This window comes from Celeribacter halophilus (genome assembly GCF_018860305.1).
In the GTDB taxonomy this organism is placed as follows: Bacteria; Pseudomonadota; Alphaproteobacteria; order Rhodobacterales; family Rhodobacteraceae; genus Celeribacter; species Celeribacter halophilus_A.
In genome coordinates this window covers 677,201-789,558 of record NZ_JAHKPE010000031.1, presented here as the reverse complement: position 1 = coordinate 789,558, position 112,358 = coordinate 677,201, and the positions used below count along the sequence as shown (strand labels likewise).

Below are 112,358 nucleotides of genomic sequence, written 5' to 3'. Positions count from 1 at the left end.
AAAAATGGACCGTGTGGTGCGGCTGGATGCGGGGCGGATCGTCCCCGTTTAGGCCCGCACGACACCCCTGTTGAGGCCGGATGCGACGGGCACCCGAAGGCTACGCACGACCCGTCGGCTTTATGTCGGACTTGTGTCGGATAGCTGTCGGGCAAAAAATCCGGCGCGCCTGCCGCCAATATTTCGCCCTGCAAGCTGACAAGGTAAGCCGAAACGATAAGCCCGAAAGCGGACCTGCCCACCTGCGGGCGGACAGGCCGTGAGGCGCGGTTTATTTATGCGCAGCGCCCACAAGCAAACCGACCGCTGCAACGGCCAAGACCGCTTCCAGAATACCGTTGCCGCGCGGCTGGGGTGCGGCCACAGGTGCCGCCGGTGCGGGGGCAGGGGTGACGACCACAGGCGTCGGCGCAGGCGCGGGCGCAGGCACCACGGGGTCGCGCGCGATAGCCGGTGTGGCCAGGACAAGAGCGACGCAGCCAGCAAGAGTGGAACGGGTGGTAAGTTTCGATCTGTGCATGATTGCCTCCTGTTACGATCGTGGAATTTGCACGGCGCAGCGGCGCGTTTCCGTCGCATGAGGGAGACGGGACAGCATGTTTCGGCAGATTTTTGCCGAATGTGATGCTGTCCCCAAGGCTTCCCCGATCATTCAGGGCGCGCCTGCGTGGTATTGGCGGGTTATTTGGGCAGTTTGGCAGAGGCCGTTGTCGTGGTCTGGTTCGCCGTGACCTGCGGCGTATGCAGAGGATCATCCGACTCCGCCAGCGCCGGAGAGGCCATCAGGGCGGCGATGGTGAGGGCGAGTGATTTGAAGAAATTCTGCATGGTTCTGTCTCCCTTTTGTGCGATTGGATTGGATAAAAGCACAAGGCCCCGCCACAACAAGCCCGCGCACGGGGATGTGTTCGGGGGTGACAGGGCCGTGATGGGGAGGCGTGATGTGGGGCGTGACCGTAGGTCAGTCGTCCGAGGTTTCGGACTCGGGGGATGCGCGGAAAAAGGCGGCGTAACCGCTCGCGATCAGGGCGAGACCCGTGATGATGACAGGCACGGCGATCACGTTGAAATCCTCGTCGCTCAATTCCCAAGGCTTCCGCAGCGGACAGTTGGTGCTGCCCGTCGGGGAGAAGCCACAGGCATAGCCTTGAATACCGACATACCACAGCAGAGCGGTGATGAAGGCGACAAGGCAGAGGAAAAAGAGAATGCGCATGGGTGGCTCGCTGCTTGGATCAAAAGCAACCTAGCGGTCCCTGTGCGTTCCGGCAATGAGGTGGGGAATTTCCCCGTGCCGATCCCTTTGTGTTGGATGCTCTTGCGGCTTGGTAGCTGTGGCCAAGATGTGGATCGCTTAGAGTTGACAGATTGGTTTTGCTAAGTTTTCATTTCGGCATAACTGCTAGGGAAATTTATCATGAATGATTATGAAGTCGGAGGCCCTGAGCTTGGCGCCATTCATCGTAAAGCCAATGACAAAAAATACTTTTGTTATTTCACGGGCTTCTTAGAAGGGATTTTAGCAAGTGGAGATATAGAAGCTGGTGAGGTGGAGCCGCTTCTACTTCAGTGTGTTGAATTTGTTGAAAATGTTGGAGATGAAGACGCTTTTGAAATCGTTGAAGACTTTAAGGCGGATATTTTGGAAGCGGCGAGTCTTGCAGACGCAATTGAATATCGGTTGCGTGAAATTGACTTGGAGTGTGAGCGAAGTGCCTTGAACCGTTTTCTAGGCTTCAGCGCAGCAATTGCATGTGATGATCGAATTACATTACTTGAGGCACAGCAAGTCATTGCATTTGCGAATGAGTTTCCTTCTGTATTGAACGACATCGGAGTTCGGGCAGTCGTGTCTTGTTGTTTGGATGCCTTAGAAGATGGTGAAATTGATCCCATTGAATCATCCGCCATTTGTGCTTCAATTACTCGGATAGTAGGCGATAGCTATGCGGATACGGGCGTGTCGGCTCTTGGTTCAGTTCCTGTTTTTGAAGAGGAAAAAATTGAACTGATCGAGGACGGGACAAGTTTTGTATTAACGGGCAATTTTTCCATATCGCCACGCCGGATTATCGAAGAAGCGATTATAGAAAACGGCGGGATTGTTGCGAAATCACCAAGTAAAAAAACCGATTTTGTTGTAGTGGCATCGGAAGCTTCGAGGGATTGGGTGCAAACTCATAAGGGCACAAAGATTATTAAGGCGATCAAACTGCGCGAGGAGTTGGGGCGACCAAGATTTGTGTCGGAATTTCAGTTGTTGAAAATCCTCAATCTGTAGGCCCCCCCCCCCTTCACGCAAACCTGTTTGCGTGAACCCTCCTACACATCCAATTCCTCGACAAATTTCGCATTCGCCTGAATATACTGGAACCGCAATTCCGGTTTTTTCCCCATCAAACGCTCGACCAGATCCGCCGTTTCCCCCGGTTCGTCCTCGTCAATCGTCACGCGGATCAGTTTGCGGGTTTCGGGGTTCATCGTGGTTTCTTTCAGATCCTTGGCATCCATTTCGCCAAGACCCTTGAACCGGCTCACGTCGATTTTGCCTTTGCCACCGAGGCCTTTCTCCAACCATTCGTCGCGCTCTTTTTCGTCGAGGCAATAGACCCGTTTCGCGCCCTGCGTCAGGCGGTAGAGCGGCGGGCAGGCGAGGTAGAGGTGGCCTTGGTCAATGAGGGGGCGCATCTGGGTGTAGAAGAATGTCATGAGCAGCGAGGCGATATGTGCCCCGTCCACGTCCGCATCGGTCATGATGATGATGCGTTCATAGCGTAGGTCTTCGACGTTGAAGCGCGTGCCCATGCCGACGCCCAGAGCTTCGCAGAGGTCGCTGATTTCCTGATTGGAGGTGAGCTTGTTCGAGGCCGCGCCCAGCACGTTGAGGATTTTACCTTTGAGCGGCAGCAGGGCTTGGGTTTCGCGTTTGCGTGCGCCCTTGGCCGAACCACCCGCCGAGTCGCCCTCCACGATGAAGAGTTCGGTGTTGGAGCGGTCTTTGGATGTGCAGTCGGTGAGCTTGCCCGGAAGGCGCAGTTTCTTGGTTGCGGATTTCCGTTGGGTTTCTTTTTCCTGACGGCGGCGCAGGCGTTCTTCGGCGCGCAGCACGAGGAAGTCGAGGATGGCGCCTGCGGATTTCGTGTCGGCGGCGAGCCAGTTGTCGAAGTGGTCGCGCACGGAGTTTTCCACGAGGCGTGCGGCTTCGGAGGTGGCGAGGCGGTCTTTGGTCTGGCCGACGAATTCGGGGTCGGAGATAAAGCAGGAGACCAGTGCGCAGCCGCCTGTGATGAGGTCGTCGCGGGTGATGTCCTTGGCTTTTTTGTTGCCGACGAGTTCGCCGTAGGCCTTCACGCCTTTGAGCACGGCGGCCCAGAAACCGGCTTCGTGGGTGCCGCCTTCGGGGGTTGGCACGGTGTTACAGTAGGACTGGATGAACCCGTCGCGCGAGGGGGTCCAGTTGATCGCCCATTCGACCTTGCCGGGCACGCCGAAGCGCGGCTGGAATTCGACGGTGCCTGCGAAGGGGCGTTCGGAATAGGTGGTCACGGTGCCCAGCGTTTCGGTCAGGTAGTCGGCCAGACCGCCGGGGAAGTGGAAGGTGGCCTCGGTCGGTGTTTCGCCGTCCTCGATTTCGGTTTTCCAGCGGATTTCGACGCCGGAGAAGAGGTAGGCTTTGGACCGCGCCAGTGTGAAGAGGCGTTTGGGTTTGAAGCGGTGTTTGCCGAAGATCTGTTCATCGGCGTGGAAGGTCACGGATGTGCCGCGCCGGTTGGGGGCGGCGCCGATCTTTTCGACGGGGCCTTGCGGGATGCCGCGGGAGAATCGCTGTTCGAACAGTTCCTTGTTCTTGGCGACCTGCACGACCATGGAATCAGAGAGCGCGTTGACCACGGAGGAGCCCACCCCGTGAAGCCCGCCGGAGGTCTGGTAGGCCTTGCCGGAGAATTTGCCGCCCGCGTGGAGTGTGCACAGGATGACTTCGAGTGCGGATTTGCCGGGGAATTTCGGGTGCGGATCAATCGGGATGCCGCGTCCGTTATCGGTGACGGTGACGGAATAATCGGCATGCAGCGTCAGTTCGATGCGGTTGGCGTGGCCTGCGACGGCTTCGTCCATCGAGTTGTCGATGATTTCGGCCACAAGGTGATGCAGCGCACGCTCGTCGGTGCCGCCGATATACATACCGGGGCGTTTGCGGACGGGTTCCAACCCTTCGAGCACTTCGATGGAGGATGCGTCATAGGTGTCAGGGCCGGTGCCTAGGAGGTCGTCGGACATGGTTCGCTCGATTCTCGGACTGTTCTCGTTTGAACAAGGATTAGACCATCCGAGACCAAAAGGCGCAAGCGGTAGCGGTAAAGGAGGGAAAACCTTGCCCCAGATCAAAGAAAGGCGAAGGATTTTCATGTAACATTCGGGTGACAAACGCACAATTTTACCAAAACACTGGAGATATGTTCGCATGACGACGATTCCGAAGCCTGCCGCCAATACGACTTCTGCTGCCAAACCTGTGGCGGGGGTGACATCGGAACCCAAACCCGCCGTTGCCGCCTCGGATGCGGCGCAGGGCACCGATCTGCATGGCGGGCCGAAGAACTTTCCGACCGTGACGCCGGACAAAATCCGCGATGCTTTCGAGAGCGGCAAATATCCCTACCGCAAAAAGATGACCCGCCGCGAATACGAGGCCGAAAAGGTCGCGCTTCAGGCCGAATTGCTCAAGGCGCAGCTCTGGGCGCAGGAGGCAGGCGAGAAATTCGTCCTTCTGTTCGAAGGGCGCGATGCAGCGGGCAAAGGCGGCACGATCAAACGCTTTATGGAGCATCTCAACCCGCGTCATGCCCGCGTTGTGGCGCTGAACAAGCCGACAGACAGGGAAAAGGGGCAATGGTTCTTCCAACGCTATGTCGAGCATCTGCCGACCAATGGCGAACTCGTGCTCTATGACCGCTCTTGGTATAACCGCGCCGGTGTGGAGCGGGTCATGGGCTTCTGCACGCCCAATGACTACCTCGAATTCATGCGCCAGACGCCGGAATTTGAACGGATGCTGACGCGTTCGGGGGTCAAACTCTACAAATACTGGTTCTCCGTGACACAGGCCGAACAGCAACGCCGCTTCAAAGCGCGTGAAACCGACCCGTTGAAACAGTGGAAACTCTCGCCCATAGACAAGGCGTCTCTGGACAAATGGGACGACTATACCGAGGCGAAAGAGGCGATGTTCTTCTACACTGATACGGCTGACGCGCCGTGGACGATCATCAAGTCCAATGACAAGAAACGCGCGCGGATCAACTGTATGCGCCACTTCCTTTCGACGATCGACTATCCGGACAAGGATTTTGATGTGGTCGGCCAGCCGGACCCGCTGATCGTGGGACATGCAGGCCATGTGGTGCATAAGAGCGAACATATCCTTGGCACCGCACTGCATCCGGATGCCCGCCGTGGCAAAAACGGCAAGGCCTGACATCTGATCCTGTGCATGCCCCGTCCTGCCTTCAAAGAGGCGGGGCGGTTTTTTTCATATCTTTACGCAAATCTTTTGCGGCAAACCTTTCGCGTAGGGCGCTAGCCATTTGCGGCGGCGAATTTCTGCATGAGATAGGGGCCGGAAATGACGCTTTGCGTGGCCCCGCCCGCGAGGGGTTTGACCTCCGCATGCCAGTTCGGCTGATGGAAATAGGCAATCGACATGCGCCGTTTGGTAGCCCAGTCCGGCGGGGTGACAACGCGGTGCAGGGTCGAGGTCCAGCGTCCACCGGTCCAGAGCGCCATGAGATCCCCGATATTGATGACAAAAGCCCCGTCAATCGGTGGCACGCCCTTCCAGTCTCCTTCGGGCGTCAGGATTTCCAGCCCGCGCGAACCGGGTTCGGGCAGAAGAATGGTCAGCGATCCATAATCGGTATGCGCCCCTGCGCGAAGCTGGTTTTCTTCGGGCACGCTGTCCTGCGCGGGGTAGTTGAGCGCGCGCATCCCTGAAATCGGGGTGGAGATGAAGGGCGCGAAATGGTCTTGCGGCAGGTCCAGCGCCACGGCGAAGACCTCCATGATCCGCGCGGCCAGCGCCTCCATCTCCGCATAATAGCTGCGCCACGCTTCTTTGAAGCCGGACAGGGCGGGAAAAGGCGTCGGCGCATAGCAAAAGGCCAGCGCGTCAGGATCGGTTTCGCCCTCGGGAATGGCGGCGGGTCCGCCATTGAAGCTTTCCTTGAGATCGGGCGGGGTGTCCTCGCCGCGGGACTTTGCCAAGGCTTCGGTGCCTGGCCCGAGATAGCCGTAAGGCCCGCCGGAGACGGGGGCAACGGCGTGTTTTTCTTCGGGAGATTGCGCGAAGAAGCTGCGCGCTTGCGCCCAGAGCGCGTCGATCACCTCTTGGGGGACGCCGTGACCGGTGACGGCGAGAAAGCCGGTTTCGCGACAGATGCGGTCCACTTCCGCCCCGATTTCGGCACGCCCCTCAGGGTCGGCGGCGTGAAAGGCGGAAAGGTCGAGAAGCGGGAAATCTGTCATCTGGCGGCTTTCTGTTGTCTTTGCGCGATGAGAGGGGTCGGGCCGTGGCCTGTCAATCCGTCCGGTCCCGCACAAGGGGTTTGCGGGAGGCGTTGCGGGGATTGCAGGCGCGGGTGATCTGTTGTCTGGTCGGAAAAGATGCGATTTCCAGACGCACCTTTTGACGCGGAATTTTTCAGGCGGGACACAAGCGGACCCATGCAGACCACATCACAGATCAAGCTGCGTCCGGCAGAGACGCGTGACGCGGGAGAAGTTGCCCGCCTCGTGGCCGCATCTTTCGCGCAGTATACGCCGCTGATCGGCAAGCCTCCGGCCCCTGTGCTCTATGACTATGCGGCGCTGGTTGCGACGGGGCGGGTGTGGCTTGCGGTTGCGGGGGAGGAGCTGCGCGGGATGATCTACAGCTATCCGGAGGAGGATGGTGCGGTCATGCTGGATGTGCTGGCCGTTTCCGAGGCCGCGCGCGGACAGGGGCTTGCCAAGCGTCTGGTGACGCAGGTCGAAAGCGGCGCACGCGCAGAGGGGGCGCGGCTTGTGCGGGTCTATACCAATGCGGTGATGGCTGGGCCGCAGGTGCTTTATCCGCGACTGGGCTACAAAGAGACCCATCGCGGAGAAAGTGACGGTTATATGCGTATCCACTACGAAAAGCGGCTTTGAGAGCGCGACTTTGAGGGAGGTCAGTCCTTGTCGGGCGCGTCGGTCTCGCCAAAGCCGTGCATGCGTTTGGCCCATTGAAAGGCCACGATCATGCCCTTGAACCGTGGCAGGAGGTAGAGCGACAGGGCCACCGTGCCTGTGGCGAAAATGGCGATCAATGTCAGCGGATCGGGGCGGAACTCGACAAAGACCCAGCCCAGAAGCGGTGCCATGAGGTGCCCGACCACGAGGATGGTCAGATAGGCAGGCCCGTCATCGGCGCGGTGATGGTGCAGGTCTTCGCCGCAGACAGGGCATTCGTCGCGCACTTTGAGATAGCTTTTGAGCATGGGGCCGCCGCCACAGGCAGGGCAGCGGCGTTTCCAGCCCCGCAACAGGGCAGGGCGCAACTCGCGGGTTCCGTCAGCCTGCGGGGTTTGCGATGGGCGGACGCTCTCTGTCGGCGCGTCTATATGTGTTTCAGTCATTTGAGGATCGCCTCTTTCGTGCGGTTTGTGCGTGCGGAGTCGGGCGGAGTTTATCCTGTCTGTGATGTTTTGCGGTCGCGCGGATTGTCCTTGCGGCGCGATGTCGCGCCACATGCAGCCGCTTGGCCTGTTCCTCCTCCTGTTGACGCTACCATGACCAAGGATCACGCCTCTGTGAAGGGGGATATTTGCGTTGGAACCGACGGAAAGCCGCAATGGGTGCGTTTATAAACCATAGAAAGCGCGGAGGAGGAGCTTTGATGCCCCGCGTAAGAGTAACCGATATGAGGTATAAAATGAAACGTAAGACACTTATTTCCGCCGCCGCTTTGGTCGCCGTTCTGGGTAGCTCCTTTGCCGCCTATGCCGCAGGCAACGGTGCGCAAGAGCGTCCGCGTGGCGAGATGCAACAAAACGGCCCGCGTGTTGGCGGGATGCCGTTCGGGCCGGAGTTCGACTTTGCCGCTGTGGATGCGGATGGCGACGGCAAGATCACGCAAGAAGAGATCGACGCGTTCAAAGCGGCGAAATTCGCCGAGGTCGATACCAATGGTGACGGCACGGTGGATGCCGACGAGCTTTATGCGCATCAGGAAGCCAAACGTGTGGAGCGGATGAAAGCCCGCGCTGCGGGGATGGTCGAAAAGCTTGACGCCAATGACGACGGTGTGCTGAGCGCGGACGAGTTGCAACGCAAAGGCGGCGACAAGATGTTTGACCGGCTGGACCGTGACGACGATGGTGCGCTGAGCGAAGAAGAGATCACCGCCATGAAACGTCACATGATGGAGCGGATGCAAGACCGCGACGGGCGTCATGACGGTCCGCGTCAAGCTGGCAAGGGCGATGATGGCCGGATGATGCCGCGTCGCGACGGTGGATGTGAAATGCCGCCGAAGCCGATGAAAGGCCAGCCCGCCGCACCGGCTGACGCACCGGCCGAGCCTGCTCCGGAAGCCGCACCTGAGGCTGCTGCCGACTGAACCGGCTAAAAACACGGGTCGGGGGCAAATGTCCCCGATCTCGCGATGGACCTGCGCGTGTGTTTGGTTTACGCAGACCCGGTGATGAATATGCCACTTGATGCCTTGAACGATGTCTCCGACGAAGCCTTGCTGATTGCCTTTGGCAATGGGGACAGGGCGGCTGCGCAGGCCTTGACGATGCGCCTGACGCCGAAAATGCTGGGCTATGCGGCGCGGTTTCTCAAAGACCGTGCGGAGGCCGAGGATGTGGCACAAGAGGCCATGCTGCGGCTGTGGAAAATCGCACCGGACTGGCGACAGGGTGAGGCGCAGGTGAGCACATGGCTCTACCGCGTTGTGACCAACCTGTGCACGGACCGGCTGCGCAAGAAGCGCGGGAAAGGGCTCGACGAGATCGCCGAGCCGGAAGACGGACGCCCCTCGCAGGAGGCTGTTATGATGCAGCGTCAGAGGGTCGATGCCTTGCAGGCGGCTCTGGACGATTTGCCGGAACGCCAGCGCGAGGCGGTGGTGCTGCGCCACATCGAAGGTCTGGGCAATCCCGAGATTGCCGAGATTCTGGACATTAGCGTCGAGGCGGTCGAAAGTCTGACCGCGCGGGGCAAGAGGGCGCTGGCCAAGGCTTTGGCCTCCCAGCGCGAGATATTGGGGTTCGAAAATGACGGATCGTGACGACAAACGGACTGGGGAACTGACGGATGTGGCCCTGAACGCGCTTTTTGCCGAAGCGCGGGAGGAAACGGCCCAGCCGTCGGGTGATCTCATGGCGCGGGTGCTGGCCGATGCCGAGGAGGTGATGGCGCAGCGCGAGGCCGAAGAGGCTGCGCGCCTTGCCGCCATGCGTCCGAAACAACGCCATCCGGTTATGGAGGCCATTATTGCCACGCTGGGCGGTTGGCGTGCGGTGGCGGGGCTTGCTACGGCTGGTGTGGCCGGACTGGCCATCGGGCTTGGTGCGCCGACCACCGTGACCGCGCTTGCGACCGGCAGCTATGTGAGCGACAGCGCGCTGGGCATCGAGACCAGTGATGGCGGCTATGAGATCGACGATCTGATGCCGAGTTTTTACGATCTGGTGACGGAAGGATAAGTCATGACGGACGAGATGACGACAAAACCGGATCGCTCGGACAAGACAGGGCTGCGCTGGAGCCGGATTGTTCTTGTGGCGTCTCTGGCGCTGAACCTTGCGGTGCTGGGCGTCGTCGGGGGCGCAATCCTGCGCTGGGACGCGGGTATGGACCGTGCCCGTGCGCTACAGGTGCGCGATTTCGGTTTCGGACCTTTTATCGGTGCATTCGACACACCGGAACGGCGCGCCTTGGGGCGTGAATTCCGGCGTTCGACGGGGGATCCGAAGGTTGCACGTCAGGAAATTGAAACGATGTTTCAGGACATGCTTGAGGCGCTCAGGGCCGAGCCGTTTGAATCCGAGCGTTTCGAGGCACTGTTGCTGAAGCAGCAACGGGATTTCTCCGAGCGCCAGAAAATCGGCGCGGAACTGGTCGTGGACCAGATCGAGGCGATGCCTGCCGAGGCGCGGATGGCCTATGCAGAGCGGTTGGAACAGATGATCCAGGACCCGCCACGTCCGCCGCGTCTCGAAGATGAGGGCGGGAAGCCGCCTGTGCGGCCCAAGGATTAACCGGACAGGGCCTTCTCCGGCCCGTCTCCCTGTCCTGTCGCCCGGTTCTGTCACTCGGTTCTTTCATGCAGTGCGGCCATCGTGTGCCGGAGCCTTACGGCTTTTCGGGGTCAGGCCGCGTAGGAACCGAGGGTCACCTGATTGCGCCCTTCAGCCTTTGCGGCATAGAGGGCACGATCCGCGATTTCGAGCAGCGTATCAATGTCGGAGGGCGCGGGGCCTGATGCCCCACCCATCGCCAAGCCGATAGAGGCGGACACGGTGACCGGCGTTCCATCCGCAGTGACCGTGGCGGGCTGTGAACAGATCGCGGTTCTCAATCTTTCCGCGACCGTGCGCGCCTCCACCAAGGAGGTCATCGGCATACAGACCAGAAATTCCTCGCCGCCGAAACGCGCCAGCAGATCCATGCTGCGCAGCGTGTCGCGCAGCCGTTTGGCGACTTCGACAAGCACGGCATCACCGACGCCATGTCCAAAGGTGTCATTCACGGCTTTGAACTTGTCGATATCAATCAGCATCACGGCAAAATGCTTTTGGTTTTCCCGAGCTTGTTCGATCATGTTTTCCAGATGCGGGATCGCGTAGTGCCGGTTGTAGAGGCCGGTCAGCTTGTCCCGTGTGGCAAGCCGCAACCCCTCGTCAAGGGTCAGGGTCAGCAGGTCGGCCTCCTTCTTGCGGCGCATCTGGGTGCGCAGGCGCAGGGCCATTTCCTCCGGATCGGCGCCACGGGTGATGAGGTCATTGGCCCCCAGATCAAGTGCCATAAGGGCCTCATGGCGGTCCTGCTGGCCGTGGACCACCACGATACCGGCATTGCGCGTGGCCTGACGTGCCCGCAGATCGGAGATCAGCCGGAGCCCGTCACGCGACCCGCCCGCCTGTGCGGAGACCACATAAAGGTCGGAAACATCGCCGTGATAGATGGCCTCCAGAACGTGATCGGCCCGCTCTATGGTGATGTCATCATGCACCATCCCCTTGAGACCCGCACGCCATGACATGGCCTCCTCCGTGGTGGAGCCGATCAGGGTGATCCGGCCGGGGGTCTCATAAGACTGCGCGGCTTCCGAGAAGCCCAGAGCATGGGCGGTCTCATTGCGGCGGCGGAGTTCTTCGGAGGTGGCAGAGGCCCGCATGAGCGTGCGCACGCGGGCGTTCAGGGTCAATTCATCCAGTGGTTTCGAGAGAAACTCGTCCGCGCCGGCCTTGAGCGCGGAGATTTTGGCATCCGGTTTTTGGGACGGCGTGATGATGGCGACGGGAATATGGCGTGTGCGCGGGTCGGATTTCAGCCGCTGGCAGGCCTCGTCACCGCTCATATCCCCGAGGTTGCTGTCAAGAATGATCAGGTTGGGCCGCTTGTCGCAGGCAAGCGTCAGAGCTTCCTCTCCGCTGGAGGCCTGTGTGACATCGTAAAAGGCCGCGGAAAGTTTGACCTTCAGGATGATCCGGTTGGTCGGCACATTGTCAGCGATGAGAATTCTGCCCGCCATGTCACTGTCCCTTCCCTTAGCTGGTCGTTTTGCGTCGATGCCGTTCTGGCGCGTGTGTGTCGTTTTCTGGATTGTTGTTCCGATCCGGGTGTTTCTGCTGTTGCCTATGGGGAGGACTTTCGGTGAGAAAGGTTAAGAAAGCGTTTCCAATCATTGAGGGTCTCCACAGATGCAGCAAGAATCCGCCGAACTGATCGGTTTGAAAGTCCTGGGATGGCTGGCGTCCGACGAAGATATTTTTCCGGTTTTTCTGGGCGCGAGCGGGATTGCGGCCAATGAGTTGAAAGAGCGGGCAGGAGAGGTGGAGATTCTCTGTGCCGTGCTGGATTTTGTGACGATGGATGACGAGTGGGTGCAGGCCTGTGCGCGTGCCACGGGGATCGATCCGCATGACCCGATGCGCGCGCGTCAGGCCCTGCCCGGCGGCGCCCAGATACATTGGACGTGACTCCATGCAGATGACCGGACCTCAGGGGCAAAAGATCGAGGCCATCCTGTTCGACAAGGACGGGACGTTGATGGATTTCCAGCGCAGTTGGGGGCCGTGGACCGCGTGGGTGATTGAAAGCCGAAGCGCGGCTCAGGGGGCGGATAAAAACGCTGTGGCACAGGCGCTTGGCTTTGATCTTGCCGCGCAGACATTCCATCCGGACAGCGCTGTGATTGCCGGCACGCCGGAAGATGTCGTGACGATTTTGCAGCCGTTTTTCCCCGCGAACACGCCGCAAGAGATTGTCGGCTGGCTCGATCCGGACGCCACGCATTTCACGCCCGCGATTGTGCCGGGGGTGAAGGAGAGCTGTGACGTGTTCGGGCGTCTTGGGGTGAAACAGGCCGTGGTGACCAATGATTTCGAAGCCGCCGCGCACGATCATCTGGAGCTGATGGGGCTGGCGCATCTTTTTGACGCGGTGATCGGCTATGACAGTGGCTTTGGCGGCAAACCGGCTGCGGGGCCGTGTCTGGGGGCTGCCGGACGTCTTGGTGTCGCGCCCGAAGCTTGTGTGATGGTCGGGGACAGCTTGCATGATCTGGAGGCAGGGCTGCGCGCCGGTATGATCCCTGTGGCGGTGCTGACAGGCGTGGCAGGGGCCGAGGACCTCGCCCCTCACGCGGCTGTTGTGCTCGACAGCGTGGCGGACCTTCCGCAGTGGCTTTGCTCATAGCCTTTTGAATTTAAACAATTTCAACAAGCTGCATCGCGTTTTCGCCGGAATTGGTAATTTCTTAAGAGTGTTGCGCTACATCTCTCCCATGTGAACGTGGGAGGCATGGCACTCATGCATGGTATGATTAACTGGGCGCTTCAATGCTTTATGCGGGACACTTATGGCCCTGACATCTGGGAAGCTGTTGTGCGGACGGCGGATCTGGGCTTCGATAATTTCGAGGCGATGTTGAGCTATCCGGACCATGTCTCGCTGGAGGTCTTGCGCTGTGCCGCGCGGGAGTTGCACAAGCCTGCGGAAGCGTTCCTTGAGGATCTCGGCACCTATCTCGTGTCGCATCCCAATGTCGAGGCCATCCGCCGTCTATTGAGATTCGGAGGGGATAATTACGTTGAATTTCTTTTCTCTCTCAATGAGTTGGAGGGACGGGCGCGCTTGGCGCTTCCGGAACTCGAAATGCCCTCTCTGGGGGTCGAACCGGTCAAGGAGGGGCAGTTCCGCCTCAGCTGTTCACATGCCTTGCCGGGGGCCGGCTATGTTATGGTCGGGGTGATGCGTGCGATGGCTGATGATTACGGCGCTCTGGTGTTTCTTGAACATCAGGGGTGGCGTGATTCAGGGGAAGAAACCGTCACGATCAACCTGTTGGAAACTGCCTATACGGAAGGGCGGAGCTTTGAACTGTCCGAACGGCTTGTGGGGTAAGACGTGAGTGTGGTGACGCCTGTGACATGCGATGTGAACCCGCTTCTGGCCTTCATGCCGTTGAGCCTGACCTTTTCCGACGCGGGGGTGATCCTCTCGGTCGGCCCGACGCTCGCGAAATTGCGCCCTGCGGAGACATTGATCGGCCAACAGGTGACAGAGGTGTTTGTGCTGCGCGATCACGGACGGGGGCGCGGCGAGGGGCCTGTGCCGTTGAATACCAAATTGTCTCTCACCTTCCGCTCCGGTCGCCCGACACCGCTCAAGGGGATGGCGGTGGCACTTTCGGGCGCGGGGGTGAATTTCCTCAACCTGTCTTTCGGAATTTCCATCGTGGATGCCGTGGCCGACTACCGGTTGAGCGCGGGTGACTTTGCGCATACCGATCTGGCGATTGAAATGCTTTATCTGGTGGAGGCGAAATCTGCCGTTATGGAAGAGACCAAAGAGCTGAACGCCCGTCTGCAACGCGCGAAAGCCGCGGCGGAAGAACAGGCCGTGACCGATATGCTGACGGGGCTGAGGAACCGGCGGGCGCTGGACCAGCATCTGGAACGCCTTTTGCGAAGCAACACGCCCTTCGCGCTGATGCACGTTGATCTCGATTATTTCAAAAAAGTGAATGACACATTGGGCCACGCCGCCGGAGACGCGGTCTTGAAAAAGGTGGCCGGTATTCTGCGGGAAGAAACCGGAGAGGATGATCTCGCGGCGCGTTTGGGCGGGGATGAATTCATTCTGGTCTATAGGACATGCCCTCATGACACAGACCTCGTGGCAAAGGCGCAACGCCTGATTTCGCGGCTGGAGGAACCGATTCCGTATCTGGGTAAACCATGCAGAATTTCGGCCTCTATCGGGATCACGACAACCGGATTTTATGAGGCGCCTTCCGCGAAGCTGATGATCCATGACGCCGATCTGGCGCTCTATCAGTCCAAAGATGACGGGCGGGGGCAGGCGACGATGTTTGATCCGGTGGCCCATTCCAGGGGTCGGTCCCAGCCTCGGAGAGAGACTGCGGAGCGTGCGAGATCGCATGGAGGATAGCGGCGTGAGAGCTGTGTTGGAAAAATTGTGTAGAAAATTGCATTTCCATAAAGAATCCCTCTTGCGCCGCCCGCGCGTATTTCATAGATACGCGCCACGCCAAGCGCGGTCCGTTCGTCTATCGGTTAGGACGCCAGGTTTTCAACCTGGAAAGAGGGGTTCGATTCCCCTACGGACTGCCACTTTTCTCCCCCTACAATTTCAACGGCTTTTGATGAGCGCCTTTGCTTGTGAAATTCTGCTGTTTCATGTGTCCGTTTTCTAGCTCAGGCTACATGCCACTCATCATGAAACGTTCGCCGTGGCCGTGGCGTCATAGAAACGCCGCAAAAGACATCGCCAACACAGCACGCCATATGCGCTCCGCTTTAACCGCAAAGAAAATCGGATCAAAAATGATCCGCCTATCTTTTTCCTGCGTAGTCAGGATATGTTGATCGAAAGCACAGAACGTCCCGCATCACATCGCAGGGAATACCGGCGCGCCAGCAGTGGCGCCGCCAAGGAAAGGCCGCGACAGGATATGACACAGGAGAGCCCTTCCTCCGATCCCGCCGCCGATGCGCTGAATGCGCTTTCACAGGAAACGCTTTGGATGTTGGCCGTGCGCGATACGCGGGACAAGGCGGCGTTTGCGGCCCTCTTTGATCATTTCGCCCCGCGGCTGAAAGGCTTCATCATGCGCTCTGGCACAGGCTCGGGTCAGGCCGAAGAGATCGTGCAGGATGTCATGCTGACAGTCTGGCGCAAATCCGCGATGTTTGATCCCCAGCGCGCGCAGGTGTCCGGCTGGATTTATCAAATTGCGCGAAATCGCCAAATTGATGTGATCCGCAAAGAGAACCGCCCCGTACCAGAGGAGTTGCACGCAGATCAGGCCACGGAGCCGGATGCGCAGCAGATGCTGGGTCTCGAACAGGAGGCCTGCAAGTTGAAAACCGCGATTGGCCGGCTGAAACCGGATCAGCGCGAGATGATAGAAAAGGCCTATCTGGGAGAATTGACCCATCAGGAGATCAAATCCCAGACCGGCCTGCCGCTTGGCACGATCAAATCCAGAATCCGTTTGGGACTGGAAAAATTGCGCCATGATTTGAAGGACATGCGATCAGATGGCTGAAATCACGCATCACATTCCGGACCCCGTGCTCGCAGCCTATGCGACAGGGTCCCTGTCGGAGCCCTATGCGCTCGTGGTGGCCACGCATCTGTCGATGTGTCTGGAATGCCGCGCCAATTACGAGGCCCATCAGATGCTTGGCGGGGCGGTGCTGGAAATGGCCTCGACCGAGGCGCTTTCCGGTGATCTGAAAACCGGTGTCATGGCCATGCTCGATACCCCTGTTGTGCCGCAGCCCGCGCACAGCCGCTCCGGCATCTACCCCGGACCGGTCATGGCCGCCCTCAAAGGTCGCCCCCCGCGCTGGAAATCTTTGGGACTGGGCGTCCGTCAGTGCATCCTTACAGGCAACTCGGAAGGCTCCGTGCGGCTTTTGCATATTCCTCCGGGACAGGCGGTGCCGGATCACGGGCATAACGGGCTGGAACTCACGCTGGTGCTTCAGGGCAGCTTTGTGGATGAAACCGGACGGTTCGGCGTGGGTGATGTCGAGGTCGCCGATCAGGATCTGGAGCACACGCCGGTCGCAGAATCCGGCCCGCCCTGTATCTGCCTTGCCGCGACGGATGCGCCTTTGAGGTTCAATGCCTTCATGCCGCGCCTGTTGCAGCCGATCTTTCGAATCTGAACCACATAAGGCAGGGCGCAGAACGTCCTGTCTTTTGACACGATGGGAGCGCCACCATCCCAACACGCATGTGACATACGCGTAAGCGAAACGGTCTTGCGACCTATCAGATTTGTAGGGGAATAAAAGTGGCAGTCCGTAGGGGAATCGAACCCCTCTTTCCAGGTTGAAAACCTGGCGTCCTAACCGATAGACGAACGGACCGCGCTTGGCGTGGCGCGTATCTATGAAATACGCGCGGGCGGCGCAAGAGATATTTTGCTTCCGGAGTGAGTTTTTTCAAAAATCTGTGACAGAAGCGGCCATCAGGCCTCTGCCGCATCTTCAAGGCGTAGCTGCACTGATTGCCGTCCGCCCCATGTGTTGATCTCCAGACGGCCAGCCAGATGGAAGCGCGCGCCGCCGTGGCGTTCGAGGGCGGGGCCGAGCGGGCTGTCGAAGGCTCCGAAACAGATCGCGTCGAGGCGTGGGCCTTGCCCGTCGGAGAAGGTCACTTTGAGGTGGCTCTCACCGACGCGGCGGGCAAAATGGATGGCGCAGTCGGGGAAGGCAAAGCGCGGGGCGGGGGCAGAGGCGCCATAGGGGCCTGCGGCTTCGAGTTGCGCGATCAGTTCGGGAGAGGCCGCGCCGGGCATGAGCATACCGTCGAGCTTGAGGTCCGACGGGCCGAGATCGCCCGCGCCCTGTTTCGCCAGAAGCTCCGACAGACGCTCCATCGCGGGCTCCAGCTTGTCACGCATCACGGTCAGCCCCGCAGCCATCTTGTGACCGCCACCTTTGACCAGAAGACCCTCTGCGGCGAGGCGCTGGATCGAGGCGCCGAGGTCGACGCCGGTGACCGAGCGGCCCGACCCCTTGCCGACGCCGTCTTCGTCGAAGCCGATCACGATGGCGGGGCGGTTGGTGGCCTCTTTGAGGCGCGAGGCGACGATGCCCACCACGCCGGGATGCCAGCCATTGCCCGCCGCCCAGACCAGCGGCGCGTCGAGACCGCGTTGTTCGGCCTGCACCAAAGCCTCATCGCGCACCGCATTTTCGATCTCGCGGCGTTCCGTGTTGAGATGGTCGAGACGTTCGGCAAGGGCCTGCGCCTCGTTCGGGTCCTCGGTGGAGAGCAGGCGCGCGCCCAGATCGGCGGCTCCGATCCGTCCGCCCGCGTTGATGCGTGGCCCCAAGAGAAAGCCGAGCGAATAGGAGGTCGGCGCACTGTCCATGCGCGAGACATCCGCCAGCGCGCGCAGCCCGATGCGCTCGCGGCGGGCCATGACCTTGAGTCCCTGCCGCACCAGCGCACGGTTCACGCCGATCAGCGGGGCGACATCGGCCACGGTGGCCAGCGCCACGAGATCGAGCATCGCCATGAGATCAGGGCCTTTGGCGCCTTCGCTGCGCATCTGGCGTCCGGCTTCGACCAGCATGAGAAAGACCACGGAAGCCGCACAGAGATGCGCCAGATCACCGCTTTCGTCCTGACGGTTCGGGTTCACCACGGCGACGCACTCCGGCAGAGTCTCGCCACCCAAGTGGTGATCCAGCACCATCACATCCGCCCCTTCCGCGGCGGCAATGGCCTCATGGGACAGGGTGCCGCAATCGACGCAGATGATGAGATCGTGATCGCGGGCCAGCCCCTCCATCGCGGGTTCGTTGGGGCCGTAGCCCTCGTCGATCCGGTCGGGAATGTAGAGGGTCGAGGACAGGCCCATCTGCCGCAGCCATGTGATCAGCAGGGCCGCAGAGGTGCCGCCATCCACATCGTAATCGGCAAACACAGCGATTTTCTCGCGGGCTTGCACGGCTTTGAGAAAACGCGTGGCGGCGGTGCCCATATCTTTGAGCGTCAAGGGATCGGGCAGCAGGTCTTTGAGTTTGGGCTCAAGGAAACTTGCCACATCCTCGGGGGCCACGCCGCGCCGTGCGAGGGTCTGGCACAGGGGCAGGGGCAGGGCGGTCTGTTGCGCGAGCGCCTCGGCCAGACGGTTGCGTTCGACCGAAGGGCCGACCCAGCGGCGACCTGTGAGAGACGCGGAAACATTCAGGAAATCATGCATGGGTCATGTATCGCCCAAGCGTGCGAAACTTGCAATCGCGCATGAAAAAGGCGGCCCGAAAGAGCCGCCTTCCAGATGGGAAAACCTGCCGCTTATTTCTTGATCGGGTTGCGGTAGGTCATGTGGCGCACGGAGCCGGTTTTCGAACGCATCAGGATGGTTTCCGTGGTCAGGTGGGTCGGCTCGCGTTTGATGCCGCGTACAATGGAACCGTCGGTGACGCCGGTGGCGGCAAAGATCACGTCGGAGGTCACAAGCTCGTCGCGCGAGTAGACCTTGTTGAGATCGGTGATGCCCGCTTTGGCGGCGCGGCCCCGTTCGTCATCATTGCGGAACAACAGGCGGCCCCACATCTGGCCTCCCATGCATTTGAGCGCGGAAGCGGCGAGAACGCCTTCTGGTGCGCCACCGGAGCCCATGTACATGTCGATCCCTGTTGTCGGCTCGGCACAGTGGATGACACCGGCGACATCGCCATCGGTGATGAGGCGGATGGCGCAACCTGTGGCGCGCAGCTCGGCGATCATGTCTTCGTGGCGCGGACGTTCCAACACGCACAGGGTGATTTGATTGGGCGCAACGCCTTTGGCCTTTGCGAGGGCGTGAACCCGTTCGGTCGGTGTCATGTCCAGCGAGACGACGTTTTCGGGATAGCCGGGGCCGATGGCGAGCTTGTCCATATAGACATCCGGCGCGTGCAGCAGCGTGCCGCGCGGGGCCATGGCGATCACGGTCAGCGCGTTGGGCATGTCTTTGGCGGTCAGGGTTGTGCCTTCGAGCGGATCAAGCGCGATGTCGACGGCGGGTCCGTTGCCGGAGCCGACTTCTTCGCCGATGAAGAGCATCGGGGCCTCGTCGCGTTCGCCTTCGCCGATCACCACGACACCTTTGATGTCGAGCGAGTTGAGCTGTTCGCGCATGGCGTTTACAGCGGCCTGATCCGCGGCTTTCTCGTCCCCGAGGCCGATGAAATCGGCGGAGGCGAGAGCGGCCTGCTCAGCGACGCGGGCGAGACCAAGGGAAAGCATACGGTCATGGAAGGTGGGAGTTTGCGACATGTCTTACGGGTCCTTTTCGGCGGACAGGGAGTTCTGTTCTCCCTTCATGACCACATGTTCCCGAGCGGGGCAAGGGCAGGGGAGTTGTCACAGCGCTAACATTTCCATGTTTGCGCCAACAGTCTGGAAAGGTGAAGTTTTTGCGACGTTTTGATTTGTCGCGACACGGTGTCTGTCGTGGAACTTCTTGCGTCCGAAGTGGCGCGGGCGGGCAGCATCCGAACATGCGCCCGTCTTCGTCACCTGTGGATTGACGCGCGGAAAAGAGCCGTGCGTTACAGGTTCTCGATGCGGATCGCGACGGGGTCTGTGGCCAGAACCCCCGTGGCTTTCATGCCGTCGAGAGCGGCGTCCAGCGAGGCGCGCGAGGTGGCATCTGTGACGATGAGCACGGGCGCAACCTCGGGGTTGGCGTCCTGACCGTATTGGCGCATCCGGTCGATGGAGACACCCGCATCGCCTAGAGCGGCGGCGATTTTCGCCAAGGCACCCGGTTTGTCCAGAAGCGACATGCGCAGGTAATAGGGGGCAGGCGTGGCGGCAACTGCGGGGGTGGATTTTTCCAGCGCAGCAGCGGGCACGCCAAAGGTCGGCACGCGAATGCCGCGGGCGATGTCGAGCACGTCGGACATGACAGCAGAGGCGGTGGGGCCTTCGCCCGCGCCTGCGCCGCGCAGCACGATCTGGCCGACCTCGTCGCCTTCCAGCACACACATATTGGTGGCGTTTTCCAACTGCCCCAAGGGCGAGAGCGCCGGCACAAGGCAAGGCGTCATGCGCTGCTCAAGGCCACGGCCCGTCATCTGCGCAACCCCCAGAAGTTTTATGCGATAGCCCATGTCGGCGGCGTGGCGGATGTCCTCGATGGTGATCCGCTCGATGCCTTCGAGCACCATATTGTCGAAATCGACCTGCGTGCCAAAGCCGATGGCGGCCAGAAGCGCCAGTTTGTGACCGGCGTCGATCCCGCCCACGTCCAAAGTCGGATCGGCTTCGAGATAGCCAAGGGCCTTTGCGGCCTCGAACACCTCGTCATAGGAGAGGCCTTCGTTTTCCATGCGGGTTAGAATGTAGTTGCAGGTGCCGTTCATCACGCCTGCGATGCGCTCGATCCGGTTGCCTGCAAGCCCTTCGGTCAGGGCTTTGATCACCGGAATACCGCCCGCGACTGCCGCTTCAAAGCGCAGGGCCGCGCCTTTGGTTTCGGCTTTTTCGGCCAGCATCTGACCGTGATGGGCCAGCATGGCCTTGTTCGCGGTGACCACATCTTTACCTGCGGCAAGCGCGGCTTCGGTTGCGGCCTTGGCCGGACCGTCAGAGCCGCCCATCAGTTCGACGAACAGATCGACATCATCGCGCAGCGCCAGAGCCACGGGATCGTCTTCCCACGCGTAATCGGAAATCGTCACGCCGCGATCCTTGTCGCGAGAGCGTGCGGAGACGGCGGAGATGACCACGGGCCGCCCCGTGCGCTGTGCCAGAAGATTGGCTTTGCGCTGGATGATCTTGATCACGCCGACGCCAACGGTGCCAAGACCTGCAATGCCAAGACGCAGGGGGGCTTGGGAGGACGGGGTATTGGGCATAGGAGGCTCCGGCTGGGTCAAAAACTGACCGTTCTGATAGCGGTGAACGGGGGTATGTGCAACTCTTGTGCGTGTTCGGTCTCGTGCGGGTGTCGCTTTGTCGGTGCTCAGTCGGTGTCGTTCAGGCGCGTGACGGCGGACTGGAGCTGGTCGCGCTCTGTCTGGCTCAGGAGGGGCGCTTGTGACAGGCGGCTGGCGCGGGCCTGCAAGGCTGCGGCGCGGGCCTCCAGCGTTTGCGCCTGATCCAGACTGTCCTCTTCGCTGCCTGTTGCGGCCCCGCTCTGGGCCAAGGTGGCGCTGTCCAGAAGGCTGGGCCAAGGCTGATCTGGATCGATAGGGGCCACGCGGCCCGACAGATCAGGGCGCTCCGCACAGGCGGACAGGAAGAGCATCAGGGCAATCCCCCCTGTCAGAAGCAGCGATGATGGGCGTGGGTGCGACATGAGAGATTCCCGGACGAGGTTGCTGCATCCGTTCTAGCTTGCGGCGCGGCGCGGGACAATCCGCCTTTCCCTTTTGGCCGCCTCGGGCTAAAGCGCATGGGGTAAGCCAGTGCGTGCCAGAGGAGAGAGCCGATGAGTGATCTGAATGTGACCCCGTCGCCGATGCGTCGTGTGAGTGCCGTAGCGATGCTCGGGGTGCTCGGGATTTTGCTCCTGCGCGTCGCGCTCGGGCCAGAGGCTCTCGGGGCGGGCTGGGTCGCCATGCTTCTGGCCTTTGCGGCGGCGGTGTTCTGGGTGTCCTGGCGCTTGTGGGAGGCGACGGCCTGTCGGCTTGTTCTGACCGAAGAGGAGCTGGTTGAGGAAGGGCTGGGTGGTGTGCGCGGACGTGTGCTGTGTCGGCTGGACGATATTGCAGGGGTCGAGCGGGGCACCTTTGCCTTCAAGCCGTCGAACGGGTTTATGATCCGTCTGAAAACGCCGGCCTCGCGTGTCTGGGCCCCCGGCCTCTGGTGGCGTTTTGGCAAACGCGTGGGCGTGGGCGGTGTCACCCCCGCTGGGCAGGGCAAGGCGATGGCGGATGTGATCGCGGCGCGGATCGGCACGGGTGCGCGGGTCGATTGATCCGTACCTGACTGGCTCCAGCGTCCGGATGTCGCAGGTGCGGTTCCGGACGCCTGTGAATCGTGGCTCTTAGTTGGTCAGACTGCCCACAATTGACGACAGAAGACCGTCTGAAGAATCCTCCGTCCCATCGGAATGGACGTAGCTGCTGCCGCTGCCAACGGTTCCGTCATCGAAGGCCACTTGTGAGGAAAAACGCGGCTTCGTGGTGACCACATCGGTGAAATCGACGTCTCCCAATCCGACATCAAAGAAAGGTGACCATGTGCGGCTGGTCTCGACAACGAGGACCTGCTCGCCATCGGCCATCATGGGCAAGACGCTTTCGACCGTGTCGAGATCGCTGTCGGTGAGCGCGTCATAGTTGCCGGTGCCATAGGACCAGACCAGCTGGTAATATTCGGTGCCGTCGTCCTCCACGACGTATTGCACGGCAGAGGCGCGAAGGGCGATGTCGGCGTCATTGTTCAGGAATCTGTAGAGATCCGCCAGCCCGTCCACGAAAGTCCCGTCAATCTCGTCGGTTTGACGCGAAAGGTAATCCGAGATCGTGTAATTGGCCTGGTTCGCATCGGTCTTGGCCCCGAAAGCGAGAAAAAACGTGATGATGAACAGGATCAAGAAGATCAGCAGGGGCAGCACCAGCACGGTCTCGACGACCCCTGAACCGCTCTCGTCGCGGCGGAACTGTTGGCAGAGCCGGCGCAGGTTGAGCTTCGGAAGCTGATGCGGATGAGCAGGTTTCATGATCAGCCTCCTTAACTGTTGGGTTCGTTGACAAAACCGGCGGTCGCAACCATCGCGTAGCCCGAGCCGGGGGTTTCTTCCAGCGCGGCACCAAGCCAGCTGGTCGGGAAGAACGGATCGACAAGGACACAGGCGCGCACCAGCATCAACTCGTTCTCGCCCCCTGCGTTAAACGTCGTGTTGGGGGCGACTTCTTCGGAACGGTCGATACATTCCGCAAGGCTGTCGGGATATTCGAAATCATTCGCGTCGATCGGTTCGAGCGCGATGTGGATGTTCTCTTCGCAGTTGTTCACATATTTGGCGTAGTCACAGGTCGTCGTTTTAAGCGTGTCGAGCGTGACCTCCGCCATATTGCCGAGACGCACATCACGCACGGCCAGATCAAGCCCGCGGTTCAGCATGGTGTTGACCACATTATAGTAGCCGACTTCGAAGCCCCCCAAGACGAGAGCGACGAAGAGCGGGAACACGATCACGAATTCGACGGTGGCGTTGCCGTCATCGTCTTTCGCATGGCGGCGCGAGAGGCCGCGCAGCTTTGAGAAAACACTCATTCGACCAGCCTCAACTCGGTGATTTTGGAAGCGATGGCCGCGAAAGCCTCCGAAATTTCTGTGCCTTCAACGTCGTAGTAATGCGAATCCGAGGACGCGCAGTCTTGCATGACTTCCTGCCCGTCGTCAGGCGCTTCAAAGCCGATGGCAAAGATGATCGTGCCGGCGTTTTTCGCGGCGGTGCAGATGTCGGACAGGCGATCGTCTTTTGTGTCCGCGTCAATGTAGACTTGGGTTTTGTCGAGCCAGTCATAGTAGACATCGGAATCTTTGCCTGCGGCGAGATAACGGGCGTAGGCGTGGTTTTTAACGGTCATGGTGGACCAGACTTCAGGCCAGCTCAGTTCCCAGATGTCATCCGTGTCATCCAGATCATAGGGAAGGGTGGTGTAAATGTCGTTGTTGCTCAGTCGCGTATAGCGGGTGATGGTGGAGCAGTTGTAGTAATACCACTTCCCTTTGTTTTTATAGGACGAGCAGCTTTCATAGTCCTCCCCCACAAAGACGCGCCCGTCTTTATCTCTGTAGACATCCGTGGAGTAGCCGTCACGGTAAGGGTCAGGAATGTAATATTGGGCCGTGTTTTCCCCGTCTGTCATGACAACAAGGTATTTTTGTGAATCCTCTGCGGAAGCCGGTTGATCTGTGCCGGAGATGGCCTGTGCAGATTCATCCAGAAGGGCCGCCCCCCATTTGACGCCGAGGTCGATGGACGTATTGCCTTCGGCATACAGGTTGGTGATGTAGGTCTCGATTGTGTCTTGACTGTTGGTAAAGGCCAGAACCTCGCGGGAGCTATCGGGCGCACAGACTTCAAGCGTTAGATCCTCGTCTAGATCGTCCCAATCGCTATACCAAGGGTCGAAATCCAGCGTCTGTTCGTAATACCGGGTGGTGTCCTCGTCGTTTTTATAGGTCAACGGGATTGACGAGAAATCGCTTTCTTCGAAGTTGAGGCAATAGGATTTGTCATGTGCGTCTGTCAGGTTGAATGTTGACAGAATGTCTTCGCCTGCATTCACCTGTGTGGCGTAGGGCACGATGGAAATCGACACTTCGTCGCTACCGGCATTGTCAAAGATGGTCTCGGTGAATTCTTTGGCGGCGGATTGCAGGTTTGTCAGCCGGCTATAGCTGTTCATCGAGCCGGAGACATCGAGCACCAGAGCCACTTCCAGTCCGGAGATGCCTTGCTCTGCGGTGCTGTGGCTTGTCATTTCCAGATCGTCAATGGAGACGAATTTCAGGAAATAGGTCGGGATTGTTGCTTCAACACTGGCCGTCACCTGACGACCGTCGCCAAGCGGCGTCACGACGATCTCGTCTTCGTTGAGATATTCGCTTAATCCGGCTTTCTCGAAATAGTCGATCACAATATCTTCGGGATCGTTGGTGTTTCCGAGGTTGGTTGCGGCCAGAACGGCGCGGTCCAGCGTATTCTGTAATTGCACGCGCAGGGCTTCATGGCGCATGAAATCAAGCCCCATCCCCGCCACAAGCAGAATGAACACAAAGCAGAACAGGCCCAGAACCGTGATCGAACCCTGTTCGTCACGTGTAAACCGGCGGCGCAAACGCCAAACCTCCGCAGTCGCCTTCAGGCGTGCGCGGACGGGCCCCTTGCCCATTTTCAACAGATGAAGGTCCGCTTCGCGGCTTTCAACTTTACCCAACATGACACCGTCTCTTTATTCGAGTGGTGCCCCCTAATTCCCAGTTTGCGCTTTGGTGTGGCCGGATTTGCCCGTGCATGACACACCTCACACAGCGGGTATTTTTAGCCTCTATTTACCAGCGGTAAAGCCCGGATGTGTCCGGCCCTGAAATGGCCGCAATACGGGAGAAAATCTGCGGCATAAGCCCTTATTGTGCGCGGGTCGGGAACAGTCGGTCTTGATCTCGACGCATTTCGGCGCGCTTTGAGACACATTTGGGAACGGTTTCTGCCATAATGTGATTCGCAGGCGCGCGGCGCCGGTCCTGAAAACCCGCCTCGCCATGCGTCTCTGCTCTGGACCTTGCGCTGATTTCGGAGAATACTCACGCCCATGTCTTTACCCCCGGGATTCTTGGATGAGCTGCGCAACCGCCTGTCGCTGACCGATGTGGTCGGTCGCAAGGTTATGTGGGATCAGCGCAAGTCCAACGCCGGCAAGGGGGATATGTGGGCGCCATGCCCGTTCCACCATGAAAAAACCGCGTCCTTCCATGTGAATGACAAGGACGGCTACTACTACTGCTTCGGCTGTCATGCGAAGGGCGACGCGATCACCTTTGTGCGCGAAACCGAGAATGTCAGTTTCATGGAGGCCATCGAAATTCTCGCACGCGAAGCAGGGATGCCGATTCCCGAACGTGATCCGCAGGCCCAGAAACAGGCTGACAAGCGTTCGCAACTGGCCGAGATCAACGAGGTGGCCAACCGGTTCTTCCGCTTGAACCTGTCGCAACAGGGCGGGGCACAGGCGCGGGCCTATCTCGACCGGCGCGGCATGAAGCCCGAGACCCGCGAACGCTTCGAGATCGGCTATGCGCCGCCGGGCAATGCCTTGCTGCGGGCGCTCAAGGATCAGGGCATTTCGGTGGAAATGGCCATTGAGGCCGGTGTGGTGGCAAAACCCGATGACGGGCGCGACCCCTATGACTTTTACCGCGACCGGATCACATTCCCGATCCGCGATGCGCGCGGGCGGCTGATTTCGTTCGGCGGGCGGGCGATGGACCCGAATGCGCGGGCGAAATACCTCAACGGTCCCGAACGGCTTTTGTTCGACAAAGGCGCGGCGCTCTATAACCACGGCCCTGCGCGGGCCGGATGTGGCAAGGGGCAGGTGCTTGTTGTCGCCGAGGGCTACATGGATGTCATTGCCATGGCCGAGGCCGGTTTCGACGCCACGGTGGCCCCTTTGGGCACGGCGATCACCGAACGGCAGTTGCAGCTTATGTGGCGCATGTCCGACGAGCCGGTGATCGCGCTTGATGGCGATAAGGCGGGGCTGCGCGCGGCGTTCCGGCTGATTGATCTGGCCATGCCCTTGCTGCAATCGGGTAAGGGGCTGCGCTTTGCCATTCTGCCGGAGGGGCAGGACCCCGACGAGTTGATCAAGGCCAAGGGGCGTGAGGCCATGCAGGAGGTGCTCGACGGGGCGTTGCCGATGGTCGCGCTGTTGTGGCGGCGCGAGACCGAGGGCAAGGTGTTCGACAGTCCCGAACGGCGCGCGGCTCTGGACAAGAGCCTGCGCGATGCCATCCGCCCGATCGCGGACCCGTCGATCAAAGGGCATTATGGTGAAATCCTCAAGGACATGCGTTTTGAACTGTTCCGTGGCAAACGCAGCGAGCAGCAAGGCGGAGGCGGAGAACGGCGCGCATGGACGCCGGGCAAGGGGCGCTTCAATGGCGGGCGGTTTGGCAAGGGGCCTGCGGTGCCGACCGAAGGGCTGAAAGCCTCGCTCATTGTCTCGGGGGACGAAACACAGGCCGATCTGATGCGCGAGGCGGTGGTGCTGGCGGTGCTTGTGAAAAACCCCGGACTGGCGCTTGATTTCCTGTCGCAACTCGAAGCGCTCCAGCCCCGGACGGAAGATCACGCGGCGCTGCTCCATGCGCTACTGACCCATGCGGAAGTCGAAGACGCCGACGAGCTACACGAAAAGATCCTCAACGATGTGGGGCGCGGCCCTCTTGACCGGCTGCTGTCGCATCCCCATGTGCAGATCACGCCGCCGGTGCGCAAGCCGGATCGCGAGGTGGCGCAGATGTGCCTCACGGAAGAACTGGCCAAGCTGAAAGCCCGTCGGGGCTACAAGGCCGAGCTGGACGAAGGTCTGGTCGATCTTCTGGCGGCGGAGGACGAGAAGGTAACATGGCGGCTCCGGCAGGCCGCCGAAGCACGCAACAAGGCAACCAAAGCGGAGGCCGAGGACAAAACGGAATTCGATACGGCCGAGAATGGTCTGGAACTGTCGCGTGACGAGCGGGATGCTTTCCGCGCCCTTCTGAACCGAATCGCGCCGGAAGGTCAGAAGTGAGAATCACCACAGGGTTGCGGCAGAAGGGTCACGGACCCGAATGAAGCGTGTCGGCAACCTATGCTGGGCTCTGGTGCATGGTTGGTTAAGGAAATATGGGTATTCGGGTGGCGAATCGCTGATTCGCGTGACATGATTCGTTCAACTCGGCTGGTCGGGCACTCGTTTTGGATGAACTCGGGCAAAGCCGCGCTTGAAGGCTCGATAGAGCCGCGCATTAAGATTAGGGGAGAGCCGCATGGCCGCTAAGGACAATGACGACGCCAAAACCGAGGATCAGGACGTGATGCTCGACGTGAGCCAGGCCGCGGTCAAGAAGATGATCAGCGAGGCGCGCGAAAAGGGCTACATCACCTACGATCAGCTCAACAAGGTTCTGCCGCCGGAACAGGTCAGCTCGGAACAGATCGAGGACGTGATGTCGATGCTCTCCGAAATGGGCATCAATATCATCGAGGACGAGGAAGCCGAGGAAGAAGAAAATTCCGGCAAAGGTGGCGAACTCGTCACCGCGAACAGCTCGCGCGAAGTGGCCGTTGCGGCGTCCGAGACCGAAAAGCTCGACCGCACCGATGACCCCGTGCGCATGTATCTGCGTGAAATGGGCTCTGTGGAGCTTCTGAGCCGCGAGGGCGAGATTGCCATTGCGAAGCGGATCGAGGCCGGACGCAACACCATGATCGCAGGGCTGTGCGAAAGCCCGCTGACCTTTCAGGCGATCACCATCTGGCATGACGAGCTTCTGTCCGAGGACATTCTCCTGCGCGACGTGATCGACCTTGAGGCCACGTTCGGCGGCGGCGTCGACGGGGACGATGAGGAAGAGAATGTTGTGGGCGGTCTCAAGACCGAAGGCGCTGCGACCAGCGGTGAGACGAAGCAGAAAGAACAGGAATACGACGCCGACGGCAATCCGATCTCCACGGATGACGACGACGATGACGAGGACGAACAGGCCAATATGTCTCTGGCCGCGATGGAAGCGGCGCTGAAGCCTCAGGTTCTGGAGACGCTGGCTCAGATTTCCGAGGATTTCGCAAAGCTGTCCGAGATGCAGGACCTGCGGATGTCCGCGACACTCAACGAGGACGGGTCCTTCTCCGAGGCCGAAGAGGCGCAATATCAACAGCTCCGTTCCGAGATCGTGACGCTGGTGAATTCGCTGCACCTCCACAACAACCGGATCGAAGCGCTGATCGACCAGCTTTACGGCATCAACAAGCGCATCATGACCATCGACTCGAACATGGTGAAACTCGCCGATCAGGCGCGGATCAACCGCCGCGAGTTCATCGAGGCTTACCGTGGTGCCGAACTGGATCCGAACTGGCTTGACCGTATGGCCGAAAAGCCGGGGCGCGGCTGGCAGATGTTCATCGAGCGCCACACGCCGAAGGTCGAGGAACTGCGCGCCGAAATGGCGATGGTCGGTCAATATGTCGGTGTCGACATCTCCGAATTCCGCCGCATCGTGCAACAGGTGCAAAAGGGTGAAAAAGAGGCCCGTCAGGCCAAGAAGGAAATGGTCGAGGCCAACCTGCGTCTCGTGATTTCCATTGCCAAGAAATACACCAACCGCGGTTTGCAATTCCTTGACCTCATTCAGGAAGGCAACATCGGCCTGATGAAGGCTGTGGATAAATTCGAATACCGGCGCGGCTATAAATTCTCCACCTATGCGACATGGTGGATTCGTCAGGCGATCACCCGTTCGATTGCCGATCAGGCCCGCACCATCCGTATTCCGGTCCATATGATCGAAACGATCAACAAGCTGGTGCGGACTGGGCGTCAGATGCTCCACGAAATCGGTCGCGAACCCACACCGGAGGAATTGGCAGAAAAGCTGCAAATGCCGCTGGAAAAAGTCCGCAAGGTGATGAAAATCGCCAAGGAGCCGATCTCTCTAGAGACGCCGATTGGCGACGAGGAAGACAGCCAGCTTGGCGATTTCATCGAGGACAAGAACGCGGTCCTGCCTTTGGATGCGGCGATTCAGGAGAACCTCAAAGAGACCACAACCCGCGTGCTCTCCTCGCTCACACCGCGCGAAGAACGCGTGCTGCGTATGCGTTTCGGGATCGGGATGAACACCGACCACACGCTCGAAGAGGTGGGCCAACAGTTCTCCGTGACCCGCGAACGGATCCGCCAGATCGAAGCGAAGGCGCTGCGGAAACTGAAACACCCCAGTCGCAGCCGCAAGCTGCGGTCGTTCCTGGATCAATAAAGTCAGAGGCGCCTCCCGAAAGGGGGGCGTTTTGCTTATGCCGAAGCTGCAATATGTTGTTTATAAACTGACATTTCCGAACGGGAAAATTTATGTTGGGATGGATATTGGTGGCTCAGGTCATTCTTTGAGGTATTTTGGGTCATGGAATAACGACCTTGTTGAAGCGGACTTTTCTACGGAAGAACTGCGTGATTTTACGCTACGCAAAGAAATTCTGTTTGAAAGCGATGACAAAAACGAAGTCCGGCGGGAAGAAATGCGGCTGATATGCGCGCTTCAGTCGAATAATCCCGAGATTGGCTATAATCTGCACCCGAAGTTTCGAAGCTGAATTGCATGTTGCCGTGTGCCCGCGCAACTCTAACCATCTGCGGCTTGCGCTTCGGGGGCAACCGCTTCAAAATGCCTTCCAAACAGGAGGCCCCATGTCCCTTTTCGCAAAACTTTTCGGTGGCAAATCGAAACCCGACGCCACGCCGAAACCCGAAAGCAAACCGGAGCTTTACGCCGCAGATTTCCGTATTTTTGTGGAGCCGATCAAAGAGGCGAGCGGCTATCGCGTCGCGGCCCGCATCGAGAAGGACATCGATGGCGTCACCAAAACCCATATGATGATCCGCGCGGATACAATGAGTTCCGAAGACGATGCGCGTGCGGCGAGCCTGCACAAAGCGCAGGTTTTCATTGATCAGATGGGAGACGGCATTTTTAGCTAAGGCCAACATGATGCCGCATGAACTTGTGCCGTGTTCTTTCTGAATAGCGTCCGGAACGGCACGGCCCCCAACGCATAAGGTGCCTATGTCTTATCCCTCTCACATACTCGTCGCCGCTGTTCTAAGCGTTGCCGCGTCGCCTGTTTGGGCGGTCTGCGCGGGCAATCAGGAGACGGTGTTCGCCTGTTCCCTCGGGGCCAAGCAGGTGGAGCTATGCCTGACCCCAACTGAGGATCGCGTCACCTACCGCTTTGGACCCGCACAGGCCCCCGAGATCGAACTGACGCGCGACTTTGACGAGATATCGATGCAGCCGTGGCATGGCATTGGGCGCACGATTTGGGATCGTGTGACCATACCCAACGGCGATTATTCCTATAGCCTGTCGTGGTCCCTCGACAAAATTGACCAAGAGATATCAGGCGGGATTGAGGTTGCCCGCGGAGAGACTGTCTTGGCCTCTTTGACCTGCGTGGGTGCGGGTGAGAGTGGCGCGATTATGGGGCGGCTTGAGACCTTGAGCTTTGCGATGCAGGATGCGGGGTTCTGTCGCTCCGAGACATACGAGGCCTTGCGAGAGGGGCCATGCGAATGAGCCACCATTTGTTCGAGTTTTCCACACATGGGTCGGGCCTCTATGAGATCACCGACGATCTGGCGCGCTGGGTCGCAGGCGAGGGGTCAATGGAGGCGGTGCTCACCGTGATGGTGCAACATACGTCGGCCTCTCTCGTCATTCAGGAAAATGCCGACCCCGAGGTGCAGACCGATCTCGCGGCGTTTTTTCACCGGCTGGTGCCGCCGACAACCGACCCGTCCATGTCCTATTTGACCCATACCTATGAAGGGCCGGACGATATGCCTGCGCATATCAAATCTGCGCTGTTGCCCACGTCTATCACAATTCCTGTCATTGCGGGGCGTATGGCGCTTGGAACGTGGCAGGGAGTTTACCTTTTCGAACATCGCACCCGTCCGCATGTCCGGCGCGTCATGGCGGTTCTGCGATAGGAGGTCTGCCGGATTTTTGCGCCTACTACATCTTGGGTTGCATTTTTGATCTACCCAAATTGTGGCCTGCCCCCTATAGTGCCTGTGGATAACTGGGGCATAGACCCCAGATGATTGAGGCAGTGATGAAATAAGGGGGCGCGGATGCGTTGTCCATTTTGCGGAAATGTTGATACCCAGGTGAAAGACAGTCGTCCGGCTGAGGATCATGTTGCGATCCGGCGGCGGAGGTTCTGTTCGGCCTGTGGCGGACGTTTCACCACCTATGAACGTGTGCAGCTGCGCGACCTTGTTGTTGTTAAAACCAATGGTCGCCGCGAAGATTTCGATCGCGACAAGCTGGAGCGCTCCATCCGGATCGCGGTGCAGAAACGCCCGATTGAACCGGAGCGTCTCGACCAGATGATTTCCGGCATTGTGCGGCGTCTGGAAAGCATGGGCGAGACGGATATACCGTCGAAAATCATTGGTGAGATCGTCATGGAAAGCCTCGCCCGGATCGACACCGTGGCCTATGTGCGCTTTGCTTCCGTCTATAAAAACTTCCAGGCCGCAGATGATTTTGACAAATTTGTCAGTGAGTTGCGCCCGGACACCAAGTCTGACGAATGACCGGCCTGAGTGACGTGCGCCATATGCGCCACGCGTTGTCTCTGGCGGCACGCGGGCTTGGGCGCACATGGCCGAACCCTGCGGTCGGCTGCGTTATTGTCAAAGATAATCGCATTGTCGGGCGGGGCTGGACCCAGCCTGGCGGTCGGCCTCATGCCGAGGCGATGGCGCTTGCCCAAGCGGGGGATGCCGCACGCGGCGCAACGGCCTATGTCACCTTGGAACCCTGTTCCCATCACGGCAAAACACCACCTTGTTCCGAGGCGCTGATCGCGGCGGGCCTGTCCCGTGTGGTTGTCGCCTTGGGTGACCCCGATCCGCGCGTGAACGGAAGAGGTTTTGCAAAGCTGCAAGAGGCGGGGATCGCAGTCACGACCGGCGTTCTGGAGGCGGAGGCCAGAGCGCAACAGGAGGGGTTTCTCTCGAAAGTGACGCTGGGGCGTCCCATGGTGACACTGAAACTCGCGATGTCTTGGGACGGGCGGATCGCCACGGCCACGGGGGAGAGCCAATGGATCACAGGTCCGCTGGCCCGTCGTCGCGTTCATGCCATGCGGGCCACGCATGACGCGGTTCTGGTGGGCGGCGGCACGGCGCGGGCGGATGATCCGAGCCTGACGGTGCGCGGGCTTGGGGTCTCGCACCAGCCTGTGCGCGTGGTCATGTCGCGCCGCCTTGACCTGCCGCTTACGGGGCATCTGGCGCGCACGGCACAAGAGATTCCGGTCTGGATTCTTCACGGACCTGAGGTGGATGACGCTCTGAAATCCGCATGGCAGGGGCTTGGCGCAGACCTGATCGAAGCCTCTGTTATTGCAGGGAATATTGATCCGAAATCGGCATTTGAAGCCTTGGGCGCACGCGGTGTGACGCGGGTGTTTTGCGAGGGCGGCGGGGCGCTGGCGGCGTCGCTTTTGTCGGCGGATCTGGTGGATCGTGTGGCGCTGTTCACCGCAGGGCTGGCCATCGGCGCGGAAGGCCGTCCGGGGCTGGGCGCGCTGGGGCTTGACCGGTTGTCAGCCGCAACACGTTACCAGCTTGAAAGCGTGGAGCAGCTTGGGCCCGACACATTAAGCCAGTGGCGGCGCGGGCCTGCGCATGGTGAAGGGCCGAACGAATAGCGTCCTAACTCTCTGATTTTCAATAAAACACTCTAGCGAAGCCCAAGCACGGCGGCGCGGAACTGGCGCAGTTTTGCCAGCGCATATTGCAGGGCGCGACTGCGTCCCTGCGGTGCGATGGCGAGCTGTTCGAGCGCCTCTTCGGGCGCCAGCGCGGCCCCTGTTTCAGGGGCGAAATACCGCGGATAGTCGAGCAGAACCGCATGGGCAAGCCCCATAAGATCGGGTCCGGCATTGCGTCGGATAGGCGTCGGACTTCTGTCGGACGTCAAACCCCATCCGGCATAAAAGGGCGCACCGGTGCAGGTCACAGGCTTGTGGCGGAGCAGGGCCTCGAATCCGATGAGTGAGGTCATGGTCCAGACCTCGTCACAGGCCTCGATCAGGTGCAAAGGATCCGCCTTTGCGGCAATCACATCCGCGATCTCTTGCGCCTCGGGCACCTTGCCACGCCGCAGACCGGCTTCCACATCAGGGTGTGGTTTGTAGATGAGTATCGCTTCGGGATGCGCGGCGCGGGCGGCGGTCAGAAGATCGAGATTGGTGGAAATCTCGCCTGCGGCACATTGGATCGAGGCATCGTCCTCAACCTGTCCGGCGACGAGAATGCGATGCCCCTCCGGCAGATCCGGCAACCCGTCGCCAACATTGTATTTGCTCAACCGCAAACGCGTCAGGCGCTGGACGAAACGCTCGATCCGGTGGCGCTGATGCGGGGTCAATTCGGCGCGGGCGGTGATGAGTTGTTCGAGCCGTGAGGGCCGTGTCGGGTCAAAGTAGATGCCCGTATCATCAAGCACCAGAGACAGGGGCCGCACCAGAGCCGCGCCCAAACCGCGCGAGCGCAGGAACCCGTCTTCGAGCCGCACCTCGGCCTCCGGCGCGCGCCCCCAAGCGATGTGGCGAAGCCCTGCGGCCTTGTGGCGGGCGATGCTGTCGGGGGCATCGGTGAAGATGATCTGCGACCTGCCGAGATAACGGCGTAGGAAAGGGCGTTTCCACGGCAGGATGTTGGAGGCGACATAACCCGCCGCATCCTCCGTTACGGCGCGTTGGCGGGCTTCAAGGCGGGCGAGGAGGTCTTCAATCTCCACCCCCTCATCTCCCGCGCGCCATTGGGGGGCCATCATGAGGGCGGCGCAAAAGAGCTGGACGCGGGTCAGGCGGCGGGTCGCATAAGGGTCGGGGCGCTCGTCCTGTGTCAGGCCAAGGCTGCTATACCAAGGCTGCCCGAAAACGCGGGGCCGATGTCCGGCGAGAATGGCGTCGAAACCGTAACCGGCGCTGTGGGTGTAGACGGCGGTCGCGTTTTCCAGAAGGGGATAGAGCGCGCTGTCTTCGGAAAGCAGGATGATCCTAGGATCGTCATGGGCGGTGAAATACCCGTCGGGGCAGGGCAGGATTGCAACCTGCGCATTGAGGATCTCCGTCTGGGCGAAGACCAGCATTTCGGCCATATCGGCCTCGCTCGGGGCCTTTTCTGCAGTTCTGGGCTGATCCAGAACGAGCACATATGGAACATCTGGCAGGGCATCCTGCGAAGGAGGGGTCGCAAATTTGGACAAATTCAACGAAACCAGCCATGCCATCGCATCGCGTGCGCGATTGAGTAACGCGCTGTCATCCAGAGGGCTGCGGGTGAGCAGGGCGTCCCAGTCTTCCAGCGAGGCGTAGGAGAGATCGGGCTCGTCCTGCACACGTTCGAACAGCAAGGGAGGCGCAAAGGAAAGCCGCCCCGACAGATGATGCGGGGCGGCTTGGGATGCGTTGCGGTCGGGATCGACCATCGGGTCTATTCGCCGATGCTGGCCAGCGAGTCGACAGAGCTGGTGGCGCCGGTAATTGCACCCAGAGTTTTCTGCCATTGGGTGAACGGCGCTTCGGTGACATAGATCGTATCGCCATCGCGGATCAGGAAGTCGCGGGCAAGGAACAGGCCGTTCGGCTGGGTCAGGTCCAGCATGTAGATCATGCGCTGGGGACCGACCAGATCATCGCGGCCAAGCACCTGTTTGGCGATCGCTTCAGGTTCGTTGCGGAACACGAAAACCCCTGTGGGATCGGCGGAATTGGTTTGCAGCCCGCCGACTTGGGCGATGGCTTCAATCGCGGAGAGATTGCGGGTCTCGAAATTGATGACGCTTTGACCGCCTGTGGCCCCAAGTGCAGTGAAGGAGCGCGGATCGGCTTCGACGAGGATGCGGTCGCCGTCGCGCAGCGGGATGTCGTATTTCGGATTCTTGTAGAGGTCTTCAAACCAGACCGTGCCGGATTTGCTGCCACGAATAACTTTGACCTGCGCGATATCCGGATCGACGGCGACACCGCCGGCTTGTGCCAGCATGGCGGTCAGGCGACGGGTGGGGCGCTGGATCGGGTAGACGCCTTGACCTGCAATCTGGCCGGTGATGGTGACGGTGGCCCCGTCTCCTGCGGCGCGTGTGACCATGACCTGCGGATCGGGGGTCTGGGTGTCGAGCTTTTCGGTGATGATGCGGCGGATGGCCTCGGGGCTGTTGCCTGCGGCTTTGATGCGTCCGGCATAGGGCACGAAGATGAAGCCGCTGCCGTCGACCTGAACTTCGGAGAGGACGGTGGCGTTGGCACCCTGACCGGCCAGCAGCCCGTCATCGACGTTTTCCCAGATCGTCAGCGACAGCACGTCGCCTGCGGCAATGGTGTCGGAGCCGACAACGCCTGCGTTCTGGAAGGCGGAGGAGAAGCCGAGTTCTTCGGTGATGGCGGTGGCCGTTGTGACGTGGTCATTGACGGCCACGACAAAGGAATCGCCTTGCTCCAGAACGGAGCCTGCAAAAATCTCTTTCTTGTTGGGGCCGGATCGTGGAAGGCCGCAAGCCGACAGACTCGCGGTGATGGCAACTAGCGCCACAGCGCGGGTGATGCGCGATGTCAGGATTTGCACAGCTCGAACTCCTCTGCCCCAAATTTTTATCGGGTTTAATCGACACGTTAACCAAAGGCGACATAAAAATCCACTGTGAGGGGCATCTCGGGCGGGAACGTTCGGTCAAGTGTTGCGCGCAAGACGCGGCGGTCATAGGGAATGTGGTGATTTGGAAATTTCTCTCAGGATATAGGGGGCTACGCGGCGATGTTGAGGCCGGTTTGGCGGGGGCTCAGGTCTAATTGACCACGCGCAGAGGCTGGCGCGGCGGGGCGGAGCCGGAGATCAGGGCCGCATCGGGGGCCTCTTTGGAGAGCATCAGATCCACCACGAGGCGCAGGAGTTGCCGCCGTCCCCGTTTGGAATAGAACCCGCCGGGCACTTGCGAGGTTTCCAGAAGGAATTGCCGGTAATCGCGATAGGCGCGGGTGTCGGGCCGTTCGGGGCGGGCGAAGAACTCGTCCAGCGGTTGATGGGAGACGAATTCGGGCTTGTCATAGACCGCACGTCCCAGAATGCGCAGGGGTATCCCCAGCGAGAGGACCTGTTGTCCGGCGGTGGAATTGACCGTGACGGCGGAGCGGGCGCTGTGCAGCAGGCGTTGCAGCTTGCCGCCACGCACGAAATGCACGCGGGACTCGACGCCGAACTGGGCCGCGAGGCGGCGGATTTCATGGCGCAGGTTGCGCCGGTCGTTTTCCAGAGGGTGTGCCTTGAATACGAGGTGGTGATGCTGTGGTGCGCCTTTGGCAAAGCCTTCGATCACATCGGCGATGAATTCGGGCATGGTCGCATAGGGGCTATGGACCTGAAAGCTGGTGTCATGTTCGAGCTGCAGCAAGGCGATATGGAAGGGATGTCCGGCGGCAAGGATGGCGCGTGTGTGCCATGCCCGCGAGAGCCTGTGCAGCGGCATCAGGGTCAGGCGTTTGAAATACAGCAGGAATTCCTTGGTCACGGGCAGCTCGCGGTGGCCGCGATAGTGTTTGAACGCGGAGTTCCGGAACATCACGAACCAGTGGTAGAGCGCGCCGTAAAAGATGTGCTGGCGCATGTCGCCCCAATGGGCGGGGGGCTCGATACTGTCGTGTTCGATCTTGGCCAGAGCCTTGCGCATATCCTCGACGGAGAGCGACATGAGGGTGGAGTTGCCGTTCGATCCGTTGCGCTCGTAGGACACCCAGTAGGGGCGGATGTAGCCCTCTTCGAACACATGGATGGTCAGGCCAAGCGCGCGGGCCTTCTCGATTGCAAGCGCATGGACGGGGCGGGTGTCGCCGTAAAGCACGATGTCGGTGACGGATTTCTCGCGGACAATCTCGGCAAATCGCTCGGGCCAGTGGTCGGCCGGTTCGGTGTAGGGCAGAAAGCTCCGGCTGGAGAACCAGAAGGCACGGTCGCCCGCATTGAACCCCACACGCCAGACCGACGCACCTGCCGCGCGCAGCATCTTGCCAAGCGCCCAGAAGAACGGCCCGTGCGGTCCTTGCAACATCAGGAATACCCGTTTCTCGGCGGAGGCAGGAACGTCTGTGGGTTTCATGGGCATAGGATGTGCAAACGATTGTGTTTCAGGAAGATACGCGGGGTTTACCTTGAGTTAACCTCTGTGTGGCGCGAAAGTAAGGCGGAAATGTGGCATTTCCTTCCCCGTGCTTTTCTTCGTGCTCATCCCAGAGACACGATCCTGTGGCGCGATACGGTCTTTGGGGGACGACGGGTAAGCGACGGGCAAGTGCCGCCCCCACCCGCAACGCGCGACTTGCAGCGGCGCGCGCGGGGCGCTACCTCTGGCACGGACACAAACGCCTGCGCCCGCCTGTCACTGGCGCGGGGTATCATCTGGAGAGAGCATGTTCACAGGGATCATCACGGATATCGGCACGGTTCTGGAACTGGAAAAACGCGGGGATCTGCGGGCGCGGATCGGCTGTGCCTATGATGTCGACGGGATCGAGATCGGCGCGTCGATTGCCTGTGATGGCGTGTGCCTCACGGTGGTCGCGCTTGGAACCGAGCCGCAAAACTGGTTCGACGTGGAAATCTCTGCGGAAAGCGTGTCGAAAACCAACATCGGCGCGTGGCAGACCGGCAAAAAGCTCAATCTTGAGCGGGCGTTGAAACTTGGCGACGAGTTGGGCGGGCATATCGTGTCGGGCCATGTGGACGGTGTGGCGCAGATCACGGCGATGGTGGACGAGGGCGACAGCACAAGGATCAGCTTTGACGCCCCCGAATCGCTGGCCAAATTCATCGCGCCGAAAGGCTCGGTCGCGCTCAACGGCACGTCCCTGACCGTGAACGAGGTGGAAGGCACCAGCTTTGGCATCAATGTCATTCCACACACGCAAGAGGTCACCACATGGGGCGGCGTGGCCGTGGGCGACAAGGTCAATCTCGAGATTGACACGCTGGCGCGCTATGTAGCGCGACTTCAGGAGTGGCAGGGCTGAGTTTCGCCTGACGGGAATTTTTCATAAACTGCGTAAAAAAGCTGCATCAACAGGTGCGGCAATTCTCTGGCGTTTGGCGGCGCAACCTTGTACGGAAAGGCGACCGAATTCCCGAAAAGGCCCGCCTGAGACTCATGCCCGACAATACCAAGCCGACCCCCGACAGCTACGAAGCCGCAATCTCGCCGATTGAAGAGATCATCGAAGATGCCCGCAACGGGCGGATGTTTATCCTCGTTGATCACGAAGACCGCGAAAACGAAGGCGATCTGGTGATCCCCTCGCAGATGGCGACGCCGGAAGCGATCAACTTCATGGCCACCTACGGGCGCGGGCTGATCTGTGTCACGCTGACCGGCGAGCGGATTGATGCGCTGGGCCTGCCGATGATGGCCTCCAACAACTCTTCGCGTCATGAGACGGCCTTTACGGTTTCCATCGAGGCGAAAGAGGGCGTGTCCACCGGCATTTCCGCCCATGACCGTGCCCGCACGGTGGCTGTGGCGATTGATCCGTCGAAAACTGCTGACGACATTGCCACGCCGGGCCATGTTTTCCCGCTGCGTGCGCGTGACGGTGGCGTGCTTGTCCGCGCCGGTCACACCGAGGCGGGTGTCGATGTGGCGCGTCTGGCGGGGTTGATGCCCTCGTCGGTGATCTGCGAGATCATGAAGGAAGACGGCACCATGTCGCGTCTGCCCGATCTGGTGGCTTTCGCGCAGATGCACAATCTCAAGATCGGCACGATTTCCGACCTGATCGCCTATCGCCGCCGCCACGACAATCTCGTGACGAAAACCGAAGAACGTCCGGTTGTCTCCGAGTTCGGCGGCGACTGGAATATGCAGGTTTACACGGATGACCTGCACGGGGCCGAACATATTGTTCTGGTCAAGGGTGATGTTTCTGACGGTGCGCCGGCTTTGGTGCGGGTGCATAACCTGAACCCGCTCGAAGATGTTCTGGGCATTGGCAAGACCTCGCGCGAGATCGAAGGCGCGATGGAAGTGATCGCCGAAGAAGGCCGCGGTGTGATCGTGCTGTTGCGGGACACACGGATGAAACTGGCGGAAGAGGATGAAGAGGCCTCCCCGCAAACCTTGCGCCGCTACGGGCTCGGAGCGGAAATCCTTGCGGCCATCGGGCTGAGCGAGCTGATCCTTGTGACCGACAGCCCGCAGCCGAAAGTGCCGGGGCTGGATGCCTTCGGTCTTGAAATCGTTGGCACGCGCAGAATCACGAAAGGGGCATAACCATGGCTGCCGCTGAAGAGCATTACATTCTCGACCTTCCGACATTCGAAGCGCCTGTAAAGCTGCTGATCGTCGTTGCGCCTTATTACAAGGACATTGCCGACGAGTTGGTTGCAGGGGCCAAGGCCACGATTGAAGCGGCGGGCGGCACATGGGATCTGGTTGAGGTGCCCGGTGCGCTCGAAGTTCCAACCGCGATTTCGATTGCCGACAAGATGTCCAATTTCGACGGCTACGTTGCGCTGGGCTGCGTCATTCGCGGCGAAACCACCCATTATGAGACCGTGTGTAACGACAGTTCGCGCGCGCTTCAGTTGATGGGATTGCAGGGGATTTGCATCGGCAATGGCATCCTGACGGTTGAAAATCGCGAACAGGCGGTGGTGCGTGCCGAGAGCAAAGGGCAAAATAAAGGCGGCGGCGCTGCGGCTGCGGCCTTGCATCTCATCGCACTTTCGCGCAAATGGGCTGCTCCGAGCAAGGGCGTGGGCTTCCATTCCGACGCGATCAAACTTGCCGGACAAGCGACAGGACCGAAAAACGCATGACTTCTAACGACACTGGCGAGAACGCACGTCTGAAACCGCCCACCAAGCGCGAGATGAAATCCGCAGCGCGGCTCTATGCCACGCAGGCGCTGTTTCAGATGGAAGCGGCGGATATGACCGTCGACAAGGTGCGCCGCCAGTTCTACGATCATTTCTTTGGTCTGGAGACCGAGGAAGAGGGCACATTTATCGACGGCGACAGTGACCTGTTCCACGAGATCACCGAGATTGCCGTGAACGATCAGGCGAAGATCGACCAGATGACCGACCGTGCTTTGGTGGCGAAATGGCCGATTGCGCGGATCGATTCGACGCTGCGCGCCTTGTTCCGTGCGGCAGGCGGCGAGCTTTTGTCCGGTCGGACGCCGCCCAAGGTGGTGATTGTCGAGTTTGTGGATGTGGCGAAGGCCTTTTATCCCGATGGCCGCGAGCCGAAATTCGTCAATGCTGTGCTGGATCATATGGCCCGCGAAGTGAAGCCGGAAGCCTTTTAAGGCTTTCGTCTGGAACGAGCAAATCCGACGTGAGAAGTGAAGCCGGAAGCCTTTTAAGGCTTTCGTCTGGAACGAGCAAAACTGACGTGAGAAGTGAAGCCGGAAGCCTTTTAGGCTTTCGTTCAACGCGATCCCAAAACATGAAAAACCCGACCGGTTAAGGTCGGGTTTTGTCGTTTTTAAAGAGTGGTCTCAGACTTCAAGCGGTGTCTCGGAGCGGGTCCATGCCAGCGGTTTGAAGACCTCGTCCACGGGCGTTTCCGCAACGTGGTTGACGTAGTTCGAGATGGTTTTCTGCGCCATGCCGAGGATCACGTCCAGCACCGCGCGGTGGCCGTAACCGGCTGCGAAAAACGCGTCCAGCGTCTCTTCGCTGACAAAACCGCGCTCGCGGACCATCTTCACGGTAAATGTGCGCAGGGCCTCAAGTTTTTCTGTCGGCAGCGGCGTCTCGTCACGCAGGGCGTTGGAGATTTCGTCGGACACTTTCATCATCTTGGCGATGCCTGTGTGCGCGGGCACGCAGTAATGACATTCGTTCTCGACGTTGATCGACTGCCAGACCACGGTCAGCTCGTCGGCGTCAAATTCGGTTTCGGTGAAGAGGCGGTGAAGGATCTGGTAGGCTTCAAAAGCCTGCGGGCTTTCGGCCAGAACCTTGTGCAGACCGGGGTAACGGCCAAAGGCTTTGAGGGAGCCTTCCAACAGGGCTTTGGAGCCTTCAGGTGCGGAATCGGTGTCATGGGAAGGGAAGGGAGTCATGTGCAGTCCTTTTTGAAATCGTTTGCTTGGGACTGTGATACGTTGTTTTTGAGTGATTGCTCAAGTTATTTATTGAGTGATCACTCAAATGTAATCGAAACGTCACTTTCTGACACAATCAGCCCTCGCACGAGGCAGGCAAAGACCACACGCGACGACGTGCCGCGTTGCCGGGGGCAGATTTCGCAGTGGTTTTGTGATAGAGGTGACAGCGTCAGGTTCAGGAGGCCGTTTATGCCCAAACTCGTTAAACTCTATATCACGCAGGTGCTGATCGGCTTTGCCATCGCGGCGGGATTTGTGGGGATGCTGCTGTATTTCAACGTCGCGAATCTCTGGCATCTCGTGACCCATAACGACGCGGGCATCATTGCGGTGATCGTGTTGTGGTTTGCCAACGGGATCGTGTTCTCCGGCGTGCAATTCGCCATCACGATCATGCGCATGGCCGATAGCGAGGAGGATGACCAAGGCGGCAAACGCGACGATCTTCCTCTGGCCGCGCTGGAACCGGTTCCGGTCGAGGCCACGGCAAACCGCCGTTAAGCCTCTGTGTTTAAAGAACAACGCCCAAACAAAAACGCGCCCCGAATCGAGGGCGCGTTTTGGTATGGCGGCGGGGGACCGCAGCATCCGTAGCGACGCGTATGCTCCCGAAGCCTGATATATCAGGTGGGCACCAGATAACAGAACCACGGTCCTGACAGAGCCAGCTCCCATTCGGTTGCTTAAGGCCACCGGAGTCTTGCGCCCATGTGTACGTAACGAGCAGATCCCGCCTGCACCCGCAGATAGGGCGTTGCAGGGCGAAGGACAAGGGGCAGGGCGTTGAATTTCTCCGCTCCTTGGGTCAGGTTCTTCTTATGTCCGATCTTGATCCGTCCTCCACAGCCGCCCCGATGCAAGCGGGCCAAATTCTCGCCCGTGGGGTCTGCCGTCACTTGCGCGGCTACGGCTTTGCCTGTGTGGAGGAATTTGTGCCCGCCCGCGGCCTGCGCGTCGATGTCATGGCGCTGGGACCGAAAGGCGAGGTCTGGGTGATCGAATGTAAATCAAACCGCGCCGATTTCACCTCGGATCAAAAATGGCAGGGCTATCTGGACTGGTGCGACCGCTATTTCTTTGCGGTCGATGCCGGATTTCCGGTCGAAATCCTGCCGGATGAGGCGGGGCTGATTCTCGCGGACGGCTACGGCGCGGAGATCATACGCCACCCCGAGGAGGCCAGACTGCCCGCCGCCAGACGCAAGGCGCTCCATTTGAATGTCGCCCGCACGGCGGCCACACGGTTACAGAGCTACCGTGATCCGGGTGTGGCGGGGATGTTCAAGGATATATAGGGCTTTCCGTGGGGGAAATACTCCCGCCGGAGGCACGTGACAGCGGCGCGATCACTTGACCTTGCGGGCCTGAGCGGCGGCGGCACGGAGTTCTTCGGCAATTTCTTCGGCTTCTTCCGGTTCGAAATCCATCGGAATTTCAATGCCGCCTGTGGCCTCGATAAACATGCGCACCATACCCAGCGAGGTCGGCCCGATCTGGAGATTGGCTTCGATGTCTTTTTCCGAGTTGATGCCCATGGTCCGTGGCTCCCTTATGGATTAACCCGCATTTAAGGCTTTGACGCGCCGGAGGCAAGCCGGCTCTGCCTTGTGGCGCGGCGCACCGGCCCCCGTGGCATGGCTTTGTTATGGCTTTCGCGAAAAACATAGCGGCTTTGTGGCATTTTTGCTGAAACTGCCTCTTGCATTCACGGGCACAGGACAGTACATCCCCCGTCAGTGCCGCCTTAGCTCAGTAGGTTAGAGCGCCTGATTGTGGATCAGGAGGTCCCCCGTTCGAGCCGGGGAGGTGGTACCACCCTTCTTCTTCATCTCCGGCTTTATATCCGTCACGGCTAACGCGGCAGGTTTTTCTGCGCCTGCGAAGGCTTTTGTGCGCGGATGTCCCTCCTCGTTTTCCCCTCTCTGAGCCCGCGACAAAGACGCCGGAGCCCTGACGCTCATATCGGCGTCTGAGTCTGTCTGCGTTGCCTGTCCTCTTTGAACGCGCCGCGCGGGGTAGAGCTATGCTGCAGTCTTCAGCCCTTTGACTTGTATGGAGAAAAGCCACCTCCTGCGCAGCCTGCGACAAAATGTAGCAATTTTGGCAATTTCATGCTAATATTTCAGAAAGGGAGGACAATATGCATCTTTATTTCGTTGGAGCGATCTATTCGGCTTTGGTCTTTTTGCCAGTCCTGTTGCTCGCATTCGCAGCACATGAATGCTGCAAGGGCGAGGCGGACGGGCGCGTCTAGGACAAGCCCATGAAAATCGCCTGATGAGCCACGGGGTTTCAGGGTTCATAAGGCTGGAACGCGGCGCAGGGGAGGGCGTCGCGTTCTCTATTTTCAGGACGTCATGTGTAGAGTCTCGCTATGCAGGCGGGACTTTCTTCTGTGGTTTTAATCCACGGCCTTGGTCTACGGCTCTAGTCTAAGGTGATCCGCTGTTGCAGCGCGCCGGTTCCGGCGTTGAAGATCAGGATTTCATCCCCCGCGACAACCGCAATCCAGTCCGCGCCACGGGTCACAGCCTCCGGTTCGACACCATCCGGCAGGGCCAGCGTGTCCGGCCAGTCCGGTGCGGGCGCGTCAAAATCCGGGAAGCGCGTGACAAGCAGGCCGATCAGCACTAGAAACCCGACAATCATCACCCCGAGAAGTCCGGTGACCAGCCGTCGCAACAGCGTCAGCCCTGCCGCTTCTTTCGGGTCCATCTCGAAGCCCTTGTCTGTCGGATCATCCATGCCTGTGACCACCGTTACCTTTGCCATTGCGGAGAACCCGCCCAAACGTCTTGATAAGGCGATTGCCCGCGATGTGCCAGAAGAAGCCACGCTGTCGCGGTCACGCTTGGTGAAATTGCTCGCCGAGGGGGCGGTGAAGCTCAACGGGGTCGTGGTGAGCGACCAGAAGGGCAAGGTCAAAGAGGGCGACCGGATCGAGATCACGGTGGAAGAGGCCACGGAGATCGAACTCAAGGCCGAAGATATTCCTCTGGATGTGATCTATGAGGACGACGACCTGATCGTGGTGAACAAACCGGTCGGCATGGTGGTGCATCCTGCGCCGGGTTCGCCGTCGGGTACTTTGGTCAATGCTTTGATGCACCATTGCGGCGAGAGCCTGTCGGGGATCGGCGGGGAAAAACGCCCCGGCATTGTGCACCGGATCGACAAGGACACGTCGGGGCTTTTGGTTGTGGCCAAATCCGACAAGGCGCATCAGGGGCTGGCCAAGCAATTCGAGAAACACACGGTCGAGCGCAAATATTACGCGCTGGTTTACGGGGCACCGGACCCGATGGACCCGCGTCTGCGGGGGGTGAAGGGCGTAAGTTTCGAAGGTTCGAACATCTTGCGCATCACGACCCTTCTGGGGCGTCACAAGACGGATCGTCAGAAACAGGCCGTGTCTTTTACCGAGGGACGCCATGCCATCACTCGCGCACGGGTTCTGGACCTCTTCGGGACGCCGCCGCAACTGGCGCTTGTGGAATGTTGGCTGGAGACCGGACGGACGCACCAGATTCGGGTGCATATGGCCCATGCGGGGCACGGGCTTGTCGGGGACCAGACCTATGGCGGGCGGCGCAAGCTCAACCACAAGGCGCTGTCCGAGGCGGCGCGCGAGGCGGTGGACCACTTCCCGCGTCAGGCGCTTCATGCGGCGGTGCTGGGTTTTGTCCACCCTGTCAGCGGCGAGGAAATCCGGTTCGAGGCTCCTCTGCCCGACGACATGCAGCAGCTTCTCGATCACCTCTAAGCGCATATGGCTCAATGTATGGGCGGGCCTGCGTTGGAGTGTAACAAAGGCCACATGGTTGTGAGATCGGTGAAATCTTGACGCTTTTGCTTGGAGACCTGCCGGAATATCGGTCATTCTCCGTTCAAACCTTGCAGACAGGGTGTTTTGCGAAAGATTCCGGAAACCGGATGTTCGGGACGCACCATGCAACGTATTGATGTAACGCCTCTTTCACGACCGACTTGGAAATCAAGGGATGTGTGGAAAGGCATTGGGAAATGTGTCGCGGCCCCTTGAAAGTGCAAATGTGCTTTCCTAAGTGGAATGTTAAGTCTTGTTACATAGACATGAAGTCAGGGCGCCGAGACGCGGGGAGATGTGAGACATGAGTAATTACACAAATTTGCCGGCTCCGAGTCCGGAACAGGGTCTGAACCGGTATTTGCAGGAAATCCGCAAGTTCCCGATGCTGGAACCCGAAGAGGAATACATGCTGGCCAAACGCTGGGTGGATCACGAGGATGCCGCTGCGGCGCATAAACTTGTGACTTCCCACCTGCGACTGGCTGCCAAGATCGCTATGGGCTACCGCGGCTATGGTTTGCCGCAGGCCGAAGTGGTCTCCGAGGCCAATGTGGGCCTGATGCAGGCGGTGAAACGCTTTGATCCGGAAAAGGGCTTCCGCCTGTCGACCTATGCGATGTGGTGGATTCGCGCGAGTATTCAGGAATATATCCTGCGCTCGTGGTCGCTGGTGAAACTCGGCACGACATCGGCGCAGAAGAAACTGTTCTTTAACCTGCGCAAGGCCAAGGCGCGGATCGGTGCATTCGAGGATGGCGATTTGCGTCCCGAAAACGTGAAACAGATCGCGCATGATCTGGGTGTGACCGAGGCGGAAGTCGTCTCGATGAACCAGCGGATGGCAGGGGGTGATGCCTCTTTGAACGCCACCGTCGGCAGCGATGACGAAGGCTCCGCGCAATGGCAGGACTGGCTTGAGGACGAAAACGCGAATCAGGCCGCCGATTATGAAGCCCGCGATGAAATGGACACGCGGCGCGAGTTGCTGGTGAAGGCGATGGAAGTGCTCAATGATCGGGAAAAAGACATCCTGATGCAGCGTCGCCTGAAGGACCAGCCCGTGACATTGGAAGAACTGTCCGGCCAATATAACGTGTCGCGCGAACGTATCCGCCAGATTGAAGTGCGGGCGTTTGAAAAGCTGCAAAAGCGGATGCAGGAACTGGCGAAAGAGCAGGGACTTCTGGAAAGCGTCTGATCGCCGGATGCGGAAAATTCTGTCAAAGGGGTGGCCGAGGCTGCCCCTTTTTCTTTGTTTCGATCCGGCGCATGATGGCGCTGACATGGGCGTAGAACATTGCGCAAGACCTGAGACGCAGGTGTGCGGGAGGCGCTACACAGCCTGTTGATGCGGCGCGCTTTTCGCCCGATGAAAGAGGAGGATGAAAGATGACACCCGTCCGTTTTGGCGTTCTGGGCGCTTCGAAATTTGCGCTCGAACATATGTCGCGTGCGATCCATGAGGCGGAAGGGGCGGTGTTTGCCGCTCTGGCCACCTCGTCGGAAGAAAAAGCTGCACCGTTTCGGGCATTCAACCCCGCGTTGCGCGTGTTCACCGATTACGATGCCATGCTGGCCTCGGACGAGATCGACGCGGTGTATATCCCGCTGCCCAACCATTTGCATATTGCGTGGAGCCTCAAGGCGTTGGAGGCCGGAAAACATGTGCTGTGTGAAAAGCCTGTGGCAATGCAGGCGCAAGACATCGACCGGTTGATCGCCAAGCGCGACGAGACGGGGCTGTTGGCGGCAGAGGCCTATATGATCGTGCATCACCCGCAATGGCAGCGGGTGCGGGAGGTTCTGGCCGCTGGAGAGATCGGCGCGTTGGCGCGTGTCGAGGCGGCGTTCTCCTATGACAACCGCGATGCGCAGAACATCCGGAACCGTCCGGAGACTGGCGGCGGGGCCTTGGGCGATATTGGTGTCTATGCTCTGGGCTGCGCGCGCTATGCCAAGGGCGAGGAGCCTCTGGAGATCACCCGCGCCGCCATCACGCGCGAGCATGGGGTGGATGTCACGGCGGATGTCTCGGCCCGTTTCCCGTCGTTTGCCTATCATGGCTATGTCTCCATGCGGATGGCCCCGTTTCAGGAGGTCCGGTTCCATGGTCAGGAAGGTGTGATCGTGCTGAAAACCCCGTTCAACGCCGGTGTTGCGGGTGTGGCCGCGATCGAGATTCGCGACGCCACAGGCACCATGCGGGTCGAGCAATTCCCGCGTGTGCGCCAATATGTGTGTCAGGTGGAAAACTTTGTCCGCACCCTGCGCGACGGGGTGGCCTATCCGTGGAGCTTGGAAGATGCGCGCGGCACACAGGCGATGATCGACATGGTTTTTGATGCGGATCAAGGCGGAAGGGGCTGATTTGCGCTATTCTCTAGATGTTGGAACGGCAAAGGAGGATGACATGAGCATGTCTCGCAAAACCGGCCCGAACAACGCGGAGGAGCCGCCCGTTTAGCGCGTTCCGGCTCTTGTGAACGGACCCTTGGAGGGATGTCTGGTGACGGGAGCGGGGAGAAGGCTTTGAGGGTGTGCGCCTTGAATGGCGGTCCTCAGGGAGGTTATCGGACGGGCGCCCTTGATCGGGCGCCCGATTTTTTTTGCGGAAGGTGTTAGTCCGGCAAAATCCGGCGCAGGACGCGGATCATATTGCCGCCCATGACGCTGGCAATCTCCGCCTCGCTCAATCCCTGATCCATCAACGCCTGTGTCAGCGCGGCGAGTTCGGAACTGTCGAATTCCACCGCGACAGAGCCGTCATAATCGGAGCCGAGTGCCACATGATCCGCGCCGACCAGATCGACCGCAGCCTTGATCGTGCGTGCGACCCCGTCGGGGGAGGCGTCGCAGGTCACATCCGCCCAGTAACCGATGCCGATCACACCACCTGTCGCGGCGATCTGTTGCATCAACTCATCGGGGAAGTTGCGTTTGACCTCGCAATGGGAATGGATGCCCGTATGCGACAGGATCAGCGGCTGGTCGGTCATCTCGATCACCTCCCGCGCCATTTGCGGCGAGGCATGGGCCAGATCGATCACCATATGTTTCTCGATCATCGCACGCACCACTTCACGTCCGAAGTCGGTCAGCCCGTGTTCTTCCTCACCATGCAGCGAGCCACCCAGAGCGTTGTCAAAGAAATGCGTCAGCCCCATCAGGCGGAATCCGGCGTCATAGATGCGGTCGAGATTGGCGAGATCGCCTTCGAGAATATGCCCGCCTTCCGATCCGATCAACGCGCCGGTCAGCGCCTGACCGCTAGCGCGGGCGTTGAGGACGGCGTCGAGATCGCCCTTGGTGCGCAGGATTCGCACCTGTTCGGGGGCTTTTTCTTCATAGCGCTGCATCCGTTTCGCCATATAGAGCCCGCGCTCGGTCAGGTTGAACCAGCTTTTTACCGGCCAGAGCTGTGCAATGCCAAAAAGCGTGATGTTGTCGCGGGCGTCAGCGGAGTTGTGGTCATAGTTCTGGCCCGCCGGACTTTTGGTCACTGTGGTGAAGACCTGCACGGCGACATTGCCCTCTCTGAGCCGCGGGAAATCCACATGGCCCCGATCTGCGCGTTTCAAGAGATCGCGGTTCCACAACAGGCTGTCCGCATGCAGATCGCCAATGGTCAGGCTGTCGTGCAGGGCCTGCGCTTCGGGCGTGACGGGGTAGGGGGCATGGTCCGCAACGGAGTTCTGTCCCTTCTCCACAATGCCGGGCAATATTCCGAAGAACACCACGGCCCCGACCACCAGCACGATGCCGAGGCCGCGTCCTATCCATTTGACCATGAAATCTCCTCCCGTCTGTCATATGTCCGGCCAGCCTATGGGCGCGGATGCAAGGCCGCCAAGAGAAACCTTGCGTCAGTCCGGCGGGCCACCTTGTGCTGATGCAGGGTGGCGGGGCGCTTGCAAATCGGTGATTCAGATTTGCGGCAGAAGGCTTTAGACTGGCGCAGGGTAACGTAAAGGAATCGCCATGGCCGACCCGCATGAATTCGACCACGTAATGCCCGACATGGGCGGAGCAAAGGACAAGCGTCCGGAGGAAATCACCGAGAACATGGGGGCACGCATCCTCTATTCGATCCTCATCTGGATCATGATGAACCTCGCCTCCACCATCATCGGCGTGCTTGCGATTTTGCAGGCGATCATTCTTCTGGTGAATGGCAAGAAACCCAATGACCGTGTGGCAAATGCGGGCACGGATGTGGGGATCTGGTATGCCAAGGCCACGCGCTACATCACCGGCGATAGCGAGGTGAAGCCCTGGCCGTGGACAGAGCTGGACTGAGGCTCAAGCGTTCTTACCAAACTGAAAAGCCCCGCCGGTTGAGCGGGGCTTTGTGTTGTTGTGGAGCGATGAGCCCTTGCGGGAGCTGTGGGGCTCCGTCCGTTCGAACCTTGATCACTCCACTGGAGCGATGATCCCTTGCGGGAACCGGTTCTCACTCCATCGCTTCCAATTCGTCGATAAAGCCGGAAATCATCGACAGGCCCTTGTCCCAGAATTTCGGGTCGGAGGCGTCCAGCCCGAAGGGGGCGAGAAGTTCCTTGTGATGTTTCGAGCCGCCCGCTTTGAGCATGTCGAAATATTTCTCCTGAAACCCGTCGGGCTGTTCGGTGTAGGCCGCGTAAAGCGCGTTCACCAGACCGTCGCCAAAGGCATAGGCATAGACGTAGAAGGGTGAATGCACGAAATGCGGCACATAGGACCAGTAGACCTCGTAGCCGTCCATGAATTCGAAAGCCGGCCCCAGAGATTCGCCCTGTACCGACATCCAGAGCCGGTTGATGTCGTCAGACGTCAGTTCCCCGCCCTTGCGCGCCTCGTGCAGTTTGCATTCGAAATCATAAAAGGCAATCTGGCGGACCACCGTGTTGAGCATGTCCTCGACCTTGCCAGCCAGAAGAACCTTGCGCTCTGTCGGGGTTTCGGCACCTTTCAGCAGTTTCTGGAAGGTCAGCATCTCGCCAAAGACGGAGGCGGTTTCGGCCAGCGTTAGCGGCGTGTTGGCCAGAAGCTCCCCCTGATCGGCGGCGAGAACCTGATGCACGCCGTGGCCCAGTTCATGCGCCAGCGTCATCACATCGCGCTGTTTGCCCAGATAGTTGAGCATGACATAGGGGTGGGCATCGGTGACGGTCGGATGCGCGAAGGCACCCGGAGCCTTGCCCGGTTTCACGCCCGCGTCGATCCAGCCTTTGGTAAAGAACGGCTCCGCGATCTCGGCCATTTTCGGGGAGAAGCCTGCATAGGCCTCCATGACCGTCTTTTGCGCCTCGTCCCAATCAACCGTGCGGGTTTCTTCGAGCGGCAGCGGCGCGTTTCGGTCCCAGACTTGCAGTTTGTCGAGACCGAGCCAGCTGCGTTTCAATTCGTAATAGCGGTGCGACAGCTTCGGATAGGCGGCAACAACCGCGTTGCGCAGCGCCTCGACCACTTCGGGTTCCACATCATTGGACAGGTGACGGCCGGTTTGCGGCGTCGGCATCCCGCGCCATTTGTCCTCGATGTCGCCCATCTTGGCCAAGGTGTTGTGGACACGGGTGAAAATCTTGATGTTCTCGCCCAGAACCTTGGCGATCTCTTTCGCAGCGGCCTCGCGCAGATCGCGGTCCGGTTCGGACATCAGCGTGGTGGTGGCCTCAAGCCCGAGGGTCTCGCCATTCACCTCGAATTTGAGATCGGCAACGGTTTCGTCAAAGAGCTTGTTCCATGCAGAGGCCCCGACGACCGACATGTCGTGCTCGTAGCGTTCCAACTCATCGGAAAGCTGATAGGGCCGCATTTTGCGCATCCGTTCAAAGATCGGACGGTAGCGCGACAGCCCCTCGTGTTTGAGCATCTCTTCGAGCGTCTCGTCAGGGATGCGGTTCACTTCGAGGGAGAAAAACACCAAAGGCGCGGTGTAGGTCGTGATCTTGTCCTGAATGTCGGAAAAGAACTTGGCGCGTTCGCCGTCCACGGTGTTCTGGTAATACAAAAGCCCCGCAAAAGATCCCAAACGGCCCGCAACCTGAGAAATCCGCTCGTCGCGCAGGATACATTCATACATGCCCGCACCGTCGAGATCGGCCAGCTTGCCCTCATAGTCGCGTGCGAAAGAGGCACAGGCTTCTTCGAGCCAGTCGAGATCGCGCTTCACTTCGGGCGCATCAGTGGCGGGGTAGAGATCGGTCAGATCCCAATCCGGCAGGTCTCCGAAGTCTTTGGCGCCTTTGTCGGCACTTGCATCGAAAACCATATTTTGCCGCGTGAACCGCATTGCATCTCTCCTAATTCTCAGTGTTGCCCAAGAGATAGGGAGTCTGGCTGCGGGATGCAAAGGGATCGGCGGGATTAACGCGCGCTTTCGGTAAAAAGCGCGGCAAGCCGGTCATAAAACAGGGCGCGTGTGGCTGGGCTTTCCATCGGCACCTCGTGGCGCGCGCCGGGAATGGTCACCAATTCGCAGGATGTCCAGCGCGTGGCGAGGTCTTTGACGGCTTGCGTGTTCACGATTTGCTCGTCGCCGCCGAGGAAACACAGCGCGGGCACCTCCGGCAGATCAAGCTCGAAAGCCCAGTCGTTTTCGCGGATCGCCTCCACGACCCAATGCGACGACGGTCCGCCAAGGCCGAGTTCGGGGTGGGTGACGACCTGATGCGTCATGTAGTCGAACATCTCGCGGTCGGAGGTGAGTAGATTGTCGGTGAACCCGTTCCAGATCATGTAGGTCTCGGGTTTCGTCCCCGGGGCAAGCCTGTTTTGCAGGCCGAGAAGATGCAGGACGGGGGAGACAAAGCGGAGCATGAGTTTTTGCACCGGTGTCAGGCCAATCCCCCACATCGGCGCGGAAAAACCGGCGGCGTGAAAGGGTTTGCCCTCGATCAGGGCGCGCAGACCGATGGCCCCGCCCATGGAATGTCCGATCAGGAACCACGGTTTCGGCATGGCTTTTTCTTCGGCCAGCGCGATCACCGCGTCCAGATCTTTCTGATAATCCTGAAAATCCTCGACATGTCCGATACGGCGGTCTTTCAACAACCGCTCGGCAATGCCCTGACCCCGCCAGTCCACCGCCAGAGAGGCAAAGCCGCGGGCGGCCAGATCCGCCGCACCGCGCCCGTATTTTTCAAGACATTCCGTGCGACCGGGCAGGATAAACACCGTGCCTTTGGCGTCATCCTTGGGCCAGAGCCCGACGCGAAGACGCACCCCGTCCGACGCGGTCAGCCAATAGGCCGCTCCGCCTTCGGGGCCTTGGGCCAGATCGTCGAAAAAGGGTGCGTTTTCGGCCATGGCGTTTCACTCAACTTTCAACTCGTTACAAAAACACGCGCTTGGTCTCAGGCAAGCACAGAGCCAAGCTGCATGGCAAGACCCATGTCGCCATCGACGGACAGTTTGCCCTGCATGAAGGCCGCGGTGGGGTTCACTTCGCCTTCGATGATGCCCTGGAAGGTTTCGACATCGGCGGTCAGGGTGACATCGGCGTCATCGTCTGCGGCTCGGGCGCCTTCGCCATCGACAACAATGGCGCCTTCGCCTTCGATCACGAATTTCGCAACGCCGGCGTCAAAGCCGCCGGTCATCTTTTCGTTCAGTGCCGATACGGCTTTGGTGATGAGATCGCTCATGGGTATTTCTCCGGTTGGTCTGGCGCAGTCTGTATGGCCACTCTTTTGTGACTATGAACATGTGCATCAGAAAGCTACAATCCAAATTGTTATGAAAGCATTGCGACAGTTTCTCAAATGTGCCGTTGCGTTCTGGCTCGTTTTTGCCGGTTCTGCGGCTTTTGCCGTCGATCAGGCGCGGCTGGATGCGTTGTTTTCCGACCTCGCGGTGGCCGACGCCTATGATGCGGGCCAGATCGAACAGGAAATCGCGATGGAACTGTCGCGCTCCGGTTCGGATGCGATGGATCTGCTCTTGGAGCGCGGACGTGCGGCGATGGAGGCCGGTGATGTGCAGGGGGCCATCGGGCACCTGACCGCGCTGGTGGATCATGCGCCGGAATTTACCGAAGGCTACAATGCGCGTGCCACGGCCTATTATATGGCGGGGCTCTACGGTCCGGCGATTGTCGATATCGGCGTGGTGCTGAGCCGCGAGCCGCGTCATTTCGGGGCTCTGTCCGGCCTTGCGCTTGTTCTCGAAGAAATCGGGGATCTGCCGCGGGCGCTGGAGGTTCTGTTGAAAATTCAGGAAATTCACCCGCAGATGGAAGGGCTTTCGGCGCGGATTGCGCGTCTTGAACTGGCGCTTGAGGGCACGGCGCTCTAAAACCCACACGACTCGGATCAAAGACGAAAAGGCGAAGCCAATGACGGGCATGACCGGTCGGATCACGGCAGTGCTCGGCCCCACGAACACAGGCAAAACCCATTACGCAATCGAACGGATGCTGTCCTATCGCACAGGCGTCATCGGCCTGCCGTTGCGGCTTCTGGCGCGTGAGGTCTATGACCGGATCGTGGCCGCACGCGGGCCGTCTGTTGTGGCGCTGGTGACCGGTGAGGAACGTATCGTGCCGCCGCGCGCGCAATATTGGGTCTGCACGGTCGAGGCCATGCCCACGGGGATGGGGTCGGATTTTCTCGCCATTGACGAAATCCAGCTCTGCGCCGATCCGGAGCGCGGCCATGTCTTTACCGACCGGCTTCTGAATGCCCGCGGCACCCATGAGACACTGTTCATGGGCTCTGATTCGATGCGTTCGGTGATCGCGACACTGGTGCCCAAGGCGCAATTCATGCACCGCGACCGGTTTTCGCGTCTGACCTACGGAGGTTCGAAAAAGATAAGTCGGATGCCCGCACGCGCCGCGATTGTCGGGTTTTCTGTTGATGATGTCTATGCCATCGCGGAGCTGCTGCGCCGTCAGAAGGGCGGGGCGGCGGTGGTCATGGGGGCTTTGTCCCCGCGCACACGCAACGCGCAGGTGGAGATGTATCAAAACGGCGATGTGGATTACCTCGTAGCCACGGACGCGATTGGCATGGGGCTCAATCTCGACGTCACCCATGTCGCCTTTTCCTCGACGGTGAAATTCGACGGGCGTCGGATGCGGCCCTTGATGCCTAACGAGCTGGCGCAGATCGCGGGGCGGGCAGGGCGCTACCAGACCGACGGCACCTTTGGCGTGACGGGAGAGGCGGAGCCTTTTGACGCGGAGGTGATCGAAGCCATCGAGGAGCATCGCTTCACCCCGCAAAAGAAACTCAACTGGCGCAACGGGCGGCTTGAATTTGGCACGGTGGACCGGCTCATCGCCTCTTTGGAGGTCGCGCCGAATGATCCCTCTCTGGTGAAGGCCCGCGAGGCGGATGACCTCAAATCGCTCAAGACGCTGGCGGATCTGAGAACCGTGCGCCCGCGCCTGCGCGGCACGAAAGACGTGCGGTTGCTGTGGGACGTGTGTCGCATTCCCGATTTTCGGGGAATCAGCCACGGGGAACACACCTCACTTCTGGAGCGGATTTACGAGTTTTTGCACGAATATGGGCGGGTTCCGGACGATTGGATGGCCGAACAGATCAAACGCATTGACCGGATAGAGGGGAACATTGACACTCTATCTAAAAGACTCGCCTATATTCGCACTTGGACCTATGTTGCGCAGCGTGAAAACTGGGTCGATGACGAAAGCCATTGGCGCGGCGCGACCCGCGCTGTAGAAGACCGATTGTCAGATGCGCTCCATGGGGCACTGACGCAAAGATTTGTGGACCGGCGGACGAGTGTGCTCCTTCGGCGGCTCAAGCAAAAGGAGGGCCTTGTGGCCGAAGTGAACGACAAGGGTGAAGTGACGGTCGAGGGCGAATTCGTCGGCCGTCTTGAGGGTTTCCGTTTCCAGCAGGACAAGGCGGCAACGCCGGATGAGGCCAAGACGCTTGCGCAAGCAGCGATGGCCGCTCTGGCGCCGGAGTTCAGCCTGCGGGCGGACCGGTTCTATAACGCGCCGGACACGGAAATGGATTTCACCGAACAAGGTGGCCTGATGTGGGGCGAACATGCCGTGGGCAAGCTGGTTGCGGGCGATGATGCGCTCAAACCGCGTGCCGTGGCCTTCGTCGATGATGGTGTTGCGCAAGATGTCGCGGAGAAAGTCCAGCGCCGGTTGCAACATTTCATCGACCGCAAGATTGCGACGCTCTTCGAGCCGCTTCTGAACATGTCCCGCGACGAGACCCTCACAGGGCTGGCGCGCGGTTTTGCCTTCCGTCTGGTCGAAAACCTCGGCGTGATCCCGCGCGAGGCCGTGGCACAAGAGGTCAAGGAACTGGATCAGGACGCCCGTGGCGCGCTGCGCAAACACGGGGTGCGGTTCGGACAATACACGATCTTCATGCCGCTTCTGCTCAAACCGGCTCCGACGCGCCTGCGTCTGTTGCTCTGGGCGCTGAACGCGAAATTCGATGTCTTCCCCGACAGCCCGCCGCCGGGACTGGTGACAATCCCTGCCGTGGCGGATGCGCCGGACGGCTATTATCCGATGTCGGGCTACCGCCTCTCCGGCCAGCGCGCGATTCGGATCGACATGCTGGAACGTCTCGCTGACCTTCTGCGCAGTCAGGACAGCCGTGGCGGTTTTGAAGCCAATCCGGATATGCTCTCGATCACCGGCATGACGCTTGAGCAATTTGCCGATCTGATGGGTGGTCTGGGCTACAAGGCCGAAAAAGGCGAACGTGTGAAGGTGAAAGCCGTCGATCAGGTGATCGAAGCGGAAGCCGCTCCGGCCGAGACCTCCGAGGACGCTCCGGCGGACCTCTCCGGTGTGGCCGCAGAGATTCCCGACGAGGGCGAAGCGCCGTCTGCCGAAATCGCGGAACCGGCTCCTGCCGAGGACGAAGCCACACAATTCGCAGACACCGAAACACCCGAAGGTGTGGCGGCGGATGCGGGTCTGCCCGAAACCGAGATGGAAGTGTTCTACACCTTCACTTGGGGTGGCAACCGTGGCGGCAATCGCAACGCCGGTCGTGGCCCGCGCCGCGAAGGTGGCGACCGTCCGCAGGGCAAGAAGGGCGGCAAGCCGCAGGGCAAAAAAGGTGGCAAACCCCGTCGCGATGGCGGCAAGGGTGACAACCAGCCCAAGACCTTCTCCGCACGCCCGCCGCGCAAAGAGAAGCCGATTGATCCCGATAACCCCTTCGCTGCGGCGCTCATGGGGCTCAAGGACAAGAAGTAAATGGAGAAGCGGGAGACCATTCGCCTCGACAAGTGGCTTTGGTATGCCCGCTTTTTCAAAACCCGTGGCCTTGCCTCAAAACAGGTCACGGGAGGCCATGTGCGGGTCAATTCCAACAAGGTCTCGAAAGCCGCAACAGCCGTGGGCGCGGGCGATGTTCTGACCTTTGCGCAGGGTCGACAGATTCGCATTGTGAAGATCGAGGCCTGTGGCACACGGCGTGGACCGGCCCCCGAGGCGCAGATGCTCTATGCGGATCTGACGCCGGAGGTGGCGAAAGAGGACCGTGTTCCACCATCGCCGCGTTTCGAGGGAAAAGGGCGTCCGACAAAGAAAGATCGTCGCACCGGCCTCCTTTCCCGTGCAGACATGCTTGAATGATCCGGCACTTGCGGCTAGCTAGGGCGCAAGAGAGCAAAGTGGATAGCCGCAATGACTTATGTCGTTTTAGATAACTGCATCGCCTGCAAATACACTGACTGTGTCGAAGTCTGCCCCGTGGACTGTTTCTACGAGGGCGAGAACATGCTCGTCATTCATCCCGATGAATGTATCGATTGCGGCGTTTGCGAACCGGAATGCCCCGCAGATGCGATCCGGCCCGATACGGAACCGGATATGGAGAAGTGGGTCGAGTTGAACCGCAAATATGCGGAAGTCTGGCCCGTGATCCTCGAAAAGAAAGACCCGATGCCGGGCTACGAAGAGCGTGACGGTGAGTCGGGCAAGCTGGAGAAATATTTCTCCGAAGCGCCGGGCGAAGGCTCCTGACCCGTTTCTCCGCGATTGATTCGCTGCTCAAGGCTCCCTTTCGGGGGCCTTTTGAGTCTGAAAACCTCGCCTTTCGGGGGAAATCCGGTGTAAGCCCCTGAAAACAAGAAGATAGAGGGCCGGTCCGCCCGCTGTGCTTTCTTCGGGGTGTTTTTTGTGGTATGTTCTTTGAACCACGTCAGGACATATCAACCTCAACCCCCAAAGCACAGCTTGAAGGGGATTGAGTTTTTCGCGCCTCGTTCAGGGATCAGGGTCGTCTCGGCTATGATCGATGTTAGCAGACTTTTGTGTGTGTCTGCACGTCTCGACCTGAATTATGCGCGAATGATTTGAACGGGCGTGGTGGAAACGGTCCCGTCTGAGGAAAAAACCTGCAAATGAGCAAGACCAAGAAATCTGAATTCCGCCCCAACGATTACGTTGTTTATCCGGCACATGGTGTCGGTCAGATCATGTCGATCGAAGAACAGGAAATCGCGGGCATGTCCCTCGAACTTTTTGTCATCGCCTTTGAAAAGGACAAGATGACGCTGCGCGTTCCGACCAATAAAGCGGTCGAATCCGGCCTGCGCTCGCTGTCCTCGCCCGAGCTGATTCAGGATGCGATGAAGACCCTGAAAGGCAAGGCCAAGGTCAAACGTGCCATGTGGTCGCGCCGTGCGCAGGAGTATGAGCAAAAGATCAACTCCGGCGACCTGATCGCCATTGCCGAAGTTGTGCGCGACTTGCACCGCACGGATGACCAGCGCGAACAGAGCTATTCCGAGCGCCAGCTTTACGAAGCGGCACTTGATCGTCTGACCCGCGAAGTGGCGGCTGTCTCCGGCTCCGACGAGGCCGATGCACAGAAGAAAGTCAGCGAAGTTCTGGTCAGCCGCGCGGCCTGAGCGCAGCATAATCCGGCTGGAATGAGTATTTCCAGCACAAAGGAAACCGCCGGGAGGGAGACCTCTTCGGCGGTTTTTCCGTGTTTGCTTGCAGCGCGGGGAGGTTATGCGAAGGCGGAAAAGACCGTGAGGGCCGCGATTTCGCTGAGCATCTGGGTTGCGCCCAGAACATCGCCTGTCTGGCCGCCGATCTTGGCCCGTGCGATCCGTGCGGCGCAAAATGCGGTGGCGGTGACGGCAGAGGCCGCGACCACGGTGGGCACAAACCCGACCACCAGCCATGACAGCGCAAGCGCGATGGCCGCGCCAAGGCTGGCCGCTGCGCGGGGCGGGCGACCGGTCTGCACCGAGAGCCCGTCGCGGCGGGCATGGGGCAGAAGCGTCATGACATAGGGGATGGTTGCGCGCGAGAGCAGGGCGGCGGCGATGACGGTTGTGACGATCACATCTTCATGGGCCAGTGTGGAGAGCGCGGTGAAGCGCAGCAATAGCCCGAGAATCAGGGCCAGCACACCATAGGCACCGATGCGGCTGTCGCGCATGATCTCAAGGCGGCGCGTGCGCTCGAACCCGCCCCAGAACCCGTCGGCACAATCCGCCAGCCCGTCCTCGTGCATGGCCCCTGTGGCAATGACCAGAGCGGCGAGGGTGAACCCTGCGGTCAGGCCCGCGCCCAAGGTGAGCCAGCCTGCGATGGTGGCGACGGCTCCGGCGATCACGCCCACGGCAAGACCGGCAAGAGGGAAGGCCCAAGCGGATTCGGCGCTGCGTGTGAATGTGGCGCGAACCGGAATGCGGGTCAAAAGCGCCAGTGCCGTGACCATATCGGAGGGTTGTGGGCGGAATGCTGTGGTCATCTCAATCGCTCCTGTCCTTGGCGGTGAACTCGGGATAAAACCCTTCTCGTTGAAATACAATGAGGGAGACCCTGACGTGACTTTTTCCGATCTTGCCAGCTTTGAACTGCTTCTGAAACAGGCTCCCGGTCCGGACGATGCCGCGAGAGAGGCGGCGCTGGCGCGCAATGCGCAGTTGACCAAGCCTGCGGGTTCGTTGGGGCGTCTCGAAGAGATCGGCATCTGGTATGCAAGCTGGCGCGGCGAGGGACGGCCACGGATCACCCGCCCGCAAGTGGCGATTTTTGCAGGCAATCACGGGATCACAGCGCGCGGTGTTTCGGCCTTTCCCGTGGAGGTCACGGTGCAGATGGTGGCGAATTTCGAGCATGGCGGGGCGGCGATCAACCAACTGGCCCGCAATGCCGGTGCGGTGATGTCGGTGCATCCGATCGAACTGGAGCGCCCGACCGCAGATTTCACCCAAGCGCCCGCGATGAGCGAGGCGGAATGTGTCGCGGCGCTCATGGTCGGTTGGGAAGCGGTGGATCCGCAATCGGATTTGCTTGTGGTCGGCGAAATGGGAATCGGCAACACCACCTCCGCAGCGGCGCTTGCCAATGCGCTGTTCGGCGGCGCGGCGTCTGATTGGGTCGGGCGCGGCACGGGGGTTGATGATGCGGGGCTGAAGATCAAGGAAGAGGTCTGTGCCGCCGGTGTTGCTTTGCACGCCGGAAAATCCCCGCTGGAGATTCTGGCCGCACTGGGCGGGCGCGAAGTGGCGGCGATGGCCGGTGCGATTGCGCGGGCGCGGCATCTGCGTATTCCGGTGGTGCTGGACGGGTTTATCTGTTGCGCGGCGGCGGCGGTGCTTGAGAAAACCGTGTCCGGCGCATTGGATCATTGCCTTGCGGGGCATGTCTCGGCTGAGGCTGCCCATGGCGCTGTGCTGGCGGAATTGGGCAAGGAGCCTTTGGTGGCGATGGGTCTGCGTCTTGGCGAAGGGTCGGGCGCAGGTCTGGTGATCCCGCTGGTCAAGGCGGCGGTGGAATGTCTCTCCGGCATGGCGACATTTGCCGAAGCGGGCGTCTCCGTCACATAGTGGCGCGGATGCAGAGGACGCGGCTCAGGCCGCGTCATTCTCCTGTCGTTTGCGTTCCAGTTCAGTGAGCAGGGCCGCCTCGAAGGCTTTGTCGAGCGCCTGTGAACGTGCCACATATTCGGCGTTCTCGGACACCGGCGTGTTCGGATCCCAAAGCTCGGCCAGAGAGCGCAGCGCCTCGCGGTCATGCTGGAAATAGGCCTGTTCGGTGACGGCGGCGTCATATTCGGAAAAGCCCATTTCCTCCAACACATACCGGCCCGCACGCAGCGAACTGTCGAACAATTCGCGCACGATCTTGTCGGCGCCTGCTTTGAACAGTTCATAGACATGGATGCGGTCGCGGGCGCGCACGATGATGAACAGATCGGGCCGGATGCTGCGTGCGTAGCGCACCAGTTGGGTGGCCGCTTTCGGATCGTCGAGGGTGATGACCAGAACGCGGGCTGTGTCGATCCCAGCGGCGTGGAGCAATTCCGGCCGTGTGGGATCGCCAAAGAACCCCTTGAAGCCGAATTTGCGCATGAGCTGGATGGTTTTCAGGTTGTTATCCAGAACGGTGGTGTGAAAGCCGGAGGCCTGCACCAGCCGGTTGACCACCTGACCGAAGCGCCCGATCCCCGCGATAATGATCTCCTGCTGATCGTCAATGTCATCGGCGGGGGCCTCCTCGGAGCGCTCGGAGAGTTTCGTGCGCAGATAGTCCTGCAAGATGAAGAACAGTGGCGTGAAGAGCAGGGAAAGCGCGATGATCAACAGCACCCGTTCGCCCATGTAGGGGGCCAGAACGCCTTGTTGCAGGGAGAAGGTTGTCAGCACCATGCCGAATTCGCCCGCCTGCGCCAGAGACAGGGTGAACAACCATTGCCCGCGTGTGTGCAGCTTGAACACCCGCCCGATGCCATAGAGGATCAGCCCTTTGGTGAGCATGAGCATGACGGTCAGGCCGATGATCGTGACGGGGTCGCGGAACAGCACGGTGAAATTGACCCCTGCGCCCACGGCAATGAAGAACAGCCCCAAGAGCAGTCCTTTGAACGGCTCGATGGAGCTTTCCAATTCGTGGCGGAACTCGGAGTTGGCCAGAACGACGCCTGCAAGAAAGGTGCCCAGAGCCGGAGAGAGACCGACCGCCGTCATGAGCAAGGCGATGCCAATGACGATCAGAAGGGCGACAGCGGTGTAAATCTCGCGCAGGTTGGCGGAGTGGATGTAGCGAAACACCGGACGGGTGAGAAACACACCGGCAAGGATGATCGCGGCCACCGCGCCCAGAGTCACCAGCGTGACCCCCCAGCCGGGCAGCCCCGCCACAAGCGAAGCGCCGTGATCGGCAGCATGGGCGGCATCCGTGGCGCGGCTGATCGAGCCGTCGGGATTGATCGACAGGCGCGATCCGGTCGCCAGAAGCGGCATCAGCGCCAGCATCGGAATCACGGCGATGTCCTGTGTCAAAAGCACGGAAAAGGCCGCACGTCCCCCGCCGGTATGAATGAGGTTCTTCTCCGACAGGGTTTGTAGCACCACGGCGGTGGAGGACAGCGACAGGATCATGCCAAGGGCCAGCCCCGTCTGCCAGCTTTGCCCGAACCAGACCGCAGCACCTGCAATGACGGAGGTTGTGACGAGGACTTGTAGCCCGCCCATGCCCAAGAGTTTGTGCCGCATTTCCCACAGGCCGCGCGGGTCCAGTTCAAGCCCGATCAAAAACAGCATCATTACCACGCCGAACTCGGCAAAATGCAGCAGATCCTCGCTCTCGTTATGTTGCACCAGACCGAGCACCGGCCCGATCACCATCCCCGCGATGAGATAGCCCAACACGGAGCCAAGACCCAAACGGCGGGCCAGAGGAACAGCGACAACCATAGCGGCGAGATAGATAACGGCTTGGGCCAGAAGGCCTTGCATGGGGGAGGTCCTTATATGTTTTGGTGATCTTCAGGTCACGGGTGCACTATATGTCAGCTTTCGTGATCGGAAGGTAAATATTTATAGAATATCGCGCGGGCAAGGGCATTCGCCCCGCCCGCAGAAAAACAGGGGCTAGCCCTCGATCTCAAGCGTATGAGAGCGGTTGCCCTTGATATAGGTGAGGCTGTCGGAGGCAATGGATTGCACGCGCCCACCGTCCAGCTTGTCGCCCACTTGAACCTTTGCGAACCGTCCCGAAGGCAGGCGCACAAGGGCGCGCCGGTCGGAGTTCGAGCCATAGACCCCGATCAGGTTGATCTTGCGCAGGTTGATCGCGTTTTGCACCGTTGCGGCGCGGGCCACATTGGCCGGATCGGATTTCGGCAAGGGGCTGTCGGGCACCCGCGCCGTGACCTGTGCGGCAGACGAGGTGCGTGTGGTGCCGGCATCTGCGGCCGCAGCTGCTGCGGCTTCGGCGGCGCGGGCGGCAGCGGCGAGCTTGTCGAAGTTTTGCGGGCGGGGCTTCGGAATGAGCGACACGGTCACGACAGGCGCGGTGCGTGGTTGCTCTTCGGCCCCGCTGTTGCGCGCGTCTTCTTCAGCCAGTTCCTGTGCCGAGGCCGGACGCAGCTTGGGCTGGATGCGGCCAAGCTCTGCACGGGTCATGCCGCTCAGATTGGCTTTCTCGGTGTTCTCCACAAGGCTGTCTGGCCGCAGCTTGGGCTGGAACCCTGCCAGCGCGAGACGCGCGGGGTCGTTCTCGTCCACGGCGGCTGGCGACAAAGCGGCCTCAACCGCTTCGTTGACGGCGCTGCCGGGACGCGGCTGTGGAATGACGTCAGGACGACCGGCATAAACCACCGCGCCATCGGGAGTCACAGTGCCTTCGGGCGTGGCACGGATAAAGCCGTTTTCGTCGTAATCATACCGCGTTCCCGGCGGTGCGGGCGGCAGGGGCGCGCGCGGGGCGGTCTCGCCGATATGACGCGCCGGATCGGGCAGGCCGCCTGCGTCCTGAGAGGCGATGTTCGGATCAATTGAGGCCGTGTAGAGCGCGTTCAGATCGTCTTCGGCGGTCTCGCCGGTGCCGTTTTCAGGAGCCAGCGGCCAGATGCCTGTGGCGGCATATTCGGCTCTCAGGGCCTCCATATCCAGTTCGGCGGCGGCCTCTTGCGAGCCGGGCGGCTCGGGCAGGGCCGCTTGCTCCAGAAGCTCCGGCGTCAGTTCCGGTTCTTCATCCGGTGCGGGCCCGTCTGCAAGCGCGTCGGGAGCCTCTTCGAGGGATGTCTGCGCGGGCAGGGCGGGCGCGTCCTGAGCAGGGGTGGCTTCATCGGCAGAGGGATCCTGCTCAAGCGTGCTGCTGTGTTGCGCGGGTGCGTCTGCCGTGCTGTCCTCGTCGGGCAACATCCCCGCGATCACGCCCACAAGCAGCAGTGCCAGCACCAGCGCAACGGTGAGGATCAGCCCCATGCGGCGCGGGGATTGCCGCTCTGCGCGGGTGCGACGACGTGCGCCAAAGACAGTCAGGGCCTCGGCCTCGTCGCGTGTGTTTTCGACACGGTCCAGTCCGGCGGCGCGATCCGACAGTGGCGCGATCTCGTCACCGGCGACACCATGATCCGCCACAGTTTGCGGCTCTGGGTCTTCGGTGACCTTGTTCACCGAGATTTTCGAAGCCACCTCGGCGGATTGGGGTGCTGTATCTGCGGTTTTCTTGCCCGTTGGCGCAAGGCCGGACAGGGTTTTGAGCGCCCCGAGGGCGGCGCCTTTGGCGGCAGTTTTGGCCGCACTCTTGGCTATGGGGGCTTTCTGCGAGACGGGTTTTGCCGCCACCTTCGGCGCCGGTGTGGGCGCGGGCATGGGCGGCGGTTCCGGCAAAGGCGCGGATTTTCCGGGGCGCGGGGCCTTCGGCTTGGGCGGCTCTACGGGATCGTCCACCGGCACATCGCCGGAAGTCACGGCCACATGGGGATGGCTTTGGACAGGATGGCTTTGGACTGGCTTTTTCGGCGGAACGCTATCCGGAATGTCCTGCGTGGCCGGTCCCAGCCGTTTCGGAGCGGCGACCTGCGGGGCTGCGACCTGCGTGGAGAGGCGGAGCGGTGGCAGCGGGCGTTCGGCTTCTGCCGTGTCTGCCTCATCCTCCGGTGCGCTTTGCGCGTCAGGCTGGTCTTTGGTGGGCTGAGCTTCGGAGGGCTGCTCCACGTCGGGCTGGGCATTGTCCGTGGGCGCGGCGGGCGTTTCCACCGCGACTTCGCTTGCCTCATCCGAGGGGGCATCGACGGTCGCCTCAATCATATCCGCTTCAAGCGTCTTGGCCGCAGGAGCTTCTACCTCGACAGACGCTTGAGTGTCGTCTTCCTGAGCATCGCCTTCAGGCGCGTCAAAAGGCAGTTCCGGCGCTTCGGGGACGTCCTCCACCACAGGCGCGGTGTCGTCGGCCTCAACCGCAATCTCGGCCTCGTCAACCGCAATACCCGCAACCGGAGGCGCGACAGGCAGATCGGCGGGAGGTGGCGGTAGGCGGCGTTTGGGCAGGATGCGGATGGCCTCGTCGTCCGGCTCGATCCGTGTGTCGGGGCCGATCAGCCCATCGGCACTTTGACAGCGCCCGAAAAACGGCTCGCCCTCAAAAGTGCCTGCATCGGGCAGGGCGACGAAGGAAACCGGATTGAACCGATGCTCCGTGGCAAAACTCTCCGCCTCTTCGAGCGTCTCGCGGGCCACCACAGCAATTTGCAACTGTCCGTCATGAACGGTGCTGTCCCAGACCAACTCGTCGAGCGTGTAGGGCGTGGCCCCGTCCAGCTCGGCACGGATCGCGGCGTCACGCGCCTCCGGCCCCGGATCGGGCAGGGTGCGGTAGAGAATCTGGCTGTTCGGAATGACCAGTTTGCTGGCAAGACCTGCGGAGGACACGGATGTGGCCAGTGCGCGCAACTCCGCCAGTTCGCCCGCCATATCGGGGGCATCCAGAGCCACTTCGCCCATATGGTGCCAGCCGCTGGATGCGCGGTGCAATAAAACGATGCCGTCATGGCTGAGGTTGAGGGCAAAATTCGGTTTCATTTCCGTGCGCTGGCTCGATCTTTTAGGTATGGGGCGCACCCTAGCGCAGCTTTCGGACCATGCAAAGTGAAACCGGGCAACTGCGCCAAGATGTTCGGGGGGATGGCGGAACCTTGCCGGGTCACCGCATCCACATTCCGGCTTTCTTGATCCTGTTGCGGATCATTTGTTCCCGTCGCGGCAGGTGGTCGCGGTCGAACATGGCGCGGATTTTCTCACCCTTGGGCTGATAGACCAGCCGCTTGATCGGCTCATATGTCTTGAGCGCCTTCTTGATCCAGTTCGGGGCGGAGACATCGCGCAAGACCTTGACCACATGATCGCTTTCACGGGCAAACAGTAGCGGGAAGGTCCGGTAATGGCAGGAGATCGCACCATCGAGCGTGTCCTCGGGAATGGTGCGCCGCGCGCCGCCGAAGGAATGGATCACCAGCGGCAGGGCAACCTGATCAAGCCACGGGTCGAACACCTGAAGGCTGGCGGCCTCGGGTGGGTTGTCGCGAATCTCCAGCGCGTATTCGAGGAAGCGTTCGCCGAACTTGCGCGGACATTCGTAGAAAAAGAACCCCGCGTTGAAATAGAGGTAGCGTTTCCAGTATTCGTCCGGCTGGCCGAGGTCGAGCGTGCTTTCGAAGTCCAGCCCGAAGCGGTCGTAAAGCGATTTCCAGATGTCTGTGTAGCCCGGCCCGTAAAGCTCGATCTGCGGCCATGTGCCCTCAACCTTGAGTGAGGCACAGGGGCGGGAGAAATCGAAGGGCACAGAGGAGAGCGGGCCGGTGATCAACGTATCGCTGTCGAAAAACACGAACGGCTCGCCTTCGGGCAGGGCCAGCAGGGCTTCGATCTTGTTGCCATAGGGGTAGCTCTGGCCGAAATGGCGGCTCTCGAAAGGCAGGATTTCCGCATCCAGCCGTTTGAAGGCCGCGAGCACATCCGCGTGTTTCATGCGCGGGTCATTGTCCCATTTCTCGCCGGGTTGCGGCTCTGCAATGAACAGCCGGCCTTTGAAGTCGGGGTCCATAGCGCGTAGCGAAGCGGCGAACAAAAGCGCCTCATACATGAGCCGCCCGTCCTGTCCGATGACGACAATGTTGAACGGAACACGATTTTGCGGCTTACTGGACATGGATAGGAACTCTGACTGACAATGAAAATCCGTGGTTCGATACGGGCACTATAGGGCGGCTTATCGTTGATCTAAAGGCTCTAATTCTCATGTAGTTAAAAGGATTGTTTGCAAGATGCGTAAAACTTCACACACTGTTCTGGCCGCGGCCTTCTGTATGACCGCCGCAGGGGCCGGCGCCGAGAACTTCACCACCGCCGCCGAGGTCAAACCGATCCTGCAAGCGACCAAGGCGCAATGGATTGCCGTGCGCAATTACGAAGGGCAGGACCTGTTGTATTTCACCAACCTCCTGAGCTGGCGCTGCGGTTTGACCGAGGTGTTCTATTCGGTGAATGGCGGCGAGATGACACCGTTCCAGATGGAACCCTGCTATCTCGACACAGCCCAACCCAATGCGCTCAAGGCCGAAACCCTCGATGCGATTCTCGTCAGCTTTCCCGCCCGGAGTGTCGAGACCATCGACCTCAACGTGACCTTTGATGACGGCACGTCGGAACAGGCCCATTACGAGCGCAAGGCGGTGGAGATTCAGTAGGGGGTATGAGTGGGTTGGGCCGGATTATTCCGGCCCAATTCATTATTTCAATCGGTTGATCAAGGCCACGAGATAGAAGATCCCTCGAATGAGATCTGATGCCGCATGAATCAAATACCGAAGATCACGCATAATAATGCCTCCGCAAAAACGGTTTTTGTTATGATTGCGACGACGTAGCAAATTCCGTATAAACGGGGTGTTCAGATTGCACTTGGCCGCCGTAATCGGCTTGTTGCGATAGTTTGGCCGCTCCTATTTGGGGCGGCTTTTCTGTTCGCACGCTACATTTATACAAATGCAAAGGGGGGATCGCCAAGAGGAGTGGAGCGATTTGGACTCAAATGAACTGCGGCGGCTCACTTCGTCAATTCGCTACTGGTCCTGATTTACCAATGTATGAATTCAATCCGAGGATAAGTTTTCGGTTGGGTGAGCGCGTAACTGCTCGCATCCGATGTAGAGCGTCGCTCTATTAGGGATGTGGATTGTTCAGTGAAAGTGGTGGGCGACCCTGGAATCGAACCAGGCGTGAGTCTCCTCGGCGGAGTTACAGTCCGCTGCCGCACCTTGCAGCCCGTCGCCCACTTTCACGGTCTGACCTCTTAAGTCCGAAGTCGTTTCCGTTTGTGTGCGGGGTGGATACATTTGGCAGGGGAGGGCGTCAACAGGAAAATGACTTGTCCTTGGAGATTGCCTGCGCCAAGAAGGGTCAGCCTTTCAATCCGGGACAGTAAAGCCATGAAAAAACCCAAATGGGTCGTCGAAAAAGAGCAATCCAAGCGCAAAGCCGCGCAAGAGACCGTGTGGCTCTTCGGGTTGCATGCGGTGCGTGACGCGCTGGTGAATCCGGAACGGCAGAAAATCCGCCTTCTGGTGACGAAGAACGCGCAGGCCAAGCTTGCCGAAGAAATCGACGCTGCCGGAATCACTGTCGAAGAGATCGACCCGCGCAAATTCCACGACCCGCGCAACCACGGTGTGCCGGTTGATCCCGGTTCGGTCCATCAGGGCGCGCTGCTGGAGGTCAAACCGCTGAGCTGGGGCTCTGTCGAGGAGGTCTGTCTGGCCGCAGGCGAGGGGATGCCCACTGTTGTTCTGCTTGATCAGGTGACCGACCCGCATAACGTCGGGGCGATTCTGCGCTCCGCCGAGGTGTTCGGGGCCGAAGCGGTGATTGCCACCGCGCGGCACGCAGCCCCCGAGACGGGGGCGCTGGCAAAGACCGCCTCCGGTGCGCTGGAACGCCAGCCCTATCTGCGGGTGCGCAATCTGTCGGATACAATCACCAAGCTACAGGAGTTGGGTTTCACCTGTCTCGGTCTTGATGGCGAGGCGGAGGAGACGATTGACGCCGCCCTTGCGGATCTGTCGGACCGGCCTGTCGCATTGGTGATGGGGGCCGAAGGGCCGGGGCTGCGGCAAAAGACCAAGGAAACCGTGGACCGGCTTGTCAAAATCCCCTTCGCGCGGGATTTCGGATCACTCAATGTCTCCAACGCCGCCGCCATCGCGCTCTATGCCGCGTCGAAACGGTAAGGCAAAGGGGCAGGTTCACATTCTGTTCACGTTTTTCTGACACGCCCTTCCATATGGGCGCAAAGCCCCTATCTCTTAGGAAGAGACGCGCAGTCTGGAACACGCGCGTTGCTCTCACTGTCCCTCGTTCCATAACTTTGCCCGGGCCGCGTGCCCGGGCTTTTTTCTGTCTCACGCCAAGATTTGGCGGTTGTTGCGCGACGTCACAGGAGAAACTGTGACAGGGCTTTTTTCTTGGGCAAAATGCATTACATTCGAGTCATGATGTATATAGACACCCTCACCGATGCCGACATCACCCGTATCCTCAAGGACACGAAAGTGATCGCCCTTGTGGGCGCCTCTGCCAAACCGGAACGCCCCTCGCACAGGGTGGGAAATTTCCTTGTGTCCATGGGGTATAAGGTGATTCCGGTCAATCCGGGGCAGGCGGGGAGGACGCTGTTTGGCGCGACCTGCGTGGCCTCTTTGTCGGAAATCACCGAACCGGTCGATATGGTCGATATCTTTCGCCGTGCCGAAGAGCTGGGCGCTGTGGTGGACGAGGCGCTGCACACGCTGACAGGGTTGAAATATGTCTGGATGCAGCTTGATCTCGTCAATGAAAAAGCCGCCGCTCTAGCGCGGGCGCAAGGGGCCGAAGTGGTCATGGACCGGTGTCCGGCCATTGAGATCCCGCGCTTGGGGCTATGACAGGGTTTTGAGTATTTAAGCCATCAGAAAGCCGCCGGAGGCCGCGAGGCCGCGAGGTCAGCTCCGCGACGCCTTCTCTGCGATGCCGGAAAGGCCCTGACGCCGCGCCAGTTCGTTGAGTACATCGTCAAGCGCGACATCGCGGGCGGCCAGCATGACGAGCATGTGGTAGAGCACGTCGGCGGCCTCATAGGTGAGGTTGTCGCGGTCGTTCTTTACGGCGGCGATGATCGCCTCCACGGCCTCTTCCCCGAATTTTTCGGCGCATTTTTCCGGTCCTTTGGACAGGAGTTTTGCTGTCCATGAGGTTTCCGGATCCGCGCCCTTGCGCGATGCGATGACGGTTTCAAGCTCGTTTAGCACAGACATGGCGCGTTCCTTAGGTCAGACGCATGGGGATACCCTTGGAGGCCATATAGTCCTTGGCTTCCTGAATGGTGTAATCCCCGAAATGGAAAATAGAGGCGGCGAGAACGGCGCTGGCATGGCCTTCGGTGACGCCTTCGACGAGATGATCGAGCGTGCCGACGCCGCCGGACGCGATGACCGGAATTTTCACCGCATCCGCGATGGTGCGGGTCATGGCGATGTTGAACCCCGCGCGGGTGCCGTCGCGGTCCATAGAGGTCAGGAGAATCTCGCCTGCGCCTTTGCTCTCGATAAGCTTGGCAAATTCCACCGCATCCATCGGGTGCCCGTCCTTGTCGAGCGCGGGTTTGCGCCCGCCGTGGGTGTAGATTGCCCATTTGGTCGGGGTGCCGTCCTCGTCCCATGCAATTGTCTTGGCATCGATTGCGCAGACGATGCACTGGCTGCCAAACCGGTCGGCGGCGCGCGCGATCACGTCGGGGTCGGCCACGGCGGCCGAGTTGAAGGAAACCTTGTCGGCCCCTGCGAGCAGAAGGTTGCGCACATCATCTGTTGTCCGCACCCCGCCGCCGATGGTGAGCGGCATGAAACATTGCTCTGCCGTGCGGGTCGCCAGATCATACATGGTGCCACGGTTCTCGTGGGTGGCGTGGATGTCGAGAAAGCACAGCTCGTCCGCCCCCGCCGCATCATAGGCCCGCGCGCTTTCGACCGGATCACCGGCGTCGATCAGGTCCACGAAATTCACGCCTTTGACCACACGGCCATCGGCCACGTCGAGACAGGGGATGATACGGGTTTTGAGCATGTCGGCTCCTTCGATGCGCGTTCCCCCTGTCTCTACTGCGCTCACGGCTGCGATGCAATCGGGGGCGGGACCTGTCGGGCGATTGAGTGGTGACACGGCTGCAGGCTCAAAGCGGGCGGAAATCCGCGTCTGGCGGAGACGTGACTGGATATATTGCGAAAAATGCATTCGTATCGTGGGAGATGTCAATTTGAGGAGACCCGATATGAAATCCCTACTTCTGGCCAGCGCCATTGCGATGACGGCCACAGGCGCCTTTGCGTCCGAGCTGATCAAGGTTCCGAGCAACAAATCCGTGTCCGCGACCATAGATGCCTTGGAAATGGCCGTGAAAAATGCCGGAGCCACGGTGTTTGCACGGGTTGATCACGCAGCAGGCGCGACCAGCATCGGGTCCGACCTGTCTCCGGCCGAAGTGTTGATTTTCGGCAATCCGAAATTGGGCACCCCTGCGATGGAAGCGGATATTCGCTCCGGCCTGTATCTGCCGCTCAAAGTGCTCGCCTATGAAGACGAAACCGGTCAGGTGTTTTTGACCTATGAAGACCCGGCAGAAATGATGTCGGATCTTGATATTGCCGCCGATGCTCCGTTTGTCACGGGGATGCAGGGCGCTTTGGGCAAACTGTCTGCCGCCGCGACGCAATAGGGTCCGCAGAGTTTGGGGTGCTGCGGGTTAGTCGCGCAGCACCTTCAAAGCCGCCGCCAGATCAATCGCCCCGTCATAGAGCGCGCGGCCGGAAATGGCCCCGTTGAGCGGCGCGCCGCAGGTTTTGAGGTTGCGCAGATCGTCCAGAGACGACACGCCGCCGGAGGCGATCACGGGGATCGACACGGCCCGCGCCAGCGCGGCGGTTTCCTCGATATTCGGCCCCTGCATCGCGCCGTCGCGGTTGATGTCGGTGTAGATGATGGCCGACACGCCCGCATCCTCGAAACTTTTCGCAAGATCGGTGGCGGTCACATCGGTTTCTTCGGCCCAGCCCTTGGTGGCAACCATGCCTTTGCGTGCGTCAATGCCCACAGCCACATGACCGGGGAAGGCGCGGGCCGCTTCGCGCACCAGATCGGGGTTCTCCACCGCGACAGTGCCAAGGATCACACGCTCCAGCCCTTTGGAAAGCCACATCTCGATGGTCGCCATGTCACGGATGCCGCCGCCCAACTGGGCGGGGACTTTGCATTGCTTGAGAATCTCTTCGACAGGGGCGGCGTTGACCGGCTCGCCCGCGAAAGCGCCGTTGAGATCAACCAAATGAAGCCATTCACAGCCCGCCTCGACAAATTCCAGCGCCTGCGCGGCGGGGTTTTCGTTGAACACGGTCGCCTGTTCCATCTCGCCTTTGTAGAGGCGCACGGCATTGCCGTCTTTCAAATCGATGGCGGGATAGAGGATCATGGCGCGAGGCTCCTGTCGTAAAACTGTCGCGCCTCCTTTGGCATGATTGCGCCGGAAATGCAAAACCCGCTTTGAGCGCGATGTGCCGCTGCGTTAATCTTGCCTCAATACGCCGATCCCGCTCAGGGTAGGGGCGTATCAGGGAGGATATAGAATGAAATATTTCGCTTTGGCCGCTTTGGCGGCTCTCGGACTGGCTGGCCCCGCTCTGGCCGCTGATCCGGTGGAGGGGATCTGGAAGACACAAGTGGATGACGGCCACTACGCCCATGTGAAAATCGCCCCGTGCGGTGAACTTATCTGTGGTGTCATCGCCAAGGCTTTCGACGCCAACGGACCGATTGCCTCCGAGAATATCGGCAAGCCGATTGTCTGGGATATGTCCGCCGCCGGTGGTGGCTCCTATAAAAACGGCAAGATCTGGCAACCCTCGACGGGTAAGATTTTCAATTCCAAAATGACACTGTCGGGCAACAGCCTGAAGGTCAAAGGCTGCGTCGGGCCGATCTGCAAGGGACAGACGTGGTCACGGGTGCAGTAGGCGCGCCGTTGATATGAAGTTGATATGAAGAAGGGGCCTCAAACGGGCCCCTTTTGCTTTCTGATGGCAAAAATACTCGAAATCCTACGGCTTCCAGCCCAGGAAATTCGACACGATCCTGAGGCCCGCCCGCTGGCTTTTTTCTGGATGGAACTGACAGCCGATCATGGTGTCGCGGGCGACGATGGCGGTGACTTCCTCGCCATAATCCACATGCGCGATGCGATGCGCCGGATCGGTGACCTTGAAATGGTAGGAATGTACGAAATAGGCATGATCGCCCTCTGACACGCCGTCCAGAACCGGATGGGGGTTCGAAATGTGCAGGTTATTCCAGCCCATATGCGGCACTTTCAGCGCCGGATCGGAGGGGGTGATCTTCACCACCTCGCCACCGATCCAGTCGAAACCGGCGGTGTCTTCATATTCGAGACCGCGTGTGGCCATCATCTGCATCCCGATACAGATGCCCATGAAGGGGCGGCCCTTGGTGGTGACCGCTTCGGAAATCGCCTCGAACAGGCCGGTGTAATCGAAAAGCTGTTTCTTGCAGGCGGGAAAGGCCCCGTCGCCGGGCAGGACGATCCGGTCCGCTTTCGCCACCACATCCGGTTCGGAGGTGACCACGATGGTGCCGGCGCCGGTCTCGCGCGCCATGCGTTCAAAAGCTTTGTGGGCGGAGTGCAGATTGCCGCTGTCGTAATCGACGAGTGCTGTGAGCATGTCTTATCTCTTCTGGATCATGAGAGGGGCTCAGAGCGCCCCCTTCGTGGACGGCAGGCTATCGGCCATGCGCGGGTCGATCTCAAGCGCCATACGCAGCGCACGCGCCACGGATTTGAACGCCGCCTCGGCGATGTGGTGGGAGTTGATGCCATGCACCTTGTCCACATGCAGCGTGATGCCGCCGTGGGTGGAGAGCGCCTGAAAAAACTCGCGCACCAGTTCGGTGTCGAATGTGCCGATCTTGGCGGTTGGGAAATCGACATTCCACACGAGGAAGGGCCGCGCCGACAGATCGAGCGCGGTGGAGACCTGTGTGTCATCCATCGCAAGCGCAAAGTGACCGTAGCGGTAGATGCCCTTTTTGTCGCCAACCGCTTGGGCCAGCGCCTGACCCAGTGCGATGCCGGTGTCCTCGACCGTGTGGTGATCGTCGATATGAGTGTCGCCCTTGGCGCGGATGGTCATGTCGATCAGGGAGTGACGCGACAACTGGTCGAGCATGTGGTCGAAAAATCCCACGCCCGTCTGGTTGTCATAGCTGCCGGTCCCGTCGAGGTTGATGTCGACCGTGATCTGGGTTTCCGCCGTGTGGCGGGTGATGCTTGCCTTGCGCATGGGCTATCCCTTTTTTCGTCATGCTGCTTATACGCGCGGGCAGGGGGCTTTGCCAATGGGCAGACTGTCCATCGTCTGTTTGTGATTCTGTGGTGATGGGCTGTGAGGCTGATCTGGCGTGCGCGCTCGGTTGGGCAGACAGGCAAAGGGGTATGCCAGCCGCCGATCCGTCAGGCTTGGTTCGCCAGTCCTGATCCGCCTGACTTGATCCGCCAGACTGGCCGGAAATGTCGACAGATTTCGATATCCGGAAGGAAATTGGAGCGGGCGAGGCGATTCGAACGCCCGACCCTAACCTTGGCAAGGTTATGCTCTACCCCTGAGCTACGCCCGCTCGCGTCCAGCCTGTCCGTCGGCTCGGTTACGTGATCGGTGGGTGCCGATCGTGAGGTATATACCCGATCCTCTTTGCCTTGCGGCTGGGAGGAAATTGGAGCGGGCGAGGCGATTCGAACGCCCGACCCTAACCTTGGCAAGGTTATGCTCTACCCCTGAGCTACGCCCGCTTCCTTGGGTGAGGCGTGAAATAGGAAATACCGCCGCGACCTGCAAGAGGAAAATTGGATTTGGCGCATTTTTTTCACGCTTTCCCCCGAGAAGCGGGTGAGAGCCACTCTTTTCCTAGCTCAGCGCCAGTCCGATATTGGCCAGAGACAGGAGCAAAAGCAGCGCGAATGTGGAGAGAATACCGTATTTGCGACCCCATTCCTTACCATCTCCCTGCATTCCATAGGCATGAAGCGCGCGGGAGACCAAAAGCGCCACGCCCGCGATGTGGACGGGCAGGGCAGAGGCCCCTTGCGACTCAAGTGCTGCAATCAGGATCAGGGTGATCGGCGCATATTCGTTGAAATTGCCATGTGCACGAATGCGGCGGTTGAGCGTTTCGTCGCCGCCATCCCCGAGGCTTTGTCTGACGGTGAGTCGTTGCTTGATGACGTGGATCGAGAGGAAGAGATAGAGCAGACCGGCAAGACCGGCATAGAGGGCTGTCAGAGTGAGTGTCATGGTATCCATCTTGTTGTTGAGAGGTGGAGGCCTTTGTGCGGACAGACCTGACGAGGGGTCTAACGGAAACACATTCGAAAATCACTATCTGATGGCGCACAGTTGCTGCGCGTCTGACGTAGAGGTCTTTGCCTGTACGGTTTGGGTGGTGTGCGATGGGGTGCGCGCGTTTCGCGTGGGAGGGTTCAGCCCAAGCTGCGCGGATAGTGCATCGTGTTGTGGAATCGCGTCGGCGCGTCGGTCAGATTGCGGTAGCTGTGCGGCTGGTCGGCCTTGAACCGGATCGCCTCGCCCGCAGGGATGCGGGTCCACGGTCCGTCGGTCTGGAGTTCCAGCGTGCCTTCGGTGACGAAAATATCTTCCACCACGCCCGCGTCATGGGGGTGGGAGACATGGGTTTGTCCGGGGTTGAGCGTGATCAGAAAGCTCTCGGAGCCGAGCGCGGGATCATAGGGGAACAGCGTGCGAAACCCGATGCTTTCGGGAAAGCTCACCGGAGCAGGGGGCTTGGATGCTGTGCTATCGAGAAACGCGGTGAGCGGCAGGTGAAACCCCTTGGCTAGTTTCCACAGGGTGATGAGCGTCGGAGAGGATTCCCCGCGTTCGATCTGGCCCAGCATGGCCTTGCTCACCCCCGTGCGCTCTGCCGCCTGTGCGAGGCTCAGTCTGGCTTCGGAGCGAATGGCCTTGAGATTGATTTTTGGAGTTTCCGGTTCCATCGCTCACCCTGATCGCAAATTGCGCTTGTGCGTTATAGCGTCCGTACGCTATAGCGGTCGCGGGCGTTATAGCGCACGGATGGCCGCACGCCAAGCCCTTCTCGCGCCGACACTTGTCCGACACAAAGCAGACAGGGTGCAGATACATGGAGAGATCATGTCAGGACTGAAACTTTCCCACATCGTCTCCGGCGCCATCGCCGTGCTTCTGGCCTATACCAGCAGCGCTGCGATTGTGTTTCAGGCCATCGATACGTTGGGCGCGACACAGGCAGAGGCCAACAGCTGGATGCTGGTGCTGGGGCTGGGCATGGGGCTTTCGACACTCGTTCTGACCCTGCGCTACAAGATGCCGATTCTCACCGCATGGTCCACGCCGGGGGCGGCGCTTCTGGTGATCAGCCTGCAAGGCGTGCCTATGGGAGAAGCCATTGGAGCCTTTGTTTTTTGTGGTCTTTTGCTGACATTGACAGGGCTGACCGGATGGTTCGAAAAGATATCCCGTTTCATCCCCGACGCCATTGGCAGCGCGATGCTGGCAGGCATCCTGTTCCGCTTCGGTCTCGGGATTTTCGCCTCGATGGAAGACAACCTGCCGCTGGTGGCGGTGATGTGTGTGACCTATCTTCTGGGGCGACGTTTCTTTGCGCGGTTTGCCATTCCCTCCGTTCTGCTGGCGGGCATTGTGTTTTGCGCGCTGACAGGGGCGTTTGCGACGGGGGAGAGTTTTGATCTGTCGCTTGCGCAACCGGTGTTCACCATGCCCGTCTTTTCGCTTTCCGCCCTGATTGGCATCGCCCTGCCGCTCTATATCGTCACCATGTCTTCGCAGAACATGCCAGGCGTCGTGACGCTGAAAGCGGCGGGTTATCAGCCGCCAGTGTCCTCCGCGATCACGGTGACGGGGCTTGCGACCCTGATCCTCGCGCCGTTTGGCGGCTATGCCTTCAACCTTGCTGCGATCACGGCGGCGATCTGTGCGGGGCCGGAAGCGGATGAAAACCCCGCGACGCGCTGGAAGGCGGCGATGGTTACGGGGGTGATCTATTGTATCGTGGGGCTTATGGGCGCGGCAGTGATCAGCCTCTTTCTGATTGCACCGAACGCGCTTGTGGTCACGGTTGCAGGGCTGGCGCTTTTGAACACGGTTGCGGGCAGCTTGAGTGCTGCGCTCAAAGAGGTGGACCAACGCGAAGCGGCTCTTGTGACCTTTATGACCACGGTGTCGGGGATCAGCTTTATGAGCATCGGAGCGCCGGTCTGGGCGCTTCTGTTCGGCGGGCTGACGTCTTTGGTTCTGACGCGCAAGACGGCCGTCAAAGCATAGTTACAGACTTGATTTTGCCTGTAAAAAAGCCCCGCTGACTGGCGGGGCTTTCCTGTTCTATGTGCCTCGAATGCGGCGCGAGGGGCGTTATTCGAATTCGATCAGCAAATCCTTCGCGTCGATCTGCGAGCCGGGGGCGACATGGGCGGCTTTCACCGTGCCATCGTGGTCGGCGGTGATGGAGGTCTCCATCTTCATCGCCTCGATGGTCAAAAGCACATCGCCTTTCTTCACCGCCTGTCCGGACACCACCGCAACCGTTGCGACAACGCCCGGCATCGGTGCGCCGACATGTTTCGGGTTGCCCAGCTCGGCCTTGGCATTGGCCACCACAGAGGAGGCCACAGAGCGGTCTTTCACGCGCACGGTGCGCGGCTGGCCGTTCAGCTCGAAGAACACTTTGACCTCGCCCAGTTCATTGGGATCGGACACTGCCTGACACCGGATTTCCAGCGTCACGCCGGGGTCGATGGAGGCGGAGATTTCCTCGCCTTCTTCCATGCCGTAGAAGAAATTCTTCGTCGGCAGCGAGCGCACCGGCCCGTATTGTTCGTGGCGGGTGACGTAATCGGAGAAGACTTTCGGATACATCAGGTAGCCGTTGAAATCCTCGTCGTCGAAGTCTTCGTCGGGGAATTTCTCGGCCAGTTCGGCACGCAGAGCGGCGAAATCGGCGGGCGGCAGGTGTAGCCCCGGACGTTCGAGATTGGGTTTTTCCTTGCCCAGCACCTTTTTGACGATCTTGTCGGGGAAGCCGCCAGGGGGCTGGCCGAGATTGCCGCGCATCATATCGACGACACTGTCGGGGAAGGCCACGTCATGTTTGGGGTCTTCAACCTCGTCGCGGGTGAGCCCTTGGGACACCATCATCAGGGCCATGTCGCCCACGACCTTGGAGCTTGGCGTCACCTTCACAATGTCACCGAACATCATGTTCACATCGGCATAGGCCTGTGCGACCTCGTGCCAGCGATCTTCCAGCCCCAAAGAGCGGGCCTGTGCCTTGAGGTTGGTGAACTGACCGCCGGGCATCTCGTGGAGATAGACCTCGGAGGCAGGGGCCTGAAGGCTTGCCTCGAAGGCCGCATATTGCCCGCGCACAGCTTCCCAGTAGTTCGACATTTCGCGGATCGCACCGATGTCGAGACCGGTGTTGCGCTCGTGGAAACGCAGGGCTTCGACGATCGAGCCCAAGGTTGGCTGCGAGGTGTTGCCGGAGAGCGCATCCATCGCTGCATCCACCGCATCGACACCCGCATCTGCGGCGGCCAGAACCGTCGCAATGGCGGCGCCTGACGTGTCATGGGTGTGGAAGTGGATCGGCAGGCCGACCTCTTCTTTCAGCGCCTTGACCAGCATCCCCGCCTGTGTCGGCTTCAGCAGGCCCGCCATGTCCTTGAGGCCCAGAACATGCGCACCTGCGGCTTCAAGTTCTTTGGCCATTTTGACATAGTAGTCGAGCGTGTATTTCGGACGTGTCGGGTCCAGAAGGTCGCCGGTGTAACAGATCGTGCCTTCACAGACCTTGCCGGAATCAATGACCGCATCCATCGCCACACGCATGTTCTCGACCCAGTTGAGACTGTCGAACACGCGGAAGACATCGACGCCGGTCTCGGCGGCCTGCCGCACGAACTCCTGCACCACATTGTCGGGATAGTTGGTGTAGCCCACGCCGTTGGAGGCGCGCAAAAGCATCTGGGTCATGATGTTGGGCATACGTTCGCGAATGTCGCGCAGGCGCTGCCACGGACATTCCTGCAAGAACCGGTATGCCACATCAAAGGTCGCGCCACCCCAGCATTCCACGGAGAACAGCCCCGACAGATTGGCCGCATAGGCGGGGGCTGCGTTCACCATGTCGATGGAACGCATACGCGTCGCCAGAAGCGACTGGTGCCCGTCGCGCATGGTGGTGTCGGTGATCAAAAGCTGTTTTTGCGCCCGCATCCAGTCGGCAACAGCCTGCGCCCCTTTTTCCTCCAGGAGTTGACGTGTGCCGACAGGCGGGGTCTGGGCCGCGGTTCTGGGGGCGACGGGCGTGCGCGCATCGGCGGCGGGCTTGGCCCGTCCGAGGGTCTCGGGATGGCCGTTCACGGTGATATCCGCGAGATAGGTCAGCAGCTTGGTCGCGCGGTCGCGGCGCGGTTTGAAATCGAACAGTTCCGGCGTCGTGTCGATGAACTTCGTGGTGTATTCATTCGACAGGAACACCGGATGTTTCAACAGGTTCTCGACGAAGGCAATGTTGGTCGACACGCCACGAATCCGGAATTCGCGCAAGGCCCGATCCATTCGCGCAATCGCCGCCTCCGGTGTGCGCGCCCATGCGGTCACCTTGGTCAGCAGACTGTCATAGTAGCGCGTGATCACCGCGCCGGAATAGGCCGTCCCGCCATCGAGACGGATGCCCATGCCCGTGGCCGAGCGGTAGGTGGTGATGCGGCCATAATCGGGGATGAAATTGTTGGTCGGGTCTTCGGTCGTCACACGGGTCTGAAGCGCGTGGCCGTCGAGTTTCACGTCATACTGGCTGGCAACGCCTGTCGCTTCGGTGAGGCTCTTGCCCTCGGCGATCAGGATTTGCGCGCGCACAATGTCGATGCCGGTGACTTCCTCGGTCACGGTGTGTTCGACCTGCACGCGGGGATTCACTTCGATGAAGTAGAATCTGCCGGTCTCCATATCCATCAGGAATTCGACCGTGCCGGCGCATTCGTAATGCACATGCTCACAGATTCGCTTGCCCAAGGCGCACAGCTCTTCGCGCTGGGCGGGGGAGAGGAAGGGAGCAGGGGCGCGTTCAACCACCTTTTGGTTGCGGCGTTGCACAGAACAGTCGCGCTCGTAGAGGTGGTAGATATTGCCGTGGCTGTCACCGAGGATCTGCACCTCGACGTGGCGCGCCTTGATGATCATCTTCTCAAGGTAGCCCTCGCCATTGCCAAAGGCGGCCTCGGCCTCGCGGCGGCCTTCCTTGACCTTTTCTTCAAGCTCTTCGACATTTTCAATCGGCCGCATCCCGCGTCCGCCACCGCCCCAAGAGGCCTTGAGCATCAGAGGAAAGCTGATCTTTTCTGCCTCTGCGCGAATTTGGTCGAAATCATCGCCCAGAACTTCCGTGGCGGGAATGACGGGCACGCCCGCTTCGATCGCGACCTTGCGAGCGGAGGCCTTGTCACCCAACTCGCGCATGGTTTTGGCTTTCGGTCCGATAAAGGTGATACCCGCCTCAACGCAGGCATCGACGAAATCGGGGTTCTCGGAAAGCAGTCCATAGCCGGGGTGGATCGCATCTGCGCCGGACAGTTTGGCGACGCGGATAATTTCTTCGATAGAGAGATAGGCCGCGACAGGCCCCATTCCTTCGCCGATCTTGTAGGCTTCGTCCGCCTTGAACCGGTGCAGGGACAGTTTGTCCTCTTCGGCATAGATTGCGACGGTGCGTTTGCCCAATTCATTGGCGGCACGCATCACGCGGATGGCGATTTCTCCTCGGTTGGCGATCAGAACTTTCTGAAATTCGGCCATGGCAAGCTTCCCCTCTTGCTATTTTTTAATCAGCGTAGTGATTTCTGCGGTGCAGTAAATCCCCAATTCCCCTGTCGTGTCGCACGGGCACGGGGGAGGGCGAAGCCGAGGGATGAGGATTTTTGCCGCAGCCCCTGAAAACATAGGGAAATTTGCAGGATTTGCAGTGCAAATCCTATGTGTTAGCAAATCAACCCTGTCGGGATTTACGGCTTTGCAAAACCGCAATTTCAGAGAATCAAGTCGCCTCATCCCGTGCGGGAGCGCTGCGCGCACTCAGGGGAAGCTCGCGCAGGAACAGTGCTATGACCAGCCCCGCAAACGCCAATCCCGCCGCAATCCAGTAGACAGGATGCAGCGCCTCGGAGACGGTTTGCGCGACGAGGGTTTGGGCCTCTGCAGGCAAGGTGGCGAGGATTTGCGGCCCCAATTCTGCGGCATTTGCCAAGCCCTCCACCGGCGCGCCGCCCATGAGGCTGGCCATGCGGGATGCGAACAGTGCGCCAAACAGTGCAACGGCAATCGACCCGCCCACCTGACGGAACATCAGCCCCGCCGCCGTAGCCGTTCCGATCTGGTGGCGGTCTACGCTGTTTTGCACCGCCGTCGTGACCACGGGGAAGATACAGCCCATGCCCGCGCCAAGCCCTGCCAGCGACAGCCAGAGCTGCCATGAGGGCATCTCCGGCGACAGACGTGTCAGGGAGAGCAGAGCAAGCGTGGCGAGGCTCAGGCCGATTTTCGGCAGGAGGCGGTAGCGTCCGGTACGGCCCATATACTGACCCGAGAAGGTGGAGGTGCACAGGATGCCGAAGGTCATGGGGATGAGTTGCAGTCCCGATTGGGTGGCGCTGGCGCCTTTGGCCATTTGCAAAAAGACCGGAATGAAAGTCAGTGCGCCGAACATTAACGCCCCCGAGATGAAGGAGATCATGGAGCAAATAGTGAAGACATTCATCTTGAACAGAGCCATCGGGAGGATCGGTTCGTTGGCCTTGCGCTCAATGGCGATAAAGCCGAGCGTGGCGGTCACAAACACGGCCATCAGTCCCAACCCGATTGGGCCTGTGAGGGCAAATTCCTTGCCTCCCAGAGCGGTCAGAAGCACGATGGAAGATAAGGACAGGGTGAGCGCTGCGGCCCCTGCGTAGTCGATCTTGTGCTGAACCCGTTTGCCCAAGGGTTTGAAGCCGAAGATAAAACCCGCAAGGGCCAGCGCGCCCACCGGCAGGTTGATGTAGAAAATCCAGTGCCATGACAGCGTGTCCACAAACCAGCCGCCCAGAAGCGGTCCGGCGACGGAGGACACTCCGAACACACCTGCGAAGACGCCTTGGATCTTGCCGCGTTCCTTGGGCGGGATCACATCCCCGATGATGGAAAGCGCCAGGACGAACAGCCCGCCGCCGCCCAAGCCCTGAAGCGCGCGTGCGGCGATGAGAAAACCCATAGAGCCGGACATGCCACAGAGCACGGAGCCGGTCAGAAACAGTGTGACTGAAAAGATCACTACGTTCCGCCGCCCGAAAAGATCGCCGAATTTTCCATAGAGCGGCGCGACGATGGTGGAAGCGAGGATATAGGCGGTGACCACCCATGACAGATGCTCAAGCCCGCCGAGGTCCGCCACGATGGTCGGCAGCGCCGTGGAGACGATGGTCTGGTCGAGAGAGGCCAGCAGCAACAGAACCGCAACCGAACTGATCACCAGCGCGACGGAGGTCTCCTCTGCGGGATGTTCATACGTGGACGCGGGCTGATCTGTCGATTTGGGGCTGTTGTGCGGTGCGGACATGAAAACTCCTTTGCCCCGTCAGGGCACGGCCCGCGGGTTTTGCGCAGATAGCGTCAATTCTAAATATATGTCAATAGCACATAAGTGTGTATGGCATGTAATTGACATGCGCATATTTTCATGCAACTCCCTTTGCATGATCGAAGATGACACACAGCCAAGCCCTCCCCGAAGCGACCCCGACACCCGTGCGGGCGATCCGCGCATTCATGCTGGCGTGCCGGATTTCCTGACGGATCAGGGGTTTTCCGACCCCGCCGTGATGGCGCTACTGGACCTTGATCTGGCCCTGTTCCGCTGGCGGCGCATGGCGGAAAAGGGCGAGTTCAAAGGCAAGGTGATGCAGGGCATGTCCGAACCGCTGGAACCCGCGATCTTGCAAGGGCTTCTGTCCATCGCGCAAATCTCTGCCGGTTTGGGGCGCGACAAGGCCGAGTTGCCTACCATCGGCATGGTGGCGGAGGTCATGTCGGTCGACCCGTCCCGCGCATCGCGTATCGTCTCCGAACTGGTGTCGCGCGGCTATGTGGCGCGGCAGGCGGTGCAGGAAGATGCCCGCAAATCCGTTCTGGTCATGACGCCGAAATCCAGGGACTTTTTGCGGGAGTTCACCCTGTCGAAATGGCGTATTATGGCGCAGGTCTTCGAGGGCTGGAGTGGCGAGGATATCTCTGATTTCTCCCGCCTCTTTGCGCGCTATGTGGGTGGCTTGGTCAAGGCTGTGTCGCCTTCTGACGAGACACCCTGAATCGGTCGGCGCGGCGTTCATTTTGAGAACAATTGCAGAACGTGCTTTTCCTTGGCGCGGCTCTTCTATATCCTGCTCCTCATGAGCAGTTACGATGAAGACGAGGCCTTCGAGGCCGCCGCAGCCCCCACATCCGGCCAGCACAGGCCCTCCCTCTCGCAATTGGCGATGCAGGGTGCGCGAGCGGCCACGTTCGGCGCACCGGATACCAGCTATCTCGACAGTCTGAACCCCGCCCAACGCGAGGCGGTGGAGACTTTGGATGGGCCGGTTCTGATGCTCGCCGGCGCAGGCACGGGCAAGACCAAAGCCCTCACGGCGCGTATTGCGCATCTGTTGAATACGGGGCGCGCCCAGCCACGCGAAATTCTCGCCGTGACCTTCACCAACAAGGCTGCCCGCGAGATGAAAGAGCGGGTCGCGGCGCTGATGGGGCAGGATATCGAAGGGATGCCGTGGCTTGGCACCTTCCATTCCGTCTGTGTCAAACTCCTGCGCCGTCACGCAGAACTCGTTGATCTGAAATCGAATTTCACCATTCTTGATACGGACGACCAGATCAGGCTGCTTAAACAGTTGATCAATGCCGAGGGCATCGACGAGAAACGCTGGCCCGCGCGTCAGCTTGCCGGTGTAATCGACAGCTGGAAAAACCGTGCCCTCACGCCGGGGCGTGTCTCAGGGGGCGAGGGCGAGGAATTCAACGGTCGCGGGGTCAGGCTCTACGCCGCCTATCAGGCCCGCTTGCAAACCCTGAACGCCGTGGATTTCGGCGATCTGTTGCTGCATGTGGTCACGATTTTCCAGAAGCATCCCGATCTCTTGGCTCAATATCAGCGCTGGTTCCGCTACATCCTTGTGGACGAGTATCAGGATACCAACGTCGCGCAATATCTCTGGCTCAGGCTCTTGGCGGGCGGACATAAAAACATCTGCTGCGTGGGCGATGACGATCAGTCGATCTACGGATGGCGCGGGGCCGAGGTGGGCAATATCCTGCGGTTTGAAAAGGATTTTCCCGGCGCGAAGGTTGTTCGGCTGGAGCAGAACTATCGCTCCACACCGCATATTCTGACCGCAGCAAGCTCCGTGATTGCAGGGAATCGGGATCGCCTTGGCAAAGAGCTTTGGACCGCCGAGACGGATGGCGAAATGGTGCGGCTTATCGGCCATTGGGATGGCGAGGAAGAGGCGCGCTGGGTTGGCGAGGAAATCGAGGCGCTGCATAGCGGGACGCGGTCGCGGTTGCGTCAATATTCGCTCGACGACATCGCCATTCTCGTGCGTGCTTCACATCAGATGCGGGCTTTTGAGGACCGGTTCCTGTCCATCGGCCTGCCATATCGCGTGATCGGTGGGCCGCGATTCTATGAGCGGATGGAGATTCGCGATGCGATGGCCTATTTCCGCGTTGTCTGTCAGCCCGACGATGATCTGGCGTTCGAGCGGATTATCAACACGCCGAAACGTGGCGTGGGGGATAAGGCCCTGCAAGAGATCCAGATCGCGGCGCGTTCGAATGGTGTGAACCTTGTGGAAGGGGCGCGGATTGCGGTGGCGGACGGGTTGCTCAAGGGCAAGGCGAAATCCGGCGTTGCGCAGTTGCTGGCCGATCTGGACCGCTGGACCTCGCTCAATGTGCAGCAAATCCGCTATGGCGTCGAAGACGAGGACGCGCTGGTAGAAGGCGTGGCCTATGAGCCCGCCGAGATCAGCCATATCGAACTGGCCGAGAAGATACTCGACGAGAGCGGCTACACGAAGATGTGGCAGAATGACAAATCTCCGGAGGCGCCCGGACGGCTGGAAAACCTCAAGGAACTTGTCAAAGCCTTGGAGCAATTCGAGAATCTCGCGGGCTTTCTGGAACACGTTGCGCTGATTATGGACAATGACAGCGGCAATGACGGCGAGAAAGTCACGATCATGACCCTGCACGGGGCCAAGGGGCTGGAGTTTCCGGTGGTCTTTCTGCCCGGTTGGGAAGAAGGGTTGTTCCCGTCGCAACGCTCGATGGATGAAAGCGGCACCAAGGGTTTGGAGGAGGAGCGCCGTCTGGCCTATGTCGGAATCACACGCGCCGAAGAGCTTTGCACCATTTCCTTTGCCGCGAATCGCCGCGTGTATGGCCAGTGGCAGGCCCAGATGGCCTCGCGTTTCATCGACGAACTGCCCGCAGATCACGTCGATGTCATGACACCCAACGGATTGTATGGGGCGCAAGGCAATATGGGGGCGGGGCGTTCACTGGACGATTATGGACAGGACAGCAGCCCCAGCCGCTTTCAGGAGCGCGCCGCCAAGGCCGATGTTTACAATTCACCGGGCTGGAAACGGATGCAGCAACGCACAAGCCGCGCCGGCACGCCGCGATCTCCTGTGACGATTGAAGCCAAGGTGACTGTGGCCTTTACCGAGGGCGAGCGCGTGTTTCACAAGAAATTCGGCTATGGCGAGGTGATGGCGATTGAGGGTGAAAACCTGACGGTCGAGTTCGATCACTCCGGCACGAAAAAGCTCAAGGCCGGCTTCGTGCTTCCTGCGGATCAGGCGGGCGATGTGCCGTTTTAAAGCCTTTTCAAGTCATTCGAGGCTGTGAAGCCACTCAGCATCAAGACGTTGCGCTGCGCTGCCTGATAACCTGTGCCGTGGGTTTTCGCAGAACGATTTCGGTGCGGACTATAGAATTCTGCGCGAAACCGATTCCCTGAAAATACGATGAGACTTCCGGCGTGGTGTGGCTTAGGCCTGCCGCGTCTTTCGGTTTGCGCATAAAAAAACACCCGCGCCAGGGAGGAGGAGAGGCGCGGGTGCTCTTGCATCGGACCACGAGGGAGGAGGAAGGGGTCCGTATAAGTAAAGAAATGCGGCGGTGTCAGGGAGGAGGAAGACACCGCCGCCTTCAGTAACGATCCCTCAGGGAGGAGGAGAGAGAGACCGCATGTCTGGGGCCGGAGCCCCGTATAGGTGCGACGATGCAGGGAGGAGGAAGCATCGTCGCTCTGGTCTTCAAGGCCCAGGGAGGAGGAGGGGGCCTCGAATTCCGGTATCTGTTGCGGCAGCACCAGGGAGGAGGAGAGGTGCCGCCGCAGGTATCAGGGCCTCAGGGAGGAGGAGGAGGCCATGATGAGTATTCTTAGTTGCCGTATGCGGCCTCGTAGGCCACGGCTTTGATGGACGCCCGGGACAGACCCAGATCGGAAAGGTCACGATCGTCCAAACCGGACAGTTCCAGCAACGTTTCGCGGTAGACGCGGTAACGTGCAACGCGTTCAGCCAAAGCCTTGAACAGACCACCAAAGGGTACTGTGGAGGCCGTTGAGGCGTTGCGGATGTCGTTTGTGTAAGCCATGTGACTTTCTAAACCTTGATATGCGTTCGGACCCGTGTCCGTGTTTGCGCCGCGTCTTGTTCCCTTCGGGCTTCTGCCGGTCTTCGATCGAACTCTTGTCTTTCGAAGCAAACCGCTTTGGTGCGGTCGAAGGTGCAAGCCTTGGCTGCGTTGTTGATCTCAATATTGAGGATTTGCTGCGATTGCACAATCCACCTAGTCGTCATTGCCGCTATGCAGAACATGCATAAGTCGTGCTGACCTATTTTGCATGGCTTGTTGCGCCGCTCAGAGCTGCTGTGTCTGTGAGGGCAATGAGGAGTGGAAAAAGGTCAATAAACCCCCTATTTCGAAGGGAAAGCCAAAGAAATCGGAAGGGGGCCAGAATGCCTGTAACGCAAGACCTAATCATGGCAACGCTTAAAAAAGTGGCGCTTCCGGGAGGAGCCAATCTGGTCGATGCCGATCTGGTGCGTGCTTTGACGGTTCAAGACGGCACAATCAGCTTTGTCATCGAGGCGCCCGATGCCGCCACGGCGCAAAGTTGGGCCCATATCGAATCTGAGGCCAAGGCGGCACTTGAGGCGCTGGAGGGGGTGGAAAAGGTTTCCATCGTGATGACCGCCCACGGACCTTCCGCGCCGAAACCGGCCGCACAGACGTCTTCCGGCGAGCCGCCCAGCCTCAAGATCGGACGTCACCCCACTCCGCAACAGGGCAAACAGGGCGTGCCGGGCGTCAAACACATCCTTGCAATCGCTTCGGGAAAGGGGGGAGTCGGAAAATCGACCGTCTCCGCGAATCTCGCCGTGGCGCTGGCGCGTCAGGGTCGCAAGGTCGGTCTGCTTGATGCCGATATCTATGGGCCGTCCCAGCCGCGTATGATGGGCGTCAACAAACGTCCTGCGTCGCCGGATGGCAAAACCATCGAGCCGCTTCATGCTCATGGTGTCACGCTGATGTCGATTGGTTTCATGATTCCCGATGGCGAAGCCGTGGTCTGGCGCGGGCCGATGCTCATGGGCGCGATGCAGCAAATGCTGGGGCAGGTGGCCTGGGGCGAATTGGATGTGCTCCTGATCGACATGCCGCCGGGCACGGGTGATGTGCAGTTGACGCTGGGACAGAAGACCGAACTCACCGGCGCGCTGGTGGTCTCCACACCGCAGGACGTGGCGCTGATAGATGCGCGGCGCGGGATTTCCATGTTCGAGAAGCTTAAGGTGCCGGTGCTGGGCCTGATCGAGAACATGTCCACCTATGTCTGTCCGAACTGTGGTCATGAAGAACATATTTTCGGACATGGCGGAGTGGCGGACGAGGCGACAAAGATTGGCGTGCCTTTGCTTGCAGAGCTTCCCTTGGCGTTGGAAGCGCGTCTGGCAGGTGACAATGGCGTGCCTGTTGCCGCGACAGATAGCCCTTTGGCCGCTCCCTATGAGGCGCTTGCCAAACGGCTGGTGGAGACCGGCGTCGCCTGACTTTACGGGCGGTCAAACGCGTCTTTCGGGATGATGGGTGATATGCCTAAATTTTCATCTGTTTGCAAAACAGGGGCAGGGCAGCTATCCTGTCCTTGTTGAAAGGCATTTTGCCATTGCGTTTCATCTCTTTCGCGTCGCCCCGAGCGGCGCGTTTTCATGAAAGGACGACGAGGGGCCGGCAAGCCCGCAAAAACCTCCCCGAAAGGACAATATGTTTACTAAAATTCTGGTCCCAGTGGACCTTGCGCATGTGGACAACCTGTCCCGCGCACTGGAAGTCGCCGCAGATATCGCTCTGCATTACAAGGCTTCCGTCACCTATGTTGGCGTCACCGCTGAAACCCCCGGTTCTCTGGGGCACAATCCGACAGAATATGCGAAACATCTGGCGCAATTCGCGCAAGACCAGAGCAAGCGCTACGGTTTCGAGACCGCAGCCCGTGCTGTTGTGAGCCACGATCCGGCCACCGATCTGGACAAGTCTCTGGCCCGTGCGGTCAAAGAGGCTGGTGCTGATCTGGTGGTGATGGCCACCCATGTTCCCAATGTCGTTGATCATTTCTGGCCGTCCCATGGCGGCAAACTTGCGACCCACACCGACGCATCCGTCTTTCTTGTGCGCGGCTGACCTGCGCTGACACCCGCTGGCTGTTTGCTCGTCAGGGCAGGGCGGCGTGTGTTCGGATGACACTGTAATCCTTAGGAGTAATTCTATGAGCGACGACGGCATTCCCGCCCCGGAGGGCGCGGCTGCATTGATCGAGACCGATTATGAAATCGGTCAGGACAACATCACCCCGAGTGTCGGGCCTTTCGGGCTTGATATTCATAACCCTGTCTTTCTCATCTCCGGCCTGTCCATTGTGACCTTTGTCTTTCTGACACTGGCCTTTCAGGAACAGTCCGGCGAGATTTTCACCCATTTGCGCAACTGGCTGACCCAGACCTTTGACTGGTTCTTTCTGACGGCGGCAAATATCTTCGTGGTCTTCTGCCTCTTTCTCATTGTGTCGCCCTACGGCAAGGTGCGGATTGGCGGCAAGGAGGCAAGCCCCGACTATTCCTATGGCGGCTGGTTCGCCATGCTCTTTGCGGCTGGTATGGGCATCGGTCTGATGTTCTACGGTGTCTCCGAGCCGATCTCGCATTTCTCGTCGTCTTTTGCCGACAATGCGGGCACGCCGGAAAGCTGGGCGCCTCTGGCCGGTGCGGCGGGCGATGTCGAAGCCGCGCGCCGTCTTGGTATGGCGGCGACGATTTTCCATTGGGCGTTGCACCCTTGGGCGATTTACGCCGTGGTCGCGCTGTCTCTTGCGCTGTTTTCCTTCAACAAAGGTCTGCCTCTGACCGTGCGGTCGATCTTCTACCCGATCTTCGGTGAGCGGATCTGGGGCTGGCCGGGACATATCATCGACATTCTGGCCGTGTTCGCGACGCTCTTCGGACTGGCGACCTCGCTGGGGTTCGGTGCGGAGCAGGCCAATGCGGGGCTGAACCATCTGTTCGGCGTTCCGGTCAATGATGTGTCGAAAGTCCTGCTGATCGCAGCGATCTCCGGTCTGGCGCTTCTCTCCGTTGTGGCGGGGCTGGATGCCGGTGTGAAACGTCTCTCAGAGATCAACATGGCGCTGGCGACCCTGCTTTTGCTCTTTGTGATCATCGTGGGGCCGACGGCGGCAATCCTGACGGGGTTCTTTGCCAACTTGAAAGCCTATGTGATCGACCTTCCGGCGCTGTCCAACCCGTTCGGGCGCACGGATGACAACTTCCGCCAGGGCTGGACCGCGTTCTACTGGGCGTGGTGGATTTCTTGGTCACCGTTCGTGGGCATGTTCATCGCGCGCGTTTCGCGTGGCCGGACCGTGCGGGAATTCCTCGTGGCGGTGCTGATCGTGCCGATGCTTGTTTCGGTGCTGTGGATGACCGCCTTCGGGGGCACAGCCATCAGCCAAATCGTTAATGACGGCTACACCGCCGTGTCCGATGCGGCGCTGGAGTTGAAGCTTTTTGCCATGCTTGAAGCTCTGCCCTTGCAATCCGTTACCTCGCTGATCGCGATTGTTCTGGTGATTGTGTTCTTCGTGACATCGTCCGATTCCGGTTCTCTTGTGATCGACACGATCACCGCAGGAGGCAAGGTCGACGCCCCCGTGCCACAACGGGTGTTCTGGGCCGCTTTCGAAGGGCTGATCGCCATTGCTCTGCTTCTGGGCGGCGGTCTGGGCGCGTTGCAGGCGATGGCCGTTTCGACCGGCTTCCCGTTCACTATCGTGCTCTTGCTGGCCTGTTATGCCACGTGGCGCGGGCTGCGGTCCGAGCCGCGCTAACACGGAAATTTCCGCAGATGTGATCTGATTGCATCAGTTGTGTGAGATTGGAAATGACACCCCGTAGAGCTTTCTCTGCGGGGTGTTTTTATTATCTTACTGTTTTTATTTGTTATTTTGAAATGAAGGTAAATTTGCCTCTTTAAAATTTCAGTGATTCGAAAATGTCTTAATTTTCAAGCAAATAGAATCCTGACAAAAATACTTGAGAATCCATAAGGGCATGCGTAATTCCGCGTCCATCGCACGAATTTGTCGCATTCTAAGGGGATGACATATGGGAATTTCACGTTTTATGGCGTTGTGTGGCGTGTCTTACGTCGCTTTCGCCTCCGCAGGTTTCGCACAGGAGGTCTATGAACTCGACATGATCAACGTGTCGCTCGTTGATGAAGGGCAGGAAAATGTCGAGGCCACGGGGGGCGCTGTGATTTCCGAAGAGGACATCGAGGTTCTCAGCCCGCAAAACGTGAGCGAATTGTTCGCGCGCGAGTCTGCTGTGACGGTTGCGGGCGGGGCGGGACCTGCGAAACGGATTTATGTCTTCGGCATGGAGCAATCCAATCTGGCCGTCACCATTGATGGCGCGCCTCAGGCGGGGACAAGCTGGCACCACACAGGGTCTTCTGTCTTTGATCCAGCCTTCCTGAAATCTGTCGAGGTTGAGGCTGGTGCCGCTGCGGCTGACAGCGGCTTTGCTGCGGCTGCCGGTGCGGTGAGCTATGAAACCGTTTCTGCCTACGATCTTTTGGACGAAGGCGACAACATCGGTGGACGCGCGAGCCTGAGCTACGGCGACAACGGGCAGGGTGTTGCAGGCAGCCTAGCGGGCTTCGGGGCCTATAACGGGTTCGACTGGCTCTTTATGGTCAGCAAGCAGGACGGGGACAATTACGAAACCGGAGATGGCGATGAGGTGCTTGGGTCTGCGCCGGCGGCAGGGGGGATCCTTGCTAAGGTGGGCTATGAATTTGATACGCACCGTATTGAGCTGAACTACGCGCATGATGAGGACAAGGAAGATCGCACGATCAAGATGAACCTCTATCAGAGCACAGACGATACGCTCTATCCGATGGAAGTGACCCGTGACACGATCTCTTTGAAATACACCACGACCGCGCCGACGGACCTATGGGACCCCGAGGTTTTCCTGTATGTGAGTGAGAATGATTTTTGGCGTCCGAACTATGTTGTTTCAGGTTACAATGGCGATATGGATCTGCAAGAGGATCAGTTCGGCGGCAAGATCCAGAATGTCTTCACTCTTGATGCCGGCTCGATCACGGCTGGTGTGGATTTCAACGAGCATGACTATTCCGTTGATGCCTATGGCGACAACGGGGCAGGGGTGCGCAACCTGTCGACGACGCAACTTGGCGCCTATGCGCAGGCGCGTCTTGAATTCGGGCGTTTCGATATTTCTACAGGGGCGCGGTATGATTTCCATCGCTTCGAGGACTGGAACGGAAAGCGGTTCTCCGATAGCGGGGCAAGCGCGAATGCGACCGTGTCGTTTGAGGTCTTGGATGGGGTCGAACTCTTTGCGGGAGCCTCCGAGACATGGCTGGGTTATGTTGTTGGAGAATACGCTTATTTGCATGCGCGTGACGCAGACTTCTATACCGAATCAGATTTTGAAGCAGGTAAATCCCGTAATGTGAAGGTCGGGTTGAATGCGAATTTCGGTGCCTTCCAAGGTGGTGTCACCTATTTCAAAACTACAATCAAAAATCACTCGAACTGGTATGGTTCAGACAGCCTCAAGAATGCAGAGGATTATGAAAGCGAAGGCTACACTCTGAATGCAGCGTATTCGTGGGGGACAGGCCGTGTCGGCGTGAATTACACCAATGTGGATGTGTCGTATGACGGTGAAGACATTGATCCGGGCAACAGCGTCTTTACGCCTGTTGGGGACACCGCGGCGCTCTATGTGGATCAGGAGTTTGCTGAGTATAACCTCAAGGTCGGCGGCACAGTTGAATGGGCGGGGTCGATTGACTGCACGGATAGTTTCGAGCCGCAGGATGCTTACACCGTGGTGAATGCCTATGCTGAATGGCAGCCGCAAACGCTGTCCGGCACCACGCTGCGTCTTGGTGTGGATAACCTCTTTGACGAGACTTATTACGAGCGTTCCAGCTACGGCAACGGGGTTAAAGCCTCTGCCATCTATGCGCCAGGCCGCACAATCAGCCTGACCGCGACGCTCGACTTCTGACATTGCTTCGGGGGCTTTGGCCCCCAAGGTTTATCTTGTGGAATTTACTGGGAGGTCTTCGGGCCTCCCTTTTTATTCCCGAACGAGCAAGGCGGCGTCGTGTAGTTGAGGCGCGCGCAAGGGATGGTTGGGCGGTAAACAGGATGTGTTTGGAACCTCGCGCTCCGTGAATGGGGGGAGCTTGCAAAGCCTGTCCAAGGCGCGTCATTTAAGTGCATCTATAAACAGATATGAGGCCCCGCGATGAAACGAAGCGCCTTGATCGCCGCTTTATTGGTTTTCTCCGTCTCCACGTCGGCTCGAACAGGTTTCGCACAGGTGCCGCAGGTCCCTGAAACCCGCGCCGAAATCCAGCTTTCCTTTTCGCCAGTTGTCAAAGAAACCGCGCCCTCCGTGGTCAATATCTATGCCTCGCGCGTGGTTGAGGAGAGGTTCTCTCCTTTCGCGGGAGACCCGTTCTTTTCACAATTTTTCCGCTCCGGCCCCGCACGCCAGCGGGTGCAGCGCTCCCTTGGCTCCGGTGTGATCGTCTCGGAGGACGGGCTTGTGGTGTCGAACTATCATGTCGTGGGGGAGGCTTCCGACATCCGCGTCGTTCTGTCCGACAAGCGTGAATATAAGGGCGAGGTGATCCTTGCCGACAAGGAGGCCGATGTCGCTGTGCTGCGTCTCGATGGGGCGTCCGATCTGCCGGCCCTGCCGCTTGCCGACAGTGATGCGCTGGAGGTTGGTGATCTGGTGCTGGCCATCGGCAACCCTTTCGGCGTCGGGCAAACCGTGTCATCGGGCATCGTGTCGGGACTTGCGCGTTCGGGCTCTGCCATTCCGGGGGGGGCGGGGTCTTATATCCAGACCGACGCCGCCATCAATCCCGGCAATTCCGGCGGTGCGCTGGTCGATATGTCGGGGCGCCTGGTCGGTATCAACACCTCGATCCTGTCGCGCTCGGGAGGCTCCAATGGCATCGGATTTGCGATCCCCGCCAATCTGGTGCGTGAATTTACCCGTCAGGCGGAAGCGGGCCAGACCCGTTTCATCCATCCATGGTCCGGCGTGACGACACAGGCGGTGGATGATGCGGTGGCCGAAGCTCTGGGACTAGACCGTCCCGAAGGTGTGGTGCTGGCAGAATTGCACCCGCAATCACCCTTTGCAGCGCTTGGGTTGACCGCGGGGGATGTGCTTTTGTCCCTCGATGGACAGCCGGTTCTGTCGCCCTCTGATCTGGAATATCGCCTGTCGATCCTGCCGGTCGGCTCAAAGGTCAAGCTCTCGGCCCTGCGTGCGGGGGAGCCGGTGGAACTGGAATTGTCCCTGATTGCCGCGCCCGGATCGGATAAGACGCAGAGGGTGGAGATCAGATCGACCGGTCCTCTGGGCGGAATGGTCGTCGCGGATGTGACGCCAGCATTGATTGATGAATATGGCCTGTCTCTCAAAGCCAGTGGCGTGGTCCTGCTTGAGGCGCAAGGCGCGTCCGCCCGCCTCGGCCTTCAGCGCGGTGACCGGATTGTCGAGGTGAACAATATGGAGATCACAACGGCGGAAGATTTGCAGAAGGTCGCCCGACAAAGGAGCAGCATGTGGCTGCTGACCGTTGACCGTGGCGGGCGCTTGTTGCGGATGCGGGTGCGGTAGCCGATGTGAACCGGCGAGGAACGCTTTCGAGGGGCATCCGTGCCCTTTCCCGAAGGCGTTCCGATGCGTCAATGCGGGGTTCGGGCGGATTTCCGGCCCATTGCGCCTTGCACTCATGAGTGGCGCGTTCTTAGATGGCGCAGTTCGACACGCACCAAGGCTTTCAACGGGGCAGCTCATGACCAAACATATCGCGTTTTTCAAAGGCACTTGTCTTGCCGTTCTTCTGGCCGGCACCGCGCCGGTTCTGGCGCAGGAGGTCAATGCCGTTACTTTTGTTCAGGCGGTGGAACCCCAAGGGCTCGACCCGACTGTGTCCTCGCCCGTCGCAGCGGGGCAGGTGACGTGGCAGAACGTATTCGAAGGGCTTGTGGCCATTGACCGCGAAGGCCGCGTGGTGCCGCAGCTGGCGACCGCGTGGACGATCTCCGAGGATGGTTTGACCTACACCTTTACCCTGCGAGATGATGTGACCTTCCAAAACGGCGTTCCCTTCGATGCGTCGACGGCGAAGTTCACCTTGGAACGTATTCTGGGAGAGGATTCGACCAACGGGCAAAAGGCCAATTACACGGCCATTTCCAAAGTCGAGGCCGTGGATGCGACCACATTGGTGCTGACATTGTCGAGCCGCAATTCGGATTTGCTCTATTGGCTGGGCTATCCGGCGGCTGTGATGGTGGAGCCAAGCTCTGCCGACTCCAACAACACGGCCCCTGTCGGTACCGGACCGTTCAAGGTGGAGGAATGGCGCAAAGGCGACCGCGTCATCATGAGCGCATGGGACGGCTATTGGGGGGAGGCCCCTGCGCTGGAGAGCGTGACCGCGCGGTTCATCAAAGACCCACAGGCACAGGCGGCGGCGCTGCAAGCCGGTCAGGTGGACATCATCGGCAATCTGGATGCGCCGGAGCTTTTCGACCAGTTCACCCGCAATCCCGCCTATGAGGCCGTGGTGGGGGCCGGTGAAATGGAAATCGTTGCGGGGATGAACAACGCCAAGCCGCCTTTTGATGATCCGCGTGTGCGTCAGGCCATGATGCTGGCGGTGGATCGCCCGAGCCTGATTGCGGCGGTAAGCTCCGGCTATGGCACGGCGATCGGGTCGCATTTCTCGCCCGCATGCCCGTTCTATGAAGACCTCACAGGGCTGTTCCCCTATGATCCGGAACGCGCCAAGGTGCTTCTGGCCGAGGCCGGTTATCCGGACGGGTTCTCCTTTGAATTCAAAGTGCCGACCCGCACCTATGCCCAACGCTCTGCCGAGATTTTGCAGGCTTTCTTTTCCCAGATCGGTGTGAGCGCGGAAATTCAGAGTTCCGACTTTCCGGCCACATGGATTCAGGACGTGTTCAAAGATACCAATTATGACATGACGATTGTCGGCCACGCCGAGCCGCTCGATATCGGCATCTATGCGCGGGACAATTACTACTTCAATTACGACAATGCCGCGTTCCGCTCCGAGATGGAAAAGATCGCAGCCGCGACAAGTGAGGCAGAGCGCGAAACGGGCTATCGCAAGGCGCAGGAAATTCTCGCGGAAGACCTGCCTGCTTTGTTCCTGTTCTCCTATCCGAAACTTGGGGTATGGAAGGCCGGTCTGGAGGGCGTGTGGGAAAACGGTCCCGTTCCGGCCAATGACATGACCGATGTGCATTGGGTGAAGTAAGTGGGTCGAGCAAGCCTCTTTTGACACGTCTTCCTGTCTGGCGGTGAGCTTGCCGCTTGTCCCTTTCGAAAGCGTCTTATGGCACGACATCTGAAAGTTTTGCGCCGTCTTCTGGGAACTGCGGCGGTTTTGCTGCTCGCCTCGCTGGTGATTTTCTTGCTGATCGAAGCCGCTCCGGGTGATCCGGCGGAGATCATGCTCGGCACCTCGGCGCAGCCGGACACTCTGGCCGCTTTGCGCGCGGAGCTTGGCCTCGACCGTCCGCTGATGGTCCGCTATGCGCATTGGCTGGGCGGGGTGATGACCGGAGATCTGGGGCAGTCCTACACCTATGGCGTGGCCGTGACGGAGCTGATCGCGCAACGGTTCACCGTGACATTGCCATTGACGTTGATGGCAACGATGCTGGCTGTGGCGGTTTCCGTGCCTCTGGGCGTTATGGCGGCGGCGCGCCCCGGAAAAGCGGGAGACGGGCTGGCGACGGTGTTTTCCCAAATCGGCATCGCTGTGCCGAATTTCTGGATCGGGCTTTTGCTCATTCTGGGCTTCGCGGTGAAGGTCCGGTGGTTTCCGCCGGGGGGATTTCCCGGCTGGGAGGCGGGGTTCGGTGCGGCACTGGGGGCGCTTGTCCTGCCGTCCATCGCGCTGGCTATCCCGCAAGCCGCTGTCCTGACCCGCGTCACTCGCGCCGCTGTCATCGAGGTGACCAACGAGGATTTCGTGCGCACGGCCCGCGCCAAGGGCCTGTCACGCCGCCGCGCCTTGTGGCGGCATACGGTGCCCAATGCGTTGCTGCCGGTGGTCACGATGCTGGGACTGCAAATCCCGTTTCTCATCTCGGGAGCGGTGTTGGTTGAAAATGTCTTCAGCCTGCCGGGAATGGGCACCTTGGCCTATCAGGCCCTGTCGCAGCGCGATCTCATTGTGGTGCAGAATGTCGTCCTGTTGTTCGTCGGCATCGTCCTTCTTGTGAATGCCGGAACCGATGCGCTCTATGCCCGCCTTGATCCCAGACTGAGAGGCCGCAGATGAGGAGGGTTCCAAAGACACTTGTCTTGGGCGGGATCATCACCGCCGTTATGGTCGGGGCTGCACTCCTGAGCCGGTTCTGGACACCTGCGGACCCTACGGGCATGAATATCATGGCCCGCCTCAAGGCACCGGGAGAAGTTGGGCTCTTGGGCACGGATCAGATCGGGCGCGATGTGTTGTCGATCATCATGTCGGGCGCGTGGACCTCGTTGGGCATTGCCTCCACCGCAACCTTTATCGGGGGTGGGATTGGCACGGTGTTTGGCGTTGTGGCCGCAGCCAAAGGCGGCTGGGTCGAACGGCTTGTCATGACGTTCAACGGCGTGCTCTTTGCCTTTCCTCCGATCCTCTCCGCGATCCTTCTTGGCGCTCTGCTCGGGCCCGGCGCGGTGACATCTATGGTGGCCATTGGAGTCTTCATGATTCCGGTGTTCGCCCGCGTGACCCGCGCCGCCGCGATCCAGATCTGGGCGCGGGACTATGTCAAAGCCGCGCGTATGGCGGGCAAGCACGATGCGTTGATTACGCTGGAGCATGTCCTGCCCAACATCTCGGCGCAACTCATTGTGCAACTGGCAATCCAGACGGGGCTGGGCATTCTCTCCGAGGCAGGGCTGTCCTTTCTCGGCATGGGAGTCTCTCCGCCCACGCCGAGCTGGGGGCGGATGCTCTCAGAGAGCCAGACCTATCTCTCCAGCGCACCGCATCTGGTGCTGGCCCCCGGTCTGGCCATTGCCATCACCGTGCTGGGGCTGAACCTTTTGGGCGACGGGCTGCGTGATCTGACGGACCCCAGACGGAGACAGACCACATGATGCTGGATGTCAAAAATCTTCGCGTTTCTTTCGCCCGCGAGAACCTCCCACCCGTTGAGGTGGTGCATGGGGTCAGCTTTTCCGTGGCACGCGGCGAGGTTTTGGGGATCGTCGGGGAGAGCGGCTCCGGCAAATCCGTGATCTCTTTGGCCATGATCGGGCTCTTGCCGGGCACGGCGCGGGCCACGGGACAGGTGATGTTCGAGGGCCGCGATATTCTGCGGCTGCCCGAGCGCGACCTGTGCAACTTGCGTGGCAACCGGATCGGCATGATTTTTCAGGAACCTATGACGGCACTGAACCCAGCCATGCGCGTGGGGGCGCAGATCGCCGAGGGTATGATCCTGAACAAAGGTCTGTCCAGAAAAGCGGCCCGTGCAGAAACCTTGCGCCTGCTGGATATGGTGCAAATTTCCCGTGCCTCCGAGCGGATCGACAGTTTCCCGCATGAAATGTCCGGCGGGCAACGTCAGCGGGTGGGGATTGCGATTGCCTTGGCGTCAAATCCGGATTTGCTGATCGCCGACGAGCCGACCACGGCGCTGGATGTGACGGTGCAGGCGGAAATTCTCAATGTTCTGGATGATCTCGTCACCGATCTGGGGATTTCCCTCATGCTGGTCTCGCATGATCTGGGCGTGATCGCACGGATCGCGGACCGCACGCTCGTGATGTGTCAGGGGGAGGATATGGAGCAGGGGGCGACCGAAGACATTTTGCGCCGCCCCGCGCATGCCTATACGCGCCAACTTCTGGACGCCATGCCGCGACGGGCGCGGGCCTCTTTGGAGGAGGGCGCATGACCCCGTTATTGGAGATCCGCAAGCTGTCACGTCATTTCGATCTCGGGTCGGGTGTTGTGAAGGCCTTGGACAATGTGTCCCTGTCCTTGCATGCGGGCGAGATTCTGGGCGTTGTCGGAGAATCCGGCTCTGGAAAATCCACGCTGGCACGGATCGTCATGGCGCTGGACCATCCGACATCGGGCACGGTGCTGTTGGATCAACGTGATATATTCGCGCTTGGCCCGCGCGACTTGCGCAAGGCGCGGCGGGATTTTCAGATGGTGTTTCAGGATCCATATGGTTCCCTCAATCCGCGTCATCGTGTCGGGCGGATCATCGCAGAGCCGCTCCATTTGATGCCGAATGCGCCCAAAGGGGCCGAGCGGCGTGCATTGGTCGGGACGTTGTTGGAAGATGTCGGGCTGGACGCCGCCGATCAGGACCGTTTCCCGCATGAGTTCTCTGGCGGACAGCGCCAAAGGATCGCGATTGCGCGCGCACTCATCACCAAGCCACGGTTGCTTGTGGCTGATGAAGCGACTTCGGCTCTTGATCTGACGGTTCAGAAGCAAATTCTGGACCTCATTTTAGGCTTGCGCGACCGGCACGGAATATCGGTGCTATTCATCACCCATAACATCGGTGTGGTTCAGGAGATTTGCGACAGGGTCGCTGTGATGCAGCACGGCAAGCTTGTCGAGATCGGCCCCACTCAGGAGGTGCTGGACGCCCCGCAGGAGGCCTACACCCGACGGCTTTTGGCCGCCGAGCCGCGTCTTGATGTGATCGGGCGCAAATCCCGCCGCCGGTCCTGAAGCGCCTTCTCAGAGCATGGAGGCCCGCCCCGTGGACAGCCCGAGGGCGATATTCAGCGATCCTTCGTTCACAAGCCATTTGCGCAGGGTAAAACTGCGCGCCTTTGCGCGGTGCATCGGGTCGGCTTCAGCAAGAGCGCGTGCGGCCTCCATCGTCGCGGCGCGGTAGATGATCAGACCGGCCCCTTCCATCATGGCGCCGCTCTCATCCGACAGAGGCCCCGCCAGCACCAGTTGCCCGTTGTCTTCCAGAGATCGTTGATAGGCCAGATGTGCGGGCAGGGCGGCTTTGACCGCAGCCGGCTCTGCGGCGGGGACCGACGTCACCACATAGAGTTCCAACGCCAAGGCTCCGCGTCCTTTGGCTTCGGCTTTGTAGTCTTCCCAGTTTGGCATTGTGACCTCCCGTCAATAATATCGATATTATTTGACATACGATAAAATTATCGCCAAAGATATATAAAACAAACCGAAGGAATGTGTCATGAAGCTCATGGTTGGCCACTCTGGTAACAGCACCGCCGTCTATCTCGTCGACGGCGCAACGGCGCGGAATGTCACCGCCGCGATGCCCGAGGTCGGCACGGACCTGATGGGCCTGATCTCGAATCCCGATCTGATGACGGCCCTGCGCAATGGCGCACTCTCGGGCGCGTCCGAGGAGGTGGTCAATATCAAACCGGCGCTGCCTGTTGCGGCTCCGGGCAAGATTTTGTGCCTCGGTCTGAATTATATCGAGCATATCAAAGAGGGCGGCTACGACATTCCCGACTACCCCGCCATTTTCATGCGCACGCGCAAGTCGATCATGGCCGCAGGTGCGCCACTGGTGCGGCCGACCTGTTCGGAGCAACTGGATTACGAAGCCGAGTTGATGATCGTCATCGGCAAGGGCGGACGCCATATCAGCGAGGCCGATGCTCTGGATCATGTCTTTGGCTACACGGTGTTCAACGATGGCTCGGTGCGGGATTATCAACGCAAGACGCATCAGTGGACACCGGGCAAGAATTTCGACAACACGGGCGCGATCGGCCCCTATGTGGTCACACCCGAAGACCTGCCCGAAGGCGCCGCGGGTCTGAAGATCGAAAGCCGCGTCGGGGACGAGATCCTGCAAAGTTCCAATACGGGCAATATGATCTGGTCGGTGGCGCAAACCATCGCGATCATGTCGCAATTCACCACACTGGAACCGGGCGACCTGATTGCTATGGGCACGCCGCCGGGGGTGGGACACGCCAAAAAGCCGGGTCCGCGCTGGCTCAAGCCCGGTGAGACCGTCGAGATCGAGATCGAGCGCATCGGCATTTGCGCCAGCCCTGTGGTTGACGAGGTTGAGGAGGCGGCACGATGAGCGAGGGCATGACAGATATACGCGCCTCGGCACAGGCCAGAGTGCGGGCGGTGCGGGCGGCTTGTGAAAAGCTCGATGATGCCGCGATTGATCTGATCCTGCGTGATGCACGTTCGCATTATGCGTGGACCGACAAGCCGGTAAGCGATGCACTTTTGCACGAAATATTCGAGATCACCATTTCCGGTCCGACCAGCATGAACACCTGTCCGGCGCGCTTTGTCTTTGTGCGCAGCCCCGAGGCCAAGGCACGACTGGCGAAATCTCTGAAGGCCAAGAATGTCGATAAGATGATGGCCGCGCCCGTCACTGCGATCATTGCCTATGACCCGAAGTTCTGGACGCAACTGCCGTTTTTGTTCCCGCATGAGGACCGCCGCCCGCTTTTCGAAGGAAAGCCGGAGCATTGCGAGGCGACCGCCTTTCGGAATTCCACCCTGCAAGGGGCTTATTTTATGATTGCGGCACGCGCCCTCGGGCTGGATGTCGGTGCAATGTCCGGTTTTTCCAACGAGATTGTTGACGTGGAGTTTTTTGCGGGAAGTGGTTGGAAATCGAATTTTCTCTGTAACATCGGCTATGCTGATGAAACGGCGATTTTTCAGAAATTGCCACGGTTCGGATTTGAGGAGGTGTGCAGTATCATCTGAACGCGGAGGGGAGACCGCGTGACGACAAACGAACCCGACCGCGACCTATAATAACAGCGGCGGGACCATCACGGGCGAAAGCCCAGTCTGGGAGGACACTATGAAACACTTGTTTGCAAGCACCGCGCTCGCTGCGGTGATGGGCCTTGGCGCGTCACTGCCTGCTTTGGCGCAAGAGGTTATCACGGCCAATGTCATCGACGGTTATCCGGCCCGCGCCATGTGGGTGCAGGAATTTACCGACTTCTTTATTCCCGAGGTGGACAAGAAGCTGGCCGAGACCGGAAATTACAAAATCGACTGGCGCGAGAGCTATGGCGGCACGGTGGTCAAACCGCGCGGTGTGCTGGAGGGCGTTCAGTTGGGGCTGGGTGACATCGGTATCGTCACGACGATTTTCCATTCCTCGAAACTGCCCAGTCAGGCGATTTCCGCCGTCACGCCCTTTGTGGCGTCAGATGCGCGGGCTGTGGCCAAGGCCGTGGATGAGATTGCGCGGGAATATCCGGCGATGCAGGCCGAATTCGAAGCCCAGAACCAGGTGTATCTGGCCACCGGTGTTGTGTTGGACACCTATCAGTTGTTTAGCAAGGAGCCGGTCGACTCGATTGCCGATCTGGAGGGCACCAAGATTGCCGGTGCGGGCATGAACCTGCGGTATCTCGAAGGGATCGAGAACGCGGCGGGCGTGCGTGGCGGGCTGACGGATTTCTACAATATGGTGCAGACGGGTCTTGTCGATAGCGCGATGCTTTGGCCCGAAGCGGCGGCGACCTTCAAGATGGCGGAAGTGGCTCCCTATATGCTCGAAGCCGATCTGGGCGCGGTGAACACCAAGACCGTGACCGTCAACAAAGACTATTGGGAAACGCTACCCGAAGAGGTGAAAACGGCGATTCAGGAGGTGGCCGTAGCCTATCGGGATCACCTGTCCCAGATGGCGATGGACAAGGCCGCCGAGAGCCGCGCAGCCTATGTCGAAGGCGGGGGCACCATTATGCCGATGAGTGTCGAGGCACGCACCGCATGGGCCGAGTCGATGCCGGATATTGCCGCCGAATGGGCCGCGACACTTGATGACAAGGGCAGCGACGGCTCTGGCATGTTGCGCGCCTATCTGGACAAGCTCGCCGCAGACGGGTTCACCGGTCTGCGCGACTGGACCGCTGGCCTGCCGGAGTGAGCAAGATGGTCCCTTCAACGGATGCGGCGCAGCCTTCGGGCCTGCGTCGCCTTCTCAACGGCCTGACCCGCGCGACCAATGGTGTGGCCATTGCCGCCAATGTCACCGGCACGCTTGTTGTGCTGGGGCTTGTGCTGGTGGTGAATTACGACATCGTGGCACGCGGCTTGTTCAACCGCCCGTTTCATGGAGCGGTCGAGCTGGTGCAATTCGCTATGGTGCTGATCGTGTTTTTGCAACTGCCGGATGTCATCCGTGTGGAGCGGCTGACCCGTTCGGACGGATTTCTGTTGTTGATCGGTCTGAGCCATCCGCGTGTGGCCTCCGCGATGCGACGGGGGATCGACCTGTTGTCTTTCATGCTTATGGCACTGACGGCGGTGGCCATCTTTCCGGAGTTTCTCAAGATGTGGGACACGCAGGATTACTACGGCATCCCCGGTGTTTTCACCGCGCCATGGTGGCCGATCAAACTGACCGTTCTGTTTGGAACCACGCTCTGCGCCGCGATCCTTCTGCTTAAATCCGTAGGCCCGTCGCGCAACCCCGCAACCCCGACATCGGAGCAATCATGAGTCCTATCGAGATCGGCACTGCATCTGTCATTGCGATTATCGTGATGATCTATCTCGGGGTCTATATCCCCATCGCGCTGGGCGTCGTGTCCTTTGTCTCGATCTGGTTGATGCGAGACAATTTCGATCTGGCGATGAACCTGCTCAAGATCGCCGTTGCCGACAGCGCGATGGAATACACCTTTGCTACCGTGCCGCTGTTCAGCTTCATGGGGCTGGTGGTCTCGAAAGCGGGGTTGGGCACCGATATTTACAGCGTCATGAGCACGGGGTTCCGGCGCGTTAAAGGCGGGATCGGCATGGCAACCGTTGGGGCCAACGCCGCCTTTGCCGCCGTTACAGGCAGTTCGATTGCCTCGGCTTCGGTCTTTTCCAAGGTCGCCGTGCCGGAGATGCTGGCGTATGATTACAAACCACGCTTTGCCGTGGGCGTTGTGGCGGGCTCGTCCGTTCTGGGCATGATCATCCCGCCTTCGGCCATGCTCATCATCTATTCCTTTGTCGCCGAACAATCCGTGGGCGACATGTTCCTCGCCGGTGTCGTGCCGGGGCTGTTACTGGCGCTCGCTTATATCGCGGCGATCTGGGCGATGGGACGCTTTGCGCCGTCGTTTGTGGGAGGGCGGCCTGCGGATGATTACGAGCCGATGCCGTGGCGTGAGATTGCGTCCAAGACCCTGCCGATGCTGCTTTTGATCTTCACCGTGATCGGCGGCATCTACCTTGGCTGGCTCACCGCCGTCGAAGCCGGTGCGGCGGGTTCCCTGCTGGGCCTTGTTATCGCGATGCTGCGCCGCTCCATGAGTTGGCGCGGATTGTGGGAGACACTGATCGAGACCGGCCATATCACCGCCGCGATCCTGTTTCTGATCACGGCCGCATCAATCTACAGTCGGATGCTTGGCCTTGCCGGACTGCCCAATGAACTGGCCGACATTCTGGCCGGTTCCAGCTTCGGCTTTGCGCAGATTATGGTGTTCTACATCGTCCTGATGCTGTTTCTGGGCACGATCCTCGACACCTCGTCGATCATCCTGATCGTCGTGCCACTGTTTTTGCCGCTGATCGAACCGATGGGCCTGTCTCTGGTCTGGTTCGGCATTATCACCGTAATCGGGGCTGAGATCGGCCTTTTGACGCCACCGCTCGGCATCTCGTGTTTTGTCATCAAGGCCACGCTGAATGATGACCGCATCACCCTCAAAGACGTGTTTATGGGCGCGCTGCCCTTCGCGGGGGTGATGCTCTTTGTCCTGATCCTGCTGATCTGTTTTCCGCAACTCAGCCTTGCTATTCTCAACTAGGAGATACCCATGCGCAACGTGACACCCGATAATATCACCGAGGTCTTCCAGAGCTATTTCTCGCAAGACACCGATCCGCGGTTTCGAGAAGTGATCGGATGTCTGGCAAAGCACCTGCATGCCTTTACCCGAGAGGTCGGGTTGACCCATGACGAATGGCGCAAGGGGCTTGAAGCTCTGGAATGGGCGGGGCGGATCACCACCCCCGAGCGCAATGAATTTGTGTTGCTGTCGGATGTGATGGGGCTGTCCTCTCTGGTGGACATGATCAACTCGCGGCCCGGTGCGACCAGTTCCAGCGTGCTTGGTCCGTTCCATGTCTCGGACGCGCCGCCTCTGGAAATCGGGGGCGACATGCGCGGAGATTTTGAGGAAGAGGTGTTGCTGGTCGAGGGTCATGTGCGTGACCCCGAAGGCAATCCGGTGGCCGGTGCCGAGATCGACATCTGGCAGACCGCGCCGAACGGGCTGTATTCCAGTCAGGACCCCGATCAGGACATCATGTCGTTCCACGGGTTGATGACCGCAGATGAAAATGGCCGCTATGCCTTCACCACAGTGCGGCCGGTCAGCTACACCGTGCCGACGGATGGCCCTGTCGGAGACATCCTGAACGCCGCAGGACGGCACCCGTGGCGGCCTTCGCATCTGCATTTTATCGTCAAGGCCAAGGGCTTCCGTGATCTTGTGACCGAAGTCTTTCCCGCAGATGATCCCTATCTGGATCAGGACACGGTGTTCGGCGTGCGCGAGGATCTGGTGATGACCTATGTGCTTCAGCCTGCAGGCAGTTTTCCGGAGGGGTTTGCCCTGTCCGGCAAGGTCGAGGGTCCCTATGCGCGGGTCGATTTCGACTTCACACTCGTGCGCGACTAAGGGCGCTCAAGGTTCAGGCGTCGGGGCGGGTCAGGATATAGGCTGCGCCCGCCCCGATCAGAACGGCCTGAAGTCCCAGATACAGCGGCGGGACACGCAAGAGTAGCGTGGGCACAAAGCTCAGCAGCATCATTGAAATGGAAACCACTTTGATCCGACGCGGAATGGCGCCGGTTTCTTCCCATGCGCGGATGTTCGGACCGAAAATCCTGTGCTCCAGAAGATATGATCTTAGCCGTGGCGAGCCTTTGGTGAAAAAGAAGGCCGCAAGGATGACGAAGATCGTGGTGGGCATCACGGGAAGAAACGCCCCGATAAAGCCCAGAATCACGCAAAGCGTGCCGAGTGTCAGGTGGATGAGTTTTACGATCCGGTCCGTCATTTCCATACCCTGCCACATGCGTGACGGTTGCACATCTGCATTCTTGTCGCGCCCGACCGCTGCGCTGTCTACATCGCAGCCAGATTTTATCTGTCAAAACGGCCGATCCCTGCCTATAAGCGGTGTGGTTGTCCTGTAAACCTGTCCTGAACACCAAGGCAGGGGCGCTTTGTTTTATCCCCTCGGAGGAACCGCAGCATGTCCGATACCTTGTCACCGATTGATACCGCCAAATTCGTGGCCGCGAAAAAGGCGGTGGGTTACGTTGAGGACGGGATGAAAGTGGGCCTTGGCACAGGCTCGACCGCCGCATGGATGGTGCGCTGTCTGGGTGAGTTGGTGCGTGAGGAAGGTCTTGATATCGTTGGCGTTCCGACGTCGAGCCGCACGGCAGAACTGGCGCGTCAGCAGGGGATCAAGGTGATCTCTTTGGACGAGGCGAAATGGCTTGATCTGACGATTGACGGTGCCGACGAATTCGACCCTGAGCTGAACCTCATAAAGGGCGGCGGCGGCGCGTTGTTGCAGGAAAAAATCGTGGCCACGGCCTCCGATCAAATGATCGTCATTTCGGATGTGTCGAAACAGGTTGATATGCTCGGCGCGTTTCCCTTGCCGGTGGAGGTGATCCCCTTCGGTTGGCAGACGACCAAGGCGCTGGTGGAGGAAACACTGGTGTCTATGGATGTTCTTGGTCAGCAGTCCACCGTGCGGATGAACGGGGACGCGGCCTATGTGACCGATGAGGGCAATCACATCATCGACCTGCACCTGCAACGCATCGGCAACGCGCGCCAGCTTGCGCTGGTGCTCAACCAGATTCCCGGTGTGGTGGAAAACGGCCTGTTCATCGACATTTGCGACAAGGTGATCATCGGCCACGGTGACGGGCGGGTGACGACGAAAGACATCCTGTCGGGCGAGGAAAACGAAGACCGGATCGAGTTTGAGGACAGCGAAAACATTTTCGCCGATCTGGTCTGATCGTCGCGTCGGTTCGGGAACAAGGGCGGGCGTCGGACTGGCCGGAGCAGGGGTGCTCGAAACAGGAATGTGTTGCTGCAAAGCCCCCGTGCGTCAGGCGCGGGGTTTTCCTTTGGCGTCAAAGCCCCTACATCTAGCCCCAAGTTTAGAATTCTTCGAAAAAAGGCGGGACAGATGGATTTCGACTATGATCTCTTCGTGATTGGTGGCGGCTCCGGTGGCGTGCGCGCAGCACGGCTTACGGCGGCGGATGGCAAAAAGGTGGCCATGGCAGAGGAATTCCGTATGGGCGGCACCTGTGTTATTCGCGGATGTGTGCCCAAAAAGCTGATGGTGTTCGCTTCGCAATATTCCCACGCTGCCGACGAGGCCGCAAAATACGGCTGGGACATCCGCTTGGGCGATTTCGACTGGCCGAGTTTCCAGAGCAAGTTGAAAGCGGAACTGTCGCGCCTCGAAGGCATCTACACGAAAAACGCGGGCAATGCGGGTGTCGAAATCCTGCACCAGCGCGCGACCGTCAAGGATCCGCACACGGTGGTGCTTGCGGACGGGACCGAGAAAACTGCCAAGCATATTCTCGTCGCCGTGGGAGGCACGCCTTTCGTGCCGGACAATGTGCCGGGGATCGAACATGCGATCACATCGAACGAGATTTTCGACATTCCCGAACTGCCCAAGCGTATTCTGATCGTCGGCGGCGGCTATATCGCCTGTGAATTCGCCTGTATCTTCAACGGGCTGGGCTCGGAGGTGACGCAATATTATCGCGGGGCGCAAATCCTGCGGGGCTTCGACGACGAGGCGCGCGGCCACATTGCGGAACTGATCCGCGGTCAGGGCGTCAATCTGCATGTCGGGACCGATGTGGAGCGGCTTGAAAAACGCGATGGCGGCATCTGGGTCAAGGCAACCGACGGGCGCGAGGGCCTCTTTGACGTGGTGCTCTATGCTACAGGGCGCAAACCCAATACGGCGGGGCTTGGCCTCGAAGAGGCGGGCGTGACCCTTGGACGTGGCGGGGCGGTTGTTGTCGATGAGTATTCGCAGACCAATATTCCCTCTATCTTTGCCGTGGGCGATGTCACCGACCGCATCCAGCTGACCCCCGTGGCGATCCGCGAGGCCGTGGCCTTCCACGAGACGGTGTTCAAAGGCAACCCGATGAAGCCGGATCATGCCAATGTGCCCTCCGCGATTTTCACCCAGCCGGAATACGGCGCTGTCGGGCTGACCGAAGAGCAGGCGCGTGACGAAGGGCCGGTTGAAATTTACTCGGCGGCCTTCCGCCCGATGCAGAACAGTTTCATTGAGAAGAACGAACGCGTGATGTTCAAACTCATCGTGTGCGCCGAGACACGCCGCGTTCTGGGCTGTCACATCATCGCGCCTCATGCCGGTGAGATGATCCAGCTTGCCGGTGTGGCCATCAAGATGGGGGCTACGAAAGAGGATTTCGATGCCACTGTGGCGGTGCATCCGACCATGGCCGAAGAGATCGTTTTGATGAAAGAGCCGGTGCGGGTTCACAAATGATCCGCTGTTGGTCACGATAAAGCGAACTGCGACACCTGGGCACCCTTGAAAATCGGGGCCAGAACGAACAGGTTACACGGGAGCGCCCGACAGAGGTTTTCTGTCGGGCCTGATCTATACGATCTACACGAGAGAGGACTTGACCTTAATGGCCAGCAATAATGGCGGACCTTGGGGCGGCGGTGGAAATCGCCCGACCGGAGGGGACAACCGCGGGGATGACAATCGGGGTGGCAATCGCCGTCCGGGCGAGCAGCCGCAGATTCCCGAAATCGACGAGATGCTCAACAAGGGCAATGAATATCTGAAAGTGCTTATGGGCGGCAAAGGTGGCGGCGGTGGTCGTCCCAACGGGTCCGGCGGTGGCGAAGGCCCCCGCGTGTCCAAAGGGATGATCGGTCTTGCTGTGCTGGGGGCGGTCGTACTTTGGTCCGCGTCTTCGCTCTATTCCGTGAAGCCGGAAGAACAATCGGTCGAGCTTTTCCTCGGCAAATTTTACAAGATCGGTCAGCCGGGTCTGAACTTTGCGCCTTGGCCGCTGGTCAGCTACGAAAAAGTCATCGTCACGGGCGAACGCACCGAAAGCATCGGCCTTGCCGGTCAGGGCAGCTCCGGTTTGATGCTGACCACGGACGAGAACATCGTCGACATCGACTTTCAGGTGGTCTGGAACATCAGTGATCCGGCGAAATATCTCTTTAACCTCGCGGACCCGCGCACCACAGTGCAGGCCGTGTCGGAAGCCTCGATGCGCGAGATCATCGCCGCCGCCGAACTGGCGCCGATTCTCAACCGTGATCGTGGTCTGATCGCCGATACGGCGATGACACTGATCCAAAGCACGCTGGACAGCTATGACAGCGGCATCAACGTGATCCGCGTCAACCTCGACAAGGCCGACCCGCCGCAAGAAGTCATCGACGACTTCCGCGACGTGCAGGCCGCCGAGCAGGAACGCGACCGTCTGGTGCGTCAGGCGGATGCCTATGCCAACACCGTGCTGGCTGGCGCGCGCGGGACGGCTGCGCAGATTCTGGAAGAAGCCGAAGCCTATCGTGCTCAGGTCATCAACGAGGCCGAAGGTGAAGCCTCGCGCTTCTCTGCCGTTCTGGCCCAGTATCAGACTGCGCCCGACGTGACCCGCAAACGTCTCTATCTTGAGGCGCTTGAAGAGGTCTATGGCGGTATGGACAAGATCATCCTCGACGAAGGAGCCGGCGGGCAGGGGGTTGTCCCCTATCTGCCGCTCAACGAGTTGAAGAAATCCACCACCAATGAGGGGTCGAACTGATGAAGAAGCTTCCTATTCTCTTCGGCGTCCTGTTCGTGGCGCTTGTTCTGGTGATGTCCTCGCTCTTTATCGTGGACGAACGCCAAAAGGCCCTGGTGCTGCAATTCGGTCAGATCAAATCGGTGAAAGAAGATCCGGGTCTGGCGTTCAAATTGCCGTTTATTCAGGACGTCGTTTTCTATGACGACCGTATCCTGTCTCTGGAAACACCGGAGATCGAGGTGACGCCGTCGGATGACCGTCGTCTTCTGGTTGATGCTTTTGCACGCTACCGGATTTCCGATGTGGTCCGCTTCCGTCAGGCTGTCTCCACCGGCGGTATCGCACTGGCCGAGGACCGTCTTCAGGGCATCCTCAACGCGCAGGTGCGTGAGGTGCTTGGCTCCGACAGTGTGACCTCGTCGACCATTCTTTCGGATGATCGTTCCGAGTTGATGGAACGCATCCGTGACAGCGCCCGCGCGCGTGCCCTGTCTCTCGGAGTCGAGGTTGTGGACGTGCGTCTCAAACAAACCTTCCTGCCGGATCAGAACCTTGATGCGACGTTTGCACGGATGAGTGCGGAACGTGCCCGCGAGGCCGCCGATGAGCGCGCCCGTGGTCAAGAGGCGGCCCAGCGTGTGCGTGCGCAAGCTGACCGGACTGTGGTCGAGCTTGAGTCCGACGCACGCCGTCAGGCGGAGATCACCCGTGGTGAGGCCGATGCGGAGAAAAACCGGATTTATGCCGAGGCCTATGGTGAGGATCCCGAGTTCTTCGAATTCTACCGCTCTCTGGATGCTTACCGTGCGGGTCTGAAAGGCGAGAACACTACGATGGTTCTGTCGCCGGACAGCGAGTTCTTCGACTATCTGAAGTCCGACACGGGGCGGTAAATGGGTTTTCTGATCCTTGCGATAGGATTGGTGCTATGTGTGGAGGGGCTGGTGCTTGCACTGGCCCCTGCGCGTTTGGAAGAGGTGCTGCGGGCCTTTGCGGAGTTGCCGCAGGCACGGCGGCGCATGATCGGGTTGACCGCTCTGGCTTTTGGGGTCGTTCTGGTCGCACTGGCGCGGCGGGGGCTTGGCGTTTAGGCTGTTTGTCCGCACCTTTCGTTTTCGCCTTTGAGCGGGGCAAAGCACGCTCTTGCGTCTCTTTGAGGGCATTAATCTAAACGCTTCTGACAACGCATTTGACACTGGGGCCTGCCGGTCCGGCGCTATATGCCGCAGCAGGTTTTGCGAAAATCGGTCGTCCGGGTTTGCACGATATGCTTTAAGTCGCAAACACCTTGGAATTCCCCGCAAATTTGCACCGTTTGAGCTTGTCACACACGGCTCACATGCTGTTGACTAAGCGCGACCGACATTGAGTTGTGTTGGTCACGCCCTATTTGTACCCCTGAGGACAGTCGCCGCGCCGGAACATGGGCAAATTTGCCGCGGGGCGCGCATCATATGGAGGATATTAGACCTATGACACAGGCTCGCGCCGTCACTTTCACCCCTCAGGAAACGCGCGCCAGATGGCGCATGATGTTCGTGGCGCTCATGGGTGCGTTCGCCCTCATGTTCCAGAGCATCGCCGCAGAAGCGCGCGGGGCTCCCGAAAGCTTTGCCGATCTCGCAGAAAAAGTCAGCCCGGCTGTGGTCAATATCACCACAACCACGGTGGTCGAGGCCTCGACCGATCCTTCTCCGATCGTGCCCGAAGGCTCGCCTTTCGAAGATTTCTTCCGTGATTTCATGGAGCGCAACAATCCGGGAGGTCAGGCGCCGCGCCGGTCTCAGGCTCTGGGCTCCGGTTTTGTGATTTCCGAAGATGGCTATATCGTCACCAACAACCACGTCATTGACGGGGCTGACGAGATTGAAATCGAATTTTTCGAAGGGTTCACCCTGCCGGCAAAACTGATCGGCACCGATCCGACGACAGATATTGCCGTGCTCAAGGTCGAAAGCGACAAGCCGCTGACCTTTGTCCCTTTTGGTGACAGTGATGCGGCGCGTGTTGGCGATTGGGTCATGGCTATGGGCAACCCGCTGGGGCAGGGCTTCTCGGTCTCCGCAGGGATTGTCTCGCAACGCGGTCGCGCACTTTCCGGAGCCTATGACGATTACATCCAGACCGACGCCGCAATTAACCGTGGGAACTCCGGCGGGCCGCTGTTCAACATGGACGGTCAGGTGATCGGCGTGAACACTGCAATCCTGTCTCCGAACGGCGGGTCCATCGGGATCGGTTTCTCGATGGCGTCCAATGTGGTTTCCAAAGTGGTCGACCAGCTCAAGGAATATGGCGAGACCCGCCGTGGTTGGCTGGGTGTGCGCATTCAGGATGTGACCGATGATGTGGCCGAGGCTATGGGCATGGATGTTGCCAAGGGCGCTCTTGTGACCGATGTGCCGGAAGGCCCGTCCAAAGAAGCCGGCATCGAAAGCGGCGACGTGATCCTGTCCTTTGATGGCAAGGACGTTGGCGATACCCGCGAACTTGTCCGCACCGTGGGTGAAACCGAAGTGGGCAAAGCTGTCCGCGTTGTGGTCCTGCGTGATGGCAAAACCAAAACGCTGATGGTCACGCTGGGCCGTCGTGAAGACGCAGAAAGCACCGCTTTCCCTGCTGAGGATGACGCTGCGCCGCAGGTTCCCGAAGCGATCGAGATGATGGGGCTGAAACTCCAGCCGCTTGATGACACGCTGCGCGAACAGCTTGGCATCTCGTCCGGCACAACAGGTCTGGCCGTGCTGGATGTGGACGAGACCTCCGAGGCCTACACCAAGGGTCTGCGTGCCGGTGACGTCATCACCGAAGCGGGTCAGCAGAAAATTGCGTCGCTTTCGGACCTTGAGGCACGGATTGAAGAGGCCAAGGATGCCGGACGCAAAACCGTCCTGCTTCTGGTGCGCCGCGCTGGTGAGCCGCGTTTCGTGGCGCTGGGTGTGGACGAGTAATCCTTCCGGTCTCCCGAGACATCAAAGGCGGCCTTCGGGCCGCCTTTTTGTGTGGAAATGTTTTGTTGCGCCAATGCGGGCCGGAGAGGCGTTACTCCTCCCGCGGCACTTCCTTGAGCCCCAGTTGGCGGGCGGCGGCGAGGGACAGAACTTCGCTGTCCACCCCTTGTTCCAACTGATAGGCGCGGATCGCGCGGCGGGTGGCGTGATCCATGCGACCGTGGGCGGTGCCGTGGTAATAACCGCGCACAGCCAGCGCCCGTTGGACCGAGGCGATGAACTCCGGTGTCCAGTCTTCCCGACAGAGGGTTTCGAACCACAATTCCTTGCGCTCGCGCACAATCTCCTGACGGGTCTCCGTGCGGTAGACTGCCGGATAGGACACCGT

110 protein-coding genes and 6 tRNA genes (2 of these 116 running past the window's edge) are annotated in these 112,358 nt (G+C 59.8%); 71 read left to right on the top strand and 45 right to left on the bottom strand.

Annotation, left to right across the window (positions count from 1 at the left end):
• Positions 1-52: the end of an ABC transporter ATP-binding protein gene (locus KO492_RS15700; protein ID WP_216045794.1), read on the top strand. It extends 629 nt beyond the left edge of the window; the window shows 52 of its 681 coding nt (coding positions 630-681); its start codon lies off the left edge, out of view; it ends in the stop codon at positions 50-52.
• Between the two features lie 219 nt (positions 53-271).
• Here the strand turns inward: KO492_RS15700 and KO492_RS15695 are convergent, their stop codons facing one another.
• The 3 genes from KO492_RS15695 to KO492_RS15685 all read right to left on the bottom strand — a co-directional run bounded on the left by KO492_RS15695 (position 272) and on the right by KO492_RS15685 (position 1,216).
• Positions 272-520, bottom strand: a complete 249-nt coding sequence (locus tag KO492_RS15695) for a hypothetical protein (RefSeq protein ID WP_216045793.1) — start codon at positions 518-520, stop codon at positions 272-274.
• 161 nt (positions 521-681) lie between these two features.
• Positions 682-828 (bottom strand): hypothetical protein, encoded by a 147-nt coding sequence (locus tag KO492_RS15690; RefSeq protein WP_216045792.1) that lies wholly within the window; start codon positions 826-828, stop codon positions 682-684.
• A gap of 133 nt (positions 829-961) precedes the next feature.
• A complete protein-coding gene (locus KO492_RS15685; RefSeq protein ID WP_216045791.1) occupies positions 962-1,216 on the bottom strand; it encodes a hypothetical protein in 255 nt (84 codons plus the stop codon).
• Positions 1,217-1,417: 201 nt separating this feature from the next.
• On the opposite strand from KO492_RS15685, the gene KO492_RS15680 reads away from it, so the two are divergent.
• Positions 1,418-2,281, top strand: coding sequence for a BRCT domain-containing protein (locus KO492_RS15680; RefSeq protein ID WP_216045790.1), 864 nt, complete (start codon positions 1,418-1,420; stop codon positions 2,279-2,281).
• A gap of 41 nt (positions 2,282-2,322) precedes the next feature.
• On the opposite strand, the gene parE is transcribed toward KO492_RS15680, so the two are convergent.
• Positions 2,323-4,278: a DNA topoisomerase IV subunit B gene (gene parE / locus KO492_RS15675; RefSeq protein WP_216045789.1), complete on the bottom strand. Its 1,956-nt coding sequence runs from the start codon at positions 4,276-4,278 to the stop codon at positions 2,323-2,325.
• A gap of 184 nt (positions 4,279-4,462) precedes the next feature.
• Here parE and ppk2 point away from each other — a divergent pair, with 184 nt between their 5' ends.
• Positions 4,463-5,476 carry a polyphosphate kinase 2 gene (ppk2, locus tag KO492_RS15670; protein WP_216045788.1) on the top strand — a complete coding sequence of 338 codons (1,014 nt, stop codon included), beginning with the start codon at positions 4,463-4,465 and terminating at the stop codon, positions 5,474-5,476.
• A gap of 101 nt (positions 5,477-5,577) precedes the next feature.
• Here ppk2 and KO492_RS15665 read toward each other — a convergent pair whose 3' ends face one another.
• On the bottom strand, positions 5,578-6,522 hold the full coding sequence (locus KO492_RS15665; protein ID WP_216045787.1) for an isopenicillin N synthase family dioxygenase: 945 nt from the start codon (positions 6,520-6,522) through the stop codon (positions 5,578-5,580).
• Between the two features lie 198 nt (positions 6,523-6,720).
• Between KO492_RS15665 and KO492_RS15660 the strand changes: the two genes are divergently transcribed.
• Positions 6,721-7,185, top strand: coding sequence for a GNAT family N-acetyltransferase (locus KO492_RS15660; RefSeq protein WP_216045786.1), 465 nt, complete (start codon positions 6,721-6,723; stop codon positions 7,183-7,185).
• Positions 7,186-7,205: 20 nt separating this feature from the next.
• On the opposite strand, the gene KO492_RS15655 is transcribed toward KO492_RS15660, so the two are convergent.
• A complete protein-coding gene (locus KO492_RS15655) occupies positions 7,206-7,652 on the bottom strand; it encodes a DUF983 domain-containing protein (RefSeq protein WP_216045785.1) in 447 nt (148 codons plus the stop codon).
• A gap of 296 nt (positions 7,653-7,948) precedes the next feature.
• Here KO492_RS15655 and KO492_RS15650 point away from each other — a divergent pair, with 296 nt between their 5' ends.
• The 4 genes from KO492_RS15650 (at position 7,949) to KO492_RS15635 (ending at position 10,283) form a co-directional block, all read left to right on the top strand.
• Positions 7,949-8,635 (top strand): EF-hand domain-containing protein, encoded by a 687-nt coding sequence (locus tag KO492_RS15650; RefSeq protein ID WP_216045784.1) that lies wholly within the window; start codon positions 7,949-7,951, stop codon positions 8,633-8,635.
• A gap of 84 nt (positions 8,636-8,719) precedes the next feature.
• Complete coding sequence (locus tag KO492_RS15645; RefSeq protein WP_216045783.1) at positions 8,720-9,310, top strand: RNA polymerase sigma factor; 591 nt, start codon at positions 8,720-8,722, stop codon at positions 9,308-9,310.
• The gene (locus KO492_RS15640) at positions 9,297-9,728 is read left to right on the top strand and encodes a dihydroorotate dehydrogenase (RefSeq protein ID WP_216045782.1); all 432 of its coding nucleotides are present in this window, start codon (positions 9,297-9,299) and stop codon (positions 9,726-9,728) included. Before KO492_RS15645 ends, KO492_RS15640 begins: the two co-directional genes overlap by 14 nt.
• A 3-nt stretch (positions 9,729-9,731) precedes the next feature.
• Complete coding sequence (locus KO492_RS15635; RefSeq protein ID WP_216045781.1) at positions 9,732-10,283, top strand: periplasmic heavy metal sensor; 552 nt, start codon at positions 9,732-9,734, stop codon at positions 10,281-10,283.
• Positions 10,284-10,393: 110 nt separating this feature from the next.
• Here KO492_RS15635 and KO492_RS15630 read toward each other — a convergent pair whose 3' ends face one another.
• On the bottom strand, positions 10,394-11,779 hold the full coding sequence (locus KO492_RS15630; protein ID WP_216045780.1) for a diguanylate cyclase: 1,386 nt from the start codon (positions 11,777-11,779) through the stop codon (positions 10,394-10,396).
• A gap of 169 nt (positions 11,780-11,948) precedes the next feature.
• Between KO492_RS15630 and KO492_RS15625 the strand changes: the two genes are divergently transcribed.
• The 7 genes from KO492_RS15625 (at position 11,949) to KO492_RS15595 (ending at position 16,451) form a co-directional block, all read left to right on the top strand.
• Positions 11,949-12,227 (top strand): DUF3572 domain-containing protein, encoded by a 279-nt coding sequence (locus tag KO492_RS15625; RefSeq protein ID WP_216045779.1) that lies wholly within the window; start codon positions 11,949-11,951, stop codon positions 12,225-12,227.
• 4 nt (positions 12,228-12,231) lie between these two features.
• On the top strand, positions 12,232-12,945 hold the full coding sequence (locus KO492_RS15620; RefSeq protein WP_216045778.1) for an HAD family hydrolase: 714 nt from the start codon (positions 12,232-12,234) through the stop codon (positions 12,943-12,945).
• Positions 12,946-13,059: 114 nt separating this feature from the next.
• Positions 13,060-13,653 carry a heme NO-binding domain-containing protein gene (locus tag KO492_RS15615; RefSeq protein WP_216045777.1) on the top strand — a complete coding sequence of 198 codons (594 nt, stop codon included), beginning with the start codon at positions 13,060-13,062 and terminating at the stop codon, positions 13,651-13,653.
• Between the two features lie 3 nt (positions 13,654-13,656).
• A complete protein-coding gene (locus tag KO492_RS15610) occupies positions 13,657-14,703 on the top strand; it encodes a GGDEF domain-containing protein (protein WP_303578314.1) in 1,047 nt (348 codons plus the stop codon).
• Positions 14,704-14,810: 107 nt separating this feature from the next.
• Positions 14,811-14,885: transfer RNA gene (locus tag KO492_RS15605), tRNA-Glu, on the top strand.
• 341 nt (positions 14,886-15,226) lie between these two features.
• Positions 15,227-15,823, top strand: a complete 597-nt coding sequence (locus KO492_RS15600) for a sigma-70 family RNA polymerase sigma factor (protein WP_289847591.1) — start codon at positions 15,227-15,229, stop codon at positions 15,821-15,823.
• Positions 15,816-16,451 (top strand): ChrR family anti-sigma-E factor, encoded by a 636-nt coding sequence (locus KO492_RS15595; protein WP_216045776.1) that lies wholly within the window; start codon positions 15,816-15,818, stop codon positions 16,449-16,451. Before KO492_RS15600 ends, KO492_RS15595 begins: the two co-directional genes overlap by 8 nt.
• Positions 16,452-16,580: 129 nt before the next feature.
• Here the strand turns inward: KO492_RS15595 and KO492_RS15590 are convergent.
• The 5 genes from KO492_RS15590 to KO492_RS15570 form a co-directional block, all read right to left on the bottom strand.
• A tRNA-Glu gene (locus KO492_RS15590) sits at positions 16,581-16,655 on the bottom strand.
• 101 nt (positions 16,656-16,756) lie between these two features.
• Positions 16,757-18,502, bottom strand: coding sequence for a single-stranded-DNA-specific exonuclease RecJ (gene recJ / locus KO492_RS15585; RefSeq protein WP_216045775.1), 1,746 nt, complete (start codon positions 18,500-18,502; stop codon positions 16,757-16,759).
• 92 nt (positions 18,503-18,594) lie between these two features.
• The gene (glpX, locus tag KO492_RS15580; protein WP_066599340.1) at positions 18,595-19,560 is read right to left on the bottom strand and encodes a class II fructose-bisphosphatase; all 966 of its coding nucleotides are present in this window, start codon (positions 19,558-19,560) and stop codon (positions 18,595-18,597) included.
• A gap of 275 nt (positions 19,561-19,835) precedes the next feature.
• Complete coding sequence (locus KO492_RS15575; protein WP_216045774.1) at positions 19,836-21,146, bottom strand: homoserine dehydrogenase; 1,311 nt, start codon at positions 21,144-21,146, stop codon at positions 19,836-19,838.
• Between the two features lie 107 nt (positions 21,147-21,253).
• Entirely contained in the window at positions 21,254-21,589 is a 336-nt protein-coding gene (locus KO492_RS15570; RefSeq protein ID WP_216045773.1) for a hypothetical protein, read from the bottom strand.
• Positions 21,590-21,721: 132 nt separating this feature from the next.
• Here KO492_RS15570 and KO492_RS15565 point away from each other — a divergent pair, with 132 nt between their 5' ends.
• Positions 21,722-22,210, top strand: a complete 489-nt coding sequence (locus KO492_RS15565) for a hypothetical protein (RefSeq protein ID WP_216045772.1) — start codon at positions 21,722-21,724, stop codon at positions 22,208-22,210.
• Positions 22,211-22,279: 69 nt separating this feature from the next.
• Here KO492_RS15565 and KO492_RS15560 read toward each other — a convergent pair whose 3' ends face one another.
• Genes KO492_RS15560 through KO492_RS15550 form a run of 3 tightly spaced genes read right to left on the bottom strand, consistent with a single transcriptional unit; the run spans position 22,280 to position 25,190 of the window.
• Positions 22,280-22,957 carry a TadE/TadG family type IV pilus assembly protein gene (locus KO492_RS15560; protein WP_216045771.1) on the bottom strand — a complete coding sequence of 226 codons (678 nt, stop codon included), beginning with the start codon at positions 22,955-22,957 and terminating at the stop codon, positions 22,280-22,282.
• An 11-nt stretch (positions 22,958-22,968) separates the two neighbouring features.
• Complete coding sequence (locus KO492_RS15555) at positions 22,969-23,514, bottom strand: TadE/TadG family type IV pilus assembly protein (protein WP_216045770.1); 546 nt, start codon at positions 23,512-23,514, stop codon at positions 22,969-22,971.
• Positions 23,511-25,190, bottom strand: coding sequence for a TadE/TadG family type IV pilus assembly protein (locus KO492_RS15550; protein WP_216045769.1), 1,680 nt, complete (start codon positions 25,188-25,190; stop codon positions 23,511-23,513). The genes KO492_RS15555 and KO492_RS15550 overlap by 4 nt, the downstream gene beginning before the upstream one ends.
• Positions 25,191-25,562: 372 nt before the next feature.
• On the opposite strand from KO492_RS15550, the gene dnaG reads away from it, so the two are divergent.
• The 8 genes from dnaG (at position 25,563) to ribD (ending at position 33,238) form a co-directional block, all read left to right on the top strand.
• Positions 25,563-27,545 (top strand): DNA primase, encoded by a 1,983-nt coding sequence (gene dnaG, locus KO492_RS15545; protein WP_216045768.1) that lies wholly within the window; start codon positions 25,563-25,565, stop codon positions 27,543-27,545.
• 238 nt (positions 27,546-27,783) lie between these two features.
• Positions 27,784-29,775 (top strand): RNA polymerase sigma factor RpoD, encoded by a 1,992-nt coding sequence (gene rpoD / locus KO492_RS15540; RefSeq protein ID WP_216045767.1) that lies wholly within the window; start codon positions 27,784-27,786, stop codon positions 29,773-29,775.
• A gap of 37 nt (positions 29,776-29,812) precedes the next feature.
• Positions 29,813-30,109: a GIY-YIG nuclease family protein gene (locus KO492_RS15535; RefSeq protein WP_216045766.1), complete on the top strand. Its 297-nt coding sequence runs from the start codon at positions 29,813-29,815 to the stop codon at positions 30,107-30,109.
• 94 nt (positions 30,110-30,203) lie between these two features.
• Complete coding sequence (locus KO492_RS15530) at positions 30,204-30,494, top strand: HlyU family transcriptional regulator (protein WP_216045765.1); 291 nt, start codon at positions 30,204-30,206, stop codon at positions 30,492-30,494.
• An 85-nt stretch (positions 30,495-30,579) separates the two neighbouring features.
• The gene (locus tag KO492_RS15525) at positions 30,580-31,089 is read left to right on the top strand and encodes a hypothetical protein (RefSeq protein ID WP_216045764.1); all 510 of its coding nucleotides are present in this window, start codon (positions 30,580-30,582) and stop codon (positions 31,087-31,089) included.
• Positions 31,086-31,505: a secondary thiamine-phosphate synthase enzyme YjbQ gene (locus KO492_RS15520; RefSeq protein ID WP_216045763.1), complete on the top strand. Its 420-nt coding sequence runs from the start codon at positions 31,086-31,088 to the stop codon at positions 31,503-31,505. Before KO492_RS15525 ends, KO492_RS15520 begins: the two co-directional genes overlap by 4 nt.
• A gap of 144 nt (positions 31,506-31,649) precedes the next feature.
• On the top strand, positions 31,650-32,117 hold the full coding sequence (nrdR, locus tag KO492_RS15515; protein WP_066599305.1) for a transcriptional regulator NrdR: 468 nt from the start codon (positions 31,650-31,652) through the stop codon (positions 32,115-32,117).
• Positions 32,114-33,238 (top strand): bifunctional diaminohydroxyphosphoribosylaminopyrimidine deaminase/5-amino-6-(5-phosphoribosylamino)uracil reductase RibD, encoded by a 1,125-nt coding sequence (ribD, locus tag KO492_RS15510; protein WP_216045762.1) that lies wholly within the window; start codon positions 32,114-32,116, stop codon positions 33,236-33,238. The genes nrdR and ribD overlap by 4 nt, the downstream gene beginning before the upstream one ends.
• Before the next feature lie 32 nt (positions 33,239-33,270).
• On the opposite strand, the gene KO492_RS15505 is transcribed toward ribD, so the two are convergent.
• The 3 genes from KO492_RS15505 to KO492_RS15495 form a co-directional block, all read right to left on the bottom strand.
• Entirely contained in the window at positions 33,271-35,025 is a 1,755-nt protein-coding gene (locus tag KO492_RS15505; RefSeq protein WP_216045761.1) for a capsular polysaccharide biosynthesis protein, read from the bottom strand.
• Positions 35,026-35,030: 5 nt separating this feature from the next.
• The gene (locus KO492_RS15500) at positions 35,031-36,161 is read right to left on the bottom strand and encodes a polysaccharide biosynthesis/export family protein (RefSeq protein ID WP_216045760.1); all 1,131 of its coding nucleotides are present in this window, start codon (positions 36,159-36,161) and stop codon (positions 35,031-35,033) included.
• Between the two features lie 220 nt (positions 36,162-36,381).
• Positions 36,382-37,638: a capsule biosynthesis protein gene (locus KO492_RS15495; RefSeq protein ID WP_252735548.1), complete on the bottom strand. Its 1,257-nt coding sequence runs from the start codon at positions 37,636-37,638 to the stop codon at positions 36,382-36,384.
• A gap of 358 nt (positions 37,639-37,996) precedes the next feature.
• Here KO492_RS15495 and KO492_RS15490 point away from each other — a divergent pair, with 358 nt between their 5' ends.
• The 4 genes from KO492_RS15490 (at position 37,997) to nusB (ending at position 40,891) form a co-directional block, all read left to right on the top strand.
• The gene (locus KO492_RS15490) at positions 37,997-38,596 is read left to right on the top strand and encodes a riboflavin synthase (RefSeq protein ID WP_216045758.1); all 600 of its coding nucleotides are present in this window, start codon (positions 37,997-37,999) and stop codon (positions 38,594-38,596) included.
• A 134-nt stretch (positions 38,597-38,730) separates the two neighbouring features.
• On the top strand, positions 38,731-39,849 hold the full coding sequence (gene ribB / locus KO492_RS15485; RefSeq protein ID WP_216045757.1) for a 3,4-dihydroxy-2-butanone-4-phosphate synthase: 1,119 nt from the start codon (positions 38,731-38,733) through the stop codon (positions 39,847-39,849).
• Between the two features lie 2 nt (positions 39,850-39,851).
• A complete protein-coding gene (locus tag KO492_RS15480; protein ID WP_066599287.1) occupies positions 39,852-40,397 on the top strand; it encodes a 6,7-dimethyl-8-ribityllumazine synthase in 546 nt (181 codons plus the stop codon).
• Positions 40,394-40,891: a transcription antitermination factor NusB gene (gene nusB / locus KO492_RS15475; protein WP_066599285.1), complete on the top strand. Its 498-nt coding sequence runs from the start codon at positions 40,394-40,396 to the stop codon at positions 40,889-40,891. The genes KO492_RS15480 and nusB overlap by 4 nt, the downstream gene beginning before the upstream one ends.
• Positions 40,892-41,083: 192 nt before the next feature.
• Here the strand turns inward: nusB and KO492_RS15470 are convergent, their stop codons facing one another.
• Positions 41,084-41,653 carry a carboxymuconolactone decarboxylase family protein gene (locus KO492_RS15470; RefSeq protein WP_216045756.1) on the bottom strand — a complete coding sequence of 190 codons (570 nt, stop codon included), beginning with the start codon at positions 41,651-41,653 and terminating at the stop codon, positions 41,084-41,086.
• A 234-nt stretch (positions 41,654-41,887) separates the two neighbouring features.
• On the opposite strand from KO492_RS15470, the gene KO492_RS15465 reads away from it, so the two are divergent.
• Both KO492_RS15465 and KO492_RS15460 read left to right on the top strand, forming a co-directional pair.
• Entirely contained in the window at positions 41,888-42,199 is a 312-nt protein-coding gene (locus tag KO492_RS15465) for a hypothetical protein (protein WP_216045755.1), read from the top strand.
• 317 nt (positions 42,200-42,516) lie between these two features.
• Positions 42,517-42,993 (top strand): MmcB family DNA repair protein, encoded by a 477-nt coding sequence (locus tag KO492_RS15460; protein ID WP_216045754.1) that lies wholly within the window; start codon positions 42,517-42,519, stop codon positions 42,991-42,993.
• Between the two features lie 51 nt (positions 42,994-43,044).
• On the opposite strand, the gene KO492_RS15455 is transcribed toward KO492_RS15460, so the two are convergent.
• The gene (locus tag KO492_RS15455; RefSeq protein ID WP_216045753.1) at positions 43,045-43,233 is read right to left on the bottom strand and encodes a DUF6324 family protein; all 189 of its coding nucleotides are present in this window, start codon (positions 43,231-43,233) and stop codon (positions 43,045-43,047) included.
• A 203-nt stretch (positions 43,234-43,436) separates the two neighbouring features.
• On the opposite strand from KO492_RS15455, the gene KO492_RS15450 reads away from it, so the two are divergent.
• Positions 43,437-43,513, top strand: a tRNA-His gene (locus tag KO492_RS15450).
• A gap of 612 nt (positions 43,514-44,125) precedes the next feature.
• On the opposite strand, the gene KO492_RS15445 is transcribed toward KO492_RS15450, so the two are convergent.
• Positions 44,126-44,443 carry a DUF6476 family protein gene (locus KO492_RS15445; RefSeq protein WP_252735547.1) on the bottom strand — a complete coding sequence of 106 codons (318 nt, stop codon included), beginning with the start codon at positions 44,441-44,443 and terminating at the stop codon, positions 44,126-44,128.
• Between KO492_RS15445 and KO492_RS15440 the strand changes: the two genes are divergently transcribed.
• The 3 genes from KO492_RS15440 to KO492_RS15430 all read left to right on the top strand — a co-directional run bounded on the left by KO492_RS15440 (position 44,442) and on the right by KO492_RS15430 (position 47,894).
• The gene (locus KO492_RS15440) at positions 44,442-45,461 is read left to right on the top strand and encodes an RluA family pseudouridine synthase (RefSeq protein WP_216045752.1); all 1,020 of its coding nucleotides are present in this window, start codon (positions 44,442-44,444) and stop codon (positions 45,459-45,461) included. The genes KO492_RS15445 and KO492_RS15440 overlap by 2 nt on opposite strands.
• Positions 45,462-45,828: 367 nt before the next feature.
• Positions 45,829-46,725, top strand: coding sequence for an RNA polymerase sigma factor RpoH (rpoH, locus tag KO492_RS15435; protein WP_216045751.1), 897 nt, complete (start codon positions 45,829-45,831; stop codon positions 46,723-46,725).
• Between the two features lie 191 nt (positions 46,726-46,916).
• The gene (locus KO492_RS15430) at positions 46,917-47,894 is read left to right on the top strand and encodes a Gfo/Idh/MocA family protein (protein WP_216045750.1); all 978 of its coding nucleotides are present in this window, start codon (positions 46,917-46,919) and stop codon (positions 47,892-47,894) included.
• Positions 47,895-48,145: 251 nt separating this feature from the next.
• Here the strand turns inward: KO492_RS15430 and KO492_RS15425 are convergent, their stop codons facing one another.
• Positions 48,146-49,315 (bottom strand): dipeptidase, encoded by a 1,170-nt coding sequence (locus tag KO492_RS15425; protein ID WP_216045749.1) that lies wholly within the window; start codon positions 49,313-49,315, stop codon positions 48,146-48,148.
• A 190-nt stretch (positions 49,316-49,505) separates the two neighbouring features.
• Here KO492_RS15425 and KO492_RS15420 point away from each other — a divergent pair, with 190 nt between their 5' ends.
• Positions 49,506-49,823 (top strand): DUF4389 domain-containing protein, encoded by a 318-nt coding sequence (locus KO492_RS15420; RefSeq protein WP_066599260.1) that lies wholly within the window; start codon positions 49,506-49,508, stop codon positions 49,821-49,823.
• Between the two features lie 154 nt (positions 49,824-49,977).
• Here the strand turns inward: KO492_RS15420 and KO492_RS15415 are convergent, their stop codons facing one another.
• The 3 genes from KO492_RS15415 to KO492_RS15405 all read right to left on the bottom strand — a co-directional run bounded on the left by KO492_RS15415 (position 49,978) and on the right by KO492_RS15405 (position 53,152).
• Positions 49,978-51,798, bottom strand: a complete 1,821-nt coding sequence (locus tag KO492_RS15415) for a M3 family oligoendopeptidase (protein ID WP_082715268.1) — start codon at positions 51,796-51,798, stop codon at positions 49,978-49,980.
• 74 nt (positions 51,799-51,872) lie between these two features.
• Positions 51,873-52,814, bottom strand: a complete 942-nt coding sequence (locus tag KO492_RS15410; protein ID WP_216045748.1) for an alpha/beta fold hydrolase — start codon at positions 52,812-52,814, stop codon at positions 51,873-51,875.
• Between the two features lie 47 nt (positions 52,815-52,861).
• Positions 52,862-53,152 (bottom strand): SCP2 sterol-binding domain-containing protein, encoded by a 291-nt coding sequence (locus KO492_RS15405; protein ID WP_066599255.1) that lies wholly within the window; start codon positions 53,150-53,152, stop codon positions 52,862-52,864.
• Here KO492_RS15405 and KO492_RS15400 point away from each other — a divergent pair.
• The 5 genes from KO492_RS15400 to KO492_RS15380 all read left to right on the top strand — a co-directional run bounded on the left by KO492_RS15400 (position 53,151) and on the right by KO492_RS15380 (position 58,373).
• Entirely contained in the window at positions 53,151-53,801 is a 651-nt protein-coding gene (locus KO492_RS15400) for a tetratricopeptide repeat protein (protein WP_252735546.1), read from the top strand. The genes KO492_RS15405 and KO492_RS15400 overlap by 2 nt on opposite strands.
• Before the next feature lie 40 nt (positions 53,802-53,841).
• Complete coding sequence (locus KO492_RS15395; protein ID WP_216045747.1) at positions 53,842-56,712, top strand: helicase-related protein; 2,871 nt, start codon at positions 53,842-53,844, stop codon at positions 56,710-56,712.
• Positions 56,713-57,093, top strand: a complete 381-nt coding sequence (locus KO492_RS15390; RefSeq protein WP_216045746.1) for an RNA-binding S4 domain-containing protein — start codon at positions 56,713-56,715, stop codon at positions 57,091-57,093. It abuts the gene before it with no gap.
• A 51-nt stretch (positions 57,094-57,144) separates the two neighbouring features.
• On the top strand, positions 57,145-57,483 hold the full coding sequence (fdxA, locus tag KO492_RS15385; RefSeq protein ID WP_066599245.1) for a ferredoxin FdxA: 339 nt from the start codon (positions 57,145-57,147) through the stop codon (positions 57,481-57,483).
• A 380-nt stretch (positions 57,484-57,863) separates the two neighbouring features.
• A complete protein-coding gene (locus tag KO492_RS15380) occupies positions 57,864-58,373 on the top strand; it encodes a CarD family transcriptional regulator (RefSeq protein WP_066599243.1) in 510 nt (169 codons plus the stop codon).
• A gap of 104 nt (positions 58,374-58,477) precedes the next feature.
• On the opposite strand, the gene cobS is transcribed toward KO492_RS15380, so the two are convergent.
• On the bottom strand, positions 58,478-59,230 hold the full coding sequence (gene cobS / locus KO492_RS15375; protein WP_252735545.1) for an adenosylcobinamide-GDP ribazoletransferase: 753 nt from the start codon (positions 59,228-59,230) through the stop codon (positions 58,478-58,480).
• 76 nt (positions 59,231-59,306) lie between these two features.
• Here cobS and cobT point away from each other — a divergent pair, with 76 nt between their 5' ends.
• Entirely contained in the window at positions 59,307-60,311 is a 1,005-nt protein-coding gene (cobT, locus tag KO492_RS15370) for a nicotinate-nucleotide--dimethylbenzimidazole phosphoribosyltransferase (protein ID WP_216045745.1), read from the top strand.
• Positions 60,312-60,335: 24 nt separating this feature from the next.
• On the opposite strand, the gene KO492_RS15365 is transcribed toward cobT, so the two are convergent.
• The 3 genes from KO492_RS15365 to KO492_RS15355 all read right to left on the bottom strand — a co-directional run bounded on the left by KO492_RS15365 (position 60,336) and on the right by KO492_RS15355 (position 66,420).
• Positions 60,336-62,222 carry a monovalent cation:proton antiporter-2 (CPA2) family protein gene (locus tag KO492_RS15365; RefSeq protein ID WP_216045744.1) on the bottom strand — a complete coding sequence of 629 codons (1,887 nt, stop codon included), beginning with the start codon at positions 62,220-62,222 and terminating at the stop codon, positions 60,336-60,338.
• 135 nt (positions 62,223-62,357) lie between these two features.
• Complete coding sequence (locus KO492_RS15360; RefSeq protein ID WP_216045743.1) at positions 62,358-65,294, bottom strand: hypothetical protein; 2,937 nt, start codon at positions 65,292-65,294, stop codon at positions 62,358-62,360.
• Between the two features lie 121 nt (positions 65,295-65,415).
• Positions 65,416-66,420, bottom strand: coding sequence for a hypothetical protein (locus KO492_RS15355; protein ID WP_216045742.1), 1,005 nt, complete (start codon positions 66,418-66,420; stop codon positions 65,416-65,418).
• A gap of 115 nt (positions 66,421-66,535) precedes the next feature.
• On the opposite strand from KO492_RS15355, the gene KO492_RS15350 reads away from it, so the two are divergent.
• Positions 66,536-66,958: a hypothetical protein gene (locus tag KO492_RS15350; protein ID WP_252735544.1), complete on the top strand. Its 423-nt coding sequence runs from the start codon at positions 66,536-66,538 to the stop codon at positions 66,956-66,958.
• Positions 66,959-67,460: 502 nt separating this feature from the next.
• Here the strand turns inward: KO492_RS15350 and KO492_RS15345 are convergent.
• Positions 67,461-67,544 (bottom strand) — tRNA-Tyr (locus KO492_RS15345).
• Between the two features lie 155 nt (positions 67,545-67,699).
• Between KO492_RS15345 and rlmB the strand changes: the two genes are divergently transcribed.
• Both rlmB and KO492_RS15335 read left to right on the top strand, forming a co-directional pair.
• Positions 67,700-68,497 carry a 23S rRNA (guanosine(2251)-2'-O)-methyltransferase RlmB gene (gene rlmB, locus KO492_RS15340; protein ID WP_216045741.1) on the top strand — a complete coding sequence of 266 codons (798 nt, stop codon included), beginning with the start codon at positions 67,700-67,702 and terminating at the stop codon, positions 68,495-68,497.
• A 261-nt stretch (positions 68,498-68,758) separates the two neighbouring features.
• The gene (locus KO492_RS15335) at positions 68,759-69,190 is read left to right on the top strand and encodes a CoA-binding protein (protein WP_354668247.1); all 432 of its coding nucleotides are present in this window, start codon (positions 68,759-68,761) and stop codon (positions 69,188-69,190) included.
• A gap of 57 nt (positions 69,191-69,247) precedes the next feature.
• On the opposite strand, the gene KO492_RS15330 is transcribed toward KO492_RS15335, so the two are convergent.
• Positions 69,248-69,559, bottom strand: coding sequence for a phosphoribosyl-ATP diphosphatase (locus KO492_RS15330; protein ID WP_066600874.1), 312 nt, complete (start codon positions 69,557-69,559; stop codon positions 69,248-69,250).
• A 10-nt stretch (positions 69,560-69,569) separates the two neighbouring features.
• A complete protein-coding gene (gene hisF, locus KO492_RS15325) occupies positions 69,570-70,367 on the bottom strand; it encodes an imidazole glycerol phosphate synthase subunit HisF (protein ID WP_216045740.1) in 798 nt (265 codons plus the stop codon).
• 205 nt (positions 70,368-70,572) lie between these two features.
• On the opposite strand from hisF, the gene KO492_RS15320 reads away from it, so the two are divergent.
• Complete coding sequence (locus KO492_RS15320; protein WP_216045739.1) at positions 70,573-71,016, top strand: DUF302 domain-containing protein; 444 nt, start codon at positions 70,573-70,575, stop codon at positions 71,014-71,016.
• Between the two features lie 27 nt (positions 71,017-71,043).
• Here the strand turns inward: KO492_RS15320 and hisA are convergent, their stop codons facing one another.
• Positions 71,044-71,766: a 1-(5-phosphoribosyl)-5-[(5-phosphoribosylamino)methylideneamino]imidazole-4-carboxamide isomerase gene (hisA, locus tag KO492_RS15315; protein ID WP_216045738.1), complete on the bottom strand. Its 723-nt coding sequence runs from the start codon at positions 71,764-71,766 to the stop codon at positions 71,044-71,046.
• A 154-nt stretch (positions 71,767-71,920) separates the two neighbouring features.
• Between hisA and KO492_RS15310 the strand changes: the two genes are divergently transcribed.
• Positions 71,921-72,307: a DUF2147 domain-containing protein gene (locus KO492_RS15310; RefSeq protein WP_216045737.1), complete on the top strand. Its 387-nt coding sequence runs from the start codon at positions 71,921-71,923 to the stop codon at positions 72,305-72,307.
• An 84-nt stretch (positions 72,308-72,391) separates the two neighbouring features.
• Here the strand turns inward: KO492_RS15310 and hisH are convergent, their stop codons facing one another.
• From hisH to KO492_RS15280, 6 genes are all read right to left on the bottom strand, one after another.
• On the bottom strand, positions 72,392-73,030 hold the full coding sequence (hisH, locus tag KO492_RS15305; RefSeq protein ID WP_216045736.1) for an imidazole glycerol phosphate synthase subunit HisH: 639 nt from the start codon (positions 73,028-73,030) through the stop codon (positions 72,392-72,394).
• Positions 73,031-73,060: 30 nt separating this feature from the next.
• A complete protein-coding gene (hisB, locus tag KO492_RS15300) occupies positions 73,061-73,648 on the bottom strand; it encodes an imidazoleglycerol-phosphate dehydratase HisB (protein WP_216045735.1) in 588 nt (195 codons plus the stop codon).
• A gap of 259 nt (positions 73,649-73,907) precedes the next feature.
• A tRNA-Gly gene (locus KO492_RS15295) sits at positions 73,908-73,982 on the bottom strand.
• Between the two features lie 97 nt (positions 73,983-74,079).
• Positions 74,080-74,154: transfer RNA gene (locus KO492_RS15290), tRNA-Gly, on the bottom strand.
• 115 nt (positions 74,155-74,269) lie between these two features.
• Positions 74,270-74,656 (bottom strand): MAPEG family protein, encoded by a 387-nt coding sequence (locus KO492_RS15285; protein WP_216045734.1) that lies wholly within the window; start codon positions 74,654-74,656, stop codon positions 74,270-74,272.
• A 185-nt stretch (positions 74,657-74,841) separates the two neighbouring features.
• A complete protein-coding gene (locus KO492_RS15280; RefSeq protein WP_216045733.1) occupies positions 74,842-75,375 on the bottom strand; it encodes a helix-turn-helix domain-containing protein in 534 nt (177 codons plus the stop codon).
• A gap of 154 nt (positions 75,376-75,529) precedes the next feature.
• Here KO492_RS15280 and KO492_RS15275 point away from each other — a divergent pair, with 154 nt between their 5' ends.
• Positions 75,530-76,702 carry a benzoate/H(+) symporter BenE family transporter gene (locus tag KO492_RS15275; RefSeq protein WP_216045949.1) on the top strand — a complete coding sequence of 391 codons (1,173 nt, stop codon included), beginning with the start codon at positions 75,530-75,532 and terminating at the stop codon, positions 76,700-76,702.
• 87 nt (positions 76,703-76,789) lie between these two features.
• Here the strand turns inward: KO492_RS15275 and KO492_RS15270 are convergent, their stop codons facing one another.
• Together KO492_RS15270 and KO492_RS15265 are read right to left on the bottom strand one after the other, a co-directional pair.
• On the bottom strand, positions 76,790-80,233 hold the full coding sequence (locus KO492_RS15270) for a pyruvate carboxylase (protein WP_216045732.1): 3,444 nt from the start codon (positions 80,231-80,233) through the stop codon (positions 76,790-76,792).
• Positions 80,234-80,471: 238 nt separating this feature from the next.
• The gene (locus tag KO492_RS15265; RefSeq protein WP_216045731.1) at positions 80,472-82,028 is read right to left on the bottom strand and encodes an MDR family MFS transporter; all 1,557 of its coding nucleotides are present in this window, start codon (positions 82,026-82,028) and stop codon (positions 80,472-80,474) included.
• Positions 82,029-82,164: 136 nt separating this feature from the next.
• Here KO492_RS15265 and KO492_RS15260 point away from each other — a divergent pair, with 136 nt between their 5' ends.
• A complete protein-coding gene (locus KO492_RS15260; protein WP_216045730.1) occupies positions 82,165-82,776 on the top strand; it encodes a MarR family winged helix-turn-helix transcriptional regulator in 612 nt (203 codons plus the stop codon).
• Between the two features lie 81 nt (positions 82,777-82,857).
• Positions 82,858-85,347: an ATP-dependent helicase gene (locus KO492_RS15255; RefSeq protein WP_216045729.1), complete on the top strand. Its 2,490-nt coding sequence runs from the start codon at positions 82,858-82,860 to the stop codon at positions 85,345-85,347.
• A gap of 565 nt (positions 85,348-85,912) precedes the next feature.
• Here the strand turns inward: KO492_RS15255 and KO492_RS15250 are convergent.
• Complete coding sequence (locus tag KO492_RS15250) at positions 85,913-86,128, bottom strand: DUF1127 domain-containing protein (RefSeq protein ID WP_216045728.1); 216 nt, start codon at positions 86,126-86,128, stop codon at positions 85,913-85,915.
• A 365-nt stretch (positions 86,129-86,493) separates the two neighbouring features.
• Between KO492_RS15250 and KO492_RS15245 the strand changes: the two genes are divergently transcribed.
• The 10 genes from KO492_RS15245 to KO492_RS15200 all read left to right on the top strand — a co-directional run bounded on the left by KO492_RS15245 (position 86,494) and on the right by KO492_RS15200 (position 98,899).
• On the top strand, positions 86,494-87,588 hold the full coding sequence (locus KO492_RS15245) for an Mrp/NBP35 family ATP-binding protein (protein WP_216045727.1): 1,095 nt from the start codon (positions 86,494-86,496) through the stop codon (positions 87,586-87,588).
• 214 nt (positions 87,589-87,802) lie between these two features.
• A complete protein-coding gene (locus KO492_RS15240) occupies positions 87,803-88,219 on the top strand; it encodes a universal stress protein (RefSeq protein WP_216045726.1) in 417 nt (138 codons plus the stop codon).
• 85 nt (positions 88,220-88,304) lie between these two features.
• Positions 88,305-89,918 (top strand): BCCT family transporter, encoded by a 1,614-nt coding sequence (locus KO492_RS15235; protein ID WP_216045725.1) that lies wholly within the window; start codon positions 88,305-88,307, stop codon positions 89,916-89,918.
• A 277-nt stretch (positions 89,919-90,195) separates the two neighbouring features.
• Entirely contained in the window at positions 90,196-92,142 is a 1,947-nt protein-coding gene (locus KO492_RS15230; RefSeq protein WP_216045724.1) for a TonB-dependent receptor domain-containing protein, read from the top strand.
• 243 nt (positions 92,143-92,385) lie between these two features.
• Positions 92,386-93,780, top strand: coding sequence for a Do family serine endopeptidase (locus KO492_RS15225; RefSeq protein WP_216045723.1), 1,395 nt, complete (start codon positions 92,386-92,388; stop codon positions 93,778-93,780).
• Between the two features lie 178 nt (positions 93,781-93,958).
• On the top strand, positions 93,959-95,452 hold the full coding sequence (locus tag KO492_RS15220) for an ABC transporter substrate-binding protein (RefSeq protein ID WP_216045722.1): 1,494 nt from the start codon (positions 93,959-93,961) through the stop codon (positions 95,450-95,452).
• Between the two features lie 78 nt (positions 95,453-95,530).
• Positions 95,531-96,484 (top strand): ABC transporter permease, encoded by a 954-nt coding sequence (locus tag KO492_RS15215; RefSeq protein WP_216045721.1) that lies wholly within the window; start codon positions 95,531-95,533, stop codon positions 96,482-96,484.
• Entirely contained in the window at positions 96,481-97,299 is an 819-nt protein-coding gene (locus tag KO492_RS15210) for an ABC transporter permease (protein WP_216045720.1), read from the top strand. The genes KO492_RS15215 and KO492_RS15210 overlap by 4 nt, the downstream gene beginning before the upstream one ends.
• A complete protein-coding gene (locus KO492_RS15205; RefSeq protein WP_216045719.1) occupies positions 97,296-98,102 on the top strand; it encodes an ATP-binding cassette domain-containing protein in 807 nt (268 codons plus the stop codon). The genes KO492_RS15210 and KO492_RS15205 overlap by 4 nt, the downstream gene beginning before the upstream one ends.
• Entirely contained in the window at positions 98,099-98,899 is an 801-nt protein-coding gene (locus KO492_RS15200; RefSeq protein ID WP_216045718.1) for an ATP-binding cassette domain-containing protein, read from the top strand. Before KO492_RS15205 ends, KO492_RS15200 begins: the two co-directional genes overlap by 4 nt.
• A gap of 9 nt (positions 98,900-98,908) precedes the next feature.
• Here KO492_RS15200 and KO492_RS15195 read toward each other — a convergent pair whose 3' ends face one another.
• A complete protein-coding gene (locus tag KO492_RS15195; protein WP_216045717.1) occupies positions 98,909-99,295 on the bottom strand; it encodes a YciI family protein in 387 nt (128 codons plus the stop codon).
• Positions 99,296-99,383: 88 nt separating this feature from the next.
• Here KO492_RS15195 and KO492_RS15190 point away from each other — a divergent pair, with 88 nt between their 5' ends.
• The 6 genes from KO492_RS15190 (at position 99,384) to KO492_RS15165 (ending at position 104,844) form a co-directional block, all read left to right on the top strand.
• Complete coding sequence (locus KO492_RS15190) at positions 99,384-100,256, top strand: fumarylacetoacetate hydrolase family protein (RefSeq protein ID WP_216045716.1); 873 nt, start codon at positions 99,384-99,386, stop codon at positions 100,254-100,256.
• A gap of 8 nt (positions 100,257-100,264) precedes the next feature.
• Positions 100,265-100,906, top strand: a complete 642-nt coding sequence (locus tag KO492_RS15185) for a malonic semialdehyde reductase (protein WP_252735542.1) — start codon at positions 100,265-100,267, stop codon at positions 100,904-100,906.
• A gap of 100 nt (positions 100,907-101,006) precedes the next feature.
• Complete coding sequence (locus KO492_RS15180; protein ID WP_216045714.1) at positions 101,007-102,089, top strand: C4-dicarboxylate TRAP transporter substrate-binding protein; 1,083 nt, start codon at positions 101,007-101,009, stop codon at positions 102,087-102,089.
• Between the two features lie 5 nt (positions 102,090-102,094).
• Positions 102,095-102,664, top strand: a complete 570-nt coding sequence (locus tag KO492_RS15175; protein WP_216045713.1) for a TRAP transporter small permease subunit — start codon at positions 102,095-102,097, stop codon at positions 102,662-102,664.
• Positions 102,661-103,968 carry a TRAP transporter large permease gene (locus tag KO492_RS15170; RefSeq protein WP_216045712.1) on the top strand — a complete coding sequence of 436 codons (1,308 nt, stop codon included), beginning with the start codon at positions 102,661-102,663 and terminating at the stop codon, positions 103,966-103,968. Before KO492_RS15175 ends, KO492_RS15170 begins: the two co-directional genes overlap by 4 nt.
• A gap of 9 nt (positions 103,969-103,977) precedes the next feature.
• Positions 103,978-104,844 (top strand): dioxygenase, encoded by an 867-nt coding sequence (locus KO492_RS15165; RefSeq protein ID WP_216045711.1) that lies wholly within the window; start codon positions 103,978-103,980, stop codon positions 104,842-104,844.
• Between the two features lie 13 nt (positions 104,845-104,857).
• On the opposite strand, the gene KO492_RS15160 is transcribed toward KO492_RS15165, so the two are convergent.
• Positions 104,858-105,259: a YbaN family protein gene (locus KO492_RS15160; RefSeq protein ID WP_303485390.1), complete on the bottom strand. Its 402-nt coding sequence runs from the start codon at positions 105,257-105,259 to the stop codon at positions 104,858-104,860.
• Positions 105,260-105,424: 165 nt separating this feature from the next.
• On the opposite strand from KO492_RS15160, the gene rpiA reads away from it, so the two are divergent.
• From rpiA to KO492_RS15130, 6 genes are all read left to right on the top strand, one after another.
• Positions 105,425-106,210, top strand: a complete 786-nt coding sequence (gene rpiA / locus KO492_RS15155; RefSeq protein ID WP_216045710.1) for a ribose-5-phosphate isomerase RpiA — start codon at positions 105,425-105,427, stop codon at positions 106,208-106,210.
• Between the two features lie 174 nt (positions 106,211-106,384).
• Entirely contained in the window at positions 106,385-107,746 is a 1,362-nt protein-coding gene (gene gor, locus KO492_RS15150) for a glutathione-disulfide reductase (protein WP_216045709.1), read from the top strand.
• 148 nt (positions 107,747-107,894) lie between these two features.
• Positions 107,895-109,037 carry an FtsH protease activity modulator HflK gene (gene hflK, locus KO492_RS15145; RefSeq protein ID WP_216045708.1) on the top strand — a complete coding sequence of 381 codons (1,143 nt, stop codon included), beginning with the start codon at positions 107,895-107,897 and terminating at the stop codon, positions 109,035-109,037.
• Positions 109,037-109,912: a protease modulator HflC gene (gene hflC, locus KO492_RS15140; RefSeq protein WP_216045707.1), complete on the top strand. Its 876-nt coding sequence runs from the start codon at positions 109,037-109,039 to the stop codon at positions 109,910-109,912. Before hflK ends, hflC begins: the two co-directional genes overlap by 1 nt.
• Positions 109,913-110,110 (top strand): DUF2065 domain-containing protein, encoded by a 198-nt coding sequence (locus tag KO492_RS15135; RefSeq protein ID WP_216045706.1) that lies wholly within the window; start codon positions 109,913-109,915, stop codon positions 110,108-110,110.
• A 438-nt stretch (positions 110,111-110,548) separates the two neighbouring features.
• Positions 110,549-111,970: a Do family serine endopeptidase gene (locus KO492_RS15130; protein ID WP_416351255.1), complete on the top strand. Its 1,422-nt coding sequence runs from the start codon at positions 110,549-110,551 to the stop codon at positions 111,968-111,970.
• 91 nt (positions 111,971-112,061) lie between these two features.
• Here KO492_RS15130 and KO492_RS15125 read toward each other — a convergent pair whose 3' ends face one another.
• A protein-coding gene (locus KO492_RS15125; RefSeq protein ID WP_216045704.1) for a peptidoglycan-binding domain-containing protein crosses the window boundary here: on the bottom strand, positions 112,062-112,358 show its 3' portion. 231 nt of this gene lie beyond the right edge of the window; 297 of the gene's 528 nt are visible here — the last part of the coding sequence; the start codon falls outside the window, past its right edge; it ends in the stop codon at positions 112,062-112,064.

Coding starts and splice junctions, on each gene's coding strand:
- KO492_RS15695 (WP_216045793.1), bottom strand. CDS start 520: ATGCACAGATCGAAACTTACCACCCGTTCCACTCTTGCTGGCTGCGTC.
- KO492_RS15690 (WP_216045792.1), bottom strand. CDS start 828: ATGCAGAATTTCTTCAAATCACTCGCCCTCACCATCGCCGCCCTGATG.
- KO492_RS15685 (WP_216045791.1), bottom strand. CDS start 1,216: ATGCGCATTCTCTTTTTCCTCTGCCTTGTCGCCTTCATCACCGCTCTG.
- KO492_RS15680 (WP_216045790.1), top strand. CDS start 1,418: ATGAATGATTATGAAGTCGGAGGCCCTGAGCTTGGCGCCATTCATCGT.
- parE (WP_216045789.1), bottom strand. CDS start 4,278: ATGTCCGACGACCTCCTAGGCACCGGCCCTGACACCTATGACGCATCC.
- ppk2 (WP_216045788.1), top strand. CDS start 4,463: ATGACGACGATTCCGAAGCCTGCCGCCAATACGACTTCTGCTGCCAAA.
- KO492_RS15665 (WP_216045787.1), bottom strand. CDS start 6,522: ATGACAGATTTCCCGCTTCTCGACCTTTCCGCCTTTCACGCCGCCGAC.
- KO492_RS15660 (WP_216045786.1), top strand. CDS start 6,721: ATGCAGACCACATCACAGATCAAGCTGCGTCCGGCAGAGACGCGTGAC.
- KO492_RS15655 (WP_216045785.1), bottom strand. CDS start 7,652: ATGACTGAAACACATATAGACGCGCCGACAGAGAGCGTCCGCCCATCG.
- KO492_RS15650 (WP_216045784.1), top strand. CDS start 7,949: ATGAAACGTAAGACACTTATTTCCGCCGCCGCTTTGGTCGCCGTTCTG.
- KO492_RS15645 (WP_216045783.1), top strand. CDS start 8,720: ATGAATATGCCACTTGATGCCTTGAACGATGTCTCCGACGAAGCCTTG.
- KO492_RS15640 (WP_216045782.1), top strand. CDS start 9,297: ATGACGGATCGTGACGACAAACGGACTGGGGAACTGACGGATGTGGCC.
- KO492_RS15635 (WP_216045781.1), top strand. CDS start 9,732: ATGACGGACGAGATGACGACAAAACCGGATCGCTCGGACAAGACAGGG.
- KO492_RS15630 (WP_216045780.1), bottom strand. CDS start 11,779: ATGGCGGGCAGAATTCTCATCGCTGACAATGTGCCGACCAACCGGATC.
- KO492_RS15625 (WP_216045779.1), top strand. CDS start 11,949: ATGCAGCAAGAATCCGCCGAACTGATCGGTTTGAAAGTCCTGGGATGG.
- KO492_RS15620 (WP_216045778.1), top strand. CDS start 12,232: ATGCAGATGACCGGACCTCAGGGGCAAAAGATCGAGGCCATCCTGTTC.
- KO492_RS15615 (WP_216045777.1), top strand. CDS start 13,060: ATGCATGGTATGATTAACTGGGCGCTTCAATGCTTTATGCGGGACACT.
- KO492_RS15600 (WP_289847591.1), top strand. CDS start 15,227: ATGACACAGGAGAGCCCTTCCTCCGATCCCGCCGCCGATGCGCTGAAT.
- KO492_RS15595 (WP_216045776.1), top strand. CDS start 15,816: ATGGCTGAAATCACGCATCACATTCCGGACCCCGTGCTCGCAGCCTAT.
- recJ (WP_216045775.1), bottom strand. CDS start 18,502: ATGCATGATTTCCTGAATGTTTCCGCGTCTCTCACAGGTCGCCGCTGG.
- glpX (WP_066599340.1), bottom strand. CDS start 19,560: ATGTCGCAAACTCCCACCTTCCATGACCGTATGCTTTCCCTTGGTCTC.
- KO492_RS15575 (WP_216045774.1), bottom strand. CDS start 21,146: ATGCCCAATACCCCGTCCTCCCAAGCCCCCCTGCGTCTTGGCATTGCA.
- KO492_RS15570 (WP_216045773.1), bottom strand. CDS start 21,589: ATGTCGCACCCACGCCCATCATCGCTGCTTCTGACAGGGGGGATTGCC.
- KO492_RS15565 (WP_216045772.1), top strand. CDS start 21,722: ATGAGTGATCTGAATGTGACCCCGTCGCCGATGCGTCGTGTGAGTGCC.
- KO492_RS15560 (WP_216045771.1), bottom strand. CDS start 22,957: ATGAAACCTGCTCATCCGCATCAGCTTCCGAAGCTCAACCTGCGCCGG.
- KO492_RS15555 (WP_216045770.1), bottom strand. CDS start 23,514: ATGAGTGTTTTCTCAAAGCTGCGCGGCCTCTCGCGCCGCCATGCGAAA.
- KO492_RS15550 (WP_216045769.1), bottom strand. CDS start 25,190: ATGTTGGGTAAAGTTGAAAGCCGCGAAGCGGACCTTCATCTGTTGAAA.
- dnaG (WP_216045768.1), top strand. CDS start 25,563: ATGTCTTTACCCCCGGGATTCTTGGATGAGCTGCGCAACCGCCTGTCG.
- rpoD (WP_216045767.1), top strand. CDS start 27,784: ATGGCCGCTAAGGACAATGACGACGCCAAAACCGAGGATCAGGACGTG.
- KO492_RS15535 (WP_216045766.1), top strand. CDS start 29,813: ATGCCGAAGCTGCAATATGTTGTTTATAAACTGACATTTCCGAACGGG.
- KO492_RS15530 (WP_216045765.1), top strand. CDS start 30,204: ATGTCCCTTTTCGCAAAACTTTTCGGTGGCAAATCGAAACCCGACGCC.
- KO492_RS15525 (WP_216045764.1), top strand. CDS start 30,580: ATGTCTTATCCCTCTCACATACTCGTCGCCGCTGTTCTAAGCGTTGCC.
- KO492_RS15520 (WP_216045763.1), top strand. CDS start 31,086: ATGAGCCACCATTTGTTCGAGTTTTCCACACATGGGTCGGGCCTCTAT.
- nrdR (WP_066599305.1), top strand. CDS start 31,650: ATGCGTTGTCCATTTTGCGGAAATGTTGATACCCAGGTGAAAGACAGT.
- ribD (WP_216045762.1), top strand. CDS start 32,114: ATGACCGGCCTGAGTGACGTGCGCCATATGCGCCACGCGTTGTCTCTG.
- KO492_RS15505 (WP_216045761.1), bottom strand. CDS start 35,025: ATGGTCGATCCCGACCGCAACGCATCCCAAGCCGCCCCGCATCATCTG.
- KO492_RS15495 (WP_252735548.1), bottom strand. CDS start 37,638: ATGTTGCAAGGACCGCACGGGCCGTTCTTCTGGGCGCTTGGCAAGATG.
- KO492_RS15490 (WP_216045758.1), top strand. CDS start 37,997: ATGTTCACAGGGATCATCACGGATATCGGCACGGTTCTGGAACTGGAA.
- ribB (WP_216045757.1), top strand. CDS start 38,731: ATGCCCGACAATACCAAGCCGACCCCCGACAGCTACGAAGCCGCAATC.
- KO492_RS15480 (WP_066599287.1), top strand. CDS start 39,852: ATGGCTGCCGCTGAAGAGCATTACATTCTCGACCTTCCGACATTCGAA.
- nusB (WP_066599285.1), top strand. CDS start 40,394: ATGACTTCTAACGACACTGGCGAGAACGCACGTCTGAAACCGCCCACC.
- KO492_RS15470 (WP_216045756.1), bottom strand. CDS start 41,653: ATGACTCCCTTCCCTTCCCATGACACCGATTCCGCACCTGAAGGCTCC.
- KO492_RS15465 (WP_216045755.1), top strand. CDS start 41,888: ATGCCCAAACTCGTTAAACTCTATATCACGCAGGTGCTGATCGGCTTT.
- KO492_RS15460 (WP_216045754.1), top strand. CDS start 42,517: ATGTCCGATCTTGATCCGTCCTCCACAGCCGCCCCGATGCAAGCGGGC.
- KO492_RS15455 (WP_216045753.1), bottom strand. CDS start 43,233: ATGGGCATCAACTCGGAAAAAGACATCGAAGCCAATCTCCAGATCGGG.
- KO492_RS15440 (WP_216045752.1), top strand. CDS start 44,442: ATGCCTGTGACCACCGTTACCTTTGCCATTGCGGAGAACCCGCCCAAA.
- KO492_RS15445 (WP_252735547.1), bottom strand. CDS start 44,443: ATGGATGATCCGACAGACAAGGGCTTCGAGATGGACCCGAAAGAAGCG.
- rpoH (WP_216045751.1), top strand. CDS start 45,829: ATGAGTAATTACACAAATTTGCCGGCTCCGAGTCCGGAACAGGGTCTG.
- KO492_RS15430 (WP_216045750.1), top strand. CDS start 46,917: ATGACACCCGTCCGTTTTGGCGTTCTGGGCGCTTCGAAATTTGCGCTC.
- KO492_RS15425 (WP_216045749.1), bottom strand. CDS start 49,315: ATGGTCAAATGGATAGGACGCGGCCTCGGCATCGTGCTGGTGGTCGGG.
- KO492_RS15420 (WP_066599260.1), top strand. CDS start 49,506: ATGGCCGACCCGCATGAATTCGACCACGTAATGCCCGACATGGGCGGA.
- KO492_RS15415 (WP_082715268.1), bottom strand. CDS start 51,798: ATGCGGTTCACGCGGCAAAATATGGTTTTCGATGCAAGTGCCGACAAA.
- KO492_RS15410 (WP_216045748.1), bottom strand. CDS start 52,814: ATGGCCGAAAACGCACCCTTTTTCGACGATCTGGCCCAAGGCCCCGAA.
- KO492_RS15400 (WP_252735546.1), top strand. CDS start 53,151: ATGGGTATTTCTCCGGTTGGTCTGGCGCAGTCTGTATGGCCACTCTTT.
- KO492_RS15405 (WP_066599255.1), bottom strand. CDS start 53,152: ATGAGCGATCTCATCACCAAAGCCGTATCGGCACTGAACGAAAAGATG.
- KO492_RS15395 (WP_216045747.1), top strand. CDS start 53,842: ATGACGGGCATGACCGGTCGGATCACGGCAGTGCTCGGCCCCACGAAC.
- KO492_RS15390 (WP_216045746.1), top strand. CDS start 56,713: ATGGAGAAGCGGGAGACCATTCGCCTCGACAAGTGGCTTTGGTATGCC.
- fdxA (WP_066599245.1), top strand. CDS start 57,145: ATGACTTATGTCGTTTTAGATAACTGCATCGCCTGCAAATACACTGAC.
- KO492_RS15380 (WP_066599243.1), top strand. CDS start 57,864: ATGAGCAAGACCAAGAAATCTGAATTCCGCCCCAACGATTACGTTGTT.
- cobS (WP_252735545.1), bottom strand. CDS start 59,230: ATGACCACAGCATTCCGCCCACAACCCTCCGATATGGTCACGGCACTG.
- KO492_RS15365 (WP_216045744.1), bottom strand. CDS start 62,222: ATGCAAGGCCTTCTGGCCCAAGCCGTTATCTATCTCGCCGCTATGGTT.
- KO492_RS15360 (WP_216045743.1), bottom strand. CDS start 65,294: ATGAAACCGAATTTTGCCCTCAACCTCAGCCATGACGGCATCGTTTTA.
- KO492_RS15355 (WP_216045742.1), bottom strand. CDS start 66,420: ATGTCCAGTAAGCCGCAAAATCGTGTTCCGTTCAACATTGTCGTCATC.
- KO492_RS15350 (WP_252735544.1), top strand. CDS start 66,536: ATGCGTAAAACTTCACACACTGTTCTGGCCGCGGCCTTCTGTATGACC.
- rlmB (WP_216045741.1), top strand. CDS start 67,700: ATGAAAAAACCCAAATGGGTCGTCGAAAAAGAGCAATCCAAGCGCAAA.
- KO492_RS15335 (WP_354668247.1), top strand. CDS start 68,759: ATGATGTATATAGACACCCTCACCGATGCCGACATCACCCGTATCCTC.
- KO492_RS15330 (WP_066600874.1), bottom strand. CDS start 69,559: ATGTCTGTGCTAAACGAGCTTGAAACCGTCATCGCATCGCGCAAGGGC.
- hisF (WP_216045740.1), bottom strand. CDS start 70,367: ATGCTCAAAACCCGTATCATCCCCTGTCTCGACGTGGCCGATGGCCGT.
- KO492_RS15320 (WP_216045739.1), top strand. CDS start 70,573: ATGAAATCCCTACTTCTGGCCAGCGCCATTGCGATGACGGCCACAGGC.
- hisA (WP_216045738.1), bottom strand. CDS start 71,766: ATGATCCTCTATCCCGCCATCGATTTGAAAGACGGCAATGCCGTGCGC.
- KO492_RS15310 (WP_216045737.1), top strand. CDS start 71,921: ATGAAATATTTCGCTTTGGCCGCTTTGGCGGCTCTCGGACTGGCTGGC.
- hisH (WP_216045736.1), bottom strand. CDS start 73,030: ATGCTCACAGCACTCGTCGATTACGACAGCGGCAATCTGCACTCCGCC.
- hisB (WP_216045735.1), bottom strand. CDS start 73,648: ATGCGCAAGGCAAGCATCACCCGCCACACGGCGGAAACCCAGATCACG.
- KO492_RS15285 (WP_216045734.1), bottom strand. CDS start 74,656: ATGACACTCACTCTGACAGCCCTCTATGCCGGTCTTGCCGGTCTGCTC.
- KO492_RS15280 (WP_216045733.1), bottom strand. CDS start 75,375: ATGGAACCGGAAACTCCAAAAATCAATCTCAAGGCCATTCGCTCCGAA.
- KO492_RS15270 (WP_216045732.1), bottom strand. CDS start 80,233: ATGGCCGAATTTCAGAAAGTTCTGATCGCCAACCGAGGAGAAATCGCC.
- KO492_RS15265 (WP_216045731.1), bottom strand. CDS start 82,028: ATGTCCGCACCGCACAACAGCCCCAAATCGACAGATCAGCCCGCGTCC.
- KO492_RS15260 (WP_216045730.1), top strand. CDS start 82,165: ATGATCGAAGATGACACACAGCCAAGCCCTCCCCGAAGCGACCCCGAC.
- KO492_RS15255 (WP_216045729.1), top strand. CDS start 82,858: ATGAGCAGTTACGATGAAGACGAGGCCTTCGAGGCCGCCGCAGCCCCC.
- KO492_RS15250 (WP_216045728.1), bottom strand. CDS start 86,128: ATGGCTTACACAAACGACATCCGCAACGCCTCAACGGCCTCCACAGTA.
- KO492_RS15245 (WP_216045727.1), top strand. CDS start 86,494: ATGCCTGTAACGCAAGACCTAATCATGGCAACGCTTAAAAAAGTGGCG.
- KO492_RS15240 (WP_216045726.1), top strand. CDS start 87,803: ATGTTTACTAAAATTCTGGTCCCAGTGGACCTTGCGCATGTGGACAAC.
- KO492_RS15235 (WP_216045725.1), top strand. CDS start 88,305: ATGAGCGACGACGGCATTCCCGCCCCGGAGGGCGCGGCTGCATTGATC.
- KO492_RS15230 (WP_216045724.1), top strand. CDS start 90,196: ATGGGAATTTCACGTTTTATGGCGTTGTGTGGCGTGTCTTACGTCGCT.
- KO492_RS15225 (WP_216045723.1), top strand. CDS start 92,386: ATGAAACGAAGCGCCTTGATCGCCGCTTTATTGGTTTTCTCCGTCTCC.
- KO492_RS15220 (WP_216045722.1), top strand. CDS start 93,959: ATGACCAAACATATCGCGTTTTTCAAAGGCACTTGTCTTGCCGTTCTT.
- KO492_RS15215 (WP_216045721.1), top strand. CDS start 95,531: ATGGCACGACATCTGAAAGTTTTGCGCCGTCTTCTGGGAACTGCGGCG.
- KO492_RS15210 (WP_216045720.1), top strand. CDS start 96,481: ATGAGGAGGGTTCCAAAGACACTTGTCTTGGGCGGGATCATCACCGCC.
- KO492_RS15205 (WP_216045719.1), top strand. CDS start 97,296: ATGATGCTGGATGTCAAAAATCTTCGCGTTTCTTTCGCCCGCGAGAAC.
- KO492_RS15200 (WP_216045718.1), top strand. CDS start 98,099: ATGACCCCGTTATTGGAGATCCGCAAGCTGTCACGTCATTTCGATCTC.
- KO492_RS15195 (WP_216045717.1), bottom strand. CDS start 99,295: ATGCCAAACTGGGAAGACTACAAAGCCGAAGCCAAAGGACGCGGAGCC.
- KO492_RS15190 (WP_216045716.1), top strand. CDS start 99,384: ATGAAGCTCATGGTTGGCCACTCTGGTAACAGCACCGCCGTCTATCTC.
- KO492_RS15185 (WP_252735542.1), top strand. CDS start 100,265: ATGACAGATATACGCGCCTCGGCACAGGCCAGAGTGCGGGCGGTGCGG.
- KO492_RS15180 (WP_216045714.1), top strand. CDS start 101,007: ATGAAACACTTGTTTGCAAGCACCGCGCTCGCTGCGGTGATGGGCCTT.
- KO492_RS15175 (WP_216045713.1), top strand. CDS start 102,095: ATGGTCCCTTCAACGGATGCGGCGCAGCCTTCGGGCCTGCGTCGCCTT.
- KO492_RS15170 (WP_216045712.1), top strand. CDS start 102,661: ATGAGTCCTATCGAGATCGGCACTGCATCTGTCATTGCGATTATCGTG.
- KO492_RS15165 (WP_216045711.1), top strand. CDS start 103,978: ATGCGCAACGTGACACCCGATAATATCACCGAGGTCTTCCAGAGCTAT.
- rpiA (WP_216045710.1), top strand. CDS start 105,425: ATGTCCGATACCTTGTCACCGATTGATACCGCCAAATTCGTGGCCGCG.
- gor (WP_216045709.1), top strand. CDS start 106,385: ATGGATTTCGACTATGATCTCTTCGTGATTGGTGGCGGCTCCGGTGGC.
- hflK (WP_216045708.1), top strand. CDS start 107,895: ATGGCCAGCAATAATGGCGGACCTTGGGGCGGCGGTGGAAATCGCCCG.
- hflC (WP_216045707.1), top strand. CDS start 109,037: ATGAAGAAGCTTCCTATTCTCTTCGGCGTCCTGTTCGTGGCGCTTGTT.
- KO492_RS15135 (WP_216045706.1), top strand. CDS start 109,913: ATGGGTTTTCTGATCCTTGCGATAGGATTGGTGCTATGTGTGGAGGGG.
- KO492_RS15130 (WP_416351255.1), top strand. CDS start 110,549: ATGATGTTCGTGGCGCTCATGGGTGCGTTCGCCCTCATGTTCCAGAGC.